At 41.1% G+C, this 115,343-nt stretch carries 100 protein-coding genes and 2 tRNA genes (2 of these 102 cut by a window edge); 57 read left to right on the top strand and 45 right to left on the bottom strand.

Annotation, left to right across the window (positions count from 1 at the left end):
- From infB to ACWPKD_RS06085, 3 genes are all read left to right on the top strand, one after another.
- On the top strand, nt 1–2,174 hold the 3' portion of the coding sequence (gene infB, locus ACWPKD_RS06095) for a translation initiation factor IF-2 (RefSeq protein ID WP_455411783.1). Its footprint begins 622 nt before the window's first position; the window shows 2,174 of its 2,796 coding nt (coding positions 623–2,796); its start codon lies off the left edge, out of view; the stop codon is at nt 2,172–2,174.
- Nucleotides 2,175–2,282: 108 nt separating this feature from the next.
- Nucleotides 2,283–3,209 (top strand): hypothetical protein, encoded by a 927-nt coding sequence (locus tag ACWPKD_RS06090; RefSeq protein ID WP_455411782.1) that lies wholly within the window; start codon nt 2,283–2,285, stop codon nt 3,207–3,209.
- Between the two features lie 133 nt (nt 3,210–3,342).
- Nucleotides 3,343–3,825, top strand: a complete 483-nt coding sequence (locus ACWPKD_RS06085) for a hypothetical protein (RefSeq protein WP_455411781.1) — start codon at nt 3,343–3,345, stop codon at nt 3,823–3,825.
- Between the two features lie 150 nt (nt 3,826–3,975).
- Here the strand turns inward: ACWPKD_RS06085 and ACWPKD_RS06080 are convergent, their stop codons facing one another.
- Both ACWPKD_RS06080 and ACWPKD_RS06075 read right to left on the bottom strand, forming a co-directional pair.
- A complete protein-coding gene (locus ACWPKD_RS06080) occupies nt 3,976–6,180 on the bottom strand; it encodes a TonB-dependent receptor plug domain-containing protein (RefSeq protein ID WP_455411780.1) in 2,205 nt (734 codons plus the stop codon).
- Nucleotides 6,181–6,288: 108 nt separating this feature from the next.
- Nucleotides 6,289–6,678 carry an SPOR domain-containing protein gene (locus ACWPKD_RS06075; protein ID WP_455411779.1) on the bottom strand — a complete coding sequence of 130 codons (390 nt, stop codon included), beginning with the start codon at nt 6,676–6,678 and terminating at the stop codon, nt 6,289–6,291.
- A gap of 207 nt (nt 6,679–6,885) precedes the next feature.
- On the opposite strand from ACWPKD_RS06075, the gene ACWPKD_RS06070 reads away from it, so the two are divergent.
- From ACWPKD_RS06070 to ACWPKD_RS06035, 8 genes are read left to right on the top strand one after another with little or no spacing between them, the layout of a single operon-like run.
- The gene (locus ACWPKD_RS06070) at nt 6,886–8,205 is read left to right on the top strand and encodes a cytochrome c3 family protein (RefSeq protein ID WP_455411778.1); all 1,320 of its coding nucleotides are present in this window, start codon (nt 6,886–6,888) and stop codon (nt 8,203–8,205) included.
- A 30-nt stretch (nt 8,206–8,235) separates the two neighbouring features.
- Nucleotides 8,236–11,292, top strand: a complete 3,057-nt coding sequence (locus ACWPKD_RS06065) for a TAT-variant-translocated molybdopterin oxidoreductase (RefSeq protein WP_455411777.1) — start codon at nt 8,236–8,238, stop codon at nt 11,290–11,292.
- A 40-nt stretch (nt 11,293–11,332) separates the two neighbouring features.
- A complete protein-coding gene (nrfD, locus tag ACWPKD_RS06060; protein ID WP_455411776.1) occupies nt 11,333–12,739 on the top strand; it encodes an NrfD/PsrC family molybdoenzyme membrane anchor subunit in 1,407 nt (468 codons plus the stop codon).
- A gap of 6 nt (nt 12,740–12,745) precedes the next feature.
- On the top strand, nt 12,746–13,273 hold the full coding sequence (locus ACWPKD_RS06055) for a DUF3341 domain-containing protein (RefSeq protein WP_455411775.1): 528 nt from the start codon (nt 12,746–12,748) through the stop codon (nt 13,271–13,273).
- 8 nt (nt 13,274–13,281) lie between these two features.
- Nucleotides 13,282–13,833 carry a c-type cytochrome gene (locus ACWPKD_RS06050; protein ID WP_455411774.1) on the top strand — a complete coding sequence of 184 codons (552 nt, stop codon included), beginning with the start codon at nt 13,282–13,284 and terminating at the stop codon, nt 13,831–13,833.
- A 22-nt stretch (nt 13,834–13,855) separates the two neighbouring features.
- Entirely contained in the window at nt 13,856–15,394 is a 1,539-nt protein-coding gene (locus tag ACWPKD_RS06045; protein ID WP_455411773.1) for a quinol:cytochrome C oxidoreductase, read from the top strand.
- 18 nt (nt 15,395–15,412) lie between these two features.
- Nucleotides 15,413–16,567 (top strand): cytochrome c oxidase subunit II, encoded by a 1,155-nt coding sequence (locus ACWPKD_RS06040; RefSeq protein WP_455411772.1) that lies wholly within the window; start codon nt 15,413–15,415, stop codon nt 16,565–16,567.
- A 30-nt stretch (nt 16,568–16,597) separates the two neighbouring features.
- Nucleotides 16,598–18,400 carry a cytochrome c oxidase subunit I gene (locus ACWPKD_RS06035; RefSeq protein WP_455411771.1) on the top strand — a complete coding sequence of 601 codons (1,803 nt, stop codon included), beginning with the start codon at nt 16,598–16,600 and terminating at the stop codon, nt 18,398–18,400.
- 444 nt (nt 18,401–18,844) lie between these two features.
- Here the strand turns inward: ACWPKD_RS06035 and ACWPKD_RS06030 are convergent, their stop codons facing one another.
- A complete protein-coding gene (locus tag ACWPKD_RS06030) occupies nt 18,845–20,248 on the bottom strand; it encodes an APC family permease (RefSeq protein WP_455411770.1) in 1,404 nt (467 codons plus the stop codon).
- Nucleotides 20,249–20,340: 92 nt separating this feature from the next.
- Between ACWPKD_RS06030 and ACWPKD_RS06025 the strand changes: the two genes are divergently transcribed.
- The 4 genes from ACWPKD_RS06025 to queG all read left to right on the top strand — a co-directional run bounded on the left by ACWPKD_RS06025 (nt 20,341) and on the right by queG (nt 22,976).
- On the top strand, nt 20,341–20,568 hold the full coding sequence (locus ACWPKD_RS06025) for a (4Fe-4S)-binding protein (RefSeq protein WP_455411769.1): 228 nt from the start codon (nt 20,341–20,343) through the stop codon (nt 20,566–20,568).
- The gene (locus ACWPKD_RS06020) at nt 20,561–20,866 is read left to right on the top strand and encodes a GNAT family N-acetyltransferase (RefSeq protein ID WP_455411768.1); all 306 of its coding nucleotides are present in this window, start codon (nt 20,561–20,563) and stop codon (nt 20,864–20,866) included. Before ACWPKD_RS06025 ends, ACWPKD_RS06020 begins: the two co-directional genes overlap by 8 nt.
- A 62-nt stretch (nt 20,867–20,928) precedes the next feature.
- Complete coding sequence (gene ruvB / locus ACWPKD_RS06015) at nt 20,929–21,951, top strand: Holliday junction branch migration DNA helicase RuvB (protein ID WP_455411767.1); 1,023 nt, start codon at nt 20,929–20,931, stop codon at nt 21,949–21,951.
- A 98-nt stretch (nt 21,952–22,049) separates the two neighbouring features.
- Nucleotides 22,050–22,976, top strand: a complete 927-nt coding sequence (queG, locus tag ACWPKD_RS06010) for a tRNA epoxyqueuosine(34) reductase QueG (RefSeq protein ID WP_455411766.1) — start codon at nt 22,050–22,052, stop codon at nt 22,974–22,976.
- 74 nt (nt 22,977–23,050) lie between these two features.
- Here the strand turns inward: queG and ACWPKD_RS06005 are convergent, their stop codons facing one another.
- Genes ACWPKD_RS06005 through ACWPKD_RS05995 form a run of 3 tightly spaced genes read right to left on the bottom strand, consistent with a single transcriptional unit; the run spans nt 23,051 to nt 25,575 of the window.
- Nucleotides 23,051–23,776: a hypothetical protein gene (locus tag ACWPKD_RS06005; RefSeq protein WP_455411765.1), complete on the bottom strand. Its 726-nt coding sequence runs from the start codon at nt 23,774–23,776 to the stop codon at nt 23,051–23,053.
- Between the two features lie 16 nt (nt 23,777–23,792).
- Entirely contained in the window at nt 23,793–24,701 is a 909-nt protein-coding gene (locus tag ACWPKD_RS06000; RefSeq protein WP_455411764.1) for a hypothetical protein, read from the bottom strand.
- 10 nt (nt 24,702–24,711) lie between these two features.
- Nucleotides 24,712–25,575: a hypothetical protein gene (locus ACWPKD_RS05995; protein WP_455411763.1), complete on the bottom strand. Its 864-nt coding sequence runs from the start codon at nt 25,573–25,575 to the stop codon at nt 24,712–24,714.
- A 556-nt stretch (nt 25,576–26,131) separates the two neighbouring features.
- Here ACWPKD_RS05995 and ACWPKD_RS05990 point away from each other — a divergent pair.
- The 16 genes from ACWPKD_RS05990 (at nt 26,132) to ACWPKD_RS05915 (ending at nt 45,936) form a co-directional block, all read left to right on the top strand.
- Nucleotides 26,132–28,426, top strand: a complete 2,295-nt coding sequence (locus ACWPKD_RS05990; RefSeq protein ID WP_455411762.1) for an NADP-dependent malic enzyme — start codon at nt 26,132–26,134, stop codon at nt 28,424–28,426.
- A 97-nt stretch (nt 28,427–28,523) separates the two neighbouring features.
- Nucleotides 28,524–29,105 (top strand): Holliday junction branch migration protein RuvA, encoded by a 582-nt coding sequence (gene ruvA, locus ACWPKD_RS05985; protein WP_455411761.1) that lies wholly within the window; start codon nt 28,524–28,526, stop codon nt 29,103–29,105.
- Nucleotides 29,106–29,141: 36 nt separating this feature from the next.
- Complete coding sequence (gene sov, locus ACWPKD_RS05980) at nt 29,142–36,413, top strand: T9SS outer membrane translocon Sov/SprA (RefSeq protein ID WP_455411760.1); 7,272 nt, start codon at nt 29,142–29,144, stop codon at nt 36,411–36,413.
- A 60-nt stretch (nt 36,414–36,473) separates the two neighbouring features.
- Complete coding sequence (gene gcvH, locus ACWPKD_RS05975) at nt 36,474–36,854, top strand: glycine cleavage system protein GcvH (RefSeq protein WP_455411759.1); 381 nt, start codon at nt 36,474–36,476, stop codon at nt 36,852–36,854.
- Nucleotides 36,844–37,233: a VanZ family protein gene (locus ACWPKD_RS05970; protein WP_455411758.1), complete on the top strand. Its 390-nt coding sequence runs from the start codon at nt 36,844–36,846 to the stop codon at nt 37,231–37,233. Before gcvH ends, ACWPKD_RS05970 begins: the two co-directional genes overlap by 11 nt.
- Nucleotides 37,234–37,281: 48 nt before the next feature.
- Nucleotides 37,282–38,025, top strand: a complete 744-nt coding sequence (gene deoC, locus ACWPKD_RS05965) for a deoxyribose-phosphate aldolase (protein ID WP_455411757.1) — start codon at nt 37,282–37,284, stop codon at nt 38,023–38,025.
- A 16-nt stretch (nt 38,026–38,041) separates the two neighbouring features.
- Nucleotides 38,042–40,162 carry a gliding motility protein RemB gene (locus tag ACWPKD_RS05960; protein WP_455411756.1) on the top strand — a complete coding sequence of 707 codons (2,121 nt, stop codon included), beginning with the start codon at nt 38,042–38,044 and terminating at the stop codon, nt 40,160–40,162.
- A gap of 53 nt (nt 40,163–40,215) precedes the next feature.
- Complete coding sequence (locus ACWPKD_RS05955; protein ID WP_455411755.1) at nt 40,216–40,755, top strand: SRPBCC family protein; 540 nt, start codon at nt 40,216–40,218, stop codon at nt 40,753–40,755.
- Nucleotides 40,756–40,882: 127 nt separating this feature from the next.
- On the top strand, nt 40,883–41,797 hold the full coding sequence (gene cyoE, locus ACWPKD_RS05950; RefSeq protein ID WP_455411754.1) for a heme o synthase: 915 nt from the start codon (nt 40,883–40,885) through the stop codon (nt 41,795–41,797).
- 2 nt (nt 41,798–41,799) lie between these two features.
- The gene (locus ACWPKD_RS05945) at nt 41,800–42,381 is read left to right on the top strand and encodes a cytochrome c oxidase subunit 3 (protein ID WP_455411753.1); all 582 of its coding nucleotides are present in this window, start codon (nt 41,800–41,802) and stop codon (nt 42,379–42,381) included.
- Nucleotides 42,382–42,425: 44 nt separating this feature from the next.
- Nucleotides 42,426–43,403 carry a cytochrome c oxidase subunit 3 gene (locus ACWPKD_RS05940; protein ID WP_455411752.1) on the top strand — a complete coding sequence of 326 codons (978 nt, stop codon included), beginning with the start codon at nt 42,426–42,428 and terminating at the stop codon, nt 43,401–43,403.
- A gap of 19 nt (nt 43,404–43,422) precedes the next feature.
- Nucleotides 43,423–43,773, top strand: coding sequence for a cytochrome C oxidase subunit IV family protein (locus ACWPKD_RS05935; RefSeq protein ID WP_455411751.1), 351 nt, complete (start codon nt 43,423–43,425; stop codon nt 43,771–43,773).
- A gap of 72 nt (nt 43,774–43,845) precedes the next feature.
- A complete protein-coding gene (locus ACWPKD_RS05930; protein WP_455411750.1) occupies nt 43,846–44,496 on the top strand; it encodes a hypothetical protein in 651 nt (216 codons plus the stop codon).
- Between the two features lie 3 nt (nt 44,497–44,499).
- Nucleotides 44,500–45,126, top strand: coding sequence for an SCO family protein (locus ACWPKD_RS05925; protein ID WP_455411749.1), 627 nt, complete (start codon nt 44,500–44,502; stop codon nt 45,124–45,126).
- Nucleotides 45,126–45,665, top strand: a complete 540-nt coding sequence (locus ACWPKD_RS05920) for a DUF420 domain-containing protein (protein WP_455411748.1) — start codon at nt 45,126–45,128, stop codon at nt 45,663–45,665. The genes ACWPKD_RS05925 and ACWPKD_RS05920 overlap by 1 nt, the downstream gene beginning before the upstream one ends.
- 4 nt (nt 45,666–45,669) lie before the next feature.
- Nucleotides 45,670–45,936 carry a hypothetical protein gene (locus tag ACWPKD_RS05915; RefSeq protein WP_455411747.1) on the top strand — a complete coding sequence of 89 codons (267 nt, stop codon included), beginning with the start codon at nt 45,670–45,672 and terminating at the stop codon, nt 45,934–45,936.
- A gap of 47 nt (nt 45,937–45,983) precedes the next feature.
- Here ACWPKD_RS05915 and ACWPKD_RS05910 read toward each other — a convergent pair whose 3' ends face one another.
- Nucleotides 45,984–47,375 (bottom strand): DUF4403 family protein, encoded by a 1,392-nt coding sequence (locus ACWPKD_RS05910; protein ID WP_455411746.1) that lies wholly within the window; start codon nt 47,373–47,375, stop codon nt 45,984–45,986.
- Between the two features lie 147 nt (nt 47,376–47,522).
- Between ACWPKD_RS05910 and ACWPKD_RS05905 the strand changes: the two genes are divergently transcribed.
- The 3 genes from ACWPKD_RS05905 to tsaB all read left to right on the top strand — a co-directional run bounded on the left by ACWPKD_RS05905 (nt 47,523) and on the right by tsaB (nt 50,989).
- Nucleotides 47,523–48,857: a TolC family protein gene (locus ACWPKD_RS05905; protein ID WP_455411745.1), complete on the top strand. Its 1,335-nt coding sequence runs from the start codon at nt 47,523–47,525 to the stop codon at nt 48,855–48,857.
- Between the two features lie 2 nt (nt 48,858–48,859).
- On the top strand, nt 48,860–50,191 hold the full coding sequence (locus ACWPKD_RS05900; RefSeq protein WP_455411744.1) for an efflux RND transporter periplasmic adaptor subunit: 1,332 nt from the start codon (nt 48,860–48,862) through the stop codon (nt 50,189–50,191).
- A gap of 126 nt (nt 50,192–50,317) precedes the next feature.
- Nucleotides 50,318–50,989, top strand: coding sequence for a tRNA (adenosine(37)-N6)-threonylcarbamoyltransferase complex dimerization subunit type 1 TsaB (gene tsaB, locus ACWPKD_RS05895; protein WP_455411962.1), 672 nt, complete (start codon nt 50,318–50,320; stop codon nt 50,987–50,989).
- On the opposite strand, the gene ACWPKD_RS05890 is transcribed toward tsaB, so the two are convergent.
- The 4 genes from ACWPKD_RS05890 to ACWPKD_RS05875 form a co-directional block, all read right to left on the bottom strand.
- Nucleotides 50,979–51,749 carry a mechanosensitive ion channel family protein gene (locus ACWPKD_RS05890; protein ID WP_455411743.1) on the bottom strand — a complete coding sequence of 257 codons (771 nt, stop codon included), beginning with the start codon at nt 51,747–51,749 and terminating at the stop codon, nt 50,979–50,981. The two genes, tsaB and ACWPKD_RS05890, sit on opposite strands and share 11 nt — an antisense overlap.
- Before the next feature lie 5 nt (nt 51,750–51,754).
- The gene (locus ACWPKD_RS05885) at nt 51,755–53,779 is read right to left on the bottom strand and encodes a thioredoxin domain-containing protein (protein ID WP_455411742.1); all 2,025 of its coding nucleotides are present in this window, start codon (nt 53,777–53,779) and stop codon (nt 51,755–51,757) included.
- Nucleotides 53,780–53,888: 109 nt separating this feature from the next.
- Entirely contained in the window at nt 53,889–54,092 is a 204-nt protein-coding gene (locus ACWPKD_RS05880) for a dodecin family protein (RefSeq protein ID WP_455411741.1), read from the bottom strand.
- A 92-nt stretch (nt 54,093–54,184) separates the two neighbouring features.
- Complete coding sequence (locus tag ACWPKD_RS05875) at nt 54,185–55,084, bottom strand: NifU family protein (protein WP_455411740.1); 900 nt, start codon at nt 55,082–55,084, stop codon at nt 54,185–54,187.
- 223 nt (nt 55,085–55,307) lie between these two features.
- Between ACWPKD_RS05875 and ACWPKD_RS05870 the strand changes: the two genes are divergently transcribed.
- Together ACWPKD_RS05870 and ACWPKD_RS05865 are read left to right on the top strand one after the other, a co-directional pair.
- Nucleotides 55,308–56,309 (top strand): PorP/SprF family type IX secretion system membrane protein, encoded by a 1,002-nt coding sequence (locus ACWPKD_RS05870; protein ID WP_455411739.1) that lies wholly within the window; start codon nt 55,308–55,310, stop codon nt 56,307–56,309.
- Between the two features lie 56 nt (nt 56,310–56,365).
- Nucleotides 56,366–56,884 carry a gamma carbonic anhydrase family protein gene (locus ACWPKD_RS05865; protein WP_455411738.1) on the top strand — a complete coding sequence of 173 codons (519 nt, stop codon included), beginning with the start codon at nt 56,366–56,368 and terminating at the stop codon, nt 56,882–56,884.
- Here ACWPKD_RS05865 and murI read toward each other — a convergent pair.
- From murI to ACWPKD_RS05825, 8 genes are all read right to left on the bottom strand, one after another.
- Nucleotides 56,881–57,660 carry a glutamate racemase gene (gene murI, locus ACWPKD_RS05860; protein ID WP_455411737.1) on the bottom strand — a complete coding sequence of 260 codons (780 nt, stop codon included), beginning with the start codon at nt 57,658–57,660 and terminating at the stop codon, nt 56,881–56,883. The genes ACWPKD_RS05865 and murI overlap by 4 nt on opposite strands.
- Before the next feature lie 68 nt (nt 57,661–57,728).
- Nucleotides 57,729–58,238, bottom strand: coding sequence for an OmpH family outer membrane protein (locus ACWPKD_RS05855; RefSeq protein ID WP_455411736.1), 510 nt, complete (start codon nt 58,236–58,238; stop codon nt 57,729–57,731).
- A gap of 23 nt (nt 58,239–58,261) precedes the next feature.
- Nucleotides 58,262–59,308 carry an OmpH family outer membrane protein gene (locus tag ACWPKD_RS05850; protein ID WP_455411735.1) on the bottom strand — a complete coding sequence of 349 codons (1,047 nt, stop codon included), beginning with the start codon at nt 59,306–59,308 and terminating at the stop codon, nt 58,262–58,264.
- 35 nt (nt 59,309–59,343) lie between these two features.
- Nucleotides 59,344–62,103, bottom strand: a complete 2,760-nt coding sequence (gene bamA / locus ACWPKD_RS05845) for an outer membrane protein assembly factor BamA (RefSeq protein ID WP_455411734.1) — start codon at nt 62,101–62,103, stop codon at nt 59,344–59,346.
- A complete protein-coding gene (locus ACWPKD_RS05840; protein WP_455411733.1) occupies nt 62,036–62,776 on the bottom strand; it encodes an isoprenyl transferase in 741 nt (246 codons plus the stop codon). Before ACWPKD_RS05840 ends, bamA begins: the two co-directional genes overlap by 68 nt.
- Complete coding sequence (porG, locus tag ACWPKD_RS05835) at nt 62,777–63,460, bottom strand: type IX secretion system protein PorG (RefSeq protein WP_455411732.1); 684 nt, start codon at nt 63,458–63,460, stop codon at nt 62,777–62,779.
- Nucleotides 63,461–63,609: 149 nt separating this feature from the next.
- Nucleotides 63,610–64,494 (bottom strand): NAD kinase, encoded by an 885-nt coding sequence (locus ACWPKD_RS05830; RefSeq protein ID WP_455411731.1) that lies wholly within the window; start codon nt 64,492–64,494, stop codon nt 63,610–63,612.
- Nucleotides 64,495–64,500: 6 nt separating this feature from the next.
- A complete protein-coding gene (locus tag ACWPKD_RS05825) occupies nt 64,501–65,160 on the bottom strand; it encodes a CBS domain-containing protein (protein WP_455411730.1) in 660 nt (219 codons plus the stop codon).
- 93 nt (nt 65,161–65,253) lie between these two features.
- Here ACWPKD_RS05825 and ACWPKD_RS05820 point away from each other — a divergent pair, with 93 nt between their 5' ends.
- The 8 genes from ACWPKD_RS05820 to clpX all read left to right on the top strand — a co-directional run bounded on the left by ACWPKD_RS05820 (nt 65,254) and on the right by clpX (nt 73,740).
- Nucleotides 65,254–65,967, top strand: a complete 714-nt coding sequence (locus ACWPKD_RS05820) for a pyridoxine 5'-phosphate synthase (RefSeq protein ID WP_455411729.1) — start codon at nt 65,254–65,256, stop codon at nt 65,965–65,967.
- The gene (locus ACWPKD_RS05815) at nt 65,967–66,731 is read left to right on the top strand and encodes an alpha/beta fold hydrolase (protein WP_455411728.1); all 765 of its coding nucleotides are present in this window, start codon (nt 65,967–65,969) and stop codon (nt 66,729–66,731) included. Before ACWPKD_RS05820 ends, ACWPKD_RS05815 begins: the two co-directional genes overlap by 1 nt.
- A gap of 137 nt (nt 66,732–66,868) precedes the next feature.
- On the top strand, nt 66,869–68,128 hold the full coding sequence (locus tag ACWPKD_RS05810; RefSeq protein ID WP_455411727.1) for an OmpP1/FadL family transporter: 1,260 nt from the start codon (nt 66,869–66,871) through the stop codon (nt 68,126–68,128).
- Nucleotides 68,129–68,146: 18 nt separating this feature from the next.
- Nucleotides 68,147–69,829, top strand: a complete 1,683-nt coding sequence (locus ACWPKD_RS05805; RefSeq protein WP_455411726.1) for a G-D-S-L family lipolytic protein — start codon at nt 68,147–68,149, stop codon at nt 69,827–69,829.
- 69 nt (nt 69,830–69,898) lie between these two features.
- Nucleotides 69,899–70,240, top strand: a complete 342-nt coding sequence (locus tag ACWPKD_RS05800) for a phage holin family protein (protein ID WP_455411725.1) — start codon at nt 69,899–69,901, stop codon at nt 70,238–70,240.
- A gap of 103 nt (nt 70,241–70,343) precedes the next feature.
- Nucleotides 70,344–71,669, top strand: a complete 1,326-nt coding sequence (tig, locus tag ACWPKD_RS05795; protein WP_455411724.1) for a trigger factor — start codon at nt 70,344–70,346, stop codon at nt 71,667–71,669.
- Between the two features lie 132 nt (nt 71,670–71,801).
- On the top strand, nt 71,802–72,464 hold the full coding sequence (gene clpP / locus ACWPKD_RS05790) for an ATP-dependent Clp endopeptidase proteolytic subunit ClpP (protein ID WP_455411723.1): 663 nt from the start codon (nt 71,802–71,804) through the stop codon (nt 72,462–72,464).
- Nucleotides 72,465–72,507: 43 nt separating this feature from the next.
- The gene (gene clpX / locus ACWPKD_RS05785) at nt 72,508–73,740 is read left to right on the top strand and encodes an ATP-dependent Clp protease ATP-binding subunit ClpX (RefSeq protein ID WP_455411722.1); all 1,233 of its coding nucleotides are present in this window, start codon (nt 72,508–72,510) and stop codon (nt 73,738–73,740) included.
- Between the two features lie 39 nt (nt 73,741–73,779).
- Here clpX and ACWPKD_RS05780 read toward each other — a convergent pair whose 3' ends face one another.
- The 6 genes from ACWPKD_RS05780 to mutS all read right to left on the bottom strand — a co-directional run bounded on the left by ACWPKD_RS05780 (nt 73,780) and on the right by mutS (nt 79,053).
- Nucleotides 73,780–74,127 carry a DUF1508 domain-containing protein gene (locus ACWPKD_RS05780; RefSeq protein WP_455411721.1) on the bottom strand — a complete coding sequence of 116 codons (348 nt, stop codon included), beginning with the start codon at nt 74,125–74,127 and terminating at the stop codon, nt 73,780–73,782.
- Nucleotides 74,128–74,184: 57 nt separating this feature from the next.
- Nucleotides 74,185–74,313 (bottom strand): hypothetical protein, encoded by a 129-nt coding sequence (locus ACWPKD_RS05775; RefSeq protein WP_455411720.1) that lies wholly within the window; start codon nt 74,311–74,313, stop codon nt 74,185–74,187.
- Between the two features lie 24 nt (nt 74,314–74,337).
- Nucleotides 74,338–75,903, bottom strand: coding sequence for an OmpA family protein (locus ACWPKD_RS05770; protein WP_455411719.1), 1,566 nt, complete (start codon nt 75,901–75,903; stop codon nt 74,338–74,340).
- A 230-nt stretch (nt 75,904–76,133) separates the two neighbouring features.
- A tRNA-Leu gene (locus tag ACWPKD_RS05765) sits at nt 76,134–76,217 on the bottom strand.
- A 13-nt stretch (nt 76,218–76,230) separates the two neighbouring features.
- Nucleotides 76,231–76,306, bottom strand: a tRNA-Gly gene (locus ACWPKD_RS05760).
- Between the two features lie 140 nt (nt 76,307–76,446).
- A complete protein-coding gene (gene mutS / locus ACWPKD_RS05755) occupies nt 76,447–79,053 on the bottom strand; it encodes a DNA mismatch repair protein MutS (protein WP_455411718.1) in 2,607 nt (868 codons plus the stop codon).
- A 145-nt stretch (nt 79,054–79,198) separates the two neighbouring features.
- Here mutS and ACWPKD_RS05750 point away from each other — a divergent pair, with 145 nt between their 5' ends.
- Both ACWPKD_RS05750 and ACWPKD_RS05745 read left to right on the top strand, forming a co-directional pair.
- Nucleotides 79,199–79,702 (top strand): DUF1573 domain-containing protein, encoded by a 504-nt coding sequence (locus ACWPKD_RS05750; RefSeq protein ID WP_455411717.1) that lies wholly within the window; start codon nt 79,199–79,201, stop codon nt 79,700–79,702.
- A 67-nt stretch (nt 79,703–79,769) separates the two neighbouring features.
- Nucleotides 79,770–80,303, top strand: a complete 534-nt coding sequence (locus tag ACWPKD_RS05745) for an RNA methyltransferase (RefSeq protein WP_455411716.1) — start codon at nt 79,770–79,772, stop codon at nt 80,301–80,303.
- Nucleotides 80,304–80,418: 115 nt separating this feature from the next.
- On the opposite strand, the gene folK is transcribed toward ACWPKD_RS05745, so the two are convergent.
- Complete coding sequence (gene folK, locus ACWPKD_RS05740) at nt 80,419–81,549, bottom strand: 2-amino-4-hydroxy-6-hydroxymethyldihydropteridine diphosphokinase (RefSeq protein WP_455411715.1); 1,131 nt, start codon at nt 81,547–81,549, stop codon at nt 80,419–80,421.
- A 134-nt stretch (nt 81,550–81,683) separates the two neighbouring features.
- On the opposite strand from folK, the gene sppA reads away from it, so the two are divergent.
- Together sppA and ACWPKD_RS05730 are read left to right on the top strand one after the other, a co-directional pair.
- Complete coding sequence (gene sppA, locus ACWPKD_RS05735) at nt 81,684–83,450, top strand: signal peptide peptidase SppA (RefSeq protein ID WP_455411714.1); 1,767 nt, start codon at nt 81,684–81,686, stop codon at nt 83,448–83,450.
- A gap of 101 nt (nt 83,451–83,551) precedes the next feature.
- A complete protein-coding gene (locus ACWPKD_RS05730) occupies nt 83,552–86,173 on the top strand; it encodes an AsmA family protein (RefSeq protein WP_455411713.1) in 2,622 nt (873 codons plus the stop codon).
- 29 nt (nt 86,174–86,202) lie between these two features.
- Here ACWPKD_RS05730 and ACWPKD_RS05725 read toward each other — a convergent pair whose 3' ends face one another.
- Nucleotides 86,203–87,000, bottom strand: a complete 798-nt coding sequence (locus tag ACWPKD_RS05725) for a DUF2797 domain-containing protein (protein ID WP_455411712.1) — start codon at nt 86,998–87,000, stop codon at nt 86,203–86,205.
- 92 nt (nt 87,001–87,092) lie between these two features.
- Here ACWPKD_RS05725 and ACWPKD_RS05720 point away from each other — a divergent pair, with 92 nt between their 5' ends.
- Nucleotides 87,093–88,619: a GH3 auxin-responsive promoter family protein gene (locus tag ACWPKD_RS05720; RefSeq protein WP_455411711.1), complete on the top strand. Its 1,527-nt coding sequence runs from the start codon at nt 87,093–87,095 to the stop codon at nt 88,617–88,619.
- 219 nt (nt 88,620–88,838) lie between these two features.
- On the opposite strand, the gene ACWPKD_RS05715 is transcribed toward ACWPKD_RS05720, so the two are convergent.
- Both ACWPKD_RS05715 and ACWPKD_RS05710 read right to left on the bottom strand, forming a co-directional pair.
- Nucleotides 88,839–89,012, bottom strand: a complete 174-nt coding sequence (locus ACWPKD_RS05715) for a hypothetical protein (protein WP_455411710.1) — start codon at nt 89,010–89,012, stop codon at nt 88,839–88,841.
- 221 nt (nt 89,013–89,233) lie between these two features.
- Nucleotides 89,234–91,402 carry a S46 family peptidase gene (locus ACWPKD_RS05710; RefSeq protein ID WP_455411709.1) on the bottom strand — a complete coding sequence of 723 codons (2,169 nt, stop codon included), beginning with the start codon at nt 91,400–91,402 and terminating at the stop codon, nt 89,234–89,236.
- 455 nt (nt 91,403–91,857) lie between these two features.
- Between ACWPKD_RS05710 and ACWPKD_RS05705 the strand changes: the two genes are divergently transcribed.
- The 3 genes from ACWPKD_RS05705 (at nt 91,858) to ACWPKD_RS05695 (ending at nt 95,757) form a co-directional block, all read left to right on the top strand.
- On the top strand, nt 91,858–93,825 hold the full coding sequence (locus ACWPKD_RS05705) for a prolyl oligopeptidase family serine peptidase (RefSeq protein ID WP_455411961.1): 1,968 nt from the start codon (nt 91,858–91,860) through the stop codon (nt 93,823–93,825).
- Between the two features lie 136 nt (nt 93,826–93,961).
- Nucleotides 93,962–95,038, top strand: coding sequence for a sensor histidine kinase (locus ACWPKD_RS05700; protein WP_455411708.1), 1,077 nt, complete (start codon nt 93,962–93,964; stop codon nt 95,036–95,038).
- On the top strand, nt 95,035–95,757 hold the full coding sequence (locus ACWPKD_RS05695) for a LytR/AlgR family response regulator transcription factor (RefSeq protein WP_455411707.1): 723 nt from the start codon (nt 95,035–95,037) through the stop codon (nt 95,755–95,757). Before ACWPKD_RS05700 ends, ACWPKD_RS05695 begins: the two co-directional genes overlap by 4 nt.
- On the opposite strand, the gene ACWPKD_RS05690 is transcribed toward ACWPKD_RS05695, so the two are convergent.
- Entirely contained in the window at nt 95,758–96,987 is a 1,230-nt protein-coding gene (locus tag ACWPKD_RS05690) for a 3-deoxy-D-manno-octulosonic acid transferase (protein WP_455411706.1), read from the bottom strand.
- 101 nt (nt 96,988–97,088) lie between these two features.
- On the opposite strand from ACWPKD_RS05690, the gene ACWPKD_RS05685 reads away from it, so the two are divergent.
- Together ACWPKD_RS05685 and galE are read left to right on the top strand one after the other, a co-directional pair.
- Nucleotides 97,089–98,219 carry a DegT/DnrJ/EryC1/StrS family aminotransferase gene (locus ACWPKD_RS05685; RefSeq protein ID WP_455411705.1) on the top strand — a complete coding sequence of 377 codons (1,131 nt, stop codon included), beginning with the start codon at nt 97,089–97,091 and terminating at the stop codon, nt 98,217–98,219.
- Between the two features lie 94 nt (nt 98,220–98,313).
- Nucleotides 98,314–99,327 (top strand): UDP-glucose 4-epimerase GalE, encoded by a 1,014-nt coding sequence (gene galE / locus ACWPKD_RS05680; protein WP_455411704.1) that lies wholly within the window; start codon nt 98,314–98,316, stop codon nt 99,325–99,327.
- A gap of 63 nt (nt 99,328–99,390) precedes the next feature.
- On the opposite strand, the gene ACWPKD_RS05675 is transcribed toward galE, so the two are convergent.
- The 9 genes from ACWPKD_RS05675 to purT form a co-directional block, all read right to left on the bottom strand.
- On the bottom strand, nt 99,391–99,651 hold the full coding sequence (locus ACWPKD_RS05675) for a hypothetical protein (RefSeq protein WP_455411703.1): 261 nt from the start codon (nt 99,649–99,651) through the stop codon (nt 99,391–99,393).
- Nucleotides 99,652–99,764: 113 nt separating this feature from the next.
- Nucleotides 99,765–100,148, bottom strand: a complete 384-nt coding sequence (locus tag ACWPKD_RS05670) for a DUF3037 domain-containing protein (protein WP_455411702.1) — start codon at nt 100,146–100,148, stop codon at nt 99,765–99,767.
- Nucleotides 100,126–100,917 (bottom strand): HipA family kinase, encoded by a 792-nt coding sequence (locus ACWPKD_RS05665; RefSeq protein ID WP_455411701.1) that lies wholly within the window; start codon nt 100,915–100,917, stop codon nt 100,126–100,128. The genes ACWPKD_RS05670 and ACWPKD_RS05665 overlap by 23 nt, the downstream gene beginning before the upstream one ends.
- 89 nt (nt 100,918–101,006) lie before the next feature.
- Nucleotides 101,007–101,876 carry an ACP S-malonyltransferase gene (gene fabD / locus ACWPKD_RS05660; protein ID WP_455411700.1) on the bottom strand — a complete coding sequence of 290 codons (870 nt, stop codon included), beginning with the start codon at nt 101,874–101,876 and terminating at the stop codon, nt 101,007–101,009.
- A gap of 231 nt (nt 101,877–102,107) precedes the next feature.
- On the bottom strand, nt 102,108–102,638 hold the full coding sequence (locus ACWPKD_RS05655) for a YceI family protein (RefSeq protein ID WP_455411699.1): 531 nt from the start codon (nt 102,636–102,638) through the stop codon (nt 102,108–102,110).
- A 174-nt stretch (nt 102,639–102,812) separates the two neighbouring features.
- Nucleotides 102,813–103,529, bottom strand: a complete 717-nt coding sequence (locus ACWPKD_RS05650) for a pirin family protein (protein ID WP_455411960.1) — start codon at nt 103,527–103,529, stop codon at nt 102,813–102,815.
- Nucleotides 103,530–103,824: 295 nt separating this feature from the next.
- Complete coding sequence (locus ACWPKD_RS05645; RefSeq protein ID WP_455411698.1) at nt 103,825–104,400, bottom strand: Crp/Fnr family transcriptional regulator; 576 nt, start codon at nt 104,398–104,400, stop codon at nt 103,825–103,827.
- Between the two features lie 2 nt (nt 104,401–104,402).
- On the bottom strand, nt 104,403–104,768 hold the full coding sequence (locus tag ACWPKD_RS05640; protein ID WP_455411697.1) for a DUF6370 family protein: 366 nt from the start codon (nt 104,766–104,768) through the stop codon (nt 104,403–104,405).
- Nucleotides 104,769–104,816: 48 nt separating this feature from the next.
- Nucleotides 104,817–105,983, bottom strand: a complete 1,167-nt coding sequence (gene purT, locus ACWPKD_RS05635) for a formate-dependent phosphoribosylglycinamide formyltransferase (protein WP_455411696.1) — start codon at nt 105,981–105,983, stop codon at nt 104,817–104,819.
- A gap of 113 nt (nt 105,984–106,096) precedes the next feature.
- Here purT and ACWPKD_RS05630 point away from each other — a divergent pair, with 113 nt between their 5' ends.
- Nucleotides 106,097–107,071 carry a hypothetical protein gene (locus tag ACWPKD_RS05630; RefSeq protein WP_455411695.1) on the top strand — a complete coding sequence of 325 codons (975 nt, stop codon included), beginning with the start codon at nt 106,097–106,099 and terminating at the stop codon, nt 107,069–107,071.
- Between the two features lie 47 nt (nt 107,072–107,118).
- Here the strand turns inward: ACWPKD_RS05630 and ACWPKD_RS05625 are convergent, their stop codons facing one another.
- From ACWPKD_RS05625 to ACWPKD_RS05615, 3 genes are all read right to left on the bottom strand, one after another.
- A complete protein-coding gene (locus ACWPKD_RS05625) occupies nt 107,119–107,598 on the bottom strand; it encodes a hypothetical protein (RefSeq protein WP_455411694.1) in 480 nt (159 codons plus the stop codon).
- Between the two features lie 160 nt (nt 107,599–107,758).
- Nucleotides 107,759–108,961: a pyridoxal phosphate-dependent aminotransferase gene (locus ACWPKD_RS05620; RefSeq protein WP_455411693.1), complete on the bottom strand. Its 1,203-nt coding sequence runs from the start codon at nt 108,959–108,961 to the stop codon at nt 107,759–107,761.
- Nucleotides 108,962–108,986: 25 nt separating this feature from the next.
- The gene (locus tag ACWPKD_RS05615; protein WP_455411959.1) at nt 108,987–110,081 is read right to left on the bottom strand and encodes a fatty acid desaturase family protein; all 1,095 of its coding nucleotides are present in this window, start codon (nt 110,079–110,081) and stop codon (nt 108,987–108,989) included.
- 109 nt (nt 110,082–110,190) lie between these two features.
- Between ACWPKD_RS05615 and rsmG the strand changes: the two genes are divergently transcribed.
- Nucleotides 110,191–110,820 (top strand): 16S rRNA (guanine(527)-N(7))-methyltransferase RsmG, encoded by a 630-nt coding sequence (gene rsmG, locus ACWPKD_RS05610; RefSeq protein ID WP_455411692.1) that lies wholly within the window; start codon nt 110,191–110,193, stop codon nt 110,818–110,820.
- A gap of 81 nt (nt 110,821–110,901) precedes the next feature.
- Here the strand turns inward: rsmG and pruA are convergent, their stop codons facing one another.
- The 3 genes from pruA to ACWPKD_RS05595 all read right to left on the bottom strand — a co-directional run bounded on the left by pruA (nt 110,902) and on the right by ACWPKD_RS05595 (nt 114,347).
- Nucleotides 110,902–112,527 (bottom strand): L-glutamate gamma-semialdehyde dehydrogenase, encoded by a 1,626-nt coding sequence (pruA, locus tag ACWPKD_RS05605; RefSeq protein WP_455411691.1) that lies wholly within the window; start codon nt 112,525–112,527, stop codon nt 110,902–110,904.
- Nucleotides 112,528–112,631: 104 nt separating this feature from the next.
- Entirely contained in the window at nt 112,632–113,018 is a 387-nt protein-coding gene (gene apaG / locus ACWPKD_RS05600) for a Co2+/Mg2+ efflux protein ApaG (protein WP_367229571.1), read from the bottom strand.
- 75 nt (nt 113,019–113,093) lie between these two features.
- Complete coding sequence (locus ACWPKD_RS05595; protein WP_455411690.1) at nt 113,094–114,347, bottom strand: type IX secretion system plug protein; 1,254 nt, start codon at nt 114,345–114,347, stop codon at nt 113,094–113,096.
- 175 nt (nt 114,348–114,522) lie between these two features.
- Between ACWPKD_RS05595 and ACWPKD_RS05590 the strand changes: the two genes are divergently transcribed.
- Nucleotides 114,523–115,343, top strand: the beginning of a protein-coding gene (locus ACWPKD_RS05590) for a M16 family metallopeptidase (protein WP_455411689.1). Its footprint extends 1,987 nt past the window's final position; 821 of the gene's 2,808 nt are visible here — the first part of the coding sequence; the start codon lies at nt 114,523–114,525; its stop codon lies off the right edge, out of view.

Below are 115,343 nucleotides of genomic sequence, written 5' to 3'. Positions count from 1 at the left end.
AGCCTAAGAAAAAGAAAGAAGATTTCAAAAAAGAAGGGAATAAACCCAATCAGGGCGCTGCTGGTCAAAATACTAATCAGCAAAACCAGGAGAAAAAGAAACGAAACCGTATTCCGGGTAAACCAGGGCAACCGGGACAACCAGGTCAAGGTGGAAACGCAGGTCAGGGTGGAAACAATGCTAACAGAGGCGGTGGTAATAAATTCGGAGGTAACAAACCGGGCTTCCAAAAAGGGAACCGTCCTGCTATTGTGGCAAAAGTAGAGCCAACCGAGGAAGAAGTTAAAAACCAAATCAAAGAAACTTTAGAGAGACTTCAAGGTAAAGGAAGCAAATCTAAAGCGGCGAAATACAGAAGAGACAAGCGTGATTCCCACCGTCAGCGTTCCGAAGATGAAATGATGGCGTTGGAAGAAGGAAGCAAAGTACTGAAAGTAACGGAATTCGTTACCGTAGGGGAAATTGCCAGCATGATGGACGTGCCGATCACTAAAGTTATCGGAACCTGTATGTCCTTAGGGATCATGGTTACGATGAACCAGCGTTTGGATGCGGAAACCCTTTCTATCGTAGCTGATGAATTTGGTTACGAAGTGGAATTCACAACCGCTGATATTGAAGAAAATATTGAAGTAGTAGAAGATCGTCCGGAAGATTTGAAATTCCGTGCACCGATTGTAACGGTAATGGGTCACGTTGACCACGGTAAAACGTCCTTATTGGATTACATCCGTAAAGCGAATGTAATTGCTGGGGAGTCCGGAGGTATTACACAGCACATCGGAGCTTACGGAGTGGAGTTGGAAAACGGTCAGGAGATTACCTTCTTAGATACACCGGGTCACGAGGCGTTTACCGCAATGCGTGCGCGTGGTGCCCAGGTTACCGATATCGCGATTATCGTGATTGCTGCGGACGACGACATCATGCCACAAACCAAAGAGGCGATCAGTCACGCACAGGCAGCTGGTGTTCCATTGATTTTTGCGATCAATAAAGTGGATAAGCCAACGGCAAACCCTGAGAAAATTAAAGAGCGTTTAGCTTCCATGAACTTGTTGGTAGAAGATTGGGGTGGTAAATACCAGTCCCACGATATCTCTGCTAAAATGGGTATGGGCGTTAAAGAATTATTGGAAAAAGTATTGCTTGAGGCTGAAATCTTAGACTTAAAAGCAAATCCTAATAAACCGGCAGTAGGAACCGTAGTAGAGGCGCAGTTGGATAAAGGACGTGGTTATGTAACTACGATTCTTGTTCAGGCAGGTACTTTGAAAATCGGGGATTACGTTTTGGCAGGTAAAAATCACGGTAAGGTGAAAGCAATGTTTGACGAGCGCGGTAATTCCGTAAAAGAAGCGGGTCCGTCAACGCCAATCTCGATCTTAGGATTGGATGGTGCGCCAACCGCCGGAGATAAATTCAACGTATTCGAAGACGAAAGAGAAGCAAAACAAATTGCAGCAAAACGTATGCAGTTGTTACGCGAACAGTCGGTTCGTACGCAGAAACACATTACTCTTGCCGAGATTGGTCGTCGTATCGCTTTAGGTCAGTTCAAGGAATTGAACATCATCCTAAAAGGAGACGTGGACGGTTCCGTAGAAGCGTTATCGGATTCCTTCTCGAAATTATCGACCGAGGAAATCCAGATCCGTATCATCCACAAAGGAGTGGGTGCGATTACCGAGTCTGACGTATTGTTAGCGTCGGCTTCGGATGCGATCATCATCGGGTTTAACGTTCGTCCGCAAGGAAATGCTAAGCAATTGGCAGAGAAAGAAGAAATCGACATCCGTCACTATTCGATCATCTATGATGCTATCGACGATTTGAAAGATGCAATGGAAGGAATGTTGTCTCCGGAAATGAAAGAAGAGATTACCGGTACGGCAGAAGTCCGCGAATTGTTCAAAATCTCTAAAGTGGGAACTATCGCAGGATGTATGGTTACAGATGGTAAAATCTTCCGTAACTCGAGAATTCGTTTAATCCGTGAAGGTGTGGTTATTTACACTGGGGAATTGGTAACTTTAAAACGTTTTAAAGACGATGTGAAAGAAGTTTCCAAAGGATACGATTGCGGTATGCAGATCAAAAACTACAACGATTTGAAAGAATACGATTTGATCGAAGCTTTCCAGGAAGTGGAAGTAAAAAAGAAATTGAAATAATCGTTTCTGAAACTATAGAAAAGTCCGGCATTTGTCGGACTTTTTTTATGTCCGGATGCAATAAATTGCTTTACTTGCGTTATCGATTCTTATACTATTTCTTATACAATGAATGTAAAGTACTTATTTGTCTTTTTGTCTTTAATGACACTGAACGGTTTCGCACAGAATTACCGTGACAAAGTAATCCATGAAACCCTGAATCCTATCCTCGATGCTTTTAAACCGGTGGCCAATGCCGAGTATCTGAAGGCAAAAGAGCTGGTGCTGAAGTTAGACGAAGATTATGGCTACGAGGCCGACCTGCATCTGAAACTGATCAATTTGAGTTACAAACACAATGATCTGGAGTTTTTCAAAACGCAGTTGTCGAAATTGGTGGAAAAGCATGGTTTTACGATTGCCTATATGACAGGTCAGGAATCGTATGGAGATGCTATCTTAAAAGGTGAATTGGCAGCCTGGTTTAAACCAGTGTATATCAAAAATCATGCGGTTTGGCTGGAGCAGAATTTTGAAAAACAGCTCGATTTAAAAAAGTTGAATGATGCGCGTCTTCGGGATCAGGTGATAGCTGTATTTGGGGTGAAACTTCAGGAGAAGATTCAGGATCCTGTGGTTTTGCCTAAAATTACAGAGATTCAAAATGAAATGCTGTTCAATGTTATCGGGGATGTGTATAAGATTTCTAGAAAGTATGACCTGTTTCCCACCGGTAAGAACTTCGGGTTGATCCAACAGGATTTTTCCGGACTGATGCAGCATAATTTCATGGTGAGCCAAAACCTGGAACGTACCTGGATCCTTTTCGAACCTTATTTCAAGAAAGGTTATCTGAAGCACGATCTGGATTATGGTTATTATAAAAAGTATGACATTTATTCGTTTGGGGTTACTGGTTTTCAAAAATACGGCCTGATTTCGGTAAGCGATTTGCCTCAATATTTAATTTACGATAAGGATCAGATCAAAGAAGTTCCGGTGCAAAACGCCTTTTTTGCGGAAAAGGAAAAACGGGCTTTGGGCTGGCAGTAAAATATTGTAAAAATCAAATTTTTTCCAACTTGAAATACTACCTTAACGGAATGATAAAAAAGATGAAAAAACGGGTTAAAATGCCTAATTTTATGGTATAATTTTAATGATATGGGAATTAAAAAACAGTGTCATGAAATCAAAAATTGCTATTTACGATACACACAAACAGGCAGTAGATGCTCTTAAGGTGTTAAGTGACCATGATTTTCCCATGAAAAATGTTTCGCTCCTCGGAACGGCGGAGATTGTCGATGATCATATTCACGTACGATCCTCTGATACGCTCCAAAAAACACCGGCCATTATTGGTATGGGAGCGGGGACAGTTATTGGTTTACTTTCCGGTATCGGGGTTTTTACAATTCCCGGTTTTGGTTTTCTTTACGGTGCCGGTGCCTTAGTTGGTGCCATAGCCGGTTTTGATATAGGAATTGTTACGGGTGGTGTGGTTTCTTTTTTCTCTATTTTGGGAATAAAAGACGACGAAGTGATGAAATATGAGGAACACCTCAAAGAAGGCAAGTTTATGGTTATCCTGAAAGGTACTTTGGAAGAAGTCGAAGAGGCTGAACATATTTTGCATACCGAAGGAACTCATTTGGAACTTACCTAGAATGAAATGACATAAGACTACTCGTTACCGAAGAATATAGTTTAGTTAATGGAAAAGTAAAGTCCGGCATTGCCGGACTTTTTTATGATGTAGGGTTGTTAATCAGGAGGCGCTATCGAATCAGCTTTTCATTTTTTTGTGACAAAACGATTAAAATGTATAGTGTAGCGTTCCGTAGAAGTTTCGGCCCGGTGCATTGATCCCGGAAGCAAAAGTACGGTACTGCGTATCCAGAATGTTCTCCACCCCAGCCATTAGCTGAAGGCCTTTGTATATGGCAAACGAGGTTTTGAAATTGTAGGTTTCCCACGCAGGCATGCCGCCTTGTGGTGCATATTGCGGGTTGTCTTCTCCGCTGGAAGAATAGTCTTTGCTGTGTTTTTTACCGTTATACAGCATATACGCTTCAAAGGTTGCAAAACGCAAGGTGTAATTAAGCCCCAGTTTTCCGTAATACGGTGGGATGTGGTCTAATGGACTGTATGCTCCGGTTTCCTCATTGATGCTTCGTCCTAAAGTATAATGGAAGCTGGCGTTTAGCAAAAGATTGTCATAAACATAGGTTTTCAGTGTTGAGGAAATCCCGGTGATGAAAGCTTTTCCTTTGTTCTGATTGGCTACCACCACACTGGGCTGGCCGTTGTAATCAATAGTGCTTTGTCCGTTGTACAGGAATTTGTCGGTTACGATAGCATCTATAAATCGGGTGTAATAATACACATTGTCCCATTGAAAACGTTTGTTTTTACTGGTAATGGTAAACCCTAAATCCGTGGTAACCGTTTTTTCCGGTTTCAAGTCTTCGTTAGGGACAATTACAGTGCCGCTGCCCGATTCAAAAATCTTCGCTAAGTCATCAATGTTCGGTGCTCTGAAACCAGTTCCGATATTAGTGGTAAGGCGTACTGTTTCACTCGGATTGTGGATAAGGCCAAGGCTTCCGCTGTAAGTAAAATTACTTTGCTTGATTTTGTCAAAAGGCAGTGGGAAAAACGTATCGTCGTCAATAGTACTGTTCAGGGTAACATACCCGATCCGGGCACCGGAAGTCCAGGATGTTTTTTCATTGATAGTCCCCGTATAGATGGCGTAAAGGTCATTTCGGAACATATTGTTGTCGCCATTGGGATAGCGGGTGTTTATATCGCCAATCGCTCCGGTTTGAATATTATTGGAATATGCCGTTGAATTTGCCTTATCGTAATAACTTTCAATACCGTACAATAGTTCACTTTTGGAAAACGTCTTTTTCAAATCCAGATTAAGGGCAAAAGCAGCTGTTTTTTCAATGCGGTTTTCAAGATCATATCGTTGATACCTTCTGTTGTGTCTGCTTTCTTCGTTTTTCTGATAACTGGCCGTTAGTTTCAGGTCACTGTTTAAAAACGCTTTGTTTCGACTGAAGGTATAGGCGGCAAGAATCCTTTTCTGCGGACCGTAAAACCATTCTGCGTTTCGTAAGCCAGCAGCATTTGCGTCGGTCAAACGGTCGTAACGGGGGATGTCAGAAGTTGTGGAGTATTGTAAATTCAGGTCATGTACATTGGAGTTGCTTTGTTTGTACACGAACTTCTGGATAAAATTGTATTGTTTGTAGGCCGAGAACTTTTGTACATATTTGTCGGAATTGGTCACCATTACATCGGTACCGTCTATGGTTTCGATATATTGCTCCCTTTCGCCATAAAAAGCATTGTTGTGGTTGCGTTGGCGGCCCATTTTCAAATCGCCGAAATCGTTGAAGGAAAAGGAGGTGAGCGAGGCCCAGTTTTCCTTAGCGTAGTTCAAATCAAAATGAATGGCTTTTTCTTCATTTACCGAAGAATAGCGTGTAGAAGCCGCACCGCTGAATTTGTTTTTGGCTTCGGCTAATAATCTTGCTTTCTTGGTTTGCATGTTGATGGCACCTCCAAGCGCGTCACTTCCGAAAACCGTAGAGGAAGGCCCGTAAAAGATATCCATGTTTTCAATCATGTTCTGGTCTACCGTCAGGATGTTTTGCAAATGTCCTGCTCTGAAAATTAAGTTGTTCATGCGGATGCCGTCTACCAACAGAAGGATGCGGCTGGCTTCAAATCCTCGGAGTGTTGGGCTTCCGCCGCCCTGTTGTGATTTCTGTACCGCTGCTATACCACTGTTTCCAAGGATATCGGCTGGATTTTGAAAATTCTGGAAATCCATTTCCTTTTTGCTGACTGTTTCCGTTTGTTGGGGAATGTCTTTCTTCGGTTTCAGGTATTTTGGTGTGCTGATCTGTACTTCGTCTAGGTGTTTGACTTTGGTACTGTCTTTTTTGGTTTGGGCCTCAGAGCAGAGTGTTATCAATGAGAGCGTCAGAAAAAGTAACTTTTTCATTTAGTTGGGTTTAAGTTAGGTTTTAGTTTTTTTAGTTGAGGCAATTTTATAAAAAAAAATGGCAATTATTTCTAATTGCCATGATATAATTTTAGGTGTTCCTGTATTTTATTTGTTTGGTCGTAAAAGTAGTGCGTTGGGATACTTTTTTAAGATTTCCTTGTAGTTTCTTTCGGCTTCAATCCTTGTTTTAAAGGTGCCTACCCATACCTTATAGGTAGGATTGGAATAGACGATGGTTCCGTCAAGGTTTTTGAACTCTTTTCGGAAAGCTGAAAGGTTTTTCTTAGCTTCTTCATTGGTGCCGTAGAAGATCTGTATTTTATAGCGGTCATTCACCGTGATAGATGAATTTATCTTCCTTTTTTCGTTCAGCAGGTTTTCAAATTTAGGATCCTGTATAATGTTAAATTTTCCCGTTTGTGAAAATGATTTTTGGCTAAAATAAGCACTTAACAGCAGTAGTGTGATAAAGTAAGGGGTTCTTAAAATTCTCATAATGAACTATGTTTACAGCAAAAGTACGATTAATATGTCAACCGTAAAAGCAGATGTTTATTTAGAATTGGTATAAATTACAATTTAAGACAAATTTAAGGTTTTGATAATTATGCATAAGTTGTATTTTTGTCCGAGTTTATAAATAGGGTGTGTTTTCTTAAACGCGAAAATCATACCAAATTTAGTCGATAATCATTTTTAATTATGAAAAACGTGGGTAACCATAACTCGATTTCTAAAAAATTATTGTTCAGTCTGGCGCTGGTTTTGTCGCTTTCGCTGAACGTTTTTGCGCAAGATCCTGCTGCGGCGGCTCCTGCGGCTCCTGCAGCTGGTGCAGGTGATCCGGTAGCTGGAAAAGCTATTTTTAATGCTAACTGTGCGGCTTGTCATAAGCTGGATGCAAAGATGACGGGGCCTGCGCTTCGTGGTGTTGCTGACAAATATGACAAAGAATGGTTGTACAAATGGGTTAAAAACAGCGGTGAGTTGATCAAATCTGGTGATGCTCAAGCAGTTAAGGTTTTTGAGGAAAACAATAAAGTAGCAATGACTGCTTTCCCTCAATTGTCTAATGCGGATATTGATAATGTTTTAGCGTATACTTCTCAGCCTAAAGAAGAAGTTAAAACTCCAGGTCCGGATACAGCCGGAACAGGTGGTGCTTCTCAGGATGGGGTTTCTAATAACTTGATATTAGGAATTTTAGCGGTTGTTTTAATCATGTTGGTGGCGTTGTTGTTCTTTGTTAAGAACGTGCTTAGCAAGATTGCAGCGGCTAACGGGGTGGAAGTGCCTGTAAAAGAAAAGTCATTACCGTTGTGGAAGGCGTTTGCTAAAAATCAGTTCTTGGTTTTAGTGTCTTCAATCGTAATGCTTTTGGTGGGTATGTATTTCATCTACGGTTACGCGATGCAAATCGGTGTAGATCAGAACTACGAGCCGATTCAACCAATTCACTTCTCGCACAAAGTTCACGCGGGTGACAACAAGATTGACTGTAAATACTGTCACTCTTCAGCACGTGTAAGTAAAACTTCAGGGATTCCTTCTTTGAATGTTTGTATGAACTGTCACAAAAACATCAGTGAATTTGCCGGAGATAAAGATTCTGCTTACGTAGAGTACTCAAAAGAATACTACACTGCTGAGATTCAGAAATTATATGAAGCGGTAGGTTGGGATAAAACTACTCAGAAATATACAGGTAAAACCAGACCGGTTAAATGGATTCGTGTTCACAATCTTCCTGATTTCGTGTACTTCAACCACTCACAGCACGTAACGGTTGCAGGTGTGGAATGTCAGAAATGTCACGGTCCGGTGGAAACTATGGAAGTGATGAGGCAACATGCGCCGTTAACAATGGGATGGTGTGTGACTTGTCACAAAGAAACCAATGTTAAGGTGGAAGGAAACGATTACTACGCGAAAATTCACGATGAGCTTTCCAAAAAGTATGGTGTAGATAAATTGACGGCTGCACAAATGGGAGGTTTAGAATGTGGTAAGTGTCACTATTAATAATTAATAAGAAGCTAATATCTATATACAATGGCATCAAACAAAAAATACTGGAAAAGTGTTGAGGAGCTAAACGAAAATAGCTCTATTGTTGAGACGCTAAGAAACAATGAATTTGTTGAAGAAATCCCGACGGAAGAATTCCTTGGGGATGCAGCTACCTTGTCTGCTTCATCAACAACTCGTCGTGACTTTTTGAAATACGTTGGATTCTCAACAGCTGCTGCTTCGTTAGCGGCTTGTGAAGGTCCGGTTGTTAAGTCTATTCCTTATGTAGTTCAACCTGAAGAAATCATTCCTGGTGTTGCAGATTATTATGCAACTACGATGATGGATGGTTTTGATTTTGCAAACATCCTGATCAAAACCCGTGAAGGTCGTCCTATTAAAGTTGAAAATAATAATTTACCAAACGCTAAGTTTGGTGCTAATGCAAGAGTTCATGCTTCCGTATTGTCACTATATGACAGTATGCGCTTAAAGCAGCCGAAAAACAACGGTAAAGAAGCTTCTTGGGCTGAAGTAAATGCTGAAGTGGCGAAGAACTTATCGGAAGCTAAGGCTAAAGGAGGTCAGGTAGTGCTTTTAACAGGTACTATGGCGAGTCCTTCTACAGATAAGCTTATCGCGGAATTCATTGCTAAAAACCCTACGGCTAAGCACGTAGTATACGATGCGGTTTCTTCTTCCACGGCTTTGGATGCTTTCCAAATGGCTTACGGAGAAAGGGCTTTAGCAGATTACGATTTCTCAAAAGCAGACGTTATTGTTTCCGTTGGTGCTGATATCTTAGGAGATTGGCAAGGTGGCGGTTATGATGCAGGTTATGCAAAAGGGCGTGTTCCGAAAAACGGAAAAATGTCTAAGCATATCCAGATCGAAGCGAATATGTCTTTGGCCGGTGCCAATGCAGACAAACGTATTCCGCTTACAGTTACCGAGCAAAAACATGCTTTAGTAAAATTATACAATGCCGTAACAGGTGCTTCAGTTGGAACTGGTTCTTTAGGGAAACAGGATGAGGCTGTTGCTAAAGCGGCACAACAATTAAAAGCTGCTGGATCCAGAGGTGTTTTAGTTTCTGGTTTAGATGATGTTAATGCTCAGTTATTGGTATTGGCAATCAACAAAGCCTTAAATGCTGAAGCCTTCAACCCTGCAGGTGCCCGTTTGATCCGCAAAGGAGATAACAAAGCTGTTATGCAATTGGTTGCCGATATGAAAGCCGGTGCCGTGCATACTTTAATTATGAACGGTGTTAACCCGCTTTATACTTTGCCTAACGCTGCTGATTTTGCTGAAGGTCTTGGAAAAGTGAAACTTTCGGTTACTTTTACACAAAGAGAAGACGAAACTGCGGTTAAAACTAAGATTGTTGCTCCAACCCCTCACTATTTAGAGTCTTGGGGAGATGTAATGATCGCAAAAGGACAATATGCGGTAACGCAGCCTACCATCCGTCCTTTGTTCGACACAAAACAATTCCAGGAAGCTTTATTAGCTTGGAATGGTAATACTACTTCTTATTACGATTATTTAAAAGCTGTCGGAACAGCTGTAGCTCCAGGAACAACCTGGAACAAGTTGGTTCACGATGGAGTACATACTTTCGAAGCAGGAGTTGCCGGTTCCGGTGCTGCTGATTTCGCTGGCGCTGCTGCCACTTTAGCACAAGCTAAAAACCAAGGTGGTTTGGAATTGGTTCTTTATACCAAAACGGGTATGGGAGACGGACAGCAGGCTAATAACCCATGGTTACAGGAGTTCCCGGATCCTATTACAAGAGCGTCTTGGGACAACTATGTAACCGTTTCCAAAAAAGATGCTGAAAAAATCGGTTTAGAAAACTACAACGTGGCTAACGGTGGTCTTAACGGAAGTTATACTACTTTGGAAGTAAACGGTGTGAAGTTAGAGAATGTACCGGTTATCATCCAGCCGGGGCAAGCTGCCGGAACTATCGGTCTTGCTTTAGGTTACGGACGTAAAGAAGCTATGAAAGCAGAAATGCAGGTTGGGGTTAACGCTTATAAAGTTTACGGCAACTTAAATGCAAATCAGAGTGCTGTTAAATTGACTAAAGGAAGCGGAGATCACGAATTTGCTTGTGTTCAGTTGCAAAAAACATTAATGGGTAGAGGAGATATCGTTAAAGATACTACCCTGGAAATCTTCAATACTAAAGATGCTGAGATCTGGAACCCGATTCCAATGGTGTCTTTAGACCACCAGGAAACTCCTGCTACAGAAGTTGACTTGTGGGATTCTTTCGACCGTTCAGCTGGTCACCACTTCAATTTGTCTGTAGACTTGAATGCCTGTACAGGTTGTGGGGCGTGTGTTATCGCATGTCACGCTGAAAACAACGTTCCTGTAGTTGGTAAGTCTGAGGTAAGAAGAAGCCGTGATATGCACTGGTTGCGTATTGACCGTTACTATTCTTCTGAGGATACCTTCAAAGGAGACGTGGAATTAAAAGGAAAAGCTTCCGGTTTGATGAACTCTATTGATACGTTCACAGGAATGGAAGATCCGTCTGAAAACCCTCAGGTGGCGTTCCAGCCGGTAATGTGTCAGCACTGTAACCACGCACCTTGTGAAACAGTATGTCCGGTTGCGGCTACATCACACGGTCGTCAGGGACAAAACCACATGGCATACAACCGTTGTGTGGGAACCCGTTACTGTGCGAACAACTGTCCGTATAAAGTACGTCGTTTCAACTGGTTCTTGTACAGCAAAAACAGTGAATTCGATTACCATATGAATGATGATTTAGGTCGTATGGTCTTGAACCCGGATGTAAACGTTCGTTCGCGTGGGGTAATGGAGAAATGTTCAATGTGTATCCAAATGACACAATCTACGATCCTTAAAGCAAAACGTGAAGGACGTCAAATTAAGGACGGTGAATTCCAAACAGCTTGTTCGGCAGCTTGTACCAGCGGAGCAATGGTATTTGGAGATGTAAATGATAAAGAGTCTCAAGTTGCTAAATTGGCTGAAGACGAAAGAATGTATCATTTATTGGAGCATATTGGAACCAAACCAAATGTATTCTATCACGTAAAAGTTAGAAATACTTAAGAGTAATTAAATAAATTAATAAGAAACAATATAAAGGATTATGTCGTCTCATTACGAAGCACCCATTAGAAAACCTTTAGTTATAGGTGATAAATCTTATCACGATGTAACAGTAGACGTGGCTCGTCCTGTAGAAGGAAAAGCAAACAAACTATGGTGGACAGTATTTTCCATTGCATTAGCAGCTTTCCTTTGGGGAGCAGGATGTATGGTTTACACCATTTCTACCGGTATCGGAACTTGGGGATTAAATAAAACAGTAGGTTGGGCCTGGGATATCACTAACTTCGTTTGGTGGGTAGGTATCGGTCACGCCGGAACTCTTATCTCTGCCGTATTATTATTATTCCGTCAAAAATGGAGAATGGCGATTAACCGTTCTGCGGAAGCGATGACTATCTTCTCGGTAGTTCAGGCAGGTTTGTTCCCGATCATTCACATGGGACGTCCATGGTTAGGATACTGGGTATTACCAATTCCAAACCAGTTCGGATCGTTATGGGTGAACTTCAACTCACCGTTATTATGGGACGTATTCGCGATTTCGACGTATCTTTCCGTATCCTTGGTATTCTGGTGGACAGGATTGTTACCGGATTTCGCAATGATCCGTGACAGAGCCGTAACGCCTTTCAACAAAAGAATCTATTCCATCCTTTCTTTTGGATGGTCCGGTAGAGCAAAAGATTGGCAACGTTTTGAAGAGGTTTCTCTTGTATTGGCCGGTTTAGCAACACCACTTGTACTTTCTGTACACACGATTGTATCCTTTGACTTCGCAACTTCGGTTATTCCGGGGTGGCACACGACTATCCTTCCTCCGTACTTCGTTGCGGGAGCGATCTTCTCTGGATTTGCCATGGTAAACACCTTGCTTATCATCATGAGAAAAGTTTGTAACCTTGAAGATTATATCACCATCCAGCATATCGAATTGATGAACATCGTAATCATGATTACAGGTTCTATTGTAGGATGTGCTTATATTACAGAGCTTTTCGTAGCTTGGTATTCAGGGGTGGAGTATGAGCAATACGCTTTCTTAAACCGTGCAACCGGTCCTTACTGGTGGTCGTACTGGTTGATGATGACGTGTAACGTATTCTCTCCTCAGTTCATGTGGTTCAAAAAACTAAGAACCAGCATCATGTTCTCGTTCATTATTTCCTTAGTGGTAAACATTGGTATGTGGTTCGAGCGTTTCGTAATCATCGTTACTTCCCTACACAGAGATTATTTACCGTCATCTTGGACGATGTTCCAGCCGACATTCGTAGATGCGGGTATCTATATCGGTACAATTGGTTTCTTCTTCGTATTATTCTTATTATATTCAAGAAGTTTCCCTGTAATTGCTCAGGCAGAGGTTAAAACAATTTTGAAAACCTCTGGGGACAACTACAAAAGAGAAAGAGAAAAAGAAGGACATCATTCACATAATCATTAATAGGTCATGAGTACGAATAAAGTTATACATGCTATATACACTGATGATGACGTTTTAATGGATGCTGTAAAAGCTACCCGTGCAGCGCATCACCATATTGAAGAAGTTTATACACCGTTCCCTGTTCACGGTTTGGATAAAGCAATGGGGTTAGCACCAACGAGAATTGCCATCGCATCATTTATTTTCGGATGTATCGGTTTGACAGTTGCGGCTAATTTATTGAACTACATCATGATTTTGGACTGGCCTCAGGATATCGGTGGTAAACCAAGTTTCGCGTTCTATCAGAATATGCCTGCGTTCGTTCCGGTAATGTTTGAGATGACCGTATTCCACGCGGCGCACTTAATGGTTATCAGTTTCTATTTGAGAAGTAAACTATGGCCGTTTAAAAAAGCGGAGAACCCTGATGTAAGAACTACAGACGATCACTTCTTGATGGAAGTGGCGCTTCACGGAAATGAAGACGAAATGGTCTCTTTCTTTAAAAACACAGGAGCTGTAGAAGTAAAAGTAATTGATAAGCATTAATAGAAGATATGAAAGCCTTATATAAAATAGTAGCATTAGTTGGTGTTTCGGTGGTTGCGACTTCATGTTTCGACAAATCCAAGCCTAACTATCAGTTCTTTCCGAACATGTATGAGTCAGTAGCTTATGAGACCTACTCTCAGTCTTCTGCTTTCAAAGGTGGGAAAGAAGGATTAAAACCTGCGGAAGGTTCAGTGAAAAGAGGTTTCCAGCCTTATGAAGTGCCTAACACTACTGCAGGGTATGCTTATGCAAAAGCAAATTTGAAATCACCTCTAGATTCTTTATCGGCTAATCCTGAAAAAGCGGCGGAATTGTTTAATATCTATTGTGCAATCTGTCACGGAGAAAAAGGAGACGGTAAAGGAAACTTGGTAAAAAGAGAAAAATTCTTAGGGGTACCAAGTTATGCCGACAGAGAAATTACTGAAGGAAGTGTTTTCCACGTAGAGACTTATGGTTTAAACGCCATGGGATCGCACGCCAACCAGTTGACTCAGGAAGAGCGTTGGTTAGTGGCAAGACACGTAATGACACTTAGAGGGGAATTAAAAAAGTAAAACTCATTTGAACGTTTAGAATATGTACACATTTTCAAACAAATTAAAAACTGCTGCATTTGTCCTTATGGCTTTAGGGTTGTTGGGGATTGCATACGGTTTTTTAACTGCACCAAAAACTACGGAAGACGTAGAGAAAATACTGGCAGAGAGCCATCATGGCGGACATCATGCTGCGGCTCCGGCTCACGGAGAAGTAGTTAAAGCTATGGAAGCCGGAAAAGAAGCTGTTGCACACGGTGAACATAAAGTCAGTGATTCTGTAACTGCTACTCTTGCTGCACATGCTGAGGCTTCTGTTGAAAAACAAGCTGATTCGGCTGCTGTACATGCAGACACAACACATGCTGCTGCGGCTCATGCAGAAGAAGCACAACACGATGATGCACACAAAGCAGAAGCACACCACGGTGCGGAAGGCGATGCTCACGCTGAACACCAAAAACACCTAGAGCACGTGTTACACCAATTGCAGAACAAACCTTGGGCTGCTGTGTATGTGGCTTGTATTTTCTTCTTGTTGATTTCTGTTGGGGTTTTAGCGTTTTACGCGATCCAATGGGCAGCTCAGGCAGGGTGGTCACCGGTATTGTTCCGTGTTATGGAAGGAATTACCGCTTACTTATTGCCGGGATCAATCATCTTCATCGTACTTTTAGTGTTAGGAGGAATGCATTTCCACCACTTATTTGTTTGGATGGGAGAAGGGGTAACGGATCCGTCAAGCCCTAATTATGATGCTATCATTACAGGAAAATCAGGATTTTTGAATGTGCCATTCTTCTTGATAAGAGCTGTTGTTTTCTTAGCAGGTTGGAACTTGTACCGTTATTTGTCAAGAAAGAATTCTTTGGCACAGGATAACGCTACTGATGATTCTTTCTACAAAAAGAATTTCAAAATGGCGGCTGCTTTCTTAGCGTTCTTTATCGTAACAGAATCGATTGCTTCTTGGGATTGGGTTATGTCCGTGGATCCTCACTGGTACAGTACCTTGTTCGGATGGTATGTATTTGCTTCTTTCTTTGTAAGCGGAATTACAACTATCGCTTTCGTTACTTTATATTTAAAATCAAGAGGATATTTAGAGTATGTGAACACAAGTCATATCCACGATTTGGCTAAGTTTATGTTCGGTATTTCAGTATTCTGGACGTACTTATGGTTCTCACAATTCATGTTGATGTGGTATTCTAACATACCGGAAGAGGTTACCTATTTCGTGACCCGAATCGAAAACTATAAGTTACCGTTCTTCGGTATGGTTGTAATGAACTTTGTGTTGCCGATTTTAATCCTTATCAACACAGACTTCAAACGTCTTACCTGGATTGTGGTGATGGCAGGTATAATAATCCTGTGCGGTCACTATATTGACTTCTTCAACATGATCATGCCAGCTACCGTAGGTGACCAGTGGTTCATCGGTGCTGCTGAGATAGGAGCTTTATTGTTCTTCTTAGGATTGTTTATTTTTGTTATCTTCTCGGCTCTTACTAAAGTTCCGTTGTTGGCAAAACGTAATCCGTTGATTGAAGAAAGCAAACATTTTCATTATTAATATTTAAGTAATAAACAAATGACAGGTTTATTGATACTTTTAGTAGCAGTTTTATTAGGGGTTGCCATCTGGCAATTGACTAAGATATTTGACTTAACCCAAATCGGTGGAAAATCTTCAGAGAAATCTGAAATTGCAAACGATAAGGACAATAATTTAAATGGTTACTTAATGTTTGGCTTTTTAGTCTTCATTTACTTAACGACAATTTATTGCTGTGTTAAATTTGGACATTTTCCATTGATGGACGGTTCAGCTTCTGAGCACGGACCTGAAGTGGATCAGTTAATGTGGATTTCCATGATCCTTATTTTTATTGTTCAGACAATCACTCAGGCATTGTTGCATTATTTTGCATTTAAATATAGAGGAAAGCAAGGCAATAAGGCTTTATACTTCGCGGATAATGATAAATTGGAATTCATCTGGACTATCATTCCGGTGATTGTTTTGGCAGGTTTGATCCTTTACGGATTGTATGCTTGGACTAACATCATGTTTGTGGACGAGAAAGAAGGTGATCCTATTTATGTAGAGTTGTATGCAAAACAGTTCAGCTGGGAAGCAAGATACGCTGGTGAAGACGGAGCTCTTGGAAAAGCGAATGTACGTTATATCGAGGGTGTAAATACTTTAGGAGTGGATTTATCTGATCCTAATGCACAGGATGATAAACAAGTTCAGGAATTACACTTGCCTGTAGGAAGAAAAATCATCTTCAAAATGCGTTCTCAGGATGTATTGCACTCTGCTTACATGCCACACTTCAGAGCACAGATGAATTGTGTTCCGGGTATGGTGACTCAGTTCTCTTTCACACCGACCAAGACTACGGACCAAATGCGTCAGTCACCTGAAATGCTTGAAAAAGTTGCTAATATCAACAAGATCAGAGCTAAGAAAAGTGTTGCTTTGGTTGCGGAAGGAAAAACTGCTTTAGAGCCTTATACTTTTGACTATTTGTTGTTATGTAACAAAATTTGTGGAGCTTCTCACTTTAACATGCAGATGAAAATCGTTGTGGAAAGCGAAGCAGATTATAAGAAATGGTTAAGTGAAAAAGCTACTTTGAGCAAAGCGGTACAGGAGGCTAAAGCTTCTGAGGCACCGGCGGAAGGAACAGCGGCACCAGCAGCTGATACTACAAAGGCAATTGCTCAGGTTGGTAAATAATAATGTTTTATATTTTCAAATAAAAATAATATGTCAGCAGTAGGACACGATTTAAGTCACGATCACGGACACGACCACGAACATCATCATAAAGATACCTTCATCACGAAGTACATCTTTAGTATTGATCATAAAATGATTGCTAAGCAATACCTTATAACCGGTTTAATCATGGGGATTATCGGGGTTATGATGTCATTGTTGTTCCGTATGCAGATTGCATGGCCGGAAGAATCATTTGGAATTTTTAAATTCCTTTTAGGTGAAAAATTTGCTCCGGGAGGAGTAATGCGAAATGATATCTATTTGGCGTTAGTTACGATTCACGGTACTATCATGGTATTCTTCGTATTAACGGCAGGTTTGAGTGGTACTTTCAGTAACCTTTTGATTCCGTTACAGATTGGAGCACGTGATATGGCATCCGGGTTTATGAATATGATTTCTTACTGGTTGTTCTTCGTGTCAACCGTAATCATGTTGATTTCATTATTTGTAGAATCAGGACCGGCTTCTGCTGGTTGGACGGTTTATCCTCCATTATCGGCCTTACCACAAGCGATACCAGGTTCTGGTACAGGTATGACCCTTTGGTTAGTATCAATGGCTATCTTCATCGCTTCTTCCTTAATGGGGTCGTTGAACTATGTCGTTACTGTGATCAACCTTAGAACAAAAGGAATGTCGATGACAAGATTACCGTTAACAGTATGGGCTTTCTTCATTACTGCAGTTATCGGTATCGTTTCCTTCCCGGTTTTATTATCGGCTGCTTTATTGTTAATCTTCGACAGAAGTTTCGGTACATCGTTCTTCTTGTCTGATATTTATATTTCTGGAGAGGTTTTACATTACCAAGGAGGTTCTCCGGTATTGTTCGAGCACCTTTTCTGGTTCTTAGGTCACCCTGAGGTATACATTGTATTATTACCGGCATTGGGAATCACTTCCGAGATTATTGCTACGAATTCCCGTAAACCGATCTTCGGTTACCGTGCGATGATTGCTTCGATTTTAGCAATTGCCTTCTTATCGACTATCGTTTGGGGTCACCACATGTTCATCTCCGGAATGAACCCATTCTTAGGATCGGTATTTACCTTTACAACGTTATTGATTGCGATTCCTTCTGCGGTAAAAGCATTCAACTATATTACTACCTTATGGAAAGGTAACCTTCAAATGAACCCAGCGATGTTGTTCTCTATCGGATTAGTGTCAACATTCATCACAGGTGGTTTGACCGGTATCATCCTTGGAGATTCTACATTAGATATCAACGTTCACGATACATACTTCGTAGTGGCTCACTTCCACTTGGTAATGGGTATCTCGGCACTTTACGGTTTCTTTGCCGGAGTGTACCACTGGTTCCCTAAAATGTTCGGAAGAATGATGAATAAAAATTTGGGGTACATCCACTTCTGGGTAACGGCGGTTTGTGCTTACGGGGTATTCTTCCCAATGCACTTTATCGGTATGGCCGGTTTGCCAAGACGTTACTATACTAACACGGCATTCCCGTTGTTCGATGATTTAGCAGACGTAAACGTATTGATTACTATGTTTGCTTTGGTTGGGGCAGCGTTCCAATTGGTATTCATCTGGAACTTCTTCTACAGTATTTTCTACGGTAAGAAAGCTGTTCAAAACCCTTGGAGATCCAATACATTAGAATGGACTGCGCCGGTTGAGCACATTCACGGAAACTGGCCGGGTGAAATTCCTCACGTACACCGTTGGGCTTACGATTACAGCAAGCCAGGACATGACGAGGATTTCGTTCCGCAAACTGTTCCTTATAAAGAAGGCGAAGAGCAACTTCATCATTAAGATTATAAATTCATCAAAAAAGGCCTTTCCATTTCGGAAAGGCCTTTTTGTTTTGTGTTTGTTCTTGATTTGTATCGTTAATTAGTATTCCTTTTATTTTCCTTTTACTGTTTTAATGCTGTAAAGGTATTTTGTTGTAATTATTCTGTCAGTCTTTCAGAAGTTGCTCTTGGTTTAAATCTCTGAGGTGAATTTGTTTGATTGCGATGCTTTGGAAGTGTCTTTTCTATTTCAATACGGCACAAAAAAAGGGAGGCCATTATTAATATGACCTCCCATTAATTTTTGATTTACTATCACCCTACACTTTTTTTAGCTAGATAGAACCCGAAAAAGAACACGTTTGTAGTGCCTCTTATTCAAATAAATACTAAATCAAAAATTGTATAGTGAAATTACAAAATTTTTCAATTCCAATCAACTGAAAATCAAAATTTTATAAAATTATTTTCGTTGTGTAAAATAGTATACCGGAATTCCTGTCAGCATGATTAAAACCCCCCAGCCGCAAGTGGAAAACTTGGTGATCAAAAGGGAAATACTGATGGCAGAAGCCAATACGATATATAACATCGGTAGGAACGGATAGCCAAAAGCCTTGTATGGTCGTTCTGTATCCGGTTGTTTTTTGCGAAGGATGAAAATCCCGTAAATGGTCAGAATGTAGAAAATCAATACGATGATTACCACGAAATCCAGTAAATCGCCATATTTTCCGGTCAAACACAAAGCGGATGCCCAAATGCATTGTGCCCAAAGTGCCCAGGCCGGAACACTGAACGCATTCAAATCGGCTGCTTTTTTGAAGAATAAGCCATCTTTTGCCATGGTATAGTAAACACGCGCTCCGGCCATGATTAAACCGTTGTTACAGGCAAAAGTGGAGATCATGATCATGACGGCAATAATCAGTGTTCCGATGTTGCCAAAGATGTTATTCGCCGCTACCACCGCAACACGATCCGATTTGGCAAAGGCGATTTCTTCCAATGGAATGACGGCGACATACATGACGTTGGTCAAAACATAAATTAAGGTTACGATGAAGGTTCCCAAAAACAGACTCAGTCCCACATTGCGCTCCGGTTTTTTTATTTCTCCTGCGATAAAGGTAACCCCGTTCCAGGCATCACTCGAAAACAACGAGCCAACCATTGCGGCAGAGATTCCGGTAATCAAAGCAGTGCCCGATATCGGTAACCAGGTTCCGGTTTCGGTATTGAAGGATTTTGTGGCCCAAATCTCGGTCCAGTTGGCATCCCAGATTTCTGCTTTCGCCCCTACGGTAAGCCCGAATACAATCAAGCCGACCAGTGAAGCTATTTTGATAATCGTTAATACCGTTTGTAATACTTTCCCGTTTTTAACCCCGCGGCTGTTGATGTACGTCAGTAAAATAATGGTGCCTATAGAGACCAACTGCGCGGCGTTCAGTTTGAAACTCCCAATTTCGTAGAGAATGTTTTCATCACTAACTTCAGGGATCAAATAAGCGGCAAATTTGGAAAAAGCTACTCCAACGGCTGCAATGGTTCCCGTCTGAATAACGCCAAAGAAACTCCAGCCGTACAAAAAGGCAATTAGTTTGTTGTAGGCTTCTTTTAGATAGACATATTGTCCGCCGGCTTTCGGGAACATGGCACTCAATTCACCATAGCTTACCGCCGCAATAATAGTGATAAGCCCTGATAACAACCAGATGATTAACAACCAGGCGGTCGAGCCAACCTGACGGGCGATATCGGCACTCACAATAAAAATACCGGAGCCGATCATGGAGCCTACTACCAGCATGGTGCCGTCCAGTAATCCCAGTTCGCGTTTAAAATGTTGATGTTCGTCTTGCATAAATTCTGTGGTTAGTTTGCGTTAAAGATATAAAAACATACTATAACCAGTAATTTTTTTCGTAACTTCCCTAAAGCAAAATCCTTACGATTATGGAAAACGAAAAAGAATACACCAACGGTGAAATTACCGTGGTTTGGAAACAGCATTTGTGTCAGCATTCCGGAAATTGCGTACGTGGCTTGCCGAGTGTTTTTCGTCCTAAAGTGCAGCCTTGGATTGAAGTCCGTGGTGCGAGTTCCGATGAAATTATCGAGCAGGTAAAAAAATGCCCGTCCGGTGCCTTGTCGTTTTACTATAACAAAGACAAAAATGCATAGTTTACAGCACGCCGTCCTCCGTTTGAATGAGGATAAGAAAAGATTTGAACTTGAAGTTGAAGATCATATCGCTTTTACCGAGTACATCCTCAATAAAGACAACATCATGTTTCTGACCCATACCGAAGTACCGAACGAATTGAGCGGTAAAGGCGTGGGTTCCGAACTGGTTTTCAGGACACTCAGCTGGATTAAGGAGAAAGGCTATACTTTGGCGCCCTTGTGTCCTTTTGTGGCAGCCTATCTGAAGCGGCATCCGGATTGGGCCGACTTGCTTGCGCCGGGTTTCCATGTGTGAGGTTTCTTCAGAAACTGTAAACGGCTAATCGTAAACTGAACACTTCTTGTTATCTTTGCCCTATGAATGATAATCTGAATCCGAATAAGGAGCGTTTCACGCCTCAGGAAGTCGATATTGAAAAAGCCCTGCGACCGTTAAGTTTTGAAGACTTTACCGGTCAGGATCAGGTATTGGAAAACCTGAAAGTTTTTGTCGAAGCGGCTAACCTGCGTGGTGATGCTTTGGATCATACCCTTTTTCACGGACCTCCGGGATTGGGAAAAACCACTTTGGCCAATATTTTGGCAAACGAATTGGGGGTTGGGATCAAAATTACTTCCGGTCCGGTTTTGGACAAGCCGGGGGATTTGGCTGGATTACTTACCAATCTTGATGAACGTGATGTTTTGTTCATTGACGAGATCCATCGTTTAAGCCCAATCGTGGAAGAATACCTGTATTCGGCCATGGAGGATTTCAAGATCGATATCATGATCGAAAGCGGACCGAATGCGAGAACCGTTCAGATCAACCTGAATCCGTTTACCTTAGTAGGGGCGACCACGCGTTCCGGACTTTTAACGGCGCCCATGCGTGCCCGTTTCGGAATTCAGAGCCGTTTACAATATTACAATACCGAATTATTGACCACGATCGTTCAGCGAAGTGCATCCATTTTAAATGTACCGATTTCCATGGAAGCCGCTATCGAAATTGCCGGTCGCAGCCGTGGAACACCTCGTATAGCCAATGCGCTTTTGCGTCGCGTGCGGGATTTTGCCCAAATCAAAGGGAACGGAAAAATCGATATTGAAATTGCACGTTACGCTTTAAAAGCTTTGCATGTCGATGCGCACGGACTTGACGAAATGGATAATAAAATTTTAACGACTATCATCGATAAATTCAAGGGCGGTCCCGTGGGTATTACAACCTTGGCGACAGCCGTTTCCGAAAGCGGCGAAACCATCGAAGAAGTGTACGAACCGTTTTTAATACAGGAAGGTTTTATCATACGCACCCCGAGAGGAAGAGAAGTGACCGAGAAAGCTTATAAGCATCTTGGGAAAATCCGAACCAATATACAAGGTGGTCTTTTTTAGGGCATTCCCTTTCAGGTCGGGCTTTCGCACTCGCTTTTTTATTTCCACTATGTTCCAATAAAAAGAGCTCAGACAATTGCTTTATCCCTAATGCAACCATGAACAGCAATACAGTGAAATACACACAACTGATAAAGTCCGAAGCCCAGCGCCTCGGATTTTTGTCTTGTGGGATTTCGAAGGCGGGTTTTCTGGAAGAAGAAGCTCCGCGCCTGGAAGCCTGGCTGCAAAAAGGCATGCAGGGCGAAATGCACTACATGGAAAATCATTTCGACAAACGTCTTGATCCGACACTACTTGTTGACGATGCGAAAAGTGTCATTTCCTTATTGCTCAATTATTACCCTGCTGAAATTCAGAATCCGGAAAGTTATAAGTTGTCTAAATACGCTTATGGACAGGATTATCATTTTGTCATCAAAGACAAACTTAAAGACCTGCTGCGTTTCATCCAAACTGAAATCGGGGAAGTGTCCGGTAGAGCTTTTGTGGATTCGGCACCGGTACTGGACAAGGCTTGGGCGGCGAAAAGCGGCTTGGGCTGGGTCGGGAAAAATGCGAATCTTTTGTCCAAACAAGTTGGTTCTTTCTTTTTCATTGCCGAACTGATTGTTGATCTAGATCTGGATTACGATACCATCACCACCGACCATTGCGGAACCTGTACGGCCTGCATCGACGCCTGTCCGACCGAAGCGATTGTGGCGCCCTATGTAGTAGATGGCAGCAAATGCATTTCCTATTTCACCATCGAACTCAAAGAGAATTTGCCGATGGAAATGAAAGGGAAATTCGACGACTGGATGTTCGGTTGTGATGTCTGTCAGGATGTCTGTCCGTGGAACCGTTTTTCTAAACCGCATCAGGAATCGCTGTTTAATCCTAACCCGGAACTGCTTTCTTTTTCCAAAAAAGACTGGGAGGAAATCACCGAAGAAACCTTTCGGAAAGTCTTTAAAAATTCCGCAGTTAAACGAACGAAACTGGAAGGTCTGAGACGAAATGTTGACTTTTTGAAACGTTAACAATAAAGAACAAACCCCATTCTTAAAGGCAGAACGGAGTTTGATTGTTTGATTTTTAAGTGTTTACTTAAGTGCTATTTCTTGTAAGGAGGTCGTTTTTGCCAGCGATGCGCTTTAGGGCCGGGACCATTGTCTTTTACTTCTGTGGGTTTTAGTAATGCTACCTCAATATTGCTGTCTTTTTCTAAAATAACCACGATGCCTTCACCGGGAGCTGTTTTGATTTCCTTTTTGTCAAACCCTCTTTCAGATAAAATTACTGAAGTTGATTGCGACAAATAGTGTTTATAATTTTCCAGATCTTTCGGTACTTCTACTGTCAGACTGCATTTTTCTTTTTCGGAACCGGTAATTTCATATATTCCGGGACGCATGATCAGCGAAACCACTATGTCGCCTTTTTGTAATTGCTTTGTGGAATATCGCCGCCCGCCTTGGGCGTTTTTTTTGTCAAATGGTTCAAGTTCAATGTGAAATCCATCTTCCGAGCCTGAAACAAAGAAAAAAACATACCCTTTGTCTTTTACAGAGTATTTTCGTTCCATTGATTTGCAATCGCAGTCATCCTGCAGTTTTAAAGATTTTGTAAATACAGATAAATCAATATCAACCTGTGTCTCTGTTTGCTGTTCAGAGGATAAAAGTTCAAATTGCCCCAGTAGTTTTCCGTGTTGGTAAACTGTGCCGTTGTATGTTCCGCTATAAACCGGATGGGCTACCATGATACTGGCATTAATGTTTTGTGTGCTTCCTCCAAAATTTCGGAACAGCGATTTGTTCATAATTGTATTTGCTTGCATAATCGTAAGTTTAAGATTAACTGAAATCGGATGTGATTACCATTTCTGTAGCATCAACATTTACTGCAACATTGCGAATTGGTAGTAAAATAGGTATTAAACTACCGCTGCCTGCCATAATCTGAAAAGGTTCTTCAAACTTGAAAATCGGGAATTTACTGGCGAAATAGTCGGCCACTGCGGTTAGTACAAAGTCAAAAAGCCCTAAACTTACCCCAAATAAGTTGGAGAGCCATTCATCAATATCATCACCAATATCTAAAATCGCTCTTATTGCGGCGATGATAGGGGAGAGTATTGCTCTTACAATTGCTCTGGCCCAAGCAGGCGCCCATCCCAATAAGGCATCGATGATACCATCGGTAATATTTTGAATAAGATTTCCTATGGTGTCGGAGATGTCCACAATATCAATATCAAGCCATTCCGGATCCAGAAAGAATTGCCATTCGTTAGCGCGACCTAAATCATGGGCGTCATGATCGGTAAGGGTACCTTTTGCAGGATTGTTAAAATATCGGGGAACTAACCGGAAGGCGCCTGAAATTTCACTTTGAAAAATACCGTCGAAATTAATTGGAACACTGATGTCAGGGTTTGCCCCAAACAAGGTGATGCGGGGCGCTCTTAAAATGCAGCCCCAAGGCGATGGTATCAGGCAAAATCCGCCTATGGTAATTGTTGGGATGTCGATTCCGAAAGTAACGTTTAACGGGTCGTAAATAATATCCAGTTCATCAATACGGACTGTTCCGTTGCTTTGTAAATCTACAGTGCCTGTCCCTAAACGCACCCCTGCATTATACGATACGCTGAATGGGCCAAAACTGCCACTGCCGGAAGCAACCGGATGGAAGTAATCCTTTGCCCTGTCAACTACTTTGTTGAAAGCCTTTTCATTTGCGGCTAATGTTAAATGTGCCATGATTTTTAAATTAAGGTGTTTTTAAATTAAGAAACACAGAGAGTGAATCGTTAGCAACGGACGGGTTGTTCGGTAAGGATGCAGTTATCGCAGCAGGTTCAATTGAGATGAAATCTCCGAGTTTAAGCACAAGGGCATTCAGGGAAATTCGTATCTGTGGTAAAATGCCAAGTCTTAAAGTCGTTTTGAGAAAACACTCCATGCTGTTTTCCAAGCCATCCGGTTTAATATCTACTAATTCAAGGTTTTGCAGTTTAATTTCCAATACAGGTTCCCCAAGGTAGGAGCTTCTGGAAAGGTTTAGTACGGCAAATAAGCCTATCTTAAAACAGTGAATATTTTTCGGATTAAAAGGCAAGCCCCTTTTTGGGGTCACAACATCTACTGAAAATTCTCTTGGATGCGTATCGTTGTTGCCCTTGATGGATAAATCGGGTCGGTAAGGTTCCGGATATACGATAAACTGATCAAGGTCTTTTGGGTCAGGACAAGCAATACCGCCGCAGACAATGGCTTTGATGGCAAAGGCTTGTGCTGGTAATTTTACTCCAAGTTCTGGTGGTAAATTGAATTTGTTTGTGGGTTCAAAATCAATTTGCAGTTCGCTTAGTGAAAAATTAAACTCTAAACCGACTCCTCCCGGATAGCCTGGAATGGGCAGATAGGAGAGTCGTGAAACAATTGGATTTCCTCTTTTGATGACCTCCGGATGTGCCTTTTTTGGAGGACAGCAAAGTAATTTAGGATTCTTTACGAATGACTCGGTTCCGTAATGGAACAACGAAGGCCGCTGCATTGCAATTTGCTCAATGATTTGATTAAAACCGTCTTCATGAACACTTGCAAACACATCGCTTAAATTTGTGAATGCCATAATTGAAATAATTAGAAGTTATGCCTACTCTTTGCTCGGATTTTCGGCATTTTCCGTTCCTTTTACGGTTGTAGGTTAAAAAAAATGTGGTATTTGAATGTGTGGTATTTCGATGTGTGGTATTTGTGTGAGCGATTTGGTAGTTGGCGCTATTGAAATTCTTTAGATGGTAACAACTGCTGGGCTTGGGGTGCACAAGTGATTCGGCTTAAGCCTGATTAAGTTTTTCTGGATGCGATAAATTTATTGCAATGATAAAATCTAAGATTTTGAGGTATTTTGTTCTGGAAATGTAAGAGTAAAGTTAGTTTGTCTGTAAGAAAAATTATTGTGGTTTTTCCACAGCAAATGTTAATTTAATTTATTGATTTTCAACAACTTGTATTTTTTTTAAAAAATGTATTGAAAGTTGCTTATTTGTGTTTTACTGCTTTTTCATTTTTGCCGATGGGAGCGCTTTTCAGACCTAAGTAAAAAACTTTGTAAAACTATTACTGTAAAACTTTACTTTTTAGTATCAGACCGCTATCTTTGTGAGTTAGTAAACAAACAAACCATGCATAAAGACAGTAAAAGAAGAGAAGCCTTATTATATCATGCCAAGCCCACGCCGGGTAAAATTCAGGTTGTTCCCACTAAGAAATATGCTACACAAAGAGATTTAGCTTTGGCTTATTCTCCGGGAGTTGCCGAACCTTGTTTGGAAATTGAAAAAGACGTTAACAACGTTTACAAATATACTGCCAAAGGAAATTTGGTTGCCGTAATTTCCAACGGTACTGCCGTTTTAGGGTTAGGGGATATTGGTCCCGAAGCCTCAAAACCGGTAATGGAAGGAAAAGGACTTTTGTTTAAGATTTTTGCCGACATCGATGTTTTTGATATCGAAGTGGACACCAAAGATGTTGACAAATTCATCGAAACCGTAAAAAATATTGCGCCTACTTTCGGTGGGATCAATTTAGAAGATATCAAAGCACCGGAATCTTTCGAAATCGAAAGACGTTTAATTGAAGAGCTGAACATTCCGGTAATGCACGACGACCAGCACGGAACCGCGATCATTTCCGCAGCCGCTTTATTGAACGCTGTAGAATTGGCCGGAAAGAAAATGGAAGAAGTGAAAGTGGTCATTTCCGGAGCGGGATCTGCAGCGATTGCCTGTGCAAAATTATACGTGTCTTTTGGCGTAAAAGTTGAGAACATCGTAATGTTCAACAGTAAAGGGGCTTTGCGAAAAGACGATCCGAACATTTCGGAGATGCAGCGCCAGTTCGCTACCGACAGGAAATATGATTCCTTGGGCGATGCAATGAAGGGAGCTGATGTTTTCATCGGATTGTCCTCCGGAGACATTGTAACCCCGGACATGTTACTGGGCATGGCGGAAAACCCGATTGTTTTTGCAATGGCCAATCCAAAACCGGAAATCAATTACGATTTGGCGATTGCCACCCGTAAAGATATTATTATGGCTACCGGACGTTCGGATCATCCTAACCAGGTGAACAACGTATTGGGCTTCCCGTTCATTTTCCGTGGTGCGCTGGATGTGCGTGCTACGAAAATCAATGAAGAAATGAAAAAAGCTGCGGTGGTGGCTTTGGCGAATTTAGCTAAAGCATCCGTTCCGGAGCAGGTAAATATTGCTTATGGCGAAACGAAATTAGCTTTCGGCCGCGACTATATCATTCCAAAACCATTCGATCCGCGATTAATTTCCGAAGTACCGCCTGCTGTGGCTAAAGCCGCTATGGAATCCGGTGTGGCTACGGCTCCGATTACCGATTGGGATAAGTACCGTGAGGATTTGATGGAGCGTATGGGCTCGGACAATAAAATGGTTCGTTTGCTGCACAACAGGGCAAAAACTGATCCAAAGAGAGTGATTTTTGCAGAGGCGGATCATCTTGATGTGTTGAAAGCAGCTCAAATTGTGAAAGAAGAAGGTATTGGGGAGCCGATCCTTTTAGGAAATAAAGAAACTATCTTAGATTTAAAAGCCGAAATCGGTTTTGACGAAGATGTAGTGATCATCGATCCGAAAACCAAGGAAGAAGAAGAAAGAAGAAACCGTTTTGCCAACGCCTATTGGGAATCCCGCAGAAGAAGAGGGACTTCCCTTTTGGATGCTCAGAAATGGATGCGCGAACGCAATTATTTCGCTGCGATGATGGTCAACGAAGGTGAAGCCGATGCTTTGGTAACAGGGTATTCCAGAAGTTATCCAACGGTAGTAAAACCGATGATGGAGCTGGTTCAGAAGCAACAAGGTGTTACCCGAATTGCCACTACCAATATGATGATGACCAAGCGAGGCCCGATATTTTTGGCAGATACCGCAATCAACCCGAATCCTACTGCTGATGATCTGGCAAGAATCGCGCTGATGACAGCTAAAACCGTTCGTATGTTTGGAATGGAGCCGGTTATTGCGATGGTGTCGTTTTCAAACTTTGGCTCTTCTTCGGATGAAGGTGCTGTTAAAATCAGAAAAGCAGTGGCCTATCTTCATGAAAATTATCCGGATTTGGTTGTCGACGGAGAAATCCAGACCGACTTTGCCTTAAATCAGGACATGTTGGCGAGCAAATTCCCTTTTTCCAAACTGGCCAACAAAAAAGTAAATACTTTAGTATTCCCAAATCTTGATTCAGCGAATATTACCTACAAAATGCTGAAAGAGCTTAACAAAATCATGTCCATCGGACCGATCATGTTAGGGCTTGAAAAACCGGTTCATATTTTCCAGTTGGGGGCAAGTGTTGAAGAAATGGTCAACATGGCTGCAGTAGCGGTTGTAGATGCTCAGGAAAAAGAAAAAAGGTTAAAACAGAGTGTAAACAAATAGCAAAAAGGAATCTTTTATCGGATAATTCAGGGACTTCATCTGTTCTGAATATCAGGATAAAAGATTTTTCTTATTTTTGATAGACGAATTAAAAAGTATGATTGCACATATACAGGGTAAATTGGTAGAAAAGAATCCTACCGAAGTGGTTATCGATTGTAACGGAGTAGGGTATCAGATTAATATTTCATTGCACACCTTTTCTTTACTTCCCGATGCTGAACAGTTAAAATTGTATACTTTTCTTCAGATAAAGGAAGATGCGCACACACTTTTTGGTTTTGTGGAAAAAGCCGAGCGCGAGCTTTTTAAGTTGTTGTTGTCGGTTTCGGGCGTAGGAGCCAGTACGGCAAGAACCATGTTGTCGTCTGTGGCACCGAAAGGGATCATTCAGGCAATTGCCTCCGGCGATGTCGGAACTATTCAGTCCATCAAGGGCATCGGGGCAAAAACGGCACAGCGCATTATTTTGGATTTGAAGGATAAGGTGTTGAAAATATACAATTTGGAAGAAGTTTCGGTGACTCAGGACAATACCGCTAAGGATGAAGCGTTATCTGCATTGGAAGTTTTAGGATTTGCAAGAAAATCAGCTGAAAAAGTTGTCGAGAAAATTGTAAAAGAAACACCGGAGGCTTCGGTAGAAACGATTATTAAACAAGCTTTAAAAAATTTATAATCCTTGAAAACGCGATACCCTAATAGACTGTCTGTTTTGACAAAGCTGCTTTTCACGGCTCTTTTGTTCTTTTGTTCACCGGCTGTTCAGGCTCAGGTGGATGAAGAGGTTCAGGATTCGGTAAAAACCGGCTCGGATTTAGGTCAGATCCAACTTGCCAACCCTAGAAGCATAGTTGAGGCCTATACGTACGATCCCAATTCCAACCGGTATATTTATACTAAAACTTTCGAAGGGTTTAATATTAATTATCCGATAATCTTAACGCCGGCCGAGTACGAAGAATTGGTTTTGAGAGAGTCGATGCGCGAATATTTCCAAAAGAAATTAAGTGCCATAGACGGTAAAAAAGAAGGTAGCGAGGAAGCCAAAAAAGATTTATTGCCAAGGTATTATGTTAATTCGAGCTTCTTTGAAAGCATTTTCGGGAGCAATACCATCGATGTAAAACCACAGGGATCGGTAGAAATGGATTTAGGTATCCGCTATACCAAACAGGACAATCCGTCATTTTCGCCAAGGAACCGAAGATCGCTTACGTTTGATTTCGATCAGCGCATCAGCATGAGTTTGCAGGGGAAAGTAGGTACGCGACTGATGGTGAATGCCAATTACGATACGCAGTCCACCTTTGCTTTTCAAAACCTTATCAAACTTGAATATACTCCGACCGAAGACGACATCATCCGAAAAATCGAAGTAGGTAATGTCAGTTTTCCGCTGAACAGTTCCCTGATCCGAGGGGCGCAGAGTTTGTTTGGAGCCAAGATGCAGTTGCAGTTTGGAAAGACAACCGTAACGGGGGTTTTCTCAGAACAGAAATCACAGACTAAAACCGTGACGGCCCAAAGCGGCGGTACTTTACAGGATTTTGAATTGTTTGCCTTGGATTATGATTCCGACAGACACTATTTCCTGTCGCAGTATTTCAGAAACAAATACGACGAATCGTTAAAGACTTATCCGATTATCAGCAGCCGTGTTCAGCTTACCCGTGTGGAAGTCTGGATAACCAACAAACAGAACCGAATCAATACAACGGACAATAATCTCAGAAATATTATTGCCCTACAGGATTTAGGGGAAGGCCAGCTTAGTAATGAAGCAGGCGCTGACATTACACCGTTAACCGTTGGGGTTGACTATGGGACTATCCCTGGCTTTTTTAACGGAACATCGGTAAATACACCTTCGGATAACGAGAATAACCTTTTTGATCCGGGACTAATTGATGACGCCCCTAATGGAGCCGGTTTGCTGAACCCTGATATTAGAGAAGTGGCCACTGCGTCAGGTGGTTTCAATGGTGTAGGGATGACAGAAGGTCGCGACTATGCCAAATTGGAAAACGCCAGAAAATTATCGCAAAGCGAATATACGTTCCATCCACAGTTAGGATATATTTCCTTGAACCAGCGCCTTGCCAATGATGAAGTGCTTGCCGTGGCTTACCAGTATACCATCGGTGATGAAGTATACCAGGTAGGGGAGTTTGGAACCGACGGAGTAGATGCTACCCAAGTAAGCGGTGGTATTCCGACAACTCAGAGTTTGTTGCTGAAAATGCTTAAAAGTAACCTGAACAGTGTTAATGAGCCGGTTTGGAATTTAATGATGAAAAACATCTATCAGATTCCGGGCGCGTTTCAGTTAAGTCAGGAAGATTTCCGTTTCAACATTTTATACACCGATCCATCACCGTTGAACTATATCAGGCCTTATCAGGATGCAGCCGGAAACATACCGTTACCGTTGCCATCAAATGTTGCCGAAACACCACTTCTTAAGGTGATGAACATGGACCGTCTGAATTATACGAATGACCCGCAGGAAGGTGGAGACGGTTTCTTTGATTTCATACCTGGTATGACCGTGGATCCGCAGAACGGGCGAATTATTTTTACTACTGTAGAGCCTTTTGGTAAACAGCTTTTCGAGAAATTGCGAACCAGCCCGACAGAAGATTATAATGAACAAAACACGACCACTACGTTCAATGTGAATCAGAACAAATATGTTTTCCGAAGCATGTACCAGAAGTCACAGGCAGCGGCGTTGCAGGAAAGTGCGAAGAATAAATATCAGTTAAAAGGTAGGTTTAAATCTACAGGCGGAGATGGAATTTCCATTGGCGCTTTCAACGTGCCTCAAGGTTCTGTTGTGGTAACAGCCGGTGGTAGGGTTTTAGTGGAAGGGATCGATTATACCGTAGATTATCAGCGAGGCCGCGTGCAGATTCTTGATCCTTCTTTGCAGGCTTCCAATACCCCGATTCAGGTTTCCCTTGAGAACAATTCGGTTTTCGGACAGCAAACCAGAAGGTTTTTCGGGGTTAATGTAGAACATAAGTTCAACGATAAGTTTCAGATAGGCGGTACTTTGCTTAGAATGTCTGAACGACCATTCACCCAAAAATCGAACTACGGTCAGGAATCGGTAAACAATACTATTTTTGGCCTAAACGCAAACTATTCGACAGAAGTGCCTTTCTTTACCCGAATGGTTAATAAATTACCCAACCTTGATACGGATGCTCCTTCAAATATCTCTTTCCGTGGAGAGTTTGCGTACTTAATGCCAGGGGCTTCCAAAAACGACAGTTTTAATGGAGAAGCAACTGTTTATGTGGACGATTTCGAAGGCTCGTTAACGACTATCGACATGCGTTCCCCACAATCATGGTTCTTGTCCAGTACGCCATTGGAAGGGGATTTTGATGGGATTAACGATGATGAGACTACGCCTCCGGAGAATTTAAATGTCGGTTACAAAAGGGCTAAACTTTCCTGGTACACCATTGACCCGGTATTCTATGTGGATTCCCAACGTCCGGCAGGAATATCAGAGGCAGATTTGCGTTCGAACAAAGTCAGAAGGGTTTACAGTGAAGAGTTATACCCGAATACCGATATTGCCCAAGGACAAAGTACGGTGGTGAGTACGTTGGATTTATCGTATTACCCACAGGAACGAGGGCCGTATAACTTTAATCCGGCGGCAGATCCGATAACGAATGCCTTGCCGAACCCAACACAAAACTGGGGAGGTATTACGCGTTCCATTAACTCTACCAACTTTGAACAGGCCAATGTGGAATATGTTCAGTTTTGGATGATGGACCCTTATTATCCGAATGACAGTCCGGAAGATGTTACGCCTGAAACCAATTTAGGGACATTAACCCTTAATCTTGGTGAAATTTCGGAAGACATCTTAAATGACGGACGAAAACTATATGAAAACGGACTTCCGGAAGCGGGTTCGTCCACACAGACCAATACCTCGATCTGGGGTAAGATCCCATATTCCCAGTCTTTGATTTATGCTTTTGATACCAACGACGCCAATAGAGCCGTTCAGGATGTAGGGTATAACGGGCTTACCGATGCGGATGAAGCGGTTAAGTTCTCCGGTTTTGCTGCCAATCCCGATCCGGCCGCAGATAACTATCAGTACTATTTGAATGCCAGCGGGGGCGTAATCCAGCGCTACAGAAATTATAACGGGGTTGAAGGAAATTCACCGGTAGGATTAAGCGATACCAACAGAGGCTCCACTACGTTACCGGATGTGGAAGATATTAATCGAGACAACACCATGAATACGATTAATGCCTATTTTAAGGTTAATATTCCTATCAAACCAAACCCTGTGGTTGGGCAGGATTATGTTGCCGATACGCGTGTGAATGACGCTGTTCCGGTATCCGGTGGTACCAAAAAAGTACGCTGGGTTTTATATAAAATCCCGATTTTGGAATTGCAGAATGATCCGGATAACATTATCGGGTCCATTACGGATTTCCGATCTATTCGTTTTATGAGGATGTATATGTCCGGGTTCCAGGAAGATATAACCTTGCGTTTCGGTGCGTTGGATTTGGTTCGCGGGGAATGGAGAAGGTACTTGTCTTCGTTGGACGAAACCGATAGTAATGTCGGAGATGATAATACCGGTTTCGATGTAACCTCACTGAATATACAGGAGAACAGCCAGCGCGAGCCGATAAAATATGTCATGCCTCCGGGTGTTGTCCGCGAGCAGTTGAATAATAATAATTCCATAATCAATCAAAACGAACAGTCACTTTCCTTACGTGTTTACAGCAAGGACGGCTCGGGCTCGGGAGGTTTGGAAAATGGAGATGCGAGAGCGGTCTTCAAGAATGTGAATGTAGACATGCGTCAGTTCAAAAAACTGAGAATGTTCCTTCATGCCGAATCACTTGTACCGGATGGAGATCCAGGGGACCTTCAGGATGATGATATGATTGCTTTTATCCGTTTTGGAAATGACTTTACCGAGAATTTTTATCAGGCGGAAATTAAACTGAAAACAACCGCTTTTGGGGAATCTGACAGCAGACAGGTGTGGCCGTCGGCAAACGAGATTGAATTGCCGTTGGATGTATTGACCAAGCTAAAAATTCTTGCCTTACAAAATAACCTGCCTCCGGATGATAACCTTGCCGACGGGATACAGTTCGTGCCTGAGGATTTTCTGGAAGCTTCATTAAGCGGAAGGGAAAACGCATTGACCTTAGGGATTAAAGGTAATCCTAATTTCGGTTTAGTGCGAACCATCATGGTCGGCTTGAAAAACAAATCGGGTGATGTGATTCGCGGAGAGGTTTGGTTTAACGAGCTAAGAATGTCGGATATGGATAACAAAGGCGGATGGGCAGCTGTAGCAAATCTTGATGCCAATTTTGCCGATTTTGCAAATGTTTCCGCAACCGGTAAAAGATCGACCATCGGATTCGGTGCTTTAGAAGAAGGGCCAAACGAAAGAAGTCGTGAAGACGTTTTACAGTATAATTTGGTTTCGAATATCAATCTTGGGAAGCTTTTGCCTAAGAAATGGGGCATCACATTGCCTTTTAACTACGGTGTTGGTGAGGAAATCATTACCCCGAAATTCGATCCGTTTTATCAGGATATCGAACTTGAGCAGTTGTTGGATGTTACCGAAGATGCTGCTGAGAAAAAAAATATCGAAAACCGTGCTATTGATTATACCAAGCGAACCAGTATCAATTTTATTGGGGTTAAAAAAGAACGCGCGCCTGAGCAAAAACAACATTTTTACGACCCTGAAAACCTGACACTTTCCTATTCGTATAATGAAATGGAGCATCACGATTTCCAGATCGAGCAATTGTTGGACCAGCAGGTTAGGACATCCGCAGATTATGCGCATACGTTTAAGCCGAAAGCCGTGGAGCCGTTCAAAAACACTAAGTTTTTCAAAAAAAGCAGCTATTGGAAGTTGTTGAGCGATATCAACTTCAATTACCTGCCAAACAATATTTCGTTTTCGTCTAATATCCTGAGACAATATAACAGACAGCAGTTCAGACAGGTTGAAGTGGAAGGTATCGGATTGGATCCGTTGTACAGAAGGAATTACTTCTTCAATTATCAGTACGGATTTAATTTCAACCTTACAAAATCGCTGAAGTTTAACTATGCCGTTAACACCAGCAATATCGTTCGTAATTATCTGGATGAAGAAAATCGTCCGATTGATGATTTGAATGTATGGCACGATTATTTTAACATCGGGGAACCGAATTTACATACCCAGCAGTTGGTGGCGAACTATGATTTACCGATCAATAAGATTCCGGTATTGAGTTTTGTGAAGTCGACGTATTCCTATACCAGTGATTACAGTTGGCAACGAGCTTCCGATGCCTTTTCAAATATTGATTACCAAGGCTCTAATTTCGATTTAGGAAATACCATTCAGAATAACGGTTCGCATAAACTGAATACAACCTTCAATATGGATGCGTTGTACAAATATGTTGGGTTGACGAAGACCAAAAAACAGCCTGCAGCACCTAAGCCAACGACAGCGCCTAAGCCGGGACAGCGTTTACAGCAGACCAATCAGCAACAAACCGTTGATCGCGGCCTTTTCGCACAACGCCTTATCGGTATAGTAACGAGTTTGAAAACCCTTCAGGTGAATTATACCCAAAATGAAGGAACTGTGCTTCCGGGGTATTTGCCAAGTGTTGGGTTTTTAGGGACTTCAAGGCCTACAGTAGGTTTCGTGTTAGGTAGCCAAGCAGATGTCCGTTATGAAGCAGCCCGTAACGGTTGGTTGACTTATTATCCGGAGTTTAACCAAAGTTTTACTCAGGTAAAAAGTAAGATCCTTAATGTAACAGGTCAGTTGGAATTATTCCCTGATTTTAAAATCGATTTGAGTGCCGACAGAAATTATAGTAAGAATTTCTCCGAGCAGTATGATGTTTCGGCAAACGGAGATTACAACCCGCATTCGCCACACAGTTTTGGAAACTTTTCCATTACCACGGTGATGTTACGATCGGCCTTTAAAACAAGTAATGAAAATATTTCGTCACCGTTTGAGGACTTTATCAATAGCCGTAGAGTCATTGCTGACCGTTTGGCAACAGCCCATTACGGAACGACAAGTTATCCGGTTAATACAGATGCGAGCAGTCCGAACTTCGGTTATCCGATTGGATTTGGTAAGAACAGCCAGCAGGTATTGATTCCGGCCTTTTTGGGAGCTTACACCGGGTTTTACAGTGTGGACAGTGATAAGAGAGAGTCCAAGATTTCTTTGGCAGCCTTCAGGGATTTCCCGCTTCCGAACTGGAATATTAAATATACGGGTATGATGCGTTATCAGTTCTTTAAAGATACGTTCAAACGTTTTTCAATTCAGCACGGGTACCGTTCTTCGTATACCGTCAACTCGTTCCGTTCGAATTTTGAATACGATCCGGATGTTGCTACCTATGATTCCGGCGGAAACTTCCAGCCGAAAACCATTATCTCAAATGTCAACCTTGTGGAACAGTTCAATCCTTTGGTGCGTGTGGATTTTGAGATGAAGAACTCTTTCAAGATTTTGGCAGAAATGAAGAAAGACCGAGCCATGTCCCTGAGTTTTGACAATAACCTTTTAACCGAGGTGAAAGGAAATGAGTATATTGTAGGGTTAGGATATCGTTTCAAAGACGTAACGTTCAATTCAAGTCTGGCGGAAAGTAATGGCGGGGTGATTAAGAGTGATTTGAACCTGAAAGCGGATTTGTCTTACCGAAACAGTAAAACGATCGTGCGTTATCTGGATTATGATAACAACCAATTGGCCGGTGGTCAGGATTTATGGTCGATTAAGTTCACCGCGGATTATTCTTTCAGTAAAAACCTGACAGCGATTTTCTACTACGACCATACGTTCTCAAAAGCAGTTATTTCCACAACGTTCCCGATTACGAACATCCGTTCCGGGTTTACGTTGCGTTATAACTTCGGAAATTAATCACGAAATCTTTTTTAGTTAAAACGAATAAAGTACATTTGCGCAATAAAATTAAACACAATGAACATACCAGCTAATTTAAAGTACACCAAAGACCACGAGTGGGTTAGCCTTGATGGCGATATTGCAACAGTAGGAATCACCGATTTTGCTCAGAAAGAGCTTGGGGATATTGTTTATGTTGAAGTGGAAACCCTTGATCAGACTTTGGCTAAAGACGAAGTTTTTGGAACAGTTGAAGCAGTGAAAACAGTTTCAGATTTGTTTTTACCCCTTTCAGGTGAGATTATCGAATTCAACGAAGAGCTTGAAACAGAACCGGAAGCGGTTAATACCGATGCTTACGGAAAAGGCTGGATGATTAAAGTTAAAATCTCCGATCCTTCAGAAATTGACGGGTTATTATCGGCAGACGATTATAAAGGACTGATTGGCGCCTAAGAAAAATTTTCTATTAGCCTTTTTTTGGACCTTAGCCATTGCTGTGGCGTGCCTGATAAGCACAAGTGATGTGCCTAATGTGGCCGTTACGGGATTTGATAAAATTGTGCATCTGTTGTTTTACATGGTGTTTACGGTTTTATGGTTTCTCTATCTGAAAAAACGCTTCGCTGACTGGAGTTTTTTTGTGACGGCAATTGTAATTGTAGTCGCAACATTGCTTTACGGAACAATCATCGAGTTGTTGCAGGATGCCTTTACTGAGACGCGTAAAGCGGATGTATTAGATGTTTTGGCAAATGTAGCTGGAAGTTTGGTGGGAGTTGTTGTTATGGCGATGGTGAAAATGTATGACAGAAATTCAAAATCGGTTCAATAAAAAACAAATAAATATCCCACGCTTGTGGGATTTTTTTATTTTTATCGTATGGATATCAGAAACTATTTAGACTCGACTTATCTGAAAACACCTTCGCAAGCGGGTTTGACCAAAGTTGACAACGCCAAGATCGTTAAAGGCTTTATTCAGGAAGCTATTGATGAGCGGTTCAAACTTATCATGATTCGTCCGGATATGGTTGCCATGGCTAAGGGAATGATTGCGGAACAGCATTCAAAACTAACCATAGGAACTGTAATAGATTTTCCCGATGGTGGCGGAACGCTGGAAGCTAAACTGCAAGAGGCGCAAAAGGCGATCAAGGACGGTGCGGATGACCTGGATTTTGTAATCGATTATGAGGCTTTCAAGCGCGGAGAAACGGATTGGGTTAAAAAACAGGTACTGGAAGCAACCAAATTGGGATTATCCCATCATAAGATAGTGAAATGGATTATTGAAGTCGCTGCCCTGGATGATCATCAGATTGTACAGCTCACGGCCTTAATCAAAAATGTGGTGGTGTCCAATTTTAAAGAAGACCAATACGATAATGTTTTTGTGAAATCGTCCACGGGCTTTTATAAAACGCAAGATAATTTGCCAAATGGGGCCACGGTTCCGGCTATCAAACTGATGCTGGAGAATTCCTGCCCATTGCCGGTGAAAGCAGCCGGTGGTGTACGAACTTATGAGGAGGCTTTGGTTATGATCGGTTTGGGTGTGAAAAGAATTGGAACTTCTTCCGCGAAAGCAATTGTTAACGGGGAAGTTTCTGAAAATGAATATTAATTTTTGAACGGTTTAAATGAATACTTTTCTAAAACTATTTTTTGCGGTTATTTTTTTTCAATCCTTAGGGGCACAGACCAATAAAGAACAATTGCCGGTTTTTCCGGAGTGCCAGTCGGCCGGTTTGCAGCAGGAGGCTTGTTTTTACAATACGCTTCAAAACTTTATTTTTAATAATTATAAGGTGCCACAATCGGTTTCTGAAAAAAACTATAAAGGCACGGTGATAGCGCTTTTTGAAGTCGATACGCTGGGTGGGTTTAAGGTTTTGTATACCGATGCTGCCTTTCCGGAGCTTATCGAGGAAACTAAACGCGTTTTTGGCCAATTGCCAAAAGTGGAGCCGGCTAAATTTTCCGGGAAACCTGTATATGCCAAGTATTCGGTCAAGATTGCAATACCGTTGGTGCAGCCTGCTGCTTTTTTATCGGAAGAAGAACAACAAGTGGCCGCCACCAAACGTAAAAACGATGTAATCAATCCGGATGCTGAGAACAGTGAGTTTGATAAAATCGTTTATAAAAAATTTGAAAATCCGCAGTTTAAAAGTTCGTTGAACCTGCCATTTACCCATAATAATTATGGTCAGTTCGATGCCGCGCTGAATATGGTCGGCACTAACAACCACACGGCTTCCAAACCGTATTCGTATGCAGAAGTTTCGAAATATTACGACCTTAAAGCAAACTACGAAAAAAATCTAAGGAAGACTGATTCCTGGGTTGGACGAAAAATATGGAACGAAAACCTGGTGGCCATTCAAGGGGAAAAGTATTGGTTTACCATGAATCCGATTGTGGATTTCCGCATGGGAAAAGACTTTGAAAGTGAAGTGGTTAAGAGTACTTTCGTAAACACCAGAGGAATCCAGATTCAGGGGGCTTTGGGGAAAGAATTGTTCTTCTCCACCGGTATTTATGAAAGTCAGGGGCGTTTCGCAGACTACTATAATTTTTATGCAGAAACGATTAAACCTTCCGGGGGAAACCCTGCCATTATTCCGGGGATAGGAATTGCGAAGCGTTTCAAAACAGACGGTTATGATTTTCCATCCGCAGAAGCCAACCTGACCTACAAACCCAGCGAGACGATCAATCTGCAGTTGGGGTATGGCAGAAATTTTTTGGGTGACGGTTACCGTTCTTTGTTAACGAGTGATGCAGCCAGTCCTTATCCTTTTTTTAAAATCAATACGACTTTTTGGAAAATTAAATACACCAATACCTATATGTGGCTGAAAGACGTTCGTCCGGAGGTTACCGTAGACGGAACATATGCTACCAAATACATGGCAAACCACTACTTGAGCTGGAATGTGAACAAACGCTGGAATTTAGGCTTCTTTGAGTCGGTTATTTGGACCAATACCAACGATCGTGGGTTTGATATGAGTTTTGTGAACCCGCTTATTTTTTACAGGACCGTAGAGTTTACCTCGTCTTCCAAAACCGGAAATGCGGCTTTGGGGCTTACCTCAAAATACAAATGGAACAGCAGGGTGAATTTTTACGGACAGTTCCTGTTGGATGAGTTTTCCTTAAGCGATATGCGTTCCGGAAACCAAAGCTGGAAAAACAAATTTGCCTACCAGTTAGGCGGTAAGTATTATGATGCTTTTGGAGTTAAAAATCTGATGGTGCAGGCGGAATACAACCATGTTAGGCCTTATGTGTACTCGCATAGCAGCGTGATAACCAATTATGCGCACAACAACCAGAGCATGGGACATTTGTGGGGCGGCAACTTCAGGGAATTTGTGGCTATTGCCCGTTATTACAAAGGAAGATGGTTTGCCGATGCTAAAATCAATGTCGGGGTAAAAGGATTCGATTTTGCCGATTCGCCGAATTACTTAAATTACGGGGGGAATATTTACCTGAGTTATAATGATGAAGAACATCCGCGAGCCAATGAAACAGGCGTGAAAGTCGGTCAGGGAAATAAAACCAATATCTTAATTGCTGATCTGCAGGCAGGATATACCGTAAATCCGGTGATGAACCTGAAGGTTTTCGGAAATTTCATTTACCGCAATTTTGATCCGGCTTCTGAAACCGCTACTACGTTTAAGTCAAATACGGCTTGGTTTTCAATAGGTTTGCGTTCAGATTTGTTTAACTGGTACTATGATTTTTAATCGTTTGTAATAAATATTTTCGTACTTTTAAGAACAATCAAAAAATTTAAAGTATGAAAATCCTAATCAGATTAGTGTTGTTTATTGTCGCTCTTTTTGCGATAGTGATGATTGCCGGTTTATTTGTCGGTAAAGAATACGCCGTGGAGCGTGAAGTGATCATCAACAAGCCGGAAGCCGAAGTGTTCGGGTTTATAAGAAACCTGAAAAACCAGGACCATTTCAGTGTTTGGAGCAAAAAAGACCCAAACATGAAAAAAGAATATAAAGGCAACGATGGTCAGGTTGGTTTTGTTTCGGCCTGGGAAAGTACCAATAAAGAAGTGGGTAAAGGTGAGCAGGAAATCGTAAAGATTGTCGAAAACGAACGTATCGATGTGAAATTGCGTTTCAAGGAGCCTTTTGAGGCAGAAGATGATGCTTATTTTATTACCGAATCTATGGGGCCAAACCAAACAAAAGTCAAATGGGGTTTTAAAGGGGCGATGCCTTATCCGATGAATTTAATGTTGTTGGTAATGGATATGGAGAAGGAGTTGGGTGGTGCCTTGCAAACCGGATTGGACGATTTGAAAAAACATATGGAGCAATAAGAAAGAAAAGGCAGGCTGAAAAGGCTGCCTTTTTTGTTAAAACTGAATTTGTGCTTTTATTTTAGGGTTTTGCTTTTGAAATAATCCCTTTTTTTGAAGTATATTTGCCGCCGATTGAAGCAATTAAATGAAAACCACTTTGAATACTTCTGAAAAAACCGTCACACTGACGGGTCTTTTTGTGGATTTTAAGGAGATCACTAAGGCAGGACTTGCTATTAGTGTGGTTTTTTCTTCTATTGTAGGCTATCTTTTAGGGTTCTCGGACGAGCATCCGTTTCAGTGGGGAACCTTTATTCTTTTGGCTGTCGGAGGCTATTGCATGGTAGGAGCTTCCAATGTTTTCAATCAGATTATCGAAAAAGATCTGGATGCTCTGATGGACCGAACTAAAAACCGTCCGCTTCCTTCCGGTCGTATCTCTAAGCAAAATGCTTTTATTTTAGGGGCGGTCTTAACTGTTGTCGGGTTGGCAATTCTATATGCGATCAATCCTAAAACTGCAATGTTCGGAGCGATTTCGATTTTCCTCTATACCAGTGTTTACACGCCTTTAAAAACGATGACGCCGCTTTCGGTTTTCGTGGGGGCTTTCCCTGGTGCTATTCCGTTCATGCTTGGATGGGTGGCAGCGACCAATGAATTCGGTATCGAGGCCGGTACTTTGTTTTTGATTCAATTTTTCTGGCAATTCCCTCATTTTTGGGCAATTGGCTGGTTTTTATACAAAGATTATGAAAAGGCTGGTTTCTTTATGTTGCCTACAGGTAAACAGGACAAGAAAACCGCTTTGCAAACTATATTATACACCGTTTGGCTTATCATTGCCTCGTTGATTCCCGTAGTTGGTTTTACAGGTGATTTAAAGTTGAGTTATATAGCCGCAGTAGTAGTATTGCTTTTAGGGTTGTGGATGTTGTATTTTGCGGTGAAGCTTTATAAAGAAATGGATGAAAAAGCAGCTAAAAAACTGATGTTGGTGAGTGTGTCGTACATCTCATTGCTTCAGGTGGTTTATGTTGTGGATAAATTTTTACAGTAGTTATGGAAATGTCAATTCAGGAAGAAAAAGAAAGAAAAGCAAGGTCGTATAAAATGCTGCTGTGGTTTGCTATGGTAAGTATCGTGATGGTGTTTGCCGGATTAACCAGTGCTTTTGTTATCAGCAAATCGCGTCCGGACTGGCTTAGTGATATGAATGTGCCGAATGCTTTTGTGATAAGTACTGTTGTATTGTTGGTAAGCAGTGTGACCTTTCATCTGGCAAAAATTTCGATTAAAAAGGATAAAAGAAGTGCTGCTACAACCTATCTTTTGATTACTTTAGCTTTAGCGATTATCTTTATTTATTTTCAATTTGAAGGGTTTAACCAACTTTTTGACAGTGGATATGTGCCTACGGGTAGTTCAGGGTCGATTACGGTTTCGTTTTTATATGCGTTCGTAATTATGCACGTTGCCCACTTAATTGGGGGGACAATCGCACTTTTAATTATAATTTATAATCATTTTAAACAAAAATACAATTCTACACAAACCCTTGGTATTGAGCTTGGTGCAATGTTTTGGCACTTTCTTGATTTTCTGTGGTTGTATTTGTTTTTATTTTTCTATTTCTACAAATAGAAAAAAAATGTAAATTTGGGAACTTTTTAACAAATAACTTTACAATGGGAGCGACAGTTACTACAACAGCTACTAACGAAAAAACTTGGGATGGCGGAAATGAGCCAATGGGAGCAAGTTATGGCAAAATGATGATGTGGTTTTTTATCGTATCAGATGCCTTGACCTTTTCAGGATTTATTGCAGCCTATGGTTTTTCGAGATTTAAATTTATTGAAACATGGCCAATTGCCGATGAAGTGTTTACCCACTTTCCGTTCTTACACGGTGTGGATGCGCCGATGTACTATGTGGCTTTAATGACTTTTATCTTAATCTTTTCTTCCGTAACAATGGTATTGGCTGTTGATGCGGGACATAAATTGCAGAAGCAGAAAGTTGCTATCTATATGGCTTTGACTATTTTAGGTGGTTTGATTTTCGTTGGTTCTCAGGCTTGGGAGTGGAAAAACTTCATTCAGGGTTCTCACGGAGCTGTTGAAACAAGAGGAGGTTCCATGTTGCAGTTTGTGAACAGACAAGGTGAAAGAGTGGCTATTGCCGATTTTGCACAACACTTGCCAAAAGAAAGAGAGCAATTAGAGCGTAAAGACGGTGTTTGGTATATGGACGAACCAACCCTTTCTACATACTCTGTTGAAGAAGTAGTGGAAGGATTTAAGGCAAACCCTGATCTTCGCGTTAGAACTGAAGTAATCAATGCAAATAAGAAGAAAACCATTCTTACCAGAGAGCAATCGTTAGAGCGTTTGAAAGAGGCTAAGTTGGTAGTGGAAGGCGCTAATATGTACCGTAACGAGTATGGTCATAAGTTGTTTGCGAATTTCTTCTTCTTCATTACCGGATTCCACGGATTCCACGTATTCTCTGGAGTGATCATCAATATCATCATTTTCTTAAATGTGATCGTTGGAACGTATGAGAAGAGAAGAAGCTATGAGATGGTTGAGAAAGTTGGATTGTACTGGCACTTCGTAGATTTAGTATGGGTGTTCGTATTTACATTCTTCTATTTAGTATAATTTACAAAAGATTTTTATCATGGGACATTCACACGAATCTAATACAAAGAGAATCTGGGGCGTATTTGCGTTTCTTTCCTTAGTAACAATTGTAGAGGTATGGTTAGGTATTACGAAGCCGCATACTTTATACATGACAAATCTTTTGTCGATGAATTTATTGAACTGGATTTTCATTATCCTGACAGTTGTGAAGGCATACTACATCATGTGGGCGTTCATGCACTTGGAAGGGGAGAAAAGTAACTTAAGATGGTCAATTGTTGGGCCGTTGGTGTTCCTTATTCTTTATTTAGTGTTTATCTTGTTGGTTGAAGCGGATTATGTTTATGAAGTTTTCAACACTTCTCACTATAAATGGATATTTTAATACCATATTAACGAATAAAAAAGGTACGCTTTGCGTGCCTTTTTTTATTTTTGTACCGGAAAAATATTGAAAATGAAGAAATACATTGTTCTGACGATTCTTTTTGCTTTGCCTATCTGTGCTTACCTGTTTTTTGCTTCCGGGGTAAACAGTTTTGCGAAGCTGCCTACCGTAACACCAAACATTCCTGAATTGCCGTTAAGTAAGTCGTTAAAAGGGGAAGAGGTTAAGCTTCAGGGGAAAATTACCATCTTGGGTTTCCCGGGTACCGAATTGGTGAAAGAAAAAGGGAATCTTTTTAATTTACAGCAGAAAATCTATAATAAAAACCGTGAATTTGAAGACTTTCAGGTGGTGATCATACTGCCGGAAGGCATGGAGCAAGGGGCGCAGCAAGTCTATACGGAATTGAGCCGTATCTCGGATATGTCACGCTGGCACTTTGTGTTTGTCAAACCGGAGGCTATTTCAGGTTTTTATAGTAAACTGAACCTTGTCGGTCAACTGAACCAGAACAATGCCACGGCGAATGTGTTTATCATCGATAAAGACAAAAACCTTAGAGGGCGTAAAGGTAAAAACAAGAAAGGCGAAGAGGAATATAAAGAAGGTTACAATACGATTTCAGCTGCAGATCTGCATAATGAAATGGCGGATGACGTTAAGATTATCCTGGCAGAATACCGTTTGGCCTTAAAGAAAAACAACAAGCGAAAAATTTAATTCATGAAAAATAAATCCTATATCGGTATTTCTTTTATCGTTTTGCTTTTCGGGATTTGGGCCGTGCCTAAAATCGTGGCCAAGTTCCAGAAATCTGATTTGCATATGGTAGGTCCTGTTCCTAAATTCGAATTGACCGATCAGCAGCATAAAAAAATTTCAGACAAAGATTATCTGGGGAAAGTATATGTGGTTGAGTTTTTCTTTTCAACCTGTCCTACGATTTGCCCACGTATGAACCAGAACATGCTGCAACTGCAAAAAGAGTTTTACGGAAAGCCGGATTTTGGCATTGCTTCGATAACCATCGACCCTACTACCGATACCCCGGAACATCTTAAAAACCATGCCGAACAATTGGGTGTTAAACATTATAACTGGCATTTTTTAACCGGAGACAGAGATTATATTTTTAAATTAGCCCAGACCGGTTTTAACCTGTACGCCGGCCAAAATAAAAATGTACCGGGAGGTTTTGAACATTCCGGAATGTTTGCCCTGGTCGATAAGGAAGGGAATATCCGTTGCAGAAGAGACGAATTCGATAACCCGATTTTGTATTACGACGGTTTGGAACAGCCAGGCATCGATATGTTGAAAGAAGATATTAAAAAATTAATGGAAGAATAATGGATCAGTCAATAGAAAAGAAATACAATAAATGGATTGTCGTTTTATCGGTCACGATACCTTTAGTAGTGGCTTTATTGTTTGGGGTGAATCTCAGAAAATTAGGGTATGATGTACAACCCCTTTCGTTTTTACCGCCTATTTATGCAGCAATTAATGGCATTACGGCTGTTCTTTTGCTGATGGCCATTTTAGCGATTAAGAGCGGTAAAAGAACCTTGCATGAAATCCTGATTAAAATAGCTATTGCCTGTTCAGTTGCTTTTTTAGGGATGTATGTTGCTTATCACATGACGGCAGACTCTACAAAATTCGGAGGAGAAGGTGTGCTGAAATATATCTATTACTTTATCTTAATTACACATATTCTTTTGTCTATCGTAATCATTCCGTTTGTTTTGATTACCTATGTAAGAGCTATTTCCAAGAGTTTTGAACGTCATAAGAAGATTGCCAGAATAACATTTCCGTTGTGGCTTTATGTGGCTGTTACGGGGGTGATTGTATATTTGATGATTTCGCCTTATTATGTGCATTAGAAAAATGAAACAAGCACAAAGAGCAAAGGGATTTGGAGGAGTGAAATTTATTCTTTTCTTTCTTCTGTTTTCCTTCTTCTTTTCTCTCGATGGACAGGCGCAGTGTGCGATGTGCCGTGCCGCACTGGAAAGTGAAGAATCCGGTGTCCAGGCTGAAGCCGTAAACGATGGTATTGTCTATCTGATGGCGATTCCCTATATACTGGTGGCAGGGCTCGGTTATGCGATCTACCGATTAAAATATGGAAAGAAAAAACAAGCCAATAAATAAAAAAGCAGTTTCGAAAGAAACTGCTTTTTTATTTTGCTTACAACAACTTATTCCATTCCGTCAATTTTGACACTCATTTGCCCGGATGTTTTGATAAAAGCGATAATGGCTTTATCGGTCAATTCTACTTTGTCAAATTCGAAATCATTTAGTGAGCCATTCACAAAAACGCCTTTCATCGGGGAGTAGTTGCTTAAATACGGCTGCATGTTTTTCTTTCCGTCTTCCAGATTCCCTTTGATCGAATAGCGGCAACTCTCCTGGATTTTGCGTAAAATCATGCCGCTAAGCAACCAATTGGCAGTTTTGGTTAAAAGGCCTTTAGTGTTCAGGACATAGTCCATCTGATCGAAATAGATTTCTTTGGTAACGGCATTGTAGTTAGGGAAGCCGGACAGGTAAATCGTCCCGTTTACACTTCCGATCATGTCCAGCGCAATGATCATTTTTCCGTCCTTGTGCCAAACATCCACCTTCTGAACCGTTATTTGGCGTTTACCGGAGCCAAAAGTCTGTCCTTGAAAATTCTTGGTCAGGATTCTTGAAGCGCTTTCGTACGTGGAAACAGCAGCTACAGAAGCTTCAATTTTATTAGGCATTTTGCTAACGGCTTTCAAGACGATGCTTTCTTTTTTGAAGGTGCTTATTGGTTGTTGGCCTACAATGGTCTGCATGTTGCATTTCAGTCCCATGTCCATCGTAATCTTGTTTTTGGACAGCACGGCATCGGTCACATATAATTCGTTTGGAACCATTTTGAACCAGGTTTCGTATTGTTCGCTAGTCAGGAAAGGGGTACTCAGTTTTTCCAGTACACTTAAAACCTGAGGTTTGAAATCCGTTGATTTGTTGATGGCTTCGTCTAATTTTTTTGCAATTTTCGATTTGAAAATGCGCAGCGTAGGGTTTACCAGATAGGTGATAGGGATATGTCGGCCTTTTACTTCGATGGAAGGGCTCTCGCTCCATTCAAAATCCTCAATAACGGAAGTGGTCGTCAGTTTCCAGTTGGATAGCTTGGCATCACTCAGCAGTTTGATGGTTCCGTTCAGGGTGATGTCTTTCATATCGCTCAATCCTAGATACTCGCTGCCGTATTTTACGCGGATCCATATTTTCATAGGTAAGACCGATTGGATCTTGCCGTTTTTCTCAATTAATTTGATGGGAGCCTGTTTCCAGATTTTCATTTCGGTATCATCGTCTGCAATGATGGTATCCTGATAGATCAGTCCGGCTAAGGTTTTGTTTAACTGGCTTTCAACCTCTTTTAGCGGAACTTCCACCGGCATGTTGATGTAGGAGGTTGTGGTTTTGATAACCATTGGGGTGTTGTCGCTGGGCAGCGGCTTGAGCGCTTCAATTTTTTTGGTGGAAGAACAGCCTATAAGTGTTGTCAATAAGGCTGAAACGGCTAATAAGGATAAAAATGCTTTCATGAAAACTGTGCTAAATGGGTGTAAATGTAAAATTTTTATTGGTTGCAGCGTGTAACTTTTTGTAAAGAAATGCGTCTTATGGGTTTTAAGAATAAGAGATTACTCTCAAAATTATATCTTTGTAACGCTCTTGTCAACTCTAAGCCTATGAAACGTATACTAGTGGTTAAAACACTGTTTTTTTTAAGTTCGTTTTTTTGCATACAAAGCCAGGCCCAGTCTAAAAAATGGACTTTGGAGGAATGTGTGGATTATGCGATCAAAAATAATATTTCCATCAAACAGTCCGAATTGGATCTGAAAACGGTTGATGTGGAAAAAATGGAAGCTCTTGGTGGTTTCTTGCCTACCATAAGCGGAAGTGCAGATTACAGTATCAATACAGGAGCCAATATTAACCCGGCAACGAACCAGTTCGAAAACCAGACTTTTAAATCGTTCAGTGCCCGTGCCAATGCCGGTTTGCCTCTTTTTAACGGGCTTCAAAACTGGAAATCACTGCAAAGGGTTAAACTGAACAAGATTGCTAATACGTACCGCCTTGATAAAATGAAGGATGATATCGCGTTGTCGGTAGCCAATTCCTATCTGCAGATTTTGTTCAACAAAGAACAGTTGAAAGTGTTGCAGAACCAAAACAAGATCGCCAAAGAGAATATTGAGAGAACCCAGAAACTAATAGATGCAGGTTCTGTACCGGCAGGGGATATTTACGATCTGAAGGCAACGGATGCGTCACAGGAACAGCAAATTGTCAATACCGAAAATGCTTTGTTGATTTCTAAAATCGCGTTGTGTCAAACTTTGCTTCTGGAAGAATATGCAACGTTTGATATTGCAGATGAGGCCTATGATATCCCAATGACCACTGTTCTTAATGAAAACCAGGAAACTATAGTCGGAAAAGCTAAAGAATCGGTAAAAGACATCAAAGTTGCCATGGCTAATGTTGACTTGGCGCATAAAGATGTTTCTATTGCCCGTTCGAGTTATTTACCTACATTGTCTGCGTTTTTGGGATACAACACCCGTTGGTCGGGAAGTTTAGATATTAAATTTATGGACCAGTTGTATCTTTTCGACGGTACAGCTTTCGGTTTGAGTTTGAACGTCCCAATACTAAACGGTTTCGCCACCCGCGGACGAGTGCAGCGCAGTAAAATTAGCGAAGAAAAAGCTAAATTGCAGTTGAAACAAACGGAGTTGGATTTGGAACGTAACGTTTATCAGGCTTATAACGATGTGGCCAATGCGAAAAAATCGTATGAAGCGGCGGAAAAAACATTGGAAGCAAGAAAACAGGCTTATGAATTTTCAAAGGCGCGTTATGAAATCGGGATGATGAATTCGTTCGATTTCACACAGGCCAATGTGGCCATGGAAAACGCGCAATCGGAAGTATTGCGTACCAAATATGATTATATTTTCAGAACCAAAATATTAGAATTCTATTTCGGAATTCCATTGTACAAAAAACAATAACCATGACAAAGAGAGTGAAATACTTACTGCTGGGAGCAGGTCTGTTGACTGTTTTACTGATAGTACTCGTTAAGGCGGGGGTAATCGGAAAAAATGAAGAAGGGAAAGAAGTCGAAGTGGCCCAAACCGATGCCATAACCATAGTGGAAACCGTTTCGGCTACCGGGAAAATCCAGCCGGAAGTGGAAGTGAAAATTTCTTCTGAAGTGTCCGGAGAGATTATTGCCTTACCGATTAAAGAAGGGCAAACCGTAAAAAAAGGCGATTTGTTGGTAAAGATCAACCCGGATATTTATGTGTCAGGGGTGAACAGAACCGTAGCTTCCCTTTCTACGACAAAAGCAGGATTAAGCCAGGCCGATGCCCAAATGAAAGAAGCAAAAGCAAATTACGACCGAAACAAACGTTTGTTTGAAAAAGGCGTGATTTCCAAAGCGGAATGGGATAAAGTGATTTCGGCTTATGAAGTGGCGCAGGCGAACAAGCAATCGGCGTATTATAACGTGCAGAGTGCTTCGGCAACTGTAACGGAAGCCAAAGATAATTTAGGAAGAACAACCATTTACGCGCCAGCTGACGGAACCATTTCAAGACTGGATGTAGAACTTGGGGAACGTGTTTTGGGAACCCAACAAATGGCAGGGACAGAGTTACTTCGTGTGGCGAACCTGAACAATATGGAAGTGGAAGTTGATGTGAACGAGAACGATATCGTGAAAATCAGCATCGGGGATGAAGCTAAAATTGAAGTGGATGCTTATCTGAAAAAAGAATTCAAAGGAGTGGTTACCAGTATTTCTAATTCTTCCACAGCAACCACCACCGCGGATCAGGTGACTAATTTTAAAGTAAAGGTGAGAATTGAGAAAGAATCGTATCAGGATTTAATGGAAGGCAAGCCGGCTAATTATTCGCCTTTCCGTCCGGGGATGACCGCGACTGTGGACATTATCACCACAAGAAAAGAAAACATATTGGCCGTGCCGATCAGTGCGGTGGTGATGAAAGCCGATACGACGTCTGCCAAAAAAGATATCGTGGAGGAACTTGAGAAAGAACAGGAAGAGAAAATCAAAGGTTCCGACGAGAAAAAATTCGAATGTGTTTTTGTGAAAGTAGGCGATAAAGCAAAAATTCGCATCATTAAAACCGGAATCCAGGACGATACCAATATTGAAGTGGTCAGCGGTCTGAAAAAAGGAGATGTTGTCATTATTGGCCCTTATACGACCGTTACCAAGGAGCTTAATCCGGGTGATAAAGTAAGGATCAAGAAAAAAGATGCTGAGGGGAAAGATAAGGACAAAGACAAGGATAAAGACGAAAAAGCTTAATAAACAGGTTAGTTATACTTTTAAAAGCCAAATTGTTATTGATAGCAGTTTGGTTTTTTTTATTGCTGCCGATTACTTGGAATTTGGGCCGGCAAACCCGTATCTTTGCCAATAATTTACAAACCGATGGCGTATATCCTAAACATTGAAACTGCAACGAAAAATTGTTCCGTAAGTATTGCCAATGAAGGCAAAACGGTGGTGTGTTTGGAAGTGGCCGATGAAGGCTACTCGCATGCCGAAAAGTTGCATGTTTTTTTTGAAGAGGCGTTGCAAAAAGCCGGAATCACCTTTCAGGAATTGAAAGCCGTTGCGGTAAGTCAGGGGCCGGGTTCGTATACCGGACTGCGTATTGGGGTTTCTGCTGCCAAAGGGTTGAGTTATTCGCTGAATATTCCACTGATTGCTACCGACACATTAGAAGCGTTGTCCCGAAAAATTACGGTGGAAAACGGAACCATTATTCCCATGATCGATGCCCGAAGAATGGAAGTTTTTACGGCTTTATTTGATCAAAATCATACCAGGATACGAGAAACCCAGGCGGAAATCATTGATGAAAACACCTATTCGGGACTAAACCAAACCCTTCACTTACTTGGGGACGGCGCAGCAAAATGCAAAACGGTGCTAAATTCGGATAAATTTGTGTACCATGATGCCGAGATACATCCTTCCGCTAACGAAATGAGTGCGATGTCGTATGCGAAGTACCTGCAAAACGATTTTGTGGATGTGGCGTATTTCGAGCCGTTTTACCTTAAGGATTTCGTAATGACTACCAAGCCTAAAGTTTAATCACGCCTTTACTCTGTTCCAGAATATCGGAACTCACTCTGCTCAGATCGGCATTTTTAACCCAGATTTTTACCGCGAAATTGATGTTGTCGTCGGTCAGTTCATGTACCGTTACTTCCGGTGCAGGAGATTTTAAAACCTTCGGGTGGTTTTTTACGATTTCTTCCAAGTTGGATTTTACCACTTTAATGTCAGAATCATAACTGGTTCTAACGATCAAATCACTGCGGCGCATGGTTTTTTCAGAGAAATTTTTGATTTTCCCGTTGGAAAGCACACCATTGGGGATATAAACGATCTGGTTTTGAGCCGTTAAGATTTTAGTGGTGAAAATATGGATTTCAAGTACTTTTCCGGTTTCGCCCTGTGCCTCAATATTGTCGCCCACTTTAAACGGTTTGAACATGATGATCAGCATTCCGCCGGCAAAATTGGAAAGGGATCCCTGCAGCGACATCCCCACGGCCAGACCAATGGCTCCCAGGATGGCTACAAACGAGGAGGTTTCAACACCTAATCGGGAAATAACTGTTACAAACAATAAGATACGGGCACCCCAAATTAGGATGTCCAGGATGAATTGGATGAGTGTGGGTTCCAATTCGCGTTTGATCATGATGCGTTCCACAACTTTGCAGAAGATCTTGATTCCCCAAAGACCAATGAAGGTAATTAAAATGGCCGATACAACGCGCGGCGAATAATCCACCAGAAAATTGAAATAATGTTCGACCAAGCTGTTTACTTTTTCGACTTCCATGGCTGTTATGAGATTTTGAGTTCTGATAGCGTAAGATTTAAGGATGAATTGGGTAATTGACAACTTTTATTTTTGCAAATATAAAACAACAGTTTGTTCTGTTCAAATCGGTTTTGCAGAAAGGGAAGGGTTGTTTCGGTCATACTTCCGGCCAGCAGCACATTGGGAAGGTATTCCGCGTTGAGTTTTTTAAGGTTTTCCAAAGCGTCTTTTCCGCAAACGGCGAGTTCTTTGTTGTCGTCGGCTAAATCCAGCCACAGGTTCAGCCAGTTCGAAAATGCCGAAGCATAATCCATATACGGAATCATGTGATGCAGCATCTGTAACGCCACTTTTTCATAATAGTTGTTGTGAAACAAAAGGCTCAGTGCGTATAAATTGTTGGCCATAACCGAATTGGAAGCCGGAATCACATTGTCTTCCGTTTCAAAATGTTCGGCAATGAGTTGGGTGTTGTCCTTCGGGTTGAAAGCAAAAAACTGTTTTTCGGTATCGTAAAAATGCTCCAGACAGTAATCGGTCAGTTGTTTGGCCTGATGCAGGTAGTTTTCGTTTAAAGTGGCCTGATATAAAGCGAGGAAAGCATCAATTACCAAAGCGTAATCTTCAAGAAAACCGGTTATGGTACTTTTTCCGTTTTTATAAGAATGCCAAAGAAACCCGTCTTCGGACCATTGTCGGGTAATAATGAATTGTGCATTTTTTTCGGCAATTTCCAAATAATGATCGTGGCCTAAAGCTTTGTACGCTTCGACATAGCCTTTCAGCATAATAGCGTTCCAAGAAGTTAAGGATTTGTCGTCCAGTCTTGGCTTCGGGCGTTTTTCCCTTTCGTTAAAAAGCAGTTGTTCCCACTGTTTCTTTTTCTGAAGCAGTTCGGTTTCGGTCATGCCGAATTGCGAAGCGAGGTTTTCGATCGTCTGGCTTTGGATCAGGACGTAATTTTCGTGCTCCCAAAAACCGAATTCGTTGATGTTGAAGACTTCTGCAAAAAGCTCAAAATCATCTTTCAGCAGTTGTTGTAAAGCTTCTTTTTTCCAAACGTAAAAAGCGCCTTCTTCCAATTTGCCGATTTCATTGATACTGTCGGCATCAAGTGCGGAATAAAACGCATGATCTGTATTGAAAAGTTCCCTTTCGGTAAACGCAAGAGTTTTTTCAATGACTTCTTGGTATAAAGGATTTTTTGTGCGTTTATACGCTTGGGCATATAAGGAAATCAACTGGCCGTTGTCGTAGATCATTTTTTCGAAATGCGGCACATGCCAGCGCACATCCACCGAATATCTTGCAAAGCCGCCATCTACCGTGTCAAACAAACCGCCGTACGCCATTCGGGTTAAGGTCAGGTCTACAAAATCCAGTAGGTCTTTCGATTTGGTCTGATAGCCGTAACGTTGCAAAAACAGATAATTGTTCGGCATCATGAATTTTGGTGCCCGTGCATAGCCGCCGTACTCCCAATCGAAGCTTTTAGACCATTTTTCCACCATAGGTTTTAAATTATCGGTAGTGGCCAATTGTTCGGAAGGGTTTTTTTCGACCACAGCCAAAACCTGTATGCCCTGATGCAGTTTTTCGGCATAATCGATCATCTTTTCCGGATTGTCCTGATATAACTGCTGGAGTTGTTGCAGTATGTCCATCCAATTCTCCTTAGGGAAATAGGTGCCGCCCCAAACCGGTCTGCCGTCGGGTAAACATACCGCATTTAAAGGCCAGCCGCCCTGCTTGGTCATTAGTTGGACGGCTTTCATGTAAATGGCATCCACATCCGGGCGTTCTTCGCGGTCTACTTTGATGGAAACGAAACCGGAATTCATCACCTGTGCGACCTCTTCATCTTCGAAACTTTCATGTTCCATTACGTGGCACCAGTGGCAGGCCGAATACCCGATGCTGACCACAATCAGTTTGTTTTGGTCTTTGGCGGTTTGTAAAGTATTGTTGTTCCATGCCTTCCAATGGATCGGATTGTTGGCGTGCTGCAAAAGGTAGGGACTGGTTTCGTGCTGTAATTCGTTTTTCATAAGTCTTGTTTTAGGGACGGAGAAGCCACCCCGTCCTTCGGACACCTTTCCAAGGGGAATAAAAAAAGCGTCCTTGTTAGAACGCTTAAAGATACGGTGATTTCTGAAATTATTTGATCTCGAAGGTAAGTTTCAGGTTGACGCGATAGGCGGTGACTTTTCCTTCTTCGTTCACTACTGCGCTTTGTTCCTGAACATATGCAGAACGGATATGTTTTAAGGTTTTTGCGGCTTCAGCAACCCCTTTTCTGGTGGCTTCTTCCCAGCTCACATCGGAACTGGATAGAATTTCTATAACTTTCATTACTCCCATGATGTGTTGAATTTTAAGGTTTAGCTAATAAAATTAGCAGGTATTTTCCTTAAAACCAATTCTTTATGGGGGTTTTTAGAGCAACTGCAAAATTATCCGTTTACTGCCTCAACTTTGATTTCCTGATCATTCAGCATTTCCTTCAACATGTTTTCGATACCGCTTTTCAGGGTAAAGGTTGAGGAAGGGCATCCGCTGCAGGCACCCTGAAGAATCACTTTTACGCGTTTTTCTTTTTCATCGTAGGATTGGAAAGCAATGTTTCCGCCATCGGATTGTACCGCAGGTTTTACGTATTCTTCTAAAATGTTGATGATTCGTTGTGAAATCTCATCCAGGTTGTCAAAATATGCTTCCTGTTGTGTTTCGTGGTGAACGGTTTTTACGATTTGTGTTTCGTCAATCACGGTTTTGCCTTCTTCAATGTAGGTTTTGATGAACGAGCGGATTTCCTGTGTGACTTCCATCCATTCGGCAATATCGTATTTGGAAACGGAAACGTAATTTTCATCGATGAACACTTCTTTTACAAAAGGGAATTTGAACAATTCCTTAGCTAGCGGAGAAGCGGCTGTATCGTCGATGTTTTTGCATTCCACCATGGTTTTGGTCAGCATTTTACTCGCCACGAATTTCATTACGGAAGGATTTGGCGTGGTCTCGCTGTACACGGTAATCGGTATTTTTTTATTAGTCGATTCGTCAATGTTGATGATTTTTCCGCCTTTGTCCACGAAGTTTTCAATTTCTTCCGCAAGCAGCTCTTTTACTTCGCTCCATTCAACAATCGAGAATTTTTCGACCGCGATGAAATTGCCCGAAATATAAACGGTTTTTACAAACGGAAGGTAGAATAGTTTTTTAGCTAAAGGCGATTCTCCCGTTTCGTCTATATTTTTAAACTCAAAGTTCTGACTTTTAGTGATGAACTCCGGAAATTCGAATTTCATAATCGTCGGATTCTGAGTCTCTTTTATTGTTACTTTTAACATGGTTTTTGTGATTTTTTGCAAATTTAATGAAGATATTTTCTATGATTAAGTATATTTGGCCTTTTAAAGAAAAAATTAACACATTGATAAGGTTTGTTTAAAATTTATTTGGACATTATTTCCTTACGGTTGTGTTACTTATTCAAAAATTTATATATTTGAGGGGTTTCAAAAAAAGACCTGTAATTTTCAAAAACGAACATTGTTTCAACTAGCAAAAGTTATGAAAATATTTAAAAAGCCTTTATTGGTTCTTGCATTAATCGTATCGCAGTTTTCTTTTTCACAGGAAGGTATTGCCGTATATTCAGATTATCTTTCTGATAACTATTATTTGATTCACCCGTCTATGGCCGGTGCCGCAAATTGTGCGAAAGTCCGTTTGACAGCACGTCAGCAATGGTTTGGACAGGAAGATGCTCCTAAATTGCAGACTTTGAGTTTCAATACTTCTTTGGGAGAATCACAAAAATCCGGTGTGGGTGTTATCGCTTTTAACGATAAAAACGGTTACCATTCACAAGTAGGGGCAAAAGTTACCTATGCACACCATATCCAGTTTGGAGGCGATTTGAACATGTTATCGTTTGGAGCCAGTGTGGGGGCAATCCAGAGTGTTTTGGATGAGACCCGTTTCAATGTTTTGGAATATCCGGATCCTACCGTTCAGGGAATTGTTCGTGATAAATACACATATTTCAATGTGGATTTAGGATTGTCGTATCATTTAAATGATTTCTATACACACGTTACCGTTAAAAATGCTATCGCAAACAAACGTCAGATTTATTCTGATGTGGAAAGTGATAACCTTAGAAAAGTACTTTGGTCTGCCGGATATACTTTTGGAAGCGATGAAGGAATCCAGTGGGAGCCTTCTTTTATGTTCCAGATGACTCAGGAAACTAAAGAAAAAGCGATTGACGCCAACATCAAAGTGTACAAGACTATGGAGAGCTTTGGTAAAATCTGGGGAGGTCTTTCGTACAGAAGAAGTTTTGACGGAACACAGTATTTACAAGATGGAGAAGTTAAAGAACAAAAATTACAATACATTACACCTATTGTTGGGGTAAACTATAAAAACCTGATGTTTGCTTATACGTACTCGTATTTAACAGGGGATATTAAGTTTGACAACAGCGGATTCCACCAGATTACTCTTGGAATCAACTTCAACTGTAAGCGTGAGCCTTACCACTGTAACTGTCCTGCAGTTAACTAATTATAAAAGAATTATTAATTTGTCCCGATATTATCGGGACTTTTTTTTACTAGTATATGGCACTGATAAAAGAAGTAAGGGGTTTTTTGCCTCAAATACCGGAAGATTGTTATTTAGCTGAAAATGCTACCGTGGTGGGACAGGTTACCTTCGGGAGCTCCTGTAGTGTATGGTTTAATGCTGTAGTACGCGGGGATGTGCATTCCATTACCATTGGAAATAAAGTAAACATCCAGGATGGTGCAATAATCCATTGTACCTATCAGAAGCATCCGACGGTTATCGGTAATAATGTTTCCATTGGGCATAACGCTATTGTGCACGGCTGTACGGTGCAGGATAATGTTTTGATCGGTATGGGCTCTATCGTTATGGATAATTGTGTTATTGAGAGCAATTCCATAGTCGCTGCCGGTTCGGTAGTGACCCAAAACACTGTAGTGGAATCCGGAACTATTTACGCCGGGATTCCTGCTAAAAAGGTAAAAGATATTAATGCCTCTGATTTTGCCGGGGAAATCGAAAGAATATCCAATAATTATGTGATGTACTCTTCTTGGTTCAAAGAGGATTAAAAGTCTTTTTCAATAACATTTTCGGTAAACCCGAGTATGTTTTTTAAAACGGTACTGTCACTGTTGGCATAGAAAATCTGCTTACTTTCTTCTTTAGAGGGATTAAGCAGATTATTTTTTTGCAGCACATTTTTAGTTTGTTTGGCGACCGCTTCACCGGAATCGATAATCTTGATGTGTTCCGGGATCATTTTTCGGATCTGTGGAATCAGATACGGATAATGCGTGCAACCTAATACCAAATAGTCGATATTGGCTTCCACCATTGGATTTAGATACGATTTCAGGAGTTGTGTCATCTCTTCGGATTCCATTTTGCCTTCTTCGATTAACTGTACCAGACCGTGGCCGATTTGTTCGATTATTTTTACATTGGAGTAGGTTTCCACTGCACGGTTGAATAATTCGCTGTTAATGGTGCCTTTAGTGGCTAATATGCCTATGGTCTCCGTCTCGCTTAAATTGGCGGCCGGTTTAATGGCTGGTTCAATACCGATAAACGGGATATCGTATTTTGCCCTGAGTTCTTTGATGGCATTTGTTGTAGCAGTATTACAGGCTACTACCACCATTTTGCAGTTTTGCTCGAGCAGTATTTCAGTGTTTTTAATACTTAACGCAAGAATTTCTTCTTTGGATTTTTGTCCGTACGGTGCGTTTTTGCTGTCGGCCAGATAAATTGTATGTTCATGGGGTAGAAGGGTGTGGATTTCCTTCCAGATGGAAGTTCCGCCAATGCCGGAATCAAAGATGCCTATAGGTTGGTTGCTGCTCATAAAACAAATGTAAAAAAAAACTGCCCTTGTGAAAGGGCAGTTTTTTATTTTATGAAAAAATTATAAGATTAGAATCCTAATTCTTTTTTAACATCAGCCAATAAGTTTGGTCCTTCAGCTAAAATTACACCGCTTCCGGTTGTAGAATCCAATACATACTGGTATCCTTTTGCTTTAGCAACTTTTTGGATCGCATTTTTAGCTTTGTCCATGATTGGTTTTACCAAATCCATTTCTTTTTGCTGAACCTCCTTCTGAGCTGTTTCTCTGAATTGTTGGATGCGTTGTCCCATATCTTGCATTTCTTTAGCACGGGTTTCGTTTACCGCTTCACCAACGGTTGTAGCTTCAGACTCGTATTTTTTTAGTTTGTTTTGGTATTCTGCAACCAAAGTCTGATATTCTTTTTCGTAAGTTTCTCCGATTTTTTTCACTTGAGCCTGAGCTGTTTTCATTTCCGGCATCGTAGTCATTAATTCCTGTACATCAATGTGAGCCACTTTTGCCTGTGCTGAAACAGTCTGGTTAGCACCTAAAAATAATGCAGCAGCGATAAGTAAAGTTTTTAATTGTTTCATTTTGATACTAGTTAATTTAATTTTTAATTCTTGTTTTCTGTTTTTTGTTTATCTGCTTCTTCTTTGGCTTTTTTTGCCTTTTCTCTGTCTTCTAATATTTTCTTTCTTCGTTCTTCAAGCGCTTTTTTACGCTCATCGATTTGTTTTTTCTTGTCTTCAGCGATTTGTTTTCGCTTTTCTTCGGCTTCGAGTTTTTTTCTTGCAGCATCTGATACCGCAGCGCTGTCTTTTTGTTTTTCCGGTGCGGTTTTGCCGTCAGAAAGTTTTATGCTGTCTTTAGCGGTTTCTGTAGCTGGTTTGTTAGTGGTTTTGCCTTGATTTCTCTTGGCCGCTTTCTCATCTAACATTTGCTGGCGTTTCTCGGCATACGCTTTTTTCTTGTCCTCTGCCGCTTTTTTACGCTCTTCTATAAGCTTTTCTCTGGCAGCTTTCTTCTCATCCAATTTTTTCTGACGTTCTAACTGATCAGGGTTTTCAGCAGCGATATCTTCCAGGGCATCCTGTTTTTCCTGTTCTTTGATCTGTTTTTTAGACATCTGTTCCTTTTTCTGGGCTCTGGTCAAAACACGTAAAACCCTGTCACTGATGTCGAAGCGCTGTGAAGCAAAAACCATCGACATGTCCGAAGATTTGTCAAATACAAAATCGTATCTTCCGGCTTCAGCGATATCTTGAACAGCATTAAAAACCTGATCCTGTATCGGCTTTATTAAAGTGGCCTTCTGGATCATCAAATCTCCGCTAGGACCAAACCTTTTTTGCTGATAGTCCAACATTTCCTTTTCAAGGAACATAATTTCTTCTTCTCTTTCAGCAATCAATTCACGCGTTAAAAGCACCTTTTCAGTATTCAGGTTGTCTCTTAGTTTATTGATTTCTGCTTTCTTCAGCTCAATTTCCTGTTTCCAGGTTTGTGCTTTTTGTTCAAGCTGGTTTTTGGCTTCGGCATATTCTGGTGCTTTTTCCAGAATATAGTCCATGTCAATATAACCTACTTTTACTCCTTTACCTTGAGCATTTGCAAACACGCTTGCAAGAGTTACAAGTGCAATCAAAAAATGTTTTCTCATAACTGAAAAGTTTAGTTCAACTATCGTGCCAAATCTTAAAACTGTTGTCCAATAATAAAATGTGTCTGCCAGCCGCTCTTTTTCTCCTCTCCAGGAACTGGGTCAAACCCGTGTCCGAAATCAATTCCCAATAAACCAAATGCCGGCATAAACACTCGCAATCCAAATCCAGCGGAACGCTGTAAGGAAAACGGATTGTAATCTTTAAACGATCCAAACGAAGCACCACCTTCCACAAAAGTCAAAGCATAAATGGAAGCTTGCTGTTTCAATGTAATAGGATAACGCAATTCTAGGGAGAATTTATTGTAAATAGTTCCTCCAATTTGTTCCGGAATACCGTTTTTGTAGATAACCGGTGAAAGTGACTGGTTCGGATAACCACGTAACTGAATCATTTCCCTTCCGTCCATCGAGAAATTGGCCAAACCATCTCCTCCTAAATAGAACCTTTCGAACGGAACCAACCCTCTGTCCTGATTATACGCTCCCAAGAATCCGAATTCTCCTAAAGATCGTAGTACTAATTTATCATAAATTTTTGTATACCAGTCAGCTTTGAACTTAATTTTATAGTATTCTAACCAATTAAATCGTTTTTGGTCGATTTTTGACGGATCAGCTGCAGCATCTTCCCATGTGTCCACTTTTTTCGGAAGGATATTATCTGAATTTCCAGGTAAAACATCTACGTAATCTCCAGGGTAAACCATAATACCGTCAGAACCCACAAACTGTGTTCCGGAATAAACGTATTTGTTTTCTTTAAGCTTGTCCAAGTTTTTATAATCTACTCCATTTACAAGGGAATACGGCGGGGTGAATTTTCCGGAAACCGAAAACTCCGAACCGTAAGTAGGGTAGATAGGGTTAAGACCTTTGCTGTTTCGGGAAAGTCCGATAGTATACGTTAAGTTTCGGGAAGCCCCGTTTCCGAAGGTAAACAATCCTGTGTTGTAATTGTTCAGGTTGTAATACTGGAATGATACCGAATTTGACAATACGAAATAGTCATCCGGAGCCGCTAATCGTTTAGCCATACCTACCGAAATGGTCGTAATGTTGAAACTTTGGCTGCGGTCCACATCACGCGAGGAATAATTGTATAAATATTGCGTACTGTGTGAAAGCGATGTTGAGAAACTTACTGGTTTTTTTCCGCCTAACCATGGTTCAGAGAACGATAAGCTGTAGGTTTGAAAATAGGTGCTTCCCTGTAAACGCAAGGCCAGTTTTTGACCGTCTCCCATAGGAAGCGGTTTGTAGGCCTTCTTGTTGAAAATGTTTCTAACCGAGAAGTTGTTAAAGGAAAGACCAAGGGTTCCGATGAAACCGCCACCGCCATAACCACCCTGAAGTTCGATCTGGCTGGATCCTTTTTCAACTACATTATAATTGATGTCCACGGTACCGTCTGCTCCGTTAGGTTTGACGTCCGGAGATAATTGCTCCGGATCGAAATAACCCAATTGGCCTAATTCGCGGATGGTTCTTACCACGTTTTCCTTGCTCCATTTCTGTCCCGGTTTGGTACGTAACTCACGGTAAATTACGTGGTCGTTGGTTTTGTCGTTACCGGTAACCGTAACATTGTTGAAATAGGCTATCGGTCCTTCAGTGATTCTGATTTCGAAATCGATGGTGTCGTTTACCGTTTTTACTTCCACGGCATTGATGTTGGAGAATAAATAACCGTTGTTCTGGTATAGATTGGTTAAGTCTTCCGCATCCGGGTTTTTCTTGTCGGAAATACGTTCGTCTAACATCTTGCCATTGTAAACTTCTCCTTTTTTTATACCAAGTACTTGCTCCAATTGCTGGTTGTTGTAGATACTGTTCCCCAGGAAGCGGATGTTTCCGAAGTAATGTTTTCTTCCTTCTTCAAGATTGATGTTGATGTCTACAGTGTTCTTTTCTTTGTTGAAATTAACGGTTTCTGAAGTAACACGGGCATCACGGTATCCTTTTTCTTTGTATTTGTCCACGATAGCCGTTAGGTCCTCGTTGTATTTCTCCTTGATGTATTTAGACGATTTGAAAATACGCAAAGGGTTTAAAGGCGCTTTTTCCTTAGTGCCGGACATGGCTTTTTTAAGTTTTGCGGATTTTAGCTGCGAGTTTCCGCTGAAGGTGATTTTGTTGATTTTCACCTTTTTACCGCGGTCCACGGCAATAACCATGTTTAAACGATTGTCAGTGGAATCGGGTACAGTATTTATGACTACTTTGGTGTTGTAGTATCCGTCTTTTTTGTATTTGTTTTCGATGTAGTTTTTGGTGGTGGTCAAAAGGTTTTCGTTGATCACCTTGTCTTTCTTAAGATCGTTGTCTTTGATCAGTTCGTCAATTTTGCCCTTTTTGACACCTGTGAATTTTACATCATTCAGTTTTGGTAATTCGTTGATGCTCAGCTCTAACCAGATACTGTCGTTCTGTATGCGGTTGATGTAAAAGTTGATGTCATTGAAAAGCCCGAGCTTCCAAAGTTTTTTAATGGCGTTGCTCACCTCATCTCCCGGAACCATTATAGGTTGGCCTTTTTCAAGCCCGGCAAAAGTAATTACGGTTTGTTTGTTGTAGTTTATTTTTCCCGTTACGTCAACATCGGCAAGTATATATTGTTTTCCGGCTTCGGGAGCAGTTGTTTCCTGAGCTTTTAAAGTAGATATATTTCCTAATAGTAAAACAGCAAAAAGTAGTTTTGTTGCCTTTTGAAACATTGTGGTATTATTTAATTTGTTCACTCGTTTTTCCAAATCTTCGTTCTCTTTTCTGATAACTGATAATTGCTTCATACAAATCTTTTTCTCTAAAGTCAGGCCATAACACCTCGGTAAAATAGAATTCAGCATACGCAATCTGCCAAAGCAGAAAGTTGCTGATTCGGTGCTCACCACTGGTACGGATAACTAAATCGACATCCGGTAAATTTTGCGTGTAAAGATGCTGATTAATAATTGATTCGTCAATATCAGTACTTGAAATTATATTATTTTTAACTTTATCGCTTATTTTTCTCACGGCATTGACAATTTCTTCGCGGGAGCCGTAGCTCAGCGCAAGTGTCAAGGTCATGCGTGTATTGTCTTTTGTCTTTTCGATAACATCCATCAGTTCTTTTTTAACGGAGGCCGGCAAATTGTCCAGGTTTCCAATCGAATTCAGGCGGATGCTATTGTTCTGAAGGGTTTTTAGTTCTCCTTTTAAGGAGGTAACCAGAAGTTTCATCAAGGTGTCGACTTCCAGTTTCGGGCGGTTCCAGTTTTCAGTGGAAAAGGCGTAAAGGGTTAGGTTTTCTATGCCCAGTTTAGCCGAAGTTTCCACAACTTCACGAACGGCTTTGGTGCCGTTTTCGTGGCCAAAAGCACGTAACATCCCTTTTTGTTTGGCCCAACGACCATTACCATCCATGATGATGGCCAGGTGCTTGGGTAGATTGTCTTTGTTTATGGTGTCTTTCAAATTCATTTATTCTGCGCAATAACATGGGTTTTGACCAAACGTGTACGTAAGGGTGAGCCCTGTGAAAACATACCAGTCTTTGCTGTTTAAGTTTCCGAATCGTAAGGAATTGTAATCGTCGTTTTTAGGATTACTTCCGTCTAAATTATCTGTAAAACTGTATTTTATACTGGTTTCCAGTCCTAATACAAATTTATCGGCAATACGGCTTTTGATGCCCACGGTCATGGGGATGGCAAAGGCCCATTTGCTTTCGTCTATTTCAGTCTGGCCGTTGATCACATACAGTTCATCGTATCGGAAATAGCTTAATCCCGAATGCACATATGGGGTTACGATCCAGCCACTGTCGTGCAGGTTGAAATCAAAAAAATTGAATTCCAGGCCCGCTGACAATTCTTTTATTTCGTTTTCGAAGCTGTAACCTCTTTTATATCTTGAGGGAGCATCCGAATCCAAATCATCTGAAGTAATTTTTCCCTGGGTATATGAAAAACGCCAAGAGTGTCTTTTACTTCGGTTCCATTTGTACAAAAGGCCTAAACTCAGCTCGTTAGGGCTGATATAATCGGTTGGGCCAACATCACCAATATAGTTGCTTCCGCCTACAAAAACGCCAATCTCATGGATTTGAGCCTGTGTTTCAGAAAACAGCAAGAGAAAGAAAGCGACAAGTACGATTCTGTTCATTTTGTTAAAATAGTGTGCAAATATAATAATATTGATTTCTAAACCACCCCAATCGTTATATTTTCATGCGATTAAGGATGTAAATTATTGGATAATCAATAATTAACGGGAATTGTGCCTCGATAGTATGAAAAAAACAATAAAAACTATCAATTGCGTTTATCCTCGCCCCACAGCAATTTGTTGCGTAATGTTTTCAGAAAAGTTTCATTGGGGAATTCCACCATATTGATGGTAAAAGGGGCTTTTTTGATGTGTACTTCGTTTTCGTTGTCGATGGTTTTGGTGCCGGAATCCAGCGAAATCAGAAACTGGGGTTCTCTACCGGAAACTTTCAGTTTGATTTCAGTCGCATCGGAAATAATCAACGGGCGTACATTAAGGTTGTGAGGGGCAATCGGTGTGATGACCAGGCAGCCGGAATCCGGTGTGATGACCGGTCCGCCACAACTCAGGTTGTAGCCTGTGGACCCAGTCGGAGTAGAAATAATCAGTCCGTCTGCCCAAAAAGAGGTTAGGTATTCACCGTTCAAACAGGTTTCGATGGTAATCATCGATGTGGTGTTTTTTCGGGAAACCGTTATTTCATTCAGGGCAAAATTCAGATCGAAAATATCGCAAGGGTCCGGATAACATTCTAAACTTAAAAGCGTTCTTTTGGAAAGTTGGTATTGTTTTTCGAAAAGATTCGGCAATAATTTTTCGATATCGTCCTGTTGCACATTTGCTAAAAATCCCAAACGCCCAGCATTAATCCCTACAATCGGAATGTTTTTGTTTTTTACGAACGTAGCGGCGCGCAACATGGTACCGTCACCTCCGATACTGATAAAGAAATCGATGCTGTTGTCTAGTTCATAGTGCGTGGAAAAAACTTCGTAGTCGCCTTCAATAAGTTTGTATTCCTGAAGGGTGTTGAAAAAGTTGGCTTCAAAAACCGCTTTTGCGTTGTATTTATCCAGAACAGCGAAGACTTTTTTTAGGATGTCGTGTGTTTTCTCCGGGTAATATTGTCCGTAAATGGCTAATTTCATAGAAGCTTAAATGTTTAAGTACATATCCAGATAGTCAGACCGGTCTCTGAGGTTGTTCAGATAAGCGTCTTCCTGGTGTTCGCTGATGATTTCGTAATTGTATCTCCTGAAACTCTGAATGATTTCATTCATACCGCCCAGGCTCATTTTTACCGTTACCTGCACTTTGTCGATATCGGAATAGGAAATAAAGGCGCCCAGCAGTTTGGCGTTGTTGCTTTCAATGATCTGAGCAATTTCTCCCATACTGTAGTCGCGAACTCCTTTTTCTACTATAATAACACCGCCATCTTCTTTCAGGAACGGTGTATCGTTGAAAATTTTAATAATGTCGTCGAGTTCGTAATATCCCAGGTATTTGTTGTTCGCATCCAGAACCGGGATCAGGTTGGCTTCGTTTTTGGCGAAAACTTCCATAACGTCTAGCCAGTTCAGGGTACTGCGCACAAAAAAGCGCTCGAAATTGTAGCGGAAATCGTTGATGATTTTGTTGTCTTCCAGTAATTCCGCATCTTCAGCATTGATGCAGCCAATGTAGACCCCATCTTCCAATACTGGAAAATGACTGAAGGAATATTCCAGAAAAATATCCTGAGCATTTTCAATTCTGTCGGTTATTGAAAGTGCATTGATTTCGTTGCTTATATAGTCAGTAATTTCTATCATGGGAATAAAATCCAAATCGAATGCAAAATAATCAAAAAATAGGACATTTCAGCTTAAATATACTTTGTATTTTTGTAAGTAAATTTTTTTAGCATGACAAAATTATCCGTAAACATAAATAAAATAGCCACTTTGCGTAATTCAAGAGGTGGTAATGTGCCTAATTTACTGAAGGTTGCGACCGATATCCAACGTTTTGGTGCGGAAGGCATCACAGTGCATCCAAGACCTGACGAACGTCATATCCGCTATCAGGATGCGCGCGATTTGGTGCCGATTGTGCATACCGAATATAATATTGAAGGCAATCCACAGCATAACTTCATCGATTTGGTGTTGGAATGCAAGCCCACGCAGGTGACTTTGGTGCCGGATGCCATTGGCGCGCTTACCTCAAATGCCGGTTGGGATACCGTAACCCATCAGTCCTATCTGAAAGAAGTGATTTCTGAATTTAAAAGACATGGGATCCGAACTTCGATTTTTGTGGATCCGGTTTTGGCAATGATTGAAGGTGCTAAGGAAACAGGAACCGACCGAATCGAGTTGTACACCGAAGAATTTGCGCACCAGTACGGCTTGGGTAATAAAAAAGGAATCGAGCCCTATGTGGCGGCAGCTGTTTTGGCTAATGATCTGGATTTGGGAATTAATGCAGGACACGATCTTAGTCTTGACAACATCAAATTTTTCAAAGAAAATATTCCGGGGCTTTTGGAGGTTTCCATCGGTCACGCCCTGATTTCGGAATCGCTTTACCTTGGTTTGGAGAATGTGGTTAACATGTATTTACAACGTTTGAAGTAATGGAACTGTATTCGAGAATAGAAGGGGAAGGTAAGCCGTTTTTGATCATTCACGGTTTTTTAGGAATGTCGGACAACTGGAAAACCCTTTCCGGGCAGTTCGCGCAACTTGGGCTTCAGGTACATACGCTGGACATGCGCAATCATGGGAAAAGTCCACATTCCGAAGATTTTAGTTATGAAATTATGGTTCAGGATGTTTATGAGTATTGTGAAAAACATCAACTGGATAGGATTTATCTTTTGGGGCATTCCATGGGAGGCAAGGTGGCGATGCTTTTTGCGACGACTTATCCTGAGAAAGTTGAAAAGCTGATTGTAGCCGATATTGGTCCTAAACATTATCCGCCGCATCACCAGAAAATCCTGGCCGGACTGAACGCTATTGATTTTTCACAACAGCCGGGAAGAGCAGAAGCGGAAGCAGTACTTTCTCAGTATATCAACGATTTCGGAACGCGTCAGTTCTTGCTGAAAAACCTTTATTGGGTAACGCCGGGACAGCTCGGGTTTCGTTTTAATCTTGACGTTTTTAATCGTAAAATTGAAGTCATCGGGAAGGCACTTCCGTTTGAAAACACCTTTGAAAAACCAACCTTGTTCCTTCGCGGTGACAAGTCGGATTATATTTTAGATGCTGATTTCGAAACGATTCGTTATCATTTTCCTGATTCTGAAATAGTTACTATACAAAATGCCGGGCATTGGCTTCATGCAGAAAATCCTTTCGATTTTTTCACAGTTGTGTCGGAGTATCTTAAATAAATCAAGCAATGACGATGGCTTTTGTAAAAATACTATGAAAGCATAACATTTTTCTTAAAAAAATTGTAAAATCCATATTTTGTTATAAATTTGGAATGCTGTTTATTTAGAAACTCGAAAACTAACACATTTTAACTATGAGAAAATTATTATCTTTAACTTTATTGGCTTTGGCTGGTTCCTCGGCATTTGCAGGGGGATACCGTGTGAGTTTGCAGGGCCAGAAACAATTGGCAATGGGGCACACGGGTGTTGCTGTTGTTAATAGTGCGGAGTCTGCCTTCTTCAACCCGGCCGGTTTGTCTTTCCTGGAAGATAAATTCAATTTATCGGTAGGAGCAAGTGCGCTGTTTGCCAAAACAAATTTTAAGAATGAAACCTACAACTGGACGGCTTCCACAGAAAATATGGGAACGCCGTTTAATATTTATGCCTCATATAAAATCAACAAATGGTTAACTGCCGGTTTAGCAGTATATACACCGTTTGGTAGTGCCGTGGAATGGGATCAGGATTGGCAGGGAGCGCATTTGGTTAATAACATTGACCTGAAAGCGATCTATGTTCAGCCTACCATTTCCGTTAAAATCAGTGATCAGTTCAGTTTTGGCGGAGGACCTATTTATGTAAACGGTTCAGTGGAGTTCAACAGAAACATTACGCCAAACCCATTGCTTTCTGCTAACGGTCAGCCTGCTGATGTTACTTTGGATGCTAAAGGGATTACCGCTTGGGGATATACGGCCGGTTTTATGTTCAATCCTTGCGATAAAATGCGTTTAGGGTTTAACTACCGTTCGGAAATCATCATGGAAGCCCGTGATGGTGACGCTACGTTCCACGATGTGCCGGTTATTGCACAGGGAACATTTACCGATACTAATTTTGATGCGGATTTGCCTTTGCCTGCTGAAATTACTGCCGGTTTATCGTATAACATCACCAAAAAATGGATGGTGGCCTTCGATTACAACAGAACGTTATGGAGAGTTTATGAAAACCTTACGGTAGATTTCGCAAACAATGTTCCGACGTCTGTTAATGCAAGAAATTATAAAGACACCAATACCTACAGGTTTGGAACGCAGTATAAAGCGAATGAAAAATTCACTTTCAGAGCAGGTTGGTATAAGGATGAAAGTCCTGTTAGAGACGGATATTTTGCTCCGGAAACACCTCGTAACGATGCGATGGGATTCACGGGAGGTTTAACGTACCAGATCAATAAAAAACTTGGAGTTGATGCATCGTTCCTTTATCTTCATTTTGATGAGATCGACAACTCTTACGATCATTATGTGGATCCTACAGCAGGGACAGGGGACAAACTTCCGTTTGGCGGAACGTATAAGTCGACAGTATTTGCTCCGGGAGTTGGTTTAACTTACAGTTTCTAATCAAAAACGAAAATTATCATGAAAAATAAATTTATATATTTTGCTGTTTTGGCAGCTCTGGGATTCGCTTCGTGTGAGCCTGAATTCGAAAATGAAGTGGATGCAAATTACACTGCGGGAGAAGCTGATTTTTCAAGATATGTAGCTGTAGGAAACTCGTTGACTGCAGGTTATATGGACGGTACCGTATACAAAAGCGGACAAATGTATTCGTATCCTAATTTATTGTCGCAACAGTTTGCGGTAGTGGGAGGTGGAGAGTTTACACAACCGTCTTACGGAGATGATGTTAGTAATTATGGAGGGTTGACGCTTGGAGGAAATCTTATATCCGGTACCAGAAGAATTATTGATGCTTCTGCTGGAGGTGTTGAATACATAGGAGGTAGTGCAACGGCTTCAGGGCCTTCTTCTATAGAGGTTTCCAATCTGCAGGCTACGGCTTATAACAATATGGGAGTTCCGGGTGCTAAATCGTTCCATTTGCTGGCTGCCGGTTATGGTAACTTGGCGGGAGTGTCTTTGGGGCAGGCTAACCCTTATTTCGTAAGACATGCAACGACGCCTTCCGCAACAGTTTTGGGGGATGCCATGAGTAAAAATCCAACCTTCTTTACCAACTGGATTGGTTCAAATGATGTGTTGGCCTATGCAACCAGTGGTGGTGCAAGACCGGATTCTCCGTTAACACCGGAAGATGAGAGTATGCTGGCGGCAGACGATCACAACCTGACCGGCAATGTCAATCCTGCATCATACAGTGGAAATGATATCACCAATTCAGGTGTGTTTCAAAATGTTTACAACACAATTATCACCACTTTAACTTCAGGTGGAGCAAAAGGAGTGGTTTGTACAATACCTAATGTAACGTCTATCCCTTATTTTACAACGGTGCCTTATGCTCCGTTAACAGCGGCAGGTTTAGGTAAGGCTTTAGCGCCAAGCGGTACGCCTGATCAGCAGGTGGCTGCAGGAACGGCTGCTATGAACCAGTTAAACACACAGTTGTATAATAACCTGGATGGTATTTTTACGGCATTCGGTGAGCCAAACCGTGTAAATGCGCTTAACCCTGCGACTGCAAATCCGGTTTTGATCCATGATGTGGACGCTGCGGATCGTTCTGCAATCATCACGGCTGCTTTAACGCCGAGTTATGGTCCGGTTATCGCTGCTGAATTTGGTGCTGCTTTCGGGAAATGCCGTCAGACAACATCAGCAGATTTGATCGTGTTACCGGGCTCTTCAGTAATCGGAACGCCAAACCCTCGTGCGACTGCTGCTATGGCAGGTGCCGGAGCTAATCTGAACGGTGTGTCGTATCCAATGGGTAACCGTTGGGTGTTGACAGCAAACGAAAAAGCTAAAGTGGCGAGCGCTACTACTGATTTTAATAATGCGATTGTAACTATTGCCGGTGCCAACAATTTGGCGGTTGCTGACATGAATGCAATCATGAATCAGTTGGTTAGCGGTTTAAGAATCGAAACCGGTCAAATGTACACGGCTAATTATTTCAGCGGTTCTTCTACAGAAGGCAGCGTGTTGTTCTCCTTAGACGGGGTGCATCCAAATGCCAGAGGATATGCGGTAATTGCCAACGAAATTATCAAGGTGATCAACAGACACTATAAGTCAAATATTCCGTTGCACCATCCTTCTTATTTCCCGGGAATCCAAATTCTTCCTACGAACTAAGATTGAAAAATAAACCTATAAAAAGCGCTGAAATTTCAGCGCTTTTTTATTTTTGTAAAAAAAAAAATCATGAAAAATTTACTGATACGGCTTTTAATCACAACGGTGCTTATTGTGGTTTTGGCGCATTTTCTTCCGGGAATCCATGTGGATACCATTAAAGCGGCACTGATTGTAGCGGTGGTTTTAGGTTTGCTGAATACCTTTTTAAAACCGATCCTGGTTTTCTTCACTCTGCCGATAACTATTTTCACCCTTGGCTTGTTTCTTTTGGTGATCAATACGGGGATGGTTTTGCTGGCGGATTATCTGATTGATGAGTTTAGGATTGATTCGATTGTTAATGCTTTTGTGTTCAGTGTGGTGCTGTCTTTAAGTCAGTGGTTTTTGAATCTTTTCGTAAAAGATTAGATAATTTTAAGAGTATTGAAAGACAATAAGTTAAAAACTTGGTTGGGTTGTAAAAATTCTATAATTTTGCAACCCAATTTTAGTATGTAAAAAAAATTAAATAATGAATATTACAAGAAACAACGTAGACGCGTTAAATGCAGTTGTAACGGTTGAGGTTACAAAAGATGATTATGCAGATCAGGTGGAAAAAGTATTGGCGGATTACCGTAAAAATGCAAGCATCCCTGGATTCCGTAAAGGTGCAGTGCCGATGAGTTTGATCAAAAAACAATACGGAAAAGCGGTTTTATTGGATGAGGTTAACAAGTTGTTGCAGAATTCATTAAACAATTATTTAGTTGAAGAGAAGTTGGATATCCTAGGAAACCCGCTTCCGAAAGTTACAGAAGATTTCAATTGGGATGCTGACGATTATAAATTTGAATTCGAATTAGGATTGGCTCCTGAATTCAAAGTGGATTTATCAGCTAAAAATAAAATTACAAAATACACTATCGTAGCGGACGATCAAATGATCGATGAGCAGGTAGAGCGTATTCAGAAGCAATTCGGAAAACTGATCTCTAAAGAGAAAGTGGAAGAAGGTGATGATCTAAGAGGGACTTTTTCAAACGAAGAAAACGGTATCAACAATACGGTAAACATCAATTTGGATGTTTTCAAAAGAAAAACCGATATCAAGAAATTCATCGGGAAGAAAGTTGGTGATGTGGTAACTGTTGGGACTAAAGGTCTTTTTGACGACGATCACAAATTAATGGATTATTTACAGGTAGACCATGACGGTGTTCACGGTTTGGATATCGAAGTAAGCTTTACTATCGAAGAAATCAACACTTCTGAGAAAGCGGAATTGAACCAGGAATTGTTCGATAAATTATTCGGAGCCGGAAACGTAACGTCTCTTGAAGAATTAAAAGGAAAAATCAAAGAAGATGCTGAGCAGCAATTTGCATCTCAGGCAGACCAGAAATTCCTAAACGATGTAACGGAGTTTTTGATCGAAAATACTAAATTCGATTTGCCGGCGGTATTCCTAAAAAAATGGATTCAAACGGTAGGTGAGAACCCATTATCTGCAGAGCAGGCTGAAGAAGAGTATGCGAAATCAGAAGGTGGTTTGCGTTATCAGTTGATCGAAGGAAGAGTAATCACGGAAAACGGATTGCAAATTACTTTCGAAGATTTGAAAGCCTATACTTCGGAATTGATCAAAAAACAAATGGCACAGTTCGGTCAAATGAACCCTACAGATGCTGATGTGGAAAACATTGTAGCAAGAGTATTGTCTAACCAGGAAGAGGTAAAACGTCTTTCTGAGCAGGTGATGAGCGAGAAGATGTTGAACCTTTTCAAAGAAAAAGTAGCGGCGAAATCTAAAGAGGTTTCTTACCAAGACTTTATTAAAGAAATGTACGGAGAATAATTTTTCGTAAAAATTAATTATATTTGAGCGTCAGACTTTAGTTTGGCGCTTTTTTAATTATACAATTTGACGGTTTAAGGACGAAGTATCAGTGTTAAACCTTTGAGCTATAAAAATTTAAACGAAAGTAAAATGAACTACGGAAAAGAATTTAAAAAATATGCCACGAAACACCACGGGGTGAACAGCATGTATTATGATAAAATTGTAGGCAGCATGACACCATACATCATTGAGGAACGTCAGTTAAATGTGGCTTCCATGGATGTGTTTTCCCGTTTGATGATGGACCGTATCATCTTTTTGGGGACTGGGGTGGATGACTATGTGGCCAACATCATACAGGCGCAATTGTTGTTTTTGGAAAGTGTAGATGCTTCCAAGGATATCAGTATTTATATCAACTCTCCGGGCGGAAGCGTGTATGCGGGTCTTGGGATTTACGACACCATGCAATTCGTGAAACCGGATGTGGCAACGATCTGTACCGGTATGGCGGCTTCAATGGGAGCGGTTTTGTTGTGTGCAGGAGCGGACGGAAAACGTTCGGCATTACCACATTCACGAGTAATGATTCACCAGCCTTCAGGAGGAGCGCAAGGAGTGGCAACGGATATGGAAATCAACTTAAAAGAAATGTTGAAGTTGAAAGAAGAATTGTATCAGATCATTTCCAACCATTCCAATCAGCCTTATGATAAAGTATACAAAGACAGTGAGAGAGATTACTGGATGATTGCGGCTGAGGCAAAAGAATACGGAATGATCGACGAAGTCTTGACTAGAAATAAATAATATTAAGGATTCGGCAGTAGCCGATAATGAAATTGAAGAATATATGGCTAAAGAAGTTTTAGAGTGTTCTTTTTGCGGAAGGAAAAAGCCAGAAACCAACCTGCTGATAGCGGGAATCAATGCGCACATTTGTGATAAATGTATCGAGCAGGCGCATGGTATTGTGTTAGAAGAATTAAAACAAAGCGGAAATTCAGGATTACTTGCCGATTTGGTGTTGAGTAAGCCCAAGGAAATCCGTGCCTTTTTGGATCAGTATGTAATTGGTCAGGAACAGACTAAGAAAGTATTGGCCGTTGCGGTGTACAACCATTACAAGCGTTTGTTGCAGAAGCAAATGGACGATGAGGTGGAAATCGAAAAAAGTAACATCATCATGGTGGGGCAAACCGGTACCGGAAAAACCCTTGTGGCGAAAACCATTGCCAAAATGCTGAACGTTCCTTTGGCGATTGTAGACGCGACCGTATTGACCGAAGCAGGTTATGTCGGGGAAGATGTGGAAAGTATTTTGACCCGTTTGTTGCAGGCTGCCGATTATGATGTGGCCAAAGCCGAGCGTGGTATCGTTTTTATCGACGAGATTGATAAAATTGCCCGTAAGAGTGATAACCCATCGATTACACGAGATGTGTCCGGAGAAGGCGTGCAACAGGCTTTGCTGAAGCTTTTGGAAGGAACGGTTGTGAATGTGCCGCCAAAAGGAGGCCGTAAACACCCGGACCAGAAATTTGTGGAAGTGAATACCCAGAACATATTGTTCATTGCCGGTGGTGCTTTTGATGGGATTGAACGTGTTATTTCAAAGCGTTTGAACCGTCAAGCCGTGGGTTATGGTTCTTCGAAGAGTTCCGATACCATTGACAAAGAGAATCTGTTGCAGTACATCATCCCGAAAGATATCAAAGATTTTGGACTGATTCCTGAAATTATCGGACGTTTACCGGTTTTGACCCATATGGATCCTTTGGATAAAGAAACCTTAAGAGCTATTTTGACCGAACCGAAAAACGCCTTGGTAAAACAGTACAAAAAATTGTTTGCGATGGATAATGTGGAATTCTCCATGACAGACGATGCCCTGGATTTTATCGTAGATAAAGCTTTGGAGTACAAATTGGGTGCCCGTGGACTTCGTTCCTTGTGTGAAGCAATCCTGACCGATGCGATGTACGATTTGCCAAGTTCGGATGAATCGGAATTGATTATCGATCGAGACTATGCGGAACACTCGCTAAGCAAGAATTTGTTGCAGCGTTTGCAGGCAGCGTCTTAAATAATAGAAATCCCGAGCAATCGGGATTTTTTTATGGCTTTACTCGAAGTCGAAGAAAATGTCCTCAGAAAAATCCAGAACTTCCGATTCCGTAAATTTGGTTTGAATTTCGTCCAGTCCTTTCAGAAGCAGTAATTCGGTGGTGAATTTTCTGCTGATCCCATGGATGTGCCCGTTATGGATCATCTTGAAGAAAAACTTGCCTGCAGGGGTTTTGAACTTTAAAAAAGAAACGGCTTCTATTCTGTGTTTAAGATAGTCGATGTCTTTTTCGCAGTCCTCCTTCGTTTTGTAACTCTGACTGGTAAGGATGGTTTTTCCTTTTCGGGAGTTAAACTCGAATTTAAACAGTCCGTTTTCTTTTTTACTTATTGCAAATGTTCCCATATGGTTTTTGAAGGCTGCAAAAATATAAAAGTCCCGAGATATTCGGGACTTTTTTTATTAGGCAACACGGTGTGTTTCTTTCTTTTTCTGAACGTCTGATTTTACGTAGCGTGCTTTGCAGCTCCATCCGCTTGAGCATGATGTTAGGGCTAAGGCTGCAATTCCTGCGATAAATAATTTTTTCATTGTGAGAGTGTTGTTGTGTTGTTGTTATTTGATTAGGAATTCAATACGTCTGTTTTTGGCATCTTCATCAGCAGTACATTTAGTGCCACAGTTGAATTTCAATTGCGATTCACCATAACCTTTGAATTCTAAACGGTCTTTCGCAATACCTTTCTTAGCTAAATAATCATAAGCTGCTTTAGCACGTTTGTCCGATAAATTCATGTTGTAGGCATCTGAACCTTTAGCATCCGTATGCGCATTGATGGCGATTTTCATCTCCGGATTTGCATGCAACACTTCAATAATCTTGTTCAATGATAACTCAGATTCTTTCTTAACAGTAGCTTTGTTGAAATCGAAATAGATATTTTCAATTACGATCGCATTGTCAATGATTTCCGCTTTAGTCTGGTTCATCGCGATGGTTTCGCTGTAATTGCTGTTTCCGTTGTTCCAAGCTTTGAAATCGTTTTGTTTTAAATCGTAGCCGTCTTTTTCTGTAGTGATGGAATAATGCGTCAACGGTTCAACAGCGAATGAAATTCTTCCGTTTTCGTCTGAAGTTCCGGCTTTAACCACTTCGCCGAATTCGTTTTTAATAACAACGGAAGCATTAGGTAAAGCCACTTTAGAATTTACTTCAACCACAGTAGCGTTCAAACTTTGTGCTAATTTGGTTAATTCGAATTTGTATACGTTGTAGTCTTCTTTAATATTGTTTTTGTTTGAAGAGTAGTAACCTTTTGTCGGGGCGCTTAAAATGAAGGCCACTTCGTCGTTGGCAGTATTTAAAGTGTTTCCGATGTTGGAACGGTTAGTGATGCCGTTATCGGTTAAAGAAGCACGGAAAATATCGTAACCGCCGTAAGTTTCATGCCCTTCAGAAGAAAAATAAATGTATTTCCCGTTCGTATAAGGGTATTTTTCATTTTTAGCACTGTTTACCGTTGCGCCTAAGTTTACCGGGTTTGCAAGGGAACCATCTGCTAATACATCTGCCACATAAATGTCGAATCCTCCAAAACCACCCGGCATGTCTGATGCGAAGTACATTTTGTTTCCTTGAGCATTCATGGAAGGTGTTTCAACAGAATAGCCTTCAGCAACAGTAACTTTTTGTAAATCTTTCCAGTAACCTTTGATTTCAAGGTCTAAAGTTGATTTGTATAATTCGTACTGGCTTGGGTTGTCTGCTTTGGCACGCGTTAAATACATGGTTTTTTCATCCGGAGAAAACGTTACGCTTCCTTCGTTGGTTTCTGCATCCAATAATCTTGAAAAGATGATAGGATAGGACAGGTTTCCGTGTTTGTCAATGTTTACACAGAATAAGTTATTGTTCGGGGTATTGTTCGGATCTACGGTAACTTTGGCAAAACCTCTTTTTTTGTTGGAAAGCACTAAATATTTCCCCATGAAGAAAGTTGAGCCGATTTCAGAAAGTTCTGTGTTGATACCTGAATCGTGAGAGATAAAATTCAAACCGGTGGTTTCAATTTTAGAAGCAGTTAGTGTTTTGTTGTGATTTCTTACATTTTGTCCACCTTGTGCAGAAGCGGTAAGAGAAATCACCGTAAAACTTAATAACAATAGAACTGATGTTCTCATTTTTGTAGTAGATTTTTTGGTTTTCAGTTAGAATTGATAATAATTATTTAAAATCGAGTGCAAAACTACACCTTTTATTAATAGATTATTAAAAAATCGTTAAAAAGCACAAAAAAATCGTTGAACAACAATTTAACAAAAACAAATCAAATGTTTATAAATATAACAATTTGAATGAGAAAAGTACTAAAAACAAAAAAGCCTTAAACAAATATTGTTTAAGGCTTTTGTACTCAAGGCGGGACTTGAACCCGCACGGACTAATGTCCACTGGATTTTAAGTCCAGCGTGTCTACCAATTCCACCACTCGAGCATTTATATTGGTATGGAGCGAAAAACGGGGTTCGAACCCGCGACCTCAACCTTGGCAAGGTTGCGCTCTACCAACTGAGCTATTTTCGCGTAATCAATTTGTCAAAGGAACTGCGCTACTTTCGTATTGCGAGTGCAAATGTAACACATAAATTTAATTTCGCAAGAGTTTCAATTGAAAAAAAATAAACTTTTTTATAAATCTTTGATAACGTTGGTTTTATAAAGTGCTATTTTTTATTCAGCATGCGTTTGATTTCGTTCAGTTTCATCAAAGCTTCCACCGGCGTCAGGGTATTGATGTCTAAACTTACGATTTCTTCCTTGATTTCTTCCAGTAACGGATCGTCCATATTGAAAAAACTCAGCTGCATTTCTTCTTTATCGGACTTGATTCCTGTCATGGCTTCGCTCGAATGGTCTTTTTCGAGTTTCTTAAGTATTTTTTGCGCTTTCTGAATCACGGTTTGCGGCATCCCGGCCATTTTAGCCACATGGATACCAAAACTGTGCGCACTGCCGCCTTTTACCAGTTTTCGGATGAAAAGCACATTGTCTTTAAGTTCTTTTACCGAGACATTGAAATTCTGGATGCGCTCAAAAGTCGTTTCCATCTCATTCAGTTCGTGGTAATGCGTGGCGAAAAGCGTTTTGGGTTTGTTCGGATGCTCGTGCAGGTATTCTGCAATCGACCAGGCAATGGAAATCCCGTCGTAGGTTGAAGTTCCGCGACCGATTTCGTCTAACAACACCAAGCTTCGGTCGGAAATATTATTCAGGATGGAAGCGGTTTCGTTCATTTCCACCATAAAAGTCGATTCCCCCATGGAAATGTTGTCGCTCGCGCCTACACGGGTGAAGATTTTGTCCACGATGCCCATACGGACGTTTTCCGCCGGTACAAAACTACCCATCTGTGCCAGTAACACAATCAAAGCGGTCTGACGTAAAATAGCCGATTTACCCGACATGTTCGGACCGGTAATCATGATGATTTGCTGGGAGGAATTGTCCAGAAAAACATCATTGGCAATATAAGGAACACCGATTGGCAGTTGTTTTTCAATTACCGGATGGCGACCGTTTTTGATGTCAAGATCGAAACTCTCGTCGATTTCGGGTTTGATATAGTTGTTTTCGATGGCCAGTTGGGTGAACGAACAAAGACAGTCCAACTGTGCTACTAAATTTGCATTCAACTGCACCGGTTTGATATAGGTTCCGATCCACATGACCAATTGTTCGAAAAGTTCCGATTCCAGTTTGTGGATTTTTTCTTCCGCGCCTAAAATTTTTGTTTCGTATTCTTTAAGTTCTTCCGTGATGTAACGTTCGGCATTCACCAAGGTTTGCTTGCGGATCCATTCGGCAGGAACTTTGTCTTTATGGGTGTTTCGGATTTCGATATAATAACCGAAAACATTGTTGAAAGATATTTTTAAGGATGGAATACCGGTTTTTTCACTTTCGCGTTCCTCCATCGCTTCCAGGTATTCTTTACCGGAAAAGGCAATGCTCCTCAATTCGTCTAACTCTGGATGAATACCTTTGGCAATCGCATTCCCTTTGTTGATGGCTACGGGCGCATCCGGGTTTAAGGTCGTTTTGATTTTCTCTCGCAACAAATCACAGGAGTGTAAACTGTCGCCAATGGTTTTCAAAGCTTCGTTTGAACTTTCCAAAGCGGCTGCTTTCATTGGGATTACAGCATCCAAAGAATTGCATAAGTATACAATTTCTCTCGGGCTTACTTTTCCTGTTGCAATTTTTGAAATCAAGCGCTCCAAATCGGAAATCTGTTTGATTTGGTATTGCATGGTTTGCAACACTTCCTGATTTGCTTTCAGATAATCCACCACTTCATGACGGCCCTGGATTTTTTTGGTGTCTTTCAGAGGTAGGGCCAGCCAGCGTTTCAGTAAACGGCCTCCCATTGGAGAAAGTGTTCGGTCAATCACATCCAAGAGTGTTACGGCATTCGGGTTGTAGCTGTGGTACAGTTCTAAATTTCGAATGGTAAATTTGTCCATCCAAACGTAAGCATCTTCGGCTATACGGTGGATGTTGGTAATGTGTTGTATTTTATTGTGCTGGGTTTCGGATAAATAATATAAAATGGCACCCGAAGCGATAATGCCTTCCTGTAATTCTTCGATCCCAAACCCTTTTAAAGAATTGGTCTGAAAATGATTGGTCAGTCTTTCAAAAGCGTAATCTTCTTTATAAATCCAGTCTTCCAGATAAAACGAATGGAAATCTTCCCCAAAATGCTCCTTGAACTGGTTTTTGAAATGTTTCTGAACCAAAACTTCGCTCGGGTTGAAGTTCTGCAGTAATTTGTCGATGTATTCCGCATTGCCCTGAGCGGTTAAAAATTCTCCGGTGGAAACGTCTAAAAACGCAACACCGAGTATCTTTTTTCCAAAATGTACCGAAGCCAAAAAGTTGTTCGCTTTTGAAGTTAAAACTTCGTCGTTTAAGGCTACTCCAGGTGTTACGAGTTCTGTTACCCCTCGTTTTACAATGGTTTTGGTCATTTTCGGATCTTCCAGCTGGTCACAAATCGCCACACGTAATCCTGCTTTTACCAATTTGGGTAAATATGTATTCAAAGAATGATGCGGAAATCCGGCCAAAGCAGTTTCCGAATCCGATCCGGCGCCGCGTTTGGTTAAGGTAATCCCTAAAATTCCCGAAGCGCGAACGGCATCCTCACCAAAAGTTTCGTAAAAATCACCTACACGAAACAGTAAACAGGCATCGGGATATTTGTTTTTAATCTCGTTGTACTGCTTCATTAACGGGGTTTCTTTCGGCGCTTTTTCTTTTGCTGACATGCTATACGGTTTGTTTGCAAATATACACGAAGACTTTATTTCGGGAACCAACTCTTAAAAATTAATTAAAAAAGTGCCCTGTTAGCATTTTTGAATATGTTTTTTTAATAGATTTGCTACCTAAATGATTAAAATCAACAGGGTTATGAAAAAAATATTACTTGTTAGCGCGCTTTTCATCTTTGGAGCGATAACAGCTGAGGCACAAGAAGTTGCAACCACTTCAAAAGTGAAAACCGAAGTTAAGAAATCAAGAAAAACTAAGAAGACTGCAAAAACCGTATTGCCTAAAGTAGAAGGTGCGGGAATGGTTTTCGAAACAGAAACTATCGATTACGGAACGATCAATCAGGATGATAACGGACAAAGAGAATTTGTGTTGGTAAACAACGGAAACAAGCCTTTGATCATCATGAGTGCTACCGGATCTTGTGGTTGTACAGTGCCTGAGGCGCCAAAAGAGCCGATTGCACCGGGAGCCAGAGCGGTAATCAAAGTGAAATATGATACACATAGAATCGGCGGATTCCAGAAAAACGTAACCGTTACTTCAAATGCTAGTGAAACACCAAAAGTGTTGACCATTAAAGGAGAAGTAAAAGCCACTGCTAAAGCTGAACCGGTAAAGGCTCAGGAAGTAAAGAGCTAATTTTTAATTCAGAAATAATTGCGAAGCCTTCAAAATGTGTAATTTTGAAGGCTTTTTTAATGGAACAATGAGGAAACTGGCCAACAGCGAACTGGATCGCAAGAACATAGAAGAATTCAAAGAGGCAACCAAAACGCCTATCATTATTATTTTAGACGATATCCGAAGCCTGCACAATATCGGATCGGTTTTCAGAACGGCCGACGCTTTTCTGATCGAGAAGATTTACCTGTGCGGCATCACAGCAACACCGCCCAATAAAGAAATCCATAAAACGGCATTGGGAGCCACAGATACTGTTGTCTGGGGATATGCCAAAGATGTATTGGAAGTTATTGGAAATCTTAAGAAAGATAATGTAACTGTTTGCGCTATTGAACAGGTGGAAAACTCCGTAATGCTGAACAGTTTTGAAGTGCAGTCCGGTGAGAAATACGCGTTGGTTTTTGGGAACGAGGTAAAAGGCGTGGCGCAGGAAGCTATTCTTTTGTGTGATAAAGTAATTGAAATACCTCAGTTGGGTACCAAGCATTCCCTAAATATTTCGGTAAGTGCCGGAATTGTGGTTTGGGATTTGTTTCAGAAAATGACTGAGGAATAATTGTAGGTTTGTTTATCCGGTGATTTGGTTATTTGAATTAACTTAAAATACATCAATTGCTTAAAACCGGATAACTTATTGACTTGTATGGTTTTCTGGAAATTGTTGTTGAAGATCACTTCTTGCTGTTGATCTGTTCCAGAATCGTGAGATAATCTTCCTGTCGGTTCACAAAATCCATTTCCGACACATCGATGATCAAAACATTTAAATCGGTTTGCGTTTTGATGTAATCCAAATATCCCTGATTGATTTTTTCAAGATATTCGGCCGGAATTTCCTGCTCGTACGAACGCCCACGCTGACGGATGTTGTGGAGCAAACGTTCCGTATTCTGGTATAAATAGATGTACAGATCCGGCTTGGGCATCTCTTTGTAGATGATGTCGAAAAGTGTTTTGTACAAACGGTATTCGTCTTCGGCCAACGTGACTTTGGCAAAAATCAGCGACTTGAAAATGTGGTAATCCGCCACGACAAAATCCTTGAACAGGTCGAACTGCGACAAATCATCGGAAAGCTGCTGGTAACGGTCGGCCAAAAAAGACATTTCCAACGGAAACGCGTAGCGGCCCTGGTCTTTATAAAATTTTGGTAAAAAAGGATTGTCCGCAAAACGTTCCAAAACAAGCTTAGCATTAAAATCCTCAGATATTTTAGACGACAAAGTGGTTTTTCCTGCGCCGATATTCCCTTCAATGGCAATATAATTGTACTGCTGCAGATTGATTTTTTCAAGTGGATTTTCCAGTTTACCCGCAGCATTGCATTCGCTGTTGTCTTCGGTAGCTTTGATCAGTTCTGCTATGGACTTTCCTGATTTCGGGTGTTTCCAGTTGAGGTTTAAGTCCTGCATCGGCAACAATACAAACAAACGGTTTTCCATTTGCGGGTGCGGAATATGAAGCACTTCGGTTTCCATGATTTCTTCGTTGAAGGATACAATATCCACATCTATAAGACGTGCCTGATAACCGCTTTGTCCGGTTCGGTTACGGCCTAATTGTTTTTCTGTTTCCAGAATTTTCTCCAGTACTTTTTTAGCGGAAAGTTTCGTGTGAAGCAGTAGGGCACAATTGTAAAAGGCGTCGCTTTCAAAACCCCAGGAAGGCGTTTCATACAAATCAGAAACTTTGATTACGGTTCCTATGTTTTTATGAATCAATTGGATAGCGGCCTGAAGATTTTTCAGACGGTTTCCCTGATTGCTTCCTAACGATAAGACGACCTGATTCTGACTGTGCATGCGGCAAAGTAACTAAAAGTATTTCAGAATTAAAGCAAATTCATGGCAATGTTAATAAGTTCTGCTGTTTTGAATTTCGGTTGCCGGTGTAACAATTTTAACATTTCGGCTACTTATAACTAAAATAGAATACCATGAAATTTTTAGGAAACGTTTTAGCTACAATAGTAGGATTGTTTGTCTTCTTTATGTTGTTTTTCTTCGGAATGATGATCATAGGAGCCTTGTTTGGCGGTGAAGGCGATAAAGTGCGTGTAAAAGACAATTCGGTAATTGAGCTGGATTTAAAAGAAGTGACCCACGATTACGGCGGTCAGTTCAAATTTACGGATTTCGATTATTTCGAAACCCGACATGATGGGGTTACAGACGTTTTGAATGCCATCGACGCAGCCAAAACCGACGATAAGATCAAAGGGATTTCCATCCTTAATAACGAGAGTATGATTGGTTTGGCCCAACGCCAGGCGATTCGTCGTAAGTTAGACGAGTTTAAGAAGACCGGAAAATTTGTAGTGGCGTATTCCAACATGATTGCCCAGAAAGATTATTATCTGAATTCGGTAGCGGATACCATTTACCTGAACCCGGTTGGAGAACTGGAATTCAAAGGTTTATCGGCAGAAATCTTATTCTTTAAAGATTTTCAGGAGAAATCAGGGATAAAGATGGAGGTAATCCGTCACGGAAAATACAAAAGTGCGGTGGAGCCTTTCCTTGAAAACGAAATGAGCCCGGCCAACCGTGAGCAGATGACCGTATTGTTGAATTCGTCCTGGAACACTGTGGTGGCCGATATTTCCAAAAGCCGAAATATTCCGGTAGACAGCCTGAATGCGATTGCAAATTCCCTTGGCGCCAGAACGCCTGAATTGGCGAAACAAAAACACATGATCGACAAAATCGCTTACGAAGACGAATACCACAACGCGATCCGTAAAGCGCTGAAAGTAGATAAGGACAAAGCCTATAATAAAGTCAGTATATTAGATTACGCTAAAAATGTGGCTACCACCGGGAAAAATAAAGCGGCTGATGATAAAATTGCAATAATCTATGCCCAGGGCGAAATCAAATCGGGTGAAGGCGATGTTTCCTATATCGGAGAAGGTTCGATGCGTCGTTCCATTGAAGAGGCCCGCAACGATGAAGATGTAAAAGCGGTTGTCTTACGTGTGGATTCCCCGGGAGGAAGTGCCTTGACTTCGGAACTGATCTGGAGGGAAATCGAACTGACCAAAAAAGTAAAACCGGTTGTGGTTTCCATGGGGAATCTGGCGGCTTCCGGAGGGTATTATATTTCGTGTAACGCCAATACCATTTTTGCGGAATCCAATACGATTACCGGTTCCATTGGTGTTTTTGGAGCTTTGCCGAATTTTAATCCGTTGGCCTCTAAAATCGGAATCAATGCCGAGCAGGTGAAAACCCACCAAAATGCATCGGGATACAGTGTTTTTGAACCGTTGGATGAGAATTTCAAAGGCTATGTTACGGAAAGTATCGAACATATTTATTCCACCTTCTTAAAACGCGTAGCCGACGGACGTAAAATGACCATCGCTCAGGTAGATGCCATCGCACAGGGAAGGGTTTGGACCGGTGCCGATGCGGTGAAACTTGGTTTAGTAGATAAAATCGGAGGCATGGATGCTGCCATCAAACAAGCGGCAACGTTAGCAAAAATAAAAGAATACCGTACCGAGAATTACCCGGAATACGAAAAAACTTTTGAAGATTTGATCAGTGGTTTTACCGGAATTTCCATGTTCCAATCCAAAGATGCACTTATCAAAGAACAGCTCGGTGAGGAAAGTTATCAGGTTTTGGAACAAATCAGAACCGTTAACCAACGTCGCGGAAATCAGGTGGTTATGCCGTATGTGCTGAACATCCGCTAAGATTTAACATATTATTTTTATTGGAAACCAACTTATTTACGTTTTGTTAAGTAAGTTGGTTTAATTTTTGTAGTAAATTCGTAAGATAAATATTCTAAAGTATGTTAAAGAAGATTTTAAAAATAACCGGAATATCCTTATTGGTTATTATAATCGTATTAGCGGCCGCACCTTTTTTGTTTAAAGACAAGATTAAAGAGCTGGTAGCCAAAGCGATAAATGAAAACGTTGATGCGAAAGTTGCTTTTGAGGACGTTGGGGTGAGTCTGTTTAAAAACTTCCCGAACGCCAGCGTGACCATCGACAAACTGAGCATCATCAACAAAGCGCCGTTTGAAGGTGATACCTTGTTTTACGCTGGGGAACTTAACCTGAAAATGTCCGTTAAGGAGCTTTTTAAAGGTGAAGGTGAAGCGATGAACATTGAAGGTTTTACTTCGAAAGACGGTGTGGTGAACATCATTTTTAATAAAGACGGCATTGGGAATTTCGATATCGCCCTGAAAGACAACAAGCCGGAGGAGGCTTCCGAAAGCAAACCGTTTGCGATGGAGATACAGAAATATTCCGTGGAAAATCTCCGTTTCCGTTATACCGACGAAAGATCGAAAATCCGAATGGTTATCGACAGTCTGAACCACGAAGGCAGCGGAAATTTTGCAGCGGAAAAACTGGATTTGGATACCAAAACCTCGGCGAAACTGTCGCTGGACATGGATAAAATGAACTACATGAAAAATGTAGCCCTGAACCTGGATGCTGTTTTGGGGATCGACCTGAAAAACCAGAAATACGAGTTTAAGGATAATAAAGCTTTAATCAATCAGTTGCCTTTGGAGTTCACCGGATTCATTCAGATGGTGGAAAAAGGACAGCTTTATGATTTGAAATTCAAAACCCCAACCTCAGATTTCAAAAACTTCCTTGGGTTGATTCCGGAAGCTTATGCCGGGAATATCAAAACGGTAAAAACTACCGGGGAATTCAAAGTGGACGGAATGGTAAAAGGGGAGCTGACCGATACCACGATTCCGAAATTCAATTTGGAGATTGCTTCGAACAATGCGTCGTTCCAGTATCCGGATTTGCCGAAATCGGTGCAGAATATTGTAATCGATACCAAAATCATCAACGAAACCGGTTTGATGAACGATACTTATGTAAACTTAGATAAGTTGTCGTTCCGAATCGATCAGGATGTGTTCAATGCAAAAGCCAACATTCGCAACCTGGCTGAAAATCCATTGGTAAACGCGGAATTGAAAGGGGTGATTAACCTGGCCAATGTAACCAAGGCCTATCCGGTGAAACTGGATAAACCGCTTTCGGGTATTTTAAAAGCCGATGTGGTGACCAAATTTGATATGAAATCGGTAGAAACCAGTCAGTATCAGAACATTCAGAATTCCGGTAATTTATCCTTGACCGGGTTTAATTATTCCGGCCCTGAAATGGCAAAACCGGTACAGATTTCACAGGCGGTTGTGGCGTTCAATCCGAACCAGATCCGTCTGAACCAATTGGATATGAAAACCGGTAAATCTGACATTCATGCTAACGGTACCCTTGATAATTTTTATGGATTTGTATTCAAAAACCAAATCCTGAAAGCGAATTTCAACATGAGTTCCAACCAGTTTTTAGTGTCGGATTTCATGGCGCCAAGCACTACGACCACCAAAGAGGGAACGGCCAAGAAAGAAGTGGTTAAAATCCCGGCCTTTTTGGACTGTGCGGTTACGGCCAAAGCCAATACGGTGGTGTATGATAATCTTACGCTTAGAGATGTTTCCGGGAAAATGATCATCCGCGACCAGGCGGTGATCTTGGAAAATATTAAAACCAGTATTTTCGACGGAAGAATCGGGCTTGATGGTGTGGTTTCCACCAAAGGAAAAACGCCAACTTTTAAAATGAACTTAGGGTTGGATAAAGTCGATATCGCCAAATCGTTCACCCAGCTGGATATGCTGAAATCGATTGCGCCTATTGCCGGAGCGATCGAAGGAAAGCTGAATTCGACCATTAAATTGTCCGGAAATCTGGATGCGATGGAAATGACGCCGGATCTGAAAACGATTACAGGGGATTTGATAGGACAGCTGCTGAGCACTAAAGTGAATGCGCAAAATTCACAGATGTTGTCTTCGTTGACCTCCAATGTGAAGTTCTTAGATGTGAACAAATTAAACCTGAATGATGTCAAAGCGGCTTTGTCGTTCAATAACGGTAGGGTAAATCTGAAACCTGTTGATTTGAAATATCAGGATGTGAAAGTGACTATTGGCGGAACACACGGTTTTGACCAATCCATGAATTACAACCTGAAATTTGACGTTCCGGCTAAATATTTAGGCCCGGAAGTAGGCAAGCTGTTAGCGAAACTTACCCCGGCGGAACAAGGGAAACTGGATAATGTTCCGGTGAACGCCACCATGACGGGTAATTTCAAAAGCCCGAAAGTGGCAACGGATATGAAACAGGCGGTAGGTAATGTGACCAATCAGTTGATTCAGTATCAGAAAAATAAATTGCTGAATCAGGGAACATCGGCTTTGGGTAATATTTTCAGCCCTAAAGGAAATACAACTACGCCGAAGGATACGACTAAAACGCAAACCACGCAACCGAAACCAGATATTAAGAACACGGCTACCAATGCCATTAAAGACCTGTTCGGTAAGAAGAAAAAAGAAGCGCCGAAACCGGCCACAACACCATAATAAAAAAGCCCCTTTAATCGGGGCTTTTTTTATGACAGGTTTATTTTAACGACATAGCCTTCAAATGTTCGGACGTTGAACACGGTGCCGTCCTCAAAGATGAGGTATTGGCCTTTAACCCCGGATAGTTTTCCAGTGTAGCTTGGTGTTTTGTCCAGGTTCAGGCTGCTTACTTTTTTTGGGTATTCCAGCACGGGGTAGCTTAAATCGTATATTTTTTCAGGTTGAGCAGTAAAGTAGGGCTGTACTTCGTCTGGTAAAAGATTTTGAAGTTTGTTTCGTTCGCTCAGTAAATCTACGCTTGGGATATCGTTTTTCAGCATCTTTTGCCAATTGGTTTTGTCGGCAAAATGATTTTTCAAAGCGACTTCGGTAATTCCGGCCAGATAACGATTTGGGACTTCTACTATGGGAACAGCCTGGATGGCGCCCTGGTCGATCCAACGGGTAGGGACCTGTGTTTTTCGGGTGACCCCGACTTTTACTTCACTGGATAAGGCCAGATATACGATATGTGGTTGTAATTGTACTTTCTTTTCGTATTCCAGATCACGGTCTTCGATGTCTAAATGGGCGGTACTCAACTCAGGTTTCATAATCCAGTCGCCTACAGCGGGGCTGCTCATGAAGCAATCGTAGCAAAATCCCTGGCGGAAAATCTTCTTCTTTTTGCCGCAGTTCAGGCATTGGTACCCCTGAAATGTAATTTCCAACTCCTTGTTCAGCACCTGGTTAATGTTGAGAAAACTGTTTTCGAAAACCAAATAATATTGAATAGGGCTGGCAAATTCGGTTTCCATTTTGGTTAAGACACCTTCGTAAATCATTAGTTTAGGAATTAAAAGTGATTTTTGTTATTTTTGGTAACGATGTAAAGTTATAATTCATAATTTACAATTCATAATTCATATTCGCGAAAATGCCGTTAACGATTATAAATTCGATTGCTTCCTGGATCCTGAAAAAACGTATCCATCAGATGGAGTTGTTTTTGAAATACCCGAATGAAGTTCAGGAGGAATTGTTGTTTAATCTTCTGCGCACTGCCGAAAGCACGGTTGTGGGCCGAAAGCACGAGTTCTCTTCCATAAGAAGCTATAAAACGTTTTCGGAACGTGTGCCGATTTCCACCTATGAGGAATTGGAGCCGATGATCGAACTGACCCGAAGAGGTGAGCAGAATGTTTTCTGGAGTACGCCGATCAAATGGTTTGCTAAATCCAGCGGAACCACCAATGCCAAAAGTAAATTCATTCCGGTGAGCAGTGAAGCACTGGAAGATTGCCATTACAAGGCCAGTAAAGACCTGTTGTGTCTTTATCTGAATAACAATGAAGAATCGCAATTGTTTACCGGAAAAAGCCTTCGTTTGGGAGGAAGTAAGCAGTTGTACGAAGATAATAATACCTTTTTTGGGGATTTGTCAGCGATCCTGATTGGCAACATGCCGTTTTGGGCGGAATTCAGTAGTACGCCGAGCAATAAAATTTCCCTGATGAGCGAATGGGAAACTAAACTGAAAGCGATTATTCAGGAAACCCGTAATGAAAACGTAACCAGTTTTGCGGGAGTACCTTCCTGGATGCTGGTTCTGTTGAACAAAATGCTGGAAGAAACCGGTAAGGAGAATTTATTGGAAATATGGCCGAATCTGGAAGTTTATTTCCACGGAGGCGTTGCCTTTGAACCGTATCGTGAGCAATACAAAAAGCTTTTGCCTAAGGCGGACTTCAAGTATTATGAGATTTACAATGCTTCGGAAGGTTTTTTTGCGATACAGGACCTGAACAATTCCAGTGATTTACTGCTGATGCTCGATTACGGGATTTTTTATGAATTTATTCCGATGGACACTTTCGGGACCCTGAATCAAAGAGTGGTTCGTTTGTCGGAAGTGGAGCTGGGTAAAAATTATGCCGTAGTGATTACGACCAATTCAGGATTGTGGCGTTACCTTATTGGAGATACGATTCGTTTTACATCGTTGAGTCCGCATCGTGTACGTGTGACCGGCAGAACCAAGCATCATATCAATGTGTTTGGAGAAGAACTGATGGTGGAAAATACCGACACGGCTATTGCGAAAGCCTGTCAATTGACAAATTCTGAAGTGATCGACTATACCGTGGCGCCTATTTTTATGGACGGCAAGGAAAAAGGAGCACACGAATGGATGGTGGAGTTCCGAAGAAGGCCGGATAACATAGAAAACTTCCGTCAGACACTGGATGAGGTGTTGCAATCGTTGAATTCCGATTACGAGGCAAAACGGTACAATAATATGACCCTGAATCCTTTGGTGTTAAATGTCGCTCGGGAAAATTTGTTTTACGATTGGCTTAAAAATCAGGATAAATTAGGTGGTCAGCATAAAATCCCAAGATTGTCAAACGAAAGGGAATATCTGGAACAGTTAAAAGCAATGCAGCTTACAACAACTTTATAATTTTAAACTTATGAAAAAAGCAATCTTCCTACTGGTGTTATGTGGCTTGGCTATTTCGTGCGGGCCAAGAAGAATGGGGTGTGGGCCCGGTCGTTGTGAAATGGTTAAACCTGCGCAAAAAACGCAACAAAATTGTTAGTCCGTTTTTTATTTGAGCATGGTCAAAAAAAAAAAGTCCCGATTAAATCGGGACTATTTTTTTCTTACTTGTATTAGATACTAGTGAGCAGCTGGAGCAGCTGGAGCAGCTTCTGCAGGAGCAGCAGCAGAATCAGCAGCAGGAGTAGCAGCAGCAGCAGAATCAACTACTTCAGTAGTAGCTTCAACAGCTTCAGTTGGAGTCTCAGTTACTGGAGCCTCTTCTTTATTTTCTTTACAAGAAACAACTGCCATAGTAGCAACTAATGCTAAGCTTAAAACAACTTTTTTCATCTTACTAAATTATAAAGGTTAATTATTAATTCGGAGCAAAGATATAAATTTTTTAATACGTTGTAATATTTCGTAAAATATTTTTTCGTTTTAATGCGATTTTTTTTATTCTCTGCTCCAAATCGTTTTGTATTGCTGGTTTTCTGAGACTTTAAAAACACAAGTCTTTGAAAAATAGCGGTTTATTTTTTTACTTTTTTTACTGCCTTTTTTACCGGTTTTACCACTTTCATTTCATCTACTAAATGTTTTGCCCCGGCATACTTGTCCACCACAAATAATACATAGCGAATGTCCACCATAATGTTGCGGCAAATCGACGGATCGTAATGGATATCGCTCATCGTTCCTTCCCAAACACGGTCAAAATTCAAACCGATCAAATTTCCGTTAGCATCTAAAGCAGGGCTTCCTGAGTTTCCGCCTGTAGTGTGGTTGGTAGCGATGAAAGCCACCGGCATTTTTCCGTTTTTGTCTGCGTACTGACCGTAATCCTTAGCGTTGTATAAATCGATTAGTTTCTTAGGAACATCGAATTCGTAATCTCCAGGAACATATTTTTCAATTACACCGTCTAAATAGGTCATAGGAGCGTAGGTTACGGCATCATTTGGCTGGTAGCCTTTTACTTTTCCGTACGTTACACGAAGCGTACTGTTGGCATCCGGAAAAATACGTGCCGATTTCGGGCTCAATTCCATAATGGCCTTCATGTACGTGCGTTGTAACGCGATGTTTTTAAGGTTCATTTCGTCAAATTTCGTCGCTACATTTTTGTTGTAAGCATCGGCAATCGATTTTACCAAGGCGAAGGCTTTGTCCTGATTCAGTTTTTCAAGAACCGTTTTAGCATCGCCGTTTAATAACTCTTTCAGGCCATTGTAGCTGGTCAATTTTGAGTTTTTGAAGATATCCGCCGATAACTGTGCCGGATTGATGTTGTTCAACGTAGAAGGTAAAAACTGTTTTGGTGATTTATTGGCGTACAAATCAATCAATTGTTCGAAGACTTTCTCATCTACATTCGCATTGAAATCTTTGTATAAGCCTTCGAAGCCGGCAATAAGGTTTGCTTTTCTGTCGTTGAAAGCCTGTTCGCCTTTAGTGTTGTATACTTGTTCCAACTGGTACAATCGGTAGCCGAAACTTAAAATTTCGGTATTTCGCAGTACCACTTCCGTATAATATTCCCTTGCTAAAGCATAAGGTGCAATCGCTTCGTAATTGGTTTTGAAATCCGACAGTACATTGCCGTATTCTGCCTGTTTTCCTGCTTTGTTGATTTTTTCGGTTAGGTCTTTTTCGAATTTCTGTTTGATGTTCACGGCATTGGATTTTTTCAATCCTTTTACTTCGCCGATCCATTTTTTCCAGTAGTTGGCCACCGATGCATATTTGGAAGCATACTGGATTTTTATAGCGTTGTCTTTACGCATGAAGCCGTCCTGAACTTTTAAGGCTCGGTCGCGCACCTCAATACGTGCAGGGTCGATCGAATTCATGATTTGTTCCACGGCATAGGAAGGTAAGTATTCCTGTGTTCTTCCTGGGTAACCCATTACCATGGTGAAATCGTTTTCTTTAACTCCTTGGATAGATACCGGGAAGAAATGCTTCGGTTTGTAAGGAACGTTGTCTTTTGAATATTCCGCAGGGCGGTTGTTTTTGTCAGCGTAGATTCGGAACAAAGAGAAATCTCCGGTATGACGCGGCCAAACCCAGTTGTCTGTATCGGAACCGAATTTCCCGATAGAACTTGGCGGTGCTCCAACCAAACGTACGTCACGGAACGTTTCGGTTACGAATAAAATATATTGGTTACCGTCGTAAAAGGTACGGATGCTGTTTTCCTGATACGATTCTCTCGGTAACGTTTTGCTCAGCATCGAGATGTTGTCCTGGATTTTTTTCTGTTTTTCCGCTTCGGTCGGAAGATTGGTAACCCCTTCCAATACTTTGTTGCTTACGTCTTCGATACGAACGATAAAGGTTACGAACAAATCTTTGTTAGGTAGTTCGTCTTCCATTTTCATGGCCCAGAAACCGTTGGTCAGATAATCGTGTTCTACAGAGGAATGGCTCTGGATGTTATCGTACCCGCAGTGGTGATTGGTTAAGATCAAACCTTTCGGGGAAATCACTTCAGCAGTACAGCCTCCGTCAAAATGCGGAACGGCGTCTTTTAAACTGGAATGGTTTACGGAATAAATATCGTCGGCAGAGATTTTCATGCCCAGATTTTTCATTTCCGTTTCGTTCATTCCTTTCAATAGTGAAGGAATCCACATGCCGCCTTGTTGGGCGAATGTCGGAAGTACGAATAAAATAATAAGTAGTCTTAAAAATTTCATGGTAACAGCTTTTGTTTTAAAGGTTGCAAGGTACGATTTTTAAGTAATTTTGAAATTCTTTTAGGTTTTGGTTATGAATAAACCATTCGTCATTTCATTTTTACCGCTCGTCATTTTCTGAATAGTACTACAAAATTCTTACAATATATTTGCTTCATCAAACAAACAAAACGATACAATTATGAAAACAACAAAAATGAATAAAACCAAAATGGTCCTTTTTTTTATAGGAGGATTTGTGGCAGGTTTTGCAGGATACTATTTGGTAAAATACCTGTAAAATGAAAAAACGATTTAAGTATGGTGTTGTTATCGCCTTGTTGGGGATCAGCTATGTGAAAATCGTTATGTACATCCATCAGAATTGCCACTAAGAGTTTCGGTCATCAATCAAAATCAATCAAAATTAATCAATCAAAAAAATGAAGAAAAGTATTTTATCGGCGGCGTTTTCAATGTTTTTCATAGCGTCAGCCTTAGCACAATCGGCACAATCGGAAGCGCCAAAATCCGGTAACTCAGCACTCCCATGGACAAAAGAACAACTGGCCTCTCTGGCTTCGCTTGAAAAAGGCAATTATCAGTATTCTGTTGAAGATTTTTTTGCCAAACCTAAAGCAAGAACTTTTCGATTGTCACCGGACGGGCAGTACATGTCTTATTTTGAAAAAGACAAAAGCGGTAAAAATCATGTCTATGTAAAACATATCCAAACCGGTAAAGTAACACTGGCCATCGAAGAAAAAACGGAGGTTATAAGAGGTTACTTTTGGTTGAACGATTCGCATTTAGGGTATGCGATGGATAAAGGAGGGAACGAAAACCGTCATCTTTATTCGGCGAGTATCAAAGGGGGGAACCCGTTGGATTTAACCCCGTTTGAAGGCGTACAGGCTGAATTTGTATCAGTGTTGAAAAACCAGAAAGATTATCTGCTGGTTTTGATGAATAAAGACAATCCGCAGGTGAAAGAACCGTACAAAGTGAATATTTCTACCGGAGCTTTTGAGAAATTATATACGAATTCCGATCTGCAGAATCCTATTATGGGATACAGTTTTGATAAAGACGGTAATCTGAAAGGGTTTACCCGAATGGTCAACGGGATAGAGTCACACTATTTTTACAAAGCGCAGGGATCTGAAGCGTTCCAATTGTTGAAAAGCTTTGGTGCTATGGACAGTTTCGGAGTGCTTGAATTTAATTATGCTTCTGAAAATCCGGATGATGCCTATGTACTGACGAACCTGGATTCTGATAAAACACAAATCGTGCTGTATGATCTGAAGCAGAACAAAATCATTAAGGAGATTTATGCCAATGAAACTTATGATGCTTCCATTTTGGAATTGTCGGAGAAACGAAATTATGAAATCGATTTTGTTGGGTTTAACGGCGAAAAGCTTGAAATTTTTCCGGTAAGCAAGTCTTTTAAGAAGATTCATAAAAGATTGTCCGCTGCGTTTGGAAACCAACAGTACAGCATCGTCTCCCAAAATGATAACGAAGACAAAATGCTTATTGTAGTACAAAGTGACAAACTATATGGGAAATACTATCAGTATGATGTGGCTAAAGATAAACTGACGTTCCTGTACGATTTAATGCCGCAGTTAAAAGAAAGCGATATGGCACCAATGTTACCGATCACTTTTAAAAGCCGCGACGGATTAACCATTCACGGGTACATCACTTTGCCCAAAGCCGCTTTGGAAGGAAAAAAAGTACCATTGATTGTGAATCCGCACGGTGGGCCACAAGGTATAAGGGATTCGTGGGGTTTTAACCAGGAAGCGCAGTTGTTTGCCAGTCGCGGTTATGCTACTTTGCAGGTGAATTTCAGGATTTCAGGAGGCTACGGGAAATCGTTCTTAAAAGCAGGATTCAATCAGATCGGCAGAAAAGTAATGGATGATGTTGAAGATGGCGTAGCATATGTATTGCAAAAAGGATGGGTTGATAAAGATAAGATTGCCATCTACGGTGCCAGTCACGGAGGGTATGCGACCTTGATGGGCTTAGTGAAAACTCCGGATTTGTATGCTTGTGGCGTGGATTATGTAGGGGTGTCCAATATCGAAACGTTTTTTGCCTCGTTCCCGGAATACTGGAAGCCGTATAAAGAAATGGTGAAAAAGATATGGTACGATCTGGACAATCCGCAAGAAGCTAAAATAGCCAAAGAGGTTTCGCCGGTGTATCAGGTGTATAAGATTAAAAAGCCGCTTTTCGTAGTACAGGGTGCCAATGATCCAAGGGTTAAAATCGCAGAATCCGATCAGATCGTTACAGCTTTGCGTGCTAAAGGTTTTGAAGTGCCTTATATGGTAAAATACAATGAAGGTCACGGTTTTGCCCGTGAGGAAAATCAGATAGAGCTGTACAAATCCATGTTAGGGTTTTTTGCTCAGCATTTAAATTAATTTGAAACCAATACCTTTGGCAAAGCACATTTTGTCAAAGGTATTTTTAAAACATACAGTCATGGTAAAAGTTGTGTTAGTAGTAATTCAGACAATTGTAACGGTTGTCATCAATATTTTGATGTAAATGAAATTAATGTCAAACTATAAATACCATCTGTTTAATTTAATAGGATGGCTTTTATATGAATTGAGCACTCTGACACTCGATAAAATCACTTACGGGTTAGCCAGAGTTGAGAAATGGGATAGTGAAACTACTAATGCGCTGTATTATATTATTACAGAAGGGGTGTTGTGCGCGCTTTTGGGGTTTGTGCTCTCTTATATTTTATTGTTTTATATCGATTATAAAGTTGATTTGGCAAACGCAAAACGCAAAACCTGGGTTAATCTGATTTTGGTTTTTTTGGCAACGCAACTGCTTTATCATACATTCTTGTGGCCGATGCTTGATATCCCTTCTATGTATTACTATGGGAGCTCGAGCAGTACAGAACTCAATTTGTATATGAAACTGGCTAATTTTCCGCCTTTTGCGGTTGCTTTTTTAGTCTGGTTGTTTGTGGTGTTGTCGATAAAAGTTTACGCATATATCAATGAAGTGAAGATTACGAAACTGGCGCTGGAGTCGAACCTGAAAGAATCGCAGTTGAATTCCCTGAAAGGACAGATCAATCCGCATTTTATGTTCAACAGCCTGAATAATATCAGAGGCCTGATTCTGGAAAACCCGGTCAAATCCCGCGAGATGATTACCCGGTTGTCTGAGATGCTGCGGTATTCGCTGACCAAGAACGATATTAATACGATTGCTTTGGAAGAAGAGCTGGAAATGGTCGAGAATTTCATTGAGATTTCAAAAATCCAACTGGAAGACCGATTGACTTTTGTCTCCAGTGCAGCACCTTCAACCTTAAAGATCAAAATTCCGCCAATGATTATCCAGATGCTGGTCGAAAATGCGGTAAAACACGGGATTGCCACTTTAAAAGAAGGCGGAAGGATTCAGTTGGCCACCACTATTGAAAAAGAACAGCTTCAGATCCTTGTGTCCAATACAGGGAAATTGGCTATTGCTGAAGATTCAACCCAAATCGGCCTTAAGAATATTCAAAACCGTTTGTCACTTTTGTATGGAGAACAGTCACTGTTTGAATTGACAGAGCATAACAACGAAGTCTTGGCCAAAATTTTAATTCCAATACCATGAAAAAAATTCGTGCAGTTATCGTAGAGGATTCGCGTTTGGCCCGAAACGAGCTGAAGGAACTTATCCGGAACCATTCGGAAATCGAAATTGTCGGGGAAGCCGAAAACGTAGATGCAGGTTTTGAACTGATTCATAAAACCACGCCGGATTTACTTTTTTTAGATATCAATATGCCCGAGAAGGATGGTTTTGCGCTTCTGGAAATGTTGGATGATGTGCCGATAACGGTATTCACAACCGCGTTTGACGAATATGCCATCAAATCGTTTGAGTACAACGCGCTGGATTATCTGCTTAAACCGATAAATCCGAAACGCTTTGCGCAGGCCGTTGAAAAAGTAAAGGAGAAACTGGCGGAAAAAGAAGTCCGAAATGAAAAAAAACTACCGTACTCCAATCAGATTTTTATAAAAGACGGTGAAAAATGCTGGCTGGTGAAAATCTCGGACATTTATCTTTTTGAAGTGGACGGAAACTATACCAAAGTGTTTTTCAACAACGAAAAAGCGACCATCAATAAGTCGTTGAACCAGATTGAGGTGAAACTCAGCGAAGAACATTTCTTCAGGGCGAATCGCAATCAGATTATCAATATCCATTATGTGGAAAAAATCGATCCGTGGTTTAGCGGTAATCTGCTGGCAGAAATGGTCAACGAGGTCAAAGTGGAAATTTCCAGAAGACAATCAAGTTTGTTTAAAGAAAAACTGAGTTTGTAATCAGTTTGCGATCTGTTTCAGGATGATATCGGTCGCGCCCTTGTTCATCTGTACGAAAGTGGCGCAGATGTGGCCTTTCTCATAACGCTCGTCTTCGTTTTGAAGCAGTAAGTCAAAAGCCTGGTTCAGTTCGTTTTGGCTGGCAATCGAAATACATCCGTCGATATTGACTAACGCCGTAGCCTCAGCAAAATGCGAATAATTCGGGCCAATCACAATCGGAACCCCGAAAGTAGCCGGTTCTAAAATGTTGTGAACACCAGGATTTCCAAAGCCGCCGCCTACATACGCAATATCGGCATAACTGTAAATTTTGGTCAGGATCCCGATAGTGTCAATGATAAACACGTCGTATTCGGGAAGATTTTGGTTTTCTTTCTCGGAAAACAGCACTGTTTTTTTAGTGAGTTGTGAAGTAAGGTTCGCAATTTGTTCCGCTTTGATGTTGTGTGGTGCAATGATGAATTTTACGTCCGAGGACCGGTTGATGTACTGCAGTAAAAGTTCTTCGTCTTTTGGCCACGAACTCCCAATCACTATGGTTGGAGTGTCGTTTTTGAAAGCTTCAATAAAATCCAGATCGTTGTTACGTTCCAGTATCGAAACCACGCGGTCAAATCGTGTATCCCCGGAAACTTTTACATTGTGAAATCCGATGCTTTGCAGTAGGTTTTTAGAACTTTCATTCTGCACAAAAAAGTAATCGATCGCTTTTAACGCCTTTCGGTAAAACCCGCCATACCATTTGAAGAAACTCTGCTTCTCTCTGAAAATTCCAGAAATCAGGTACGTTTTGATGTTTTGTTTTTTTAGCTCGTTCAGGTAATTGGGCCAATATTCGTATTTGATGAAGAAGACCATCTCCGGATGAACCAATTTAAGGAACTGTTGCGCATTGTTTTTGGTGTCCAGCGGAAGATAAACGGTAGCATCGGCAACGGTATTGTTTTTTCGGACCTCATAACCCGAAGGCGAAAAAAACGTCACTACGATTTTATGGGTAGGGTACTGCTCTTTTATTTTTTCGATAACCGGAAGCCCTTGTTCATACTCGCCTAAGGATGCTGCGTGGAACCAGATTGTTTTATCGGAGGCTGAAATTTTGGAAGTTAAAGTAGTGAAAACCTCTTTTCTCCCATCTACAAATAATTTAATTTTAGGACTGAACAAAGCCACGATTTGCAACAGAAAACCGGCAATCTGAACCACTAAATTGTAGAGAAAAAACATAACTTTTCTTTTGTTGCGCTAAAATACGGTTTCTTTTCGTTATCAATAAAATCATTCTACATTAATTCGTATTTTTGCTTGTTTCAAATTATATTTTTCAGATGAAAAAACTACAAATGGTTGACTTGAAAAGTCAATACGACAAAATAAAAGACACTGTAAATGCTTCTATTCAGGAAGTTTTAGATACCACCTCCTACATCAACGGACCGCAAGTACATCAGTTTCAGAAATCGTTGGAAGATTATTTGGATGTAAAACACGTTATTCCTTGCGCCAATGGTACCGATGCGTTGCAGATTGCAATGATGGGACTTGGTTTAAAACCCGGCGATGAGGTAATCACAGCCGATTTTACCTTCGCAGCAACTGTTGAGGTAATCGCATTATTACAATTAACACCGGTTTTGGTCGATGTGGAGATGGATACGATGAACATTTCCATTGAGGCTATCAGAAAAGCAATCACACCGAATACTAAAGCGATTGTGCCGGTACATTTGTTCGGTCGTGCGGCCAATATGGAGGCCATCATGCAATTGGCCCTGGAGCACGATTTGTATGTAATCGAAGACAATGCGCAGGCGATTGGTGCGAATTTCACCTATACTGACGGTTCTAAAAAGAAAGTAGGGGCAATCGGCCACGTGGCGTCCACTTCGTTCTTCCCTTCCAAAAATTTAGGATGTTACGGCGACGGTGGTGCGATTTTTACCAACGATGATGCTTTGGCACACACCTTAAGAGGGATCGTGAACCACGGCATGTACGTACGTTACCATCATGATGTAGTGGGCGTGAATTCCCGTCTGGATAGTGTTCAGGCAGCGGTTTTGAATGCAAAACTTCCCTTGCTGAACGAGTACAATACGGCCAGAAGAGCAGCGGCTGCTAAATACAACGCAGCATTTGCCAATCATAAAAATATAGTGACGCCGGCTTTCGATTTGAATGGCGACGATCACGTGTTCCACCAATATACGTTGCGTATTGTTGATGCAGACCGTAATGCTTTGATGGAGCATCTGCAAAGTAAAGGCGTGCCTTGTGCAATTTACTACCCGATTCCGTTGCACAGCCAGAAAGCGTACAGGGATGTCCGTTACAAAGAAGAAGATTTTCCGGTAACCAACCAATTGGTAAACGAGGTGATCTCTCTGGCGATGCATACCGAACTGGATAGTGAACAGATCCAATATATTACGGATAGTGTTTTAGAATTTTTTAATTAAAAAAAGAGCCAAGAAGAAAGAGGTAGGGGTAAAATGACAGAACGTTTGGTTTTGTCTTTTATCTTGATTCTTGCTTCTGTTTTCTAAAAAGAATATGAAAATACTCGTTACCGGAGGTTTAGGTTTTATCGGCTCACATACTGTAGTGGAACTTCAGAGCGAAGGCTTCGAGGTGGTGGTTGTGGATAATTTGTCAAATTCATCTTTGGATGTACTTAAGGGTATCGAAGCTATTTCCGGGACAAAACCCGGTTTTGAGCATATTGATGTAAGAGACAAAAAAGCGGTTCAGGATTTTTTCAAAAAGCATCATGATATTTCCGGGGTAATTCACTTTGCTGCCAGTAAAGCAGTTGGTGAAAGTGTGGAAAACCCGCTTTTGTATTACGAGAACAATATCAATGCTTTGGTTTATCTGTTACAGGAACTTCAGTCAAAATCTGATGCGCATTTTATTTTCAGTTCGTCGTGCACAGTTTACGGGCAGGCAGCAACTATGCCGATAAAAGAAGATTCTCCCGTACAACAGGCTTTTTCCCCTTACGGAAACACCAAACAGATTGGAGAAGAGATTATTACCGATGTAGCAAAAGTGACGAACCTGAATGCGATTCTTTTGCGTTATTTTAATCCAATTGGAGCGCATCCATCTGTTGAAATTGGCGAATTACCCTTAGGGGTGCCTCAAAATTTAGTGCCATTTATTACACAAACGGCAATGGGTATCCGAAAAGAGCTATCTGTTTTTGGAAACGATTATCCAACACCGGACGGTACTGCTATCCGGGATTATATTCACGTGGTGGATCTGGCGAAAGCACACGTCGTGGCACTACAGCGATTGCTTCATAAAAAGAATGTTGATAAAGTGGAAATTTTCAACATTGGAACCGGCAAAGGAAGTTCGGTTATGGAAGTGATCAATGCTTTTGAAAAGGTGAGTGGTAAAAAACTGCCTTATGTGTTAGTGGAAAGAAGAGAAGGCGATGTGGTGGAAGCTTATGCCAATACCCACAAGGCAAATACTGTATTGGGCTGGAAATCCCAATTTACTTTAGAAGATGCTTTGGAAAGTGCCTGGAACTGGGAACAGAAAATAAGAAAATAATCCCTTAGAAATAGAAAAGTCCTTACACTGTAAGGACTTTTTGTTTTTTGAAAGTGTTAGCTATTAGTGTTTAGCCTCTTCTTTCATTTCTTTAGCACCAGCCTCAACTTTGGCAGCACCAGCTTCTACAGCTTCTCCTGTTTTAGCAGCAGCTGAATCAACAGCAGCTCCCATATCTGCAGCAGCTGAATCAACAGCCTGAGTCATTTCAGTTGCAGCAGCATCTGCGGCCTCATCCATTTTCTCTTCTGTTTTTTCTTTACAAGAAACCATTAAAGCTCCTACGAATGCTAATGCTAAAAGTGTTTTTTTCATTTTTTTCATTTTTAAGAATTAATAATTATTTATCAGTAATGCTAAAGTTAAAGTATTTTTTTAATAAAAAACAATAGAACTTAATAAAAAATTATTTTTAGAAGTATGACTTTTGTTTTGTTTTATAAGACCAATTCCTGATAAAGTTTGTCGAAGGTTTCGTCCAGGTTGAAGCTGAAACCCGGGTGAGGCCTTGATATTTGGATGCTGGAACTTCTTACTGCTGTAAGCCAACGAAAGCGCTCGGCAGTATCCATGGCGGCTATCGGTCCGCCATCAGGGTTTCCGGCGCAAATTTTGCTGAAGGAATGCATGTTTTCTTCCAACTGTTCCAAATCAAACTCTGTACACAGCATCCGTATTTTATCTGAAGTAATGGTGTATTCCATGCGAAGGTATTTCTTTTGTTTACAGAAAAGAAGCAGTCCGATGTTTAGGAACTCTTCGCGCTCTACCCTTGGTACAACCCGAATTACGGCATATTCATATAAGTATCTTTCGTGCATCTTGCGCTTGTTTTAAGAATAAATCGGCATTTTGTAAACGGGTAATCAAAAACTGTAAATAAATATTTCGGATTTCTTCCGGAGAAATCGAATGGTCTTCCCACAGCAACCAATCTTCAGGTATTAGTGCGACAATTTTTCGCAGTACTTCATTATTTAATTTTGATGTAAATTCCTGATGAGCTTCGTTCAATTTTGTCGCTTTTGGCAATAAAACATGGTCTTTAATCAGAACGAAAGGTGTCACGGCACTGGCTTCCCAATTGTTCCATGCATGATGAAAGTAAAACGAAGCGCCGTGATCAATCAGCCATAATTCTTTATGCCAGATCAGTAGGTTGGTGTTGCGAAATGTGCGGTCTACATTGGTGATGAAAGCATCCAGCCATACGATTTTCGAAGCGAGTAATTCGTCACAATCGTTCACGGCAGCATCATACGTAATCGCTCCCGACAGGTAGTGCAAACCTAAATTTAATCCTTGGCTGAACTTCAGTAAATCCTGAATTTCTTCATCCGCTTCCGTACGTCCAAAAGCTTCGTCTAAATTCGCAAAAACCAGTTCCGGAACGGCTAAACCTAGATAACGGGCAATTTCGCCACCCAATAATTCTGCAATTAAGGCCTTTACACCATGTCCGGCACCGCGAAATTTTAACACGTATTTGAAATCGTCATCCGCTTCCGCCAAAGCCGGTAACGAACCGCCTTCCCGTAAAGGTGTTATGTAACGCATAACATTAACTGTCCGCAAAGTAATTGGAGTCATATTTGAAAGTCTTCTGAAACAAAGATATTACTAAAAATAAAAAACTCCGACGTTTTGGCATCGGAGTTTCTATACGTGTCGGCTGTAAATTAAGCCGAAACCGTTTCAATTTCTTTGTTGATTTTGTTTACTAGACCGATTAGTACTTTTCCTGGTCCCACTTCAGTAAAGGAAGTTGCGCCGTCGGCCACCATTCGCTCTACCGATTGTGTCCATTTTACCGGAGCCGTTAATTGGATGATCAGGTTTTTCTTGATCTCGTCTGCGGACGAGACCGCACTGGCTGTTACATTCTGATAAACAGGACAGCTTGGGGTATGGAACGTTGTTGCTTCAATTGCAGCAGCCAACTCTTCTCTTGCCGGTTCCATCATAGGTGAGTGAAAAGCCCCACCAACCGGTAAAATCAAAGCGCGTTTGGCGCCGGCTTCTTTCATTTTTTCACAAGCTTCTTCTACGGCTTTTAATTCTCCTGAGATTACTAATTGGCCCGGACAGTTGTAGTTTGCGGCTACTACCACTCCGTCAATCGAAGCACAAATGTCTTCCACGATTTTGTCGTCTAAGTTTAAAACGGCAGCCATGGTGGAAGGGGTTATTTCGCAAGCTTTTTGCATCGCCATTGCGCGCTGGGAAACCAGTTTCAGACCATCTTCGAACGATAAAGTTCCGTTGGCCACCAAAGCTGAAAATTCTCCAAGAGAGTGACCCGCAACCATATCCGGTTTGATGTCAAGTACTTTGGCTAAAATTACCGAGTGTAAAAATACGGCCGGCTGGGTTACTTTGGTTTCTTTAAGTTCTTCAGCCGTTCCTTCAAACATGATGTCTGTGATGCGGAACCCTAAAATTTCATTCGCTTTTTCGAATAATTCTTTAGCAACTGGTGAGGTTTCGTATAAATCTTTACCCATTCCGGTGAACTGAGCACCCTGACCCGGGAATACAAATGCTTTCATCTTAAATTGATTTAGTTTGAAAAACAAAAATAGTGATTTTTTTGGAGCACCAACATTTGGGCTTTTTTGGAGGCGTCGTTCCCGCTGTCCGCTGTATCCGCTAAAGCGGGATGCCGCTCCCATCGGGGCTGGGAGGAATAGTCTTGGGTGCCGGAAAGCAGAAACCCGATGCTTCATTACAAAACAACGGGCTTCTTCATCAACCAAAAACTTTATTATTATGAAAAGTGTTTATTGTTTTAACAACTGTAATTCGATGTCTAATTTCACATCTTCACTCACCAAAACCCCACCGGTTTCTAAGGCTGAGTTCCAGTTTAAGCCCCAGTCTTTACGGTTGATTTTTCCGGAAATGGTAAGACCTGCTTTGGTGTTGCCCCAAGGATCGGTCATCAATCCGCTGAATTCCGCCGGAAGTTTTACGAATTTGGTCACGCCTCTCATGCTCAAATCGCCTGCTATTTCGTAGGCTTCGTCATCCACCTGAGTGAACGAAGATGCTTTGAAAGTCATTCTCGGATGGTTCTCCACATCGAAGAAATCCGCGCTTTTTAAGTGGTTGTCACGATCGGCATTACGGGTATCAATCGAGTTGATATCGGCTGAAAACTCAATATTTGCTTTGGTGAAATCGTCACCTTCGGTTAGGATGTTGGCGTCGTAATTTTCAAATTTTCCGGAAACGTTGGTAAACATCATATGTTTTACTTTAAATCCGATGGTAGAGTGGATTGGGTCTATAGCCCATTTTGTTGTTGCCATAATTGTATTTTTTAAATTTTTAAGTGTTGTATTTTGATGAAACAAAGTTACGTTGAGGGTGTTGTTCAGGTACTTAACCTAGATTAAGAAATTTAGTGGACAGTCGCAGTCTCAATTTAGTTTTCAGTGCGGTTTGCAGAAGTTACTGTTAGCGGTGACTGAAAACTGCGACTTTTAAATTGTCATCGGAACTTCCATTAACAGAAATTCTGACTCAGCATCTGCTTTGATGGAAACTTTATCCGTATTCCAGATCCCGAAACCATCTCTTTTGTTTAAGGCTTGTCCATTCACGCTAAGGTCTCCGCTCAATACAAAAACATACAGGCCGTTGCCTTCTTTTTTGAATTGGTATTCGGTTTCGACTTCTTTATCGAATTTGCCTAAATGAAACCAAGCATCCTGATGGATCCAAACACCGGCATCGTCTGCATTGGGAGATAGAATCTGTTGTAATTTGTTGTGACGCTCTTCAGGATTTAAGGTAATCTGATCGTAACGCGGTGCTACGTTTTGTTTGTTGGGAATTACCCAAATCTGAAGGAATTTCACAGCTGTGTCCTGATTTTTATTGTACTCGCTGTGTTGTACTCCTGTTCCGGCACTCATCACCTGAATATCTCCGTTTTTGATTACGGTTTTGTTGCCCATGCTGTCCTGATGTTCCAAATCACCTTCCAGCGGAATACTGATGATTTCCATGTTTTGATGCGGGTGTTTTCCGAAACCCATGCCTGCTGCTACAGTATCGTCGTTCAATACGCGAAGCACTCCGAAATTCATGCGTTCCGGATTGTAATAATTAGCAAAACTGAAGGTGTGAAAACTTTGTAACCAGCCGTGATTCGCATTACCGCGTGTATCGGCTTTATGTAAAATAACATTTTCCATAATCTTAGAATTTGTGTTTTGAATGTGATTGAATCCGATTGTTTTTTCCTCGGATGCTTCGCTCTTGTTGGCTAAGGCGTTGCCGGTAATGACCGCTCCGGTGCCTAAGAGTGTTTTTCGGATGAAATCTTTTCGGTTCATAACTTTGATTTTGATAGGACAAAGTTACGTTGAGGGAGAGGCTTGGGTGCTTAACCTAGATTAAGAAATACCAGTTGACAGTCGCGGTTTTCAGTCGCAGTTCCCAGTCTCAGTTTACAGTGAGAAATCTGTTAACTGTGACTGTTAACTGTTACTACTTCTTAAGAAGTCTCGCTTTCATTTTACTGAAAAACTCAGGTGTCACACCAATGTAAGATGCAATTTGCTTTTGAGGTAAGCAGTTTACCAGTTCTTTGTATTTTTTGGTGAATTTGTCGTAGCGTGCTTCAGCAGTGAAGCTTAGGTTGTCGATTAGCCTTTGCTGGTTGGCTACCAGGGAATTTTCGATCAGGATTCTGAAAAAGCGCTCCATTTTAGGTACTTCCGTAAATAATTGATCCTGATTTTCTTTGGATAACAGCAGGACTTCGGCGTCTTCGTTTACTTCGATGTACAATTGTCCGGGACGTTGGGATAAAAAACTGTACATGTCTGCAATCCACCAGCCGGGACAGGCAAAACTCACTACATGTTCCACGCCGTTTTCGTCAATGTTGTAACTGCGCAAAATGCCTTTGGTTACAAAAAAAGAATGGGTGCAGATTTCACCTTCTTTAAGCAGGATGGTTTTTGCTTTGTAGTGTTTGTTTTCGGTAAAAGCCAAAACACGTTCCTGCTCTTCAGTAGTGAGGGAAACGTGCTTGGCGATATTTTCCAGAAGTAAGTTCAAGCTTATTTTGTAGCGGCTTTTTTCTCTTCAATCAGTACGAAAGAGGTCGCTTTGAATTGGTTGTCTACAATCTCTCCTGAAACTTCCGCTTTACGGATGGCGTTGCAGAAACCGTCGTGTGCGTGAGCGTCTCCGTGTTGGTCAATCGATGTACCTTCCACGAAATACGGTTTTCCGTCGATACGAACTGCTAAATCACAGCCTTTTTTTTCGGTCATCCCGAATTGGCATTGCCCGCAGGAAGCTTCCACGATTTGGGTTTTCGGTTTTTCTTTTTTAGCTTCGCTCTGTTCGGCTTTGCCTCGGGTCGGTTGAGCGCTAAGCGTTAAGGTAAAAAGAAAGAATACGGTTGTAACTATGTTTTTCATTAATGTTTTTTTAAACTGAATACTGTGACTGCGACTTAAAACTAAATTTTACGCATTCACCGTTACTAAGGTAGCGGTTTTTTTTGCTTTTTCAACGATTTCCTCGATTGGCGTGTCGATGGCATCGTTTACCAGGACTACGCCCATTCTTCGGTATGGTCTGGATGTTGGTTTTCCGAAAATCCTGAAATCTGTTTTGGATAGCGAGGCTACTTTTTCAATACCGGAATACGTTGGATTGTTGGAATTCTCAGAAGCTAAAACCACGGCGCTGGCTCCTATGCGTTCCAAGGTGATTTCCGGAATAGGAATGCTTAAAATGGCGCGCAAATGTAATTCGAATTCGTTGAAGTTTTGGGTTTTGGCTAACGTTACCATACCGGTATCGTGCGGGCGAGGGGATAATTCTGAGAAGTAAACGCCTTCATCGGTTAAGAAAAATTCCACTCCAAAAAGACCGGCGCCTCCTAATGCTTCGGTTACTTTTCGGGCCATATCTTGTGCTTCCAATATGTCTTTGTCGGAAACACGTGCCGGCTGCCAGCTTTCCTGATAATCCCCACGTTCTTGTCGATGACCGATCGGGGCACAGAATAAAGTTGGATGGTTGTTTTGGGTAACGGTTAATAAAGTGATTTCCGAATGGAAATTCACAAAAGCTTCCACAATTACTTCGATAATGTCGCCACGCGAACCTTCTACAGCGTAGTTCCAGGCTTTTTCAATATCTTCCTGTGTTTTGATGGTCGACTGGCCTTTTCCTGAAGAACTCATGAGCGGTTTTACCACACACGGAATCCCTACTTCGGCTACTGCTTTTTCCAATTCGTCTTTGGTTGTGGCATAACGGTAATTGGCAGTTTTTAAGCCTAAATCTTTTGCGGCTAAATCACGTATCGCTTTTCGGTTCATGGTGAAATTTGCTGCTTTGGCAGACGGGACTACGGTAATGCCTTGTTTTTCATAATCGTAGAAACGTTCCGTTCGGATGGCTTCTATTTCCGGTACGATAAAATCGGGTTGGTGTTTGGCTACGATGCGGTCTAGTTCAGCACCGTCTAACATGTTGATTATTTCAAAAGCATGGGCGACCTGCATGGCCGGAGCATTTTCATAGCTGTCAACAGCAATCACTTTTTGCCCGATTCTTTGTGCGGCGATTACGAATTCTTTTCCAAGTTCTCCGGAGCCTAACAGTAATATTTTCTTTTGCATTATGTCGTGTTGTTTTAGGCTTTAAAGGTAAAAAGTTTTATAGGCATGGACAAAATTGTTTTTGTTATACTATTTTAGTTTTTTAGGAGTTATAAGTGTATCATTAGTATAAGATGTACAAGAATTTTTTTTATACAGGTATTCTGTTGCTGAGTTTTTTTTCTGTTTTCGGACAGCAGGGGATTTATGTAGTGAAAGATTCCATTACCCGTGAGCCTTTGCCTTATGCCAATATAGACTTCCTTAACGGATATGGTTTTTTTGCGGATGAAAACGGGAAGCTGGTTACCAATAAGGAGTTACCTGAAAAAATAAAAATTTCCTATGTAGGCTATCAGGCGAAAATGGTCGTTTTAAATAAAGTTCACGGAGCTGATATTTTTCTCAAGCCTTCCACTAAAATGCTGGATGAGATGAAAATTGTGGTGGCCAAAGAGGATTTGGGGAAAAGGAAAGAATTTGTAACGAAACCTTTTTTGCATGGCAATATGGATCAGATGTATTGGTCGTCGATTGGGCAGCAGATTGCGTTTTATATTCCGCAGGAAAAGCGAAAAAGCGAATTAAAGTCTGTGGTGATTCCGTTGATTTTGAAAGACATTCATCAGGGGATTACGGAAGTCTCTTTTGAAGACGAACCCTACGGAACCTTAGTGAAATTTGAGTTCATGAGCAACGATAATGGTTTGCCCGGTGAAAAACTGTACGAGTATACAAAGGTTTTTGTGATTTATTCAGCAGAACTCAAAGATAAAGTTGAAGTGAAATTTGAGGAACAACTCGCCATACCGGAAAAAGGATTTTTTGTAGTGATGACCGTTATCGGAAAAACCGACACCCGCGGTAAATATGTTTCGGAATTGCCATATTCGGTTGCAGATTACCGGAATCAGGATAAAAAAATCATGAAAATTATTTTGCCGAATTACCCGTTGGTGAAAGCGCCCAATGGCCTGCCGACTTTTTTCAGGAATTTATTCGCTGCTTCCAAAAACTGGCGTCAGATTGAAAAACCCATGGTGTTTAAAAAAGATGAAAAATATCCGTTGTACAATATTGGAATAGGATATACGATTTCGGGATATTAGTTTTTGTTTTCTTTTAAAGTAAATTTTGTTTTCGGAATAAAAGACTTTTAGCCAAGCGATATTATAAATGCAAACATTAAGATAACCAGCAGAAATAATGGCAGTACTACAAATAGGTACAACTTTCTGTTAAATCTTTTTTTCTTATTATTCTTTTCTTCTTTTTCCTTTGTAAATAGTACAAGTTCTTCATCAGTAAGTCCGATAACGTTGGAAATAGCTGTGCAAATGTCATTTATTTCTCTGTTTGCACTGTTTGTGCTTATGGTTTCATAACTTTTGTCAAAAAGGCCTATTATTTTTCGGATCTCAATATTGATTTCAGTGGTGTTATCGTTTACTGCGTTTAAATTGATGTCTGCGAAAATTTCGTAGCCACGGAAAGTGTATAAATTAAAAACGGGTTGTGATGAAACCGGTTTGAAATAGTCGTCGGCTATAGGAATGTTCTCAACTGCTCTTTGTACGGTTTCAAGAGGGAATTCGATTTGAAATGATTTTCTTGGATTTGTAACGAAAAAAGTCATTAGTCCTTTTTATTTAAAATTCCTACAAATGTATAAAAAAGGAAACCGTTGTTGGTTTTGCAATAAAGTTTTAATTAAAAATAATTTGGAATTGACTGTTTTGAGAATTGCCAAGATATTGTTTTATAAAAAAGCCTCAGGATTCCTGAGGCTTTTTTAATTATGCTAATACTTCTGAAGTTGCTACGGCTTCTTTAATTCTGCGTAGGGCTTCTTTCAGTAAATCTTCGCTGGTGGCGTACGAGAAACGGATACAGTTCGGGTTTCCGAAGGCGTCTCCCGTTACGGTGGCTACGTTGGCGTGCTCTAACAAATACATCGAGAAATCGTCGGCATTGTTGATTTTTATACCGTTTAAGGTTTTGCCAAAGAAAGCGGAAACATCCGGGAATACGTAAAATGCTCCTTCCGGTACGTTGATTTTCATACCCGGGATTTCTTTGATCAAACCTACCACTAAATCTCTTCTGCTGTGGAAAGCGTCCACCATGTATTTTAATACTTTCGGATCGGCGTCTACAGCTGTGATTGTTGCTCTTTGTGCAATCGAATTGGCTCCACTGGTCACTTGTCCCTGGATTTTAGTACAGGCTTTAGCAATGAATTCCGGCCCACCGATATAACCGATTCTCCATCCGGTCATGGCAAAAGCTTTTGCTACTCCGTTTACGGTAATGGTTCTGTCCATCATCCCCGGAATGGAAGCGATGCTGCAAAATGTTCCAGAGAAGTTGATATGTTCGTAGATTTCATCGGAAACCACATAAATATTCGGGTGTTTTTCCAAAACTTTAACCAGAGCGGTCAATTCCTCGCGGTTGTATACCGAACCACTTGGGTTGCAAGGGGAGCTGAACCACATCATTTTGGTTTTTGGGGTAATCGCCGCTTCTAATTGCTCCGGCGTGATTTTGAAATCGTTATCTACGGAAGTAGGTACTTCAACTGGTGTTCCGCCGGATAATTTGATGATTTCGAAATAACTAACCCAATACGGAGCAGGAAGGATTACTTCATCACCTTCGTTTAACATTACCTGGGCAATGTTGTATAACGATTGTTTAGCGCCCGTAGAAACTACAATTTGAGACGGTTTATAATCTAAATTGTTGTCGCGTTTGAATTTACGGCAGATAGCTTCTTTCAGTTCCAGATATCCTTCTACAGGGGTGTAGGTGCTGTAGTTTTCGTCAATGGCTTTTTTAGCGGCTTCTTTAATGAAATCCGGTGTGTTGAAATCCGGTTCTCCTAAACTAAGGCTGATAATGTCTTTTCCTAGTGCTTTTAATTCTCGGGCTTTTGCCGCCATGGCTAGCGTTTGTGAAACTGCCAGATTGTTAATTCTGTCCGATAACGGGTTCATGATTGTAGTGTTATGTAGTTATGTGTTATGCTAATTGAGGTTTTTGCCCCATTTCTTTTAAATGTTTAAAATGCGAATACATCGCCGAACGCATTGTTTTGAATTCGTAATACGGCAGGTTGCATTCGGCTGCTGTTTGTTTTACGATATCGGCAATTTTTCCGTAATGGATGTGGCTGATGTTCGGAAAAATATGATGTTCGATCTGATGGTTCAAGCCTCCGGTGTACCAGTTTACCAACCAGTTTTTAGGGGCAAAATTAGCTGTGGTAAACAACTGGTGCGCTGCCCATGTATTTTCGATTTCGTTGTTTTCGTCCGGTTGCGGATGATCGGTTTCTTCCACTACGTGTGCCAACTGAAATACGATGCTTAAAATCAAACCTGCGGTGTAGTGCATAATGAAAAAGCCAAGTAAAACTTCCCACCAAACAATTCCCAAAAGCATCGGAACGACTAGCCAAATGGAAAAGTAAATCACTTTTGTAACTACCAAAGTGCTCCATAATTTGAATGGGCTTGGGAATTCTCCGTATGAAAGTTTTCGTTTGATATAACTTCTCATTTGTTTGAAATCTGTAGTAATGGCCCAGTTGAAAGTTAGTAACCCGTAAAGGAAAACGGAATAGTAATGCTGGAATTTATGTACCGGAGACCAATCAGCGTGTTTGGTAAAACGGATAATACGTCCGGCTTCCAGATCTTCGTCATGACCGTGAATGTTGGTGTACGTATGGTGCAGAACATTGTGCTGTACTTGCCAGTTATACACGTTTCCGGCCAAAATATAGATGCTGCCACCCATAATTTTGTTCAGCCAGGGCTTGGAAGAATACGAACCGTGATTCCCGTCGTGCATTACATTCATGCCCACTCCGGCCATCCCGATCCCGATAACAATCGTCATCAGTAAATGTGCCCACAAGGGTAAGTCTAATGCCAAAATCAGAAAATAAGGCGTCAGGAAAATAGAAAACATGATTACCGTTTTCAGGTGCAGTTTCCAGTTTCCGGTTTTTTTGATATTGTTTTCTTTGAAATATTCGTTAACGCGCTTGTTCAGCGTTCTGAAAAATTTCAAGCTGTCTGCTTTTGAGAAGATTGGAGCATTGGTATCCATGTTCATTTGCATTAAATTCGTCCAAAGGTAATTATTAATGGAAAGTAATTCGTTAAAGTTGATAAAAATTTAACCTCTAAATTGTGTATTTTTGCCTAAAATTTTGAAAATGCAGGATATTGTAAAATATTTCCCTAACCTAACTGATACTCAGGTAGAACAATTCCAAATGCTGGAAGAATTGTACAAAGACTGGAATGCTAAAATCAACGTGATTTCACGAAAAGATATTGACGAGTTGTATACCAAGCACGTATTGCATTCCCTGGGAATTGCCAAAGTAATGGAGTTTCTGCCGGGAGCAAAAATCTTGGATGTGGGAACCGGTGGTGGTTTTCCGGGGATTCCGTTGGCTATACTGTATCCGGAAACCGATTTTTACTTAATCGATGTGATTGCCAAAAAAATCCGTGTGGTGAATGAAGTGGCTAAAGGATTAGGGTTGCAGAATGTGAAAGCCGAACAAATGCGCGCCGAAAACGTAAAAGAAGATTTCGATTTCATCGTAAGCCGGGCCGTGACCAATATGCCGGACTTTCACAAATGGATAAAAGATAAAATCAAAAAGAAAAGCAATCACGAACTGAAAAACGGCATTCTGTACTTAAAAGGCGGTGATTTGTCTGAAGAGTTGCAGGATTTTCCAAAAGCGACTTTGTATAATTTGTCCGATTTCTTTGAAGATGAATTTTTTGAAACCAAGAAAGTGGTGCATTTGCCATTGAAGTATAAGGCGTAAAGAAGAATAGAGAAAAGAAAATAGAATAAAAAAGTCGAACCAGTAATGGTTCGACTTTTTCAGTTTTTATGGTTTTGCTTCTTATTTTAAGAAGGCATATCTGTAATCTGTTGGTGTTACAAAGGTTTCTTTGATCGTTCTTGGCGAAACCCAACGCAACAAGTTCAATACTGAACCCGCTTTGTCATTTGTTCCTGAAGCTCTAGCGCCACCAAATGGCTGTTGGCCTACTACTGCTCCGGTCGGTTTGTCGTTGATGTAGAAGTTTCCGGCTGCATTTTCCAAGGCTTTCGTGGCTTCCACAATTGCATAGCGATCTTGGCTGAAAATAGCTCCTGTTAAGGCATAGCTTGATGTCCCATCAACTAAAGCTAAAGTTTCGGTCCATTTTGCGTCTTCGTAAACATAGATGGTAAGAACCGGTCCGAACAATTCCGTACACATGGTGTTGTATTTCGGATTGGTAGTTAAGATAACAGTTGGCTGAATGAAGTATCCAACAGATTTGTCGTAACCGCCACCGGCAATGATTTCCGCATCGCTGTCTTTTTTCGCCTGATCGATGAATCCGGCTAATTTGTCAAACGATTGTTCAGAAATAACCGAAGAAACATAATTACTCATGTCTTCCGGAGATCCCATTTTTATGGAAGCCAAATCGGCTAATAATAATTCTTTAACCTCTGGCCAAAGGGAAGCTGGAATGTACGCTCTTGAAGCAGCAGAACATTTTTGCCCTTGGTATTCGAAAGCACCTCTTGTTAAAGCAGTTGCCACTTGAGCAGGAATGGAAGACGGATGTGCCAATACGAAATCTTTACCACCTGTTTCTCCTACAATTCTTGGGTAGGTTTTGTATTTGCTGATGTTCTGACCGATTTTCGCCCACATATCGTTGAAAACACCTGTAGATCCTGTAAAGTGGATCCCTGCGAAATCAGGACTTGCTAATAACGTATCGGAAATCATTCCTGAATTTCCTGTGATCATGTTGATAACCCCAGCCGGTAAGCCAGCCTGTTGGAAAACTTCCATGATTACATTAGCAGAATATACTTGTGTTGCTGCCGGTTTCCAGATTACTACGTTCCCCATTAAAGCTGGAGAAGCTGGTAAATTACCTGCAATTGCTGTAAAGTTGAATGGTGTAATCGCATAAACAAAACCTTCTAATGGTCTGTGCTCCATTCTGTTCCAGATGCCTTCTGAAGAGATTGGTTGCTCAGCATAGATCTGCGTCATGAATTGTACGTTGAAACGCAAGAAGTCAATCAACTCACAAGCGGAATCAATTTCTGCCTGGTGAACCGTTTTCGCCTGAGCAATCATAGTAGCTGCGTTGATTTTGGCACGGTAAGGACCGGCTAACAATTCGGCAGCTTTTAAGAAGATCGAAGCTCTTTGCTCCCAAGGCATGTTTGCCCATTTTTTCTTAGCTTCCAAAGCAACAGTAATTGCTTTTTCAATGTGCTCTTTTTCTGCCTCGTGATACTGTCCCACCACATGTTTGTGGTCAAAAGGAGGCGTCATGGTTTTTGTCTTTCCAGTACGGATTTCTTCCGAACCGATATATAAAGGCACGTCTATCGTGCTGTTGTACATTTGTTTGAAAGCTGCCGCTACAGCTTCTCTTTCCGGTGTTCCGGGAGCGTATGTTTTAACGGGCTCGTTAACCGCTTGGGGAACATTGTAAATTCCTTTTGGCATAATTTGTTGTATTTGTTTTTTGAAAAATTTCGCGTAGCGAAGATACAAATTATTACCCAATAAGCTAATCGGTTAATTGTTAATGCTTTTGTAAAATTAAAGGCTTAATTTAAGGCAAAAGGTGCGCTTAATTTAAAAGAAGGAATGATCACGCGGAAGCTTTTGGTGGATGTAAAATTCACCATGTTGAAATAGCCGCGCATGGCTCCAAAGGGGGAAGAAAGCAGGCAGCCGGAGCTGTAAGTGTGTTTTTCTCCAGGTTTTAAAACCGGTTTTTTTCCGATAACACCTTCGCCGTCAACAATCTCCAAATCGTTTAAGGAATCCTGGATTTCCCAGTGGCGGGAGTTCAGCTGAACGGAATCCTTGCTTTGGTTTTCTATGGTCACTTCGTACGAAAAGGCAAAGTGAATCTTGTAGTTTTTGAAGTAAGTGCCTTCAAAACTAGTCAGAACCGAAATTTTAATGCCGCTTGTAATTTGTGATACCATATTTTGTGATAATTATGGATTTGATAACTCCAAAAATAAGAAATATTTGTTTTAGATACAGCTATTTACAAAAATTTAATTAGTGATGTTTTCGGAATTGGCAATTCCGCGACCGATAACCCTGTCGTAACGTTCACTGTTTCCTCTGTAATAGACCAGCACAAAATAGTTGTTTTCGGTTTGGTAAAAATTCCCGTCTACAGCGTTTTCATAATCGGCTTTTCCGTTTTTGTCGGCGATCACGTATTGGTAGTTTACAAAACCCTGTTTCATCAGAACGGCTTTTTCGAACAGTCCTTTTTCGGCATTATAATCCAGCTTGTATTCAGGGGTTAGTGCAAAATTGTTAAACATTCCGGTAACATAAATGTCTTTGCCGTTCAGAAAAGTATTGGCGCTTAAAGTGAAATATACCCAGGAATAATCAGCTTCCAGAGCATTCTTTTCAGCATTGATCTTGTGGATTAAATAACTGCCGTTGATGTCCGGAAAGTAGGTGTACGGATTGTTGGCACGGGCGGTGTTCATGTACAAATGCGTGTTGTAGATTTCCCCGGAGGTAATTTGCAGCACATTGTTTCCTAATCCGCGGATGTCTTTGTTTTCGTAGAACAAGAACTCATTTCCGCCCCAAAATTGGGTTTCCTTGTTGTATTTGTAGATCAAATCGCTGCCTAAGGTGTATTGCGGCTTGATATTGTAAATTGCATTGTCGAACCTTCCGTTTTGAAAAAGTACCACTTTTACGTTCTGGATTGGGTTCTGCAGAATGTTATCGCCCATTTTTATGGTAAAGTCAAGGTTCTGCATCCCGTAAATAGTGTTTAAATCCCTTGAACGTTTTATTTGTAAAGGCACGGAAACCTGTTCTTCGTATAAGATGAATTTTCTTGAAAACACCAAATCCCTGTCGGAATTGAAAACTTTAACCATGTAGTTACCGCTTAACTTAATGCGGTTGAATCGGTTGGGAAAGGTTAAGGTGTAATGGGAAAAAATCTGTAAAGTATTGAACGAGTTCTCATAGGTCATGATTCGCTGGTCGTCCATGCCCTGCAGGTATTCGGCTTTGGCTAATTGCGTTGGGGTCCAGTCGTAATTGTATTGAGTAATGGTGTAATAGTAATCTTCTTCGTTGCCGTAAAGATCGTCAAACTGTAACTCGAACGGATCTCCAAGTCGAAACATTGGAATCATTACATTGTTGTTCTGAACAAATGCAACGGTTTTGATGTTAAAGGGTGGCGCAACTTCGTTTTCTACCTGTGTGTACCCTGTTGCATAACAAAGAAGTAGTAATAGGTAGAAGAATGATTTTTTTAACTGCATTTTAAAAAAGAATTAAAGCGTAAATATAAGGATTAACATCGAGTATTGTTTTTTTTGTGACTGGTTTTTAGGATAATCGAATGCGCGATGAAAGAAAATTGTTAAATCGAATATAATAAAAAACCTACATACCGGTTATATAGATAGTTTTACAAAAAATATTAATCAATCATTTATGAAACAATTCAACAAATTAACCTTCGGTTTATTGCTGTTTCCGGCTGCTTTTTTTGCCCAGGAAATGGATTGGTCGAAAACCATTCCCTTGGATCCTGATGTCAAAACTGGAAAACTGAAAAACGGCTTAACGTACTACATCAAGAAAAATGCCAAGCCTGAAAATAAAGTCGATTTACGTCTGGTAATCAATGCGGGTTCTATTTTGGAAGACGACGATCAGCAAGGATTAGCGCACTTTATGGAGCATATGTGTTTTAACGGGACCAAGCGTTTCCCTAAAAACCAGTTGGTGGATTATCTTCAAAGTATCGGAGTGAAATTTGGCCAGCATTTAAATGCTTATACGAGTTTTGATGAAACCGTTTATTTTCTTCCGATTCCTTCCGACAGTCCTGAAAAACTGGAAAAAGGATTTCAGATTTTGGAAGATTGGGCTTTTAATGCGGTGTTGACTCCTGAGGAAATCAATAAAGAAAGAGGCGTTGTTTTGGAAGAATACCGTTTAGGGTTAGGTGCCGAAAAACGTATGATGGGAAAATATATGCCCAAACTTATGTACAATTCCAAATATGGGAAGCGCTTGCCAATTGGTCAGAAAGAGGTTTTGGAGAAATTCAAGCCTGAAGCCCTGGTGCGTTTCTACAAGGATTGGTACCGACCGAACCTGATGAGTGTGATTGTAGTGGGAGATATCGATGTTGCCCAGATGGAACAGAAGATTATCGACCATTTCTCAAACTATCAGAACCCTAAAAATGAAAAACCGAGAAAGGATTTTGAAGTGCCTAACCATAAGGAAACGTTTGTGGCCATTGA

It is taken from the genome of Flavobacterium pedocola (assembly GCF_053764385.1).
This window is presented reverse-complemented; position numbering and strand designations above follow the sequence as displayed.

Bases quoted from the DNA above. Each gene is read 5' to 3' on its own strand.
- ACWPKD_RS06090 (WP_455411782.1), top strand. From the start codon at position 2,283: ATGAATGTAAAGTACTTATTTGTCTTTTTGTCTTTAATGACACTGAAC.
- ACWPKD_RS06085 (WP_455411781.1), top strand. From the start codon at position 3,343: ATGAAATCAAAAATTGCTATTTACGATACACACAAACAGGCAGTAGAT.
- ACWPKD_RS06080 (WP_455411780.1), bottom strand. From the start codon at position 6,180: ATGAAAAAGTTACTTTTTCTGACGCTCTCATTGATAACACTCTGCTCT.
- ACWPKD_RS06075 (WP_455411779.1), bottom strand. From the start codon at position 6,678: ATGAGAATTTTAAGAACCCCTTACTTTATCACACTACTGCTGTTAAGT.
- ACWPKD_RS06070 (WP_455411778.1), top strand. From the start codon at position 6,886: ATGAAAAACGTGGGTAACCATAACTCGATTTCTAAAAAATTATTGTTC.
- ACWPKD_RS06065 (WP_455411777.1), top strand. From the start codon at position 8,236: ATGGCATCAAACAAAAAATACTGGAAAAGTGTTGAGGAGCTAAACGAA.
- nrfD (WP_455411776.1), top strand. From the start codon at position 11,333: ATGTCGTCTCATTACGAAGCACCCATTAGAAAACCTTTAGTTATAGGT.
- ACWPKD_RS06055 (WP_455411775.1), top strand. From the start codon at position 12,746: ATGAGTACGAATAAAGTTATACATGCTATATACACTGATGATGACGTT.
- ACWPKD_RS06050 (WP_455411774.1), top strand. From the start codon at position 13,282: ATGAAAGCCTTATATAAAATAGTAGCATTAGTTGGTGTTTCGGTGGTT.
- ACWPKD_RS06045 (WP_455411773.1), top strand. From the start codon at position 13,856: ATGTACACATTTTCAAACAAATTAAAAACTGCTGCATTTGTCCTTATG.
- ACWPKD_RS06040 (WP_455411772.1), top strand. From the start codon at position 15,413: ATGACAGGTTTATTGATACTTTTAGTAGCAGTTTTATTAGGGGTTGCC.
- ACWPKD_RS06035 (WP_455411771.1), top strand. From the start codon at position 16,598: ATGTCAGCAGTAGGACACGATTTAAGTCACGATCACGGACACGACCAC.
- ACWPKD_RS06030 (WP_455411770.1), bottom strand. From the start codon at position 20,248: ATGCAAGACGAACATCAACATTTTAAACGCGAACTGGGATTACTGGAC.
- ACWPKD_RS06025 (WP_455411769.1), top strand. From the start codon at position 20,341: ATGGAAAACGAAAAAGAATACACCAACGGTGAAATTACCGTGGTTTGG.
- ACWPKD_RS06020 (WP_455411768.1), top strand. From the start codon at position 20,561: ATGCATAGTTTACAGCACGCCGTCCTCCGTTTGAATGAGGATAAGAAA.
- ruvB (WP_455411767.1), top strand. From the start codon at position 20,929: ATGAATGATAATCTGAATCCGAATAAGGAGCGTTTCACGCCTCAGGAA.
- queG (WP_455411766.1), top strand. From the start codon at position 22,050: ATGAACAGCAATACAGTGAAATACACACAACTGATAAAGTCCGAAGCC.
- ACWPKD_RS06005 (WP_455411765.1), bottom strand. From the start codon at position 23,776: ATGCAAGCAAATACAATTATGAACAAATCGCTGTTCCGAAATTTTGGA.
- ACWPKD_RS06000 (WP_455411764.1), bottom strand. From the start codon at position 24,701: ATGGCACATTTAACATTAGCCGCAAATGAAAAGGCTTTCAACAAAGTA.
- ACWPKD_RS05995 (WP_455411763.1), bottom strand. From the start codon at position 25,575: ATGGCATTCACAAATTTAAGCGATGTGTTTGCAAGTGTTCATGAAGAC.
- ACWPKD_RS05990 (WP_455411762.1), top strand. From the start codon at position 26,132: ATGCATAAAGACAGTAAAAGAAGAGAAGCCTTATTATATCATGCCAAG.
- ruvA (WP_455411761.1), top strand. From the start codon at position 28,524: ATGATTGCACATATACAGGGTAAATTGGTAGAAAAGAATCCTACCGAA.
- gcvH (WP_455411759.1), top strand. From the start codon at position 36,474: ATGAACATACCAGCTAATTTAAAGTACACCAAAGACCACGAGTGGGTT.
- deoC (WP_455411757.1), top strand. From the start codon at position 37,282: ATGGATATCAGAAACTATTTAGACTCGACTTATCTGAAAACACCTTCG.
- ACWPKD_RS05960 (WP_455411756.1), top strand. From the start codon at position 38,042: ATGAATACTTTTCTAAAACTATTTTTTGCGGTTATTTTTTTTCAATCC.
- ACWPKD_RS05955 (WP_455411755.1), top strand. From the start codon at position 40,216: ATGAAAATCCTAATCAGATTAGTGTTGTTTATTGTCGCTCTTTTTGCG.
- cyoE (WP_455411754.1), top strand. From the start codon at position 40,883: ATGAAAACCACTTTGAATACTTCTGAAAAAACCGTCACACTGACGGGT.
- ACWPKD_RS05945 (WP_455411753.1), top strand. From the start codon at position 41,800: ATGGAAATGTCAATTCAGGAAGAAAAAGAAAGAAAAGCAAGGTCGTAT.
- ACWPKD_RS05940 (WP_455411752.1), top strand. From the start codon at position 42,426: ATGGGAGCGACAGTTACTACAACAGCTACTAACGAAAAAACTTGGGAT.
- ACWPKD_RS05935 (WP_455411751.1), top strand. From the start codon at position 43,423: ATGGGACATTCACACGAATCTAATACAAAGAGAATCTGGGGCGTATTT.
- ACWPKD_RS05930 (WP_455411750.1), top strand. From the start codon at position 43,846: ATGAAGAAATACATTGTTCTGACGATTCTTTTTGCTTTGCCTATCTGT.
- ACWPKD_RS05925 (WP_455411749.1), top strand. From the start codon at position 44,500: ATGAAAAATAAATCCTATATCGGTATTTCTTTTATCGTTTTGCTTTTC.
- ACWPKD_RS05920 (WP_455411748.1), top strand. From the start codon at position 45,126: ATGGATCAGTCAATAGAAAAGAAATACAATAAATGGATTGTCGTTTTA.
- ACWPKD_RS05915 (WP_455411747.1), top strand. From the start codon at position 45,670: ATGAAACAAGCACAAAGAGCAAAGGGATTTGGAGGAGTGAAATTTATT.
- ACWPKD_RS05910 (WP_455411746.1), bottom strand. From the start codon at position 47,375: ATGAAAGCATTTTTATCCTTATTAGCCGTTTCAGCCTTATTGACAACA.
- ACWPKD_RS05905 (WP_455411745.1), top strand. From the start codon at position 47,523: ATGAAACGTATACTAGTGGTTAAAACACTGTTTTTTTTAAGTTCGTTT.
- ACWPKD_RS05900 (WP_455411744.1), top strand. From the start codon at position 48,860: ATGACAAAGAGAGTGAAATACTTACTGCTGGGAGCAGGTCTGTTGACT.
- tsaB (WP_455411962.1), top strand. From the start codon at position 50,318: ATGGCGTATATCCTAAACATTGAAACTGCAACGAAAAATTGTTCCGTA.
- ACWPKD_RS05890 (WP_455411743.1), bottom strand. From the start codon at position 51,749: ATGGAAGTCGAAAAAGTAAACAGCTTGGTCGAACATTATTTCAATTTT.
- ACWPKD_RS05885 (WP_455411742.1), bottom strand. From the start codon at position 53,779: ATGAAAAACGAATTACAGCACGAAACCAGTCCCTACCTTTTGCAGCAC.
- ACWPKD_RS05880 (WP_455411741.1), bottom strand. From the start codon at position 54,092: ATGGGAGTAATGAAAGTTATAGAAATTCTATCCAGTTCCGATGTGAGC.
- ACWPKD_RS05875 (WP_455411740.1), bottom strand. From the start codon at position 55,084: ATGTTAAAAGTAACAATAAAAGAGACTCAGAATCCGACGATTATGAAA.
- ACWPKD_RS05870 (WP_455411739.1), top strand. From the start codon at position 55,308: ATGAAAATATTTAAAAAGCCTTTATTGGTTCTTGCATTAATCGTATCG.
- ACWPKD_RS05865 (WP_455411738.1), top strand. From the start codon at position 56,366: ATGGCACTGATAAAAGAAGTAAGGGGTTTTTTGCCTCAAATACCGGAA.
- murI (WP_455411737.1), bottom strand. From the start codon at position 57,660: ATGAGCAGCAACCAACCTATAGGCATCTTTGATTCCGGCATTGGCGGA.
- ACWPKD_RS05855 (WP_455411736.1), bottom strand. From the start codon at position 58,238: ATGAAACAATTAAAAACTTTACTTATCGCTGCTGCATTATTTTTAGGT.
- ACWPKD_RS05850 (WP_455411735.1), bottom strand. From the start codon at position 59,308: ATGAGAAAACATTTTTTGATTGCACTTGTAACTCTTGCAAGCGTGTTT.
- bamA (WP_455411734.1), bottom strand. From the start codon at position 62,103: ATGAAGCAATTATCAGTTATCAGAAAAGAGAACGAAGATTTGGAAAAA.
- ACWPKD_RS05840 (WP_455411733.1), bottom strand. From the start codon at position 62,776: ATGAATTTGAAAGACACCATAAACAAAGACAATCTACCCAAGCACCTG.
- porG (WP_455411732.1), bottom strand. From the start codon at position 63,460: ATGAACAGAATCGTACTTGTCGCTTTCTTTCTCTTGCTGTTTTCTGAA.
- ACWPKD_RS05830 (WP_455411731.1), bottom strand. From the start codon at position 64,494: ATGAAATTAGCCATTTACGGACAATATTACCCGGAGAAAACACACGAC.
- ACWPKD_RS05825 (WP_455411730.1), bottom strand. From the start codon at position 65,160: ATGATAGAAATTACTGACTATATAAGCAACGAAATCAATGCACTTTCA.
- ACWPKD_RS05820 (WP_455411729.1), top strand. From the start codon at position 65,254: ATGACAAAATTATCCGTAAACATAAATAAAATAGCCACTTTGCGTAAT.
- ACWPKD_RS05815 (WP_455411728.1), top strand. From the start codon at position 65,967: ATGGAACTGTATTCGAGAATAGAAGGGGAAGGTAAGCCGTTTTTGATC.
- ACWPKD_RS05810 (WP_455411727.1), top strand. From the start codon at position 66,869: ATGAGAAAATTATTATCTTTAACTTTATTGGCTTTGGCTGGTTCCTCG.
- ACWPKD_RS05805 (WP_455411726.1), top strand. From the start codon at position 68,147: ATGAAAAATAAATTTATATATTTTGCTGTTTTGGCAGCTCTGGGATTC.
- ACWPKD_RS05800 (WP_455411725.1), top strand. From the start codon at position 69,899: ATGAAAAATTTACTGATACGGCTTTTAATCACAACGGTGCTTATTGTG.
- tig (WP_455411724.1), top strand. From the start codon at position 70,344: ATGAATATTACAAGAAACAACGTAGACGCGTTAAATGCAGTTGTAACG.
- clpP (WP_455411723.1), top strand. From the start codon at position 71,802: ATGAACTACGGAAAAGAATTTAAAAAATATGCCACGAAACACCACGGG.
- clpX (WP_455411722.1), top strand. From the start codon at position 72,508: ATGGCTAAAGAAGTTTTAGAGTGTTCTTTTTGCGGAAGGAAAAAGCCA.
- ACWPKD_RS05780 (WP_455411721.1), bottom strand. From the start codon at position 74,127: ATGGGAACATTTGCAATAAGTAAAAAAGAAAACGGACTGTTTAAATTC.
- ACWPKD_RS05775 (WP_455411720.1), bottom strand. From the start codon at position 74,313: ATGAAAAAATTATTTATCGCAGGAATTGCAGCCTTAGCCCTAACATCA.
- ACWPKD_RS05770 (WP_455411719.1), bottom strand. From the start codon at position 75,903: ATGAGAACATCAGTTCTATTGTTATTAAGTTTTACGGTGATTTCTCTT.
- mutS (WP_455411718.1), bottom strand. From the start codon at position 79,053: ATGTCAGCAAAAGAAAAAGCGCCGAAAGAAACCCCGTTAATGAAGCAG.
- ACWPKD_RS05750 (WP_455411717.1), top strand. From the start codon at position 79,199: ATGAAAAAAATATTACTTGTTAGCGCGCTTTTCATCTTTGGAGCGATA.
- ACWPKD_RS05745 (WP_455411716.1), top strand. From the start codon at position 79,770: ATGAGGAAACTGGCCAACAGCGAACTGGATCGCAAGAACATAGAAGAA.
- folK (WP_455411715.1), bottom strand. From the start codon at position 81,549: ATGCACAGTCAGAATCAGGTCGTCTTATCGTTAGGAAGCAATCAGGGA.
- sppA (WP_455411714.1), top strand. From the start codon at position 81,684: ATGAAATTTTTAGGAAACGTTTTAGCTACAATAGTAGGATTGTTTGTC.
- ACWPKD_RS05730 (WP_455411713.1), top strand. From the start codon at position 83,552: ATGTTAAAGAAGATTTTAAAAATAACCGGAATATCCTTATTGGTTATT.
- ACWPKD_RS05725 (WP_455411712.1), bottom strand. From the start codon at position 87,000: ATGATTTACGAAGGTGTCTTAACCAAAATGGAAACCGAATTTGCCAGC.
- ACWPKD_RS05720 (WP_455411711.1), top strand. From the start codon at position 87,093: ATGCCGTTAACGATTATAAATTCGATTGCTTCCTGGATCCTGAAAAAA.
- ACWPKD_RS05715 (WP_455411710.1), bottom strand. From the start codon at position 89,012: ATGGCAGTTGTTTCTTGTAAAGAAAATAAAGAAGAGGCTCCAGTAACT.
- ACWPKD_RS05710 (WP_455411709.1), bottom strand. From the start codon at position 91,402: ATGAAATTTTTAAGACTACTTATTATTTTATTCGTACTTCCGACATTC.
- ACWPKD_RS05705 (WP_455411961.1), top strand. From the start codon at position 91,858: ATGTTTTTCATAGCGTCAGCCTTAGCACAATCGGCACAATCGGAAGCG.
- ACWPKD_RS05700 (WP_455411708.1), top strand. From the start codon at position 93,962: ATGTCAAACTATAAATACCATCTGTTTAATTTAATAGGATGGCTTTTA.
- ACWPKD_RS05695 (WP_455411707.1), top strand. From the start codon at position 95,035: ATGAAAAAAATTCGTGCAGTTATCGTAGAGGATTCGCGTTTGGCCCGA.
- ACWPKD_RS05690 (WP_455411706.1), bottom strand. From the start codon at position 96,987: ATGTTTTTTCTCTACAATTTAGTGGTTCAGATTGCCGGTTTTCTGTTG.
- ACWPKD_RS05685 (WP_455411705.1), top strand. From the start codon at position 97,089: ATGAAAAAACTACAAATGGTTGACTTGAAAAGTCAATACGACAAAATA.
- galE (WP_455411704.1), top strand. From the start codon at position 98,314: ATGAAAATACTCGTTACCGGAGGTTTAGGTTTTATCGGCTCACATACT.
- ACWPKD_RS05675 (WP_455411703.1), bottom strand. From the start codon at position 99,651: ATGAAAAAAATGAAAAAAACACTTTTAGCATTAGCATTCGTAGGAGCT.
- ACWPKD_RS05670 (WP_455411702.1), bottom strand. From the start codon at position 100,148: ATGCACGAAAGATACTTATATGAATATGCCGTAATTCGGGTTGTACCA.
- ACWPKD_RS05665 (WP_455411701.1), bottom strand. From the start codon at position 100,917: ATGACTCCAATTACTTTGCGGACAGTTAATGTTATGCGTTACATAACA.
- fabD (WP_455411700.1), bottom strand. From the start codon at position 101,876: ATGAAAGCATTTGTATTCCCGGGTCAGGGTGCTCAGTTCACCGGAATG.
- ACWPKD_RS05655 (WP_455411699.1), bottom strand. From the start codon at position 102,638: ATGGCAACAACAAAATGGGCTATAGACCCAATCCACTCTACCATCGGA.
- ACWPKD_RS05650 (WP_455411960.1), bottom strand. From the start codon at position 103,529: ATGGAAAATGTTATTTTACATAAAGCCGATACACGCGGTAATGCGAAT.
- ACWPKD_RS05640 (WP_455411697.1), bottom strand. From the start codon at position 104,768: ATGAAAAACATAGTTACAACCGTATTCTTTCTTTTTACCTTAACGCTT.
- purT (WP_455411696.1), bottom strand. From the start codon at position 105,983: ATGCAAAAGAAAATATTACTGTTAGGCTCCGGAGAACTTGGAAAAGAA.
- ACWPKD_RS05630 (WP_455411695.1), top strand. From the start codon at position 106,097: ATGTACAAGAATTTTTTTTATACAGGTATTCTGTTGCTGAGTTTTTTT.
- ACWPKD_RS05625 (WP_455411694.1), bottom strand. From the start codon at position 107,598: ATGACTTTTTTCGTTACAAATCCAAGAAAATCATTTCAAATCGAATTC.
- ACWPKD_RS05620 (WP_455411693.1), bottom strand. From the start codon at position 108,961: ATGAACCCGTTATCGGACAGAATTAACAATCTGGCAGTTTCACAAACG.
- ACWPKD_RS05615 (WP_455411959.1), bottom strand. From the start codon at position 110,081: ATGGATACCAATGCTCCAATCTTCTCAAAAGCAGACAGCTTGAAATTT.
- rsmG (WP_455411692.1), top strand. From the start codon at position 110,191: ATGCAGGATATTGTAAAATATTTCCCTAACCTAACTGATACTCAGGTA.
- pruA (WP_455411691.1), bottom strand. From the start codon at position 112,527: ATGCCAAAAGGAATTTACAATGTTCCCCAAGCGGTTAACGAGCCCGTT.
- apaG (WP_367229571.1), bottom strand. From the start codon at position 113,018: ATGGTATCACAAATTACAAGCGGCATTAAAATTTCGGTTCTGACTAGT.
- ACWPKD_RS05595 (WP_455411690.1), bottom strand. From the start codon at position 114,347: ATGCAGTTAAAAAAATCATTCTTCTACCTATTACTACTTCTTTGTTAT.